The organism is Candidatus Nitrososphaera evergladensis SR1 (genome assembly GCF_000730285.1).
GTDB classification, from domain to species: Archaea; Thermoproteota; Nitrososphaeria; order Nitrososphaerales; family Nitrososphaeraceae; genus Nitrososphaera; species Nitrososphaera evergladensis.
In genome coordinates, this window is the sequence record NZ_CP007174.1 from 2249500 (window position 1) to 2362029 (window position 112530).

125 protein-coding genes, 2 tRNA genes and 1 pseudogene (2 of these 128 cut by a window edge) are annotated in these 112530 nt (G+C 53.3%); 56 read left to right on the forward strand and 72 right to left on the reverse strand.

The window, feature by feature from the left end; genetic code table 11:
* The 5 genes in view from gatD to NTE_RS12305 are tightly spaced (at most 59 nt apart) and all read left to right on the forward strand, a layout consistent with a single transcriptional unit that may run on beyond the window.
* Positions 1-6: the 3' portion of a Glu-tRNA(Gln) amidotransferase subunit GatD gene (gatD, locus tag NTE_RS12285; RefSeq protein WP_226986997.1), read on the forward strand. It extends 1332 nt beyond the left edge of the window; 6 of the gene's 1338 nt are visible here — the last part of the coding sequence; its start codon lies beyond the left edge, outside the window; it ends in the stop codon at positions 4-6.
* Positions 7-65: 59 nt separating this feature from the next.
* Positions 66-1976 (forward strand): Glu-tRNA(Gln) amidotransferase subunit GatE, encoded by a 1911-nt coding sequence (gene gatE / locus NTE_RS12290; RefSeq protein WP_148701280.1) that lies wholly within the window; start codon positions 66-68, stop codon positions 1974-1976.
* Positions 1973-2305, forward strand: a complete 333-nt coding sequence (locus NTE_RS12295; protein ID WP_148701281.1) for a hypothetical protein — start codon at positions 1973-1975, stop codon at positions 2303-2305. Before gatE ends, NTE_RS12295 begins: the two co-directional genes overlap by 4 nt.
* A gap of 59 nt (positions 2306-2364) precedes the next feature.
* Positions 2365-3012: a CPBP family intramembrane glutamic endopeptidase gene (locus tag NTE_RS12300; RefSeq protein ID WP_148701282.1), complete on the forward strand. Its 648-nt coding sequence runs from the start codon at positions 2365-2367 to the stop codon at positions 3010-3012.
* Between the two features lie 27 nt (positions 3013-3039).
* Positions 3040-3552: a hypothetical protein gene (locus tag NTE_RS12305; RefSeq protein WP_148701283.1), complete on the forward strand. Its 513-nt coding sequence runs from the start codon at positions 3040-3042 to the stop codon at positions 3550-3552.
* On the opposite strand, the gene NTE_RS12310 is transcribed toward NTE_RS12305, so the two are convergent.
* Complete coding sequence (locus NTE_RS12310; protein ID WP_148701284.1) at positions 3539-4105, reverse strand: hypothetical protein; 567 nt, start codon at positions 4103-4105, stop codon at positions 3539-3541. The genes NTE_RS12305 and NTE_RS12310 overlap by 14 nt on opposite strands.
* 47 nt (positions 4106-4152) lie before the next feature.
* On the opposite strand from NTE_RS12310, the gene NTE_RS12315 reads away from it, so the two are divergent.
* Positions 4153-5163 carry a DNA double-strand break repair nuclease NurA gene (locus tag NTE_RS12315; RefSeq protein ID WP_148701285.1) on the forward strand — a complete coding sequence of 337 codons (1011 nt, stop codon included), beginning with the start codon at positions 4153-4155 and terminating at the stop codon, positions 5161-5163.
* Positions 5160-6596: an ATP-binding protein gene (locus tag NTE_RS12320; RefSeq protein WP_148701286.1), complete on the forward strand. Its 1437-nt coding sequence runs from the start codon at positions 5160-5162 to the stop codon at positions 6594-6596. The genes NTE_RS12315 and NTE_RS12320 overlap by 4 nt, the downstream gene beginning before the upstream one ends.
* A 3-nt stretch (positions 6597-6599) precedes the next feature.
* On the opposite strand, the gene NTE_RS12325 is transcribed toward NTE_RS12320, so the two are convergent.
* From NTE_RS12325 to gins23, 8 genes are all read right to left on the reverse strand, one after another.
* Entirely contained in the window at positions 6600-6947 is a 348-nt protein-coding gene (locus NTE_RS12325) for a P-II family nitrogen regulator (protein ID WP_148701287.1), read from the reverse strand.
* Between the two features lie 136 nt (positions 6948-7083).
* Positions 7084-8052, reverse strand: a complete 969-nt coding sequence (locus tag NTE_RS12330; protein ID WP_148701288.1) for a lamin tail domain-containing protein — start codon at positions 8050-8052, stop codon at positions 7084-7086.
* 61 nt (positions 8053-8113) lie between these two features.
* On the reverse strand, positions 8114-8338 hold the full coding sequence (locus NTE_RS12335; protein WP_148701289.1) for a hypothetical protein: 225 nt from the start codon (positions 8336-8338) through the stop codon (positions 8114-8116).
* 5 nt (positions 8339-8343) lie between these two features.
* Positions 8344-9363: an MraY family glycosyltransferase gene (locus tag NTE_RS12340; RefSeq protein ID WP_226986998.1), complete on the reverse strand. Its 1020-nt coding sequence runs from the start codon at positions 9361-9363 to the stop codon at positions 8344-8346.
* Positions 9360-11498: a DEAD/DEAH box helicase gene (locus tag NTE_RS12345; protein WP_148701290.1), complete on the reverse strand. Its 2139-nt coding sequence runs from the start codon at positions 11496-11498 to the stop codon at positions 9360-9362. Before NTE_RS12345 ends, NTE_RS12340 begins: the two co-directional genes overlap by 4 nt.
* A gap of 32 nt (positions 11499-11530) precedes the next feature.
* Positions 11531-12001 (reverse strand): hypothetical protein, encoded by a 471-nt coding sequence (locus NTE_RS12350; protein WP_148701291.1) that lies wholly within the window; start codon positions 11999-12001, stop codon positions 11531-11533.
* A 2-nt stretch (positions 12002-12003) separates the two neighbouring features.
* On the reverse strand, positions 12004-14079 hold the full coding sequence (locus NTE_RS12355) for a minichromosome maintenance protein MCM (RefSeq protein WP_148701292.1): 2076 nt from the start codon (positions 14077-14079) through the stop codon (positions 12004-12006).
* Positions 14072-14611 carry a DNA replication protein Gins23 gene (gins23, locus tag NTE_RS12360; RefSeq protein ID WP_148701293.1) on the reverse strand — a complete coding sequence of 180 codons (540 nt, stop codon included), beginning with the start codon at positions 14609-14611 and terminating at the stop codon, positions 14072-14074. Before gins23 ends, NTE_RS12355 begins: the two co-directional genes overlap by 8 nt.
* A 159-nt stretch (positions 14612-14770) precedes the next feature.
* Here gins23 and NTE_RS12365 point away from each other — a divergent pair, with 159 nt between their 5' ends.
* The gene (locus tag NTE_RS12365; RefSeq protein WP_226986999.1) at positions 14771-15781 is read left to right on the forward strand and encodes a replication factor C small subunit; all 1011 of its coding nucleotides are present in this window, start codon (positions 14771-14773) and stop codon (positions 15779-15781) included.
* 3 nt (positions 15782-15784) lie between these two features.
* Here the strand turns inward: NTE_RS12365 and NTE_RS12370 are convergent, their stop codons facing one another.
* Positions 15785-16057: a hypothetical protein gene (locus tag NTE_RS12370; RefSeq protein ID WP_148701294.1), complete on the reverse strand. Its 273-nt coding sequence runs from the start codon at positions 16055-16057 to the stop codon at positions 15785-15787.
* 173 nt (positions 16058-16230) lie between these two features.
* Here NTE_RS12370 and NTE_RS12375 point away from each other — a divergent pair, with 173 nt between their 5' ends.
* On the forward strand, positions 16231-17109 hold the full coding sequence (locus NTE_RS12375; protein WP_148701295.1) for a pirin family protein: 879 nt from the start codon (positions 16231-16233) through the stop codon (positions 17107-17109).
* Here the strand turns inward: NTE_RS12375 and NTE_RS12380 are convergent.
* The gene (locus NTE_RS12380) at positions 17106-18188 is read right to left on the reverse strand and encodes a patatin-like phospholipase family protein (RefSeq protein ID WP_148701296.1); all 1083 of its coding nucleotides are present in this window, start codon (positions 18186-18188) and stop codon (positions 17106-17108) included. The two genes, NTE_RS12375 and NTE_RS12380, sit on opposite strands and share 4 nt — an antisense overlap.
* A gap of 126 nt (positions 18189-18314) precedes the next feature.
* Between NTE_RS12380 and NTE_RS12385 the strand changes: the two genes are divergently transcribed.
* Positions 18315-18878: a hypothetical protein gene (locus NTE_RS12385; protein ID WP_158385541.1), complete on the forward strand. Its 564-nt coding sequence runs from the start codon at positions 18315-18317 to the stop codon at positions 18876-18878.
* 330 nt (positions 18879-19208) lie between these two features.
* Here NTE_RS12385 and NTE_RS12390 read toward each other — a convergent pair whose 3' ends face one another.
* Complete coding sequence (locus NTE_RS12390) at positions 19209-21566, reverse strand: FTR1 family iron permease (RefSeq protein WP_148701298.1); 2358 nt, start codon at positions 21564-21566, stop codon at positions 19209-19211.
* Positions 21567-21772: 206 nt separating this feature from the next.
* On the opposite strand from NTE_RS12390, the gene NTE_RS12395 reads away from it, so the two are divergent.
* Complete coding sequence (locus NTE_RS12395) at positions 21773-22753, forward strand: YncE family protein (protein ID WP_148701299.1); 981 nt, start codon at positions 21773-21775, stop codon at positions 22751-22753.
* Between the two features lie 264 nt (positions 22754-23017).
* Here the strand turns inward: NTE_RS12395 and NTE_RS12400 are convergent, their stop codons facing one another.
* The 7 genes from NTE_RS12400 to NTE_RS12430 all read right to left on the reverse strand — a co-directional run bounded on the left by NTE_RS12400 (position 23018) and on the right by NTE_RS12430 (position 32463).
* On the reverse strand, positions 23018-23623 hold the full coding sequence (locus tag NTE_RS12400; protein WP_148701300.1) for a 30S ribosomal protein S7: 606 nt from the start codon (positions 23621-23623) through the stop codon (positions 23018-23020).
* Positions 23620-24057, reverse strand: coding sequence for a 30S ribosomal protein S12 (locus tag NTE_RS12405; RefSeq protein WP_148701301.1), 438 nt, complete (start codon positions 24055-24057; stop codon positions 23620-23622). The genes NTE_RS12400 and NTE_RS12405 overlap by 4 nt, the downstream gene beginning before the upstream one ends.
* On the reverse strand, positions 24050-24535 hold the full coding sequence (locus NTE_RS12410; protein ID WP_148701302.1) for a NusA-like transcription termination signal-binding factor: 486 nt from the start codon (positions 24533-24535) through the stop codon (positions 24050-24052). The genes NTE_RS12405 and NTE_RS12410 overlap by 8 nt, the downstream gene beginning before the upstream one ends.
* Positions 24536-24697: 162 nt before the next feature.
* A complete protein-coding gene (locus tag NTE_RS12415) occupies positions 24698-25012 on the reverse strand; it encodes a ribosomal L7Ae/L30e/S12e/Gadd45 family protein (RefSeq protein ID WP_148701303.1) in 315 nt (104 codons plus the stop codon).
* A 7-nt stretch (positions 25013-25019) separates the two neighbouring features.
* Entirely contained in the window at positions 25020-28829 is a 3810-nt protein-coding gene (locus tag NTE_RS12420) for a DNA-directed RNA polymerase subunit A' (RefSeq protein ID WP_148701304.1), read from the reverse strand.
* Between the two features lie 19 nt (positions 28830-28848).
* Positions 28849-32202 (reverse strand): DNA-directed RNA polymerase subunit B, encoded by a 3354-nt coding sequence (locus tag NTE_RS12425; protein ID WP_148701305.1) that lies wholly within the window; start codon positions 32200-32202, stop codon positions 28849-28851.
* A gap of 9 nt (positions 32203-32211) precedes the next feature.
* Positions 32212-32463 carry a DNA-directed RNA polymerase subunit H gene (locus NTE_RS12430; protein WP_148701306.1) on the reverse strand — a complete coding sequence of 84 codons (252 nt, stop codon included), beginning with the start codon at positions 32461-32463 and terminating at the stop codon, positions 32212-32214.
* Between the two features lie 260 nt (positions 32464-32723).
* Between NTE_RS12430 and NTE_RS12435 the strand changes: the two genes are divergently transcribed.
* Positions 32724-33542 (forward strand): PEFG-CTERM sorting domain-containing protein, encoded by an 819-nt coding sequence (locus NTE_RS12435; protein ID WP_148701307.1) that lies wholly within the window; start codon positions 32724-32726, stop codon positions 33540-33542.
* A gap of 96 nt (positions 33543-33638) precedes the next feature.
* On the opposite strand, the gene NTE_RS12440 is transcribed toward NTE_RS12435, so the two are convergent.
* Positions 33639-33744 (reverse strand) — tRNA-His (locus tag NTE_RS12440).
* Positions 33745-33790: 46 nt separating this feature from the next.
* A complete protein-coding gene (locus NTE_RS12445) occupies positions 33791-34621 on the reverse strand; it encodes a Nif3-like dinuclear metal center hexameric protein (protein WP_148701308.1) in 831 nt (276 codons plus the stop codon).
* 64 nt (positions 34622-34685) lie between these two features.
* Between NTE_RS12445 and twy1 the strand changes: the two genes are divergently transcribed.
* Positions 34686-35723, forward strand: coding sequence for a 4-demethylwyosine synthase TYW1 (gene twy1 / locus NTE_RS12450; protein WP_148701309.1), 1038 nt, complete (start codon positions 34686-34688; stop codon positions 35721-35723).
* On the opposite strand, the gene NTE_RS12455 is transcribed toward twy1, so the two are convergent.
* Both NTE_RS12455 and NTE_RS12460 read right to left on the reverse strand, forming a co-directional pair.
* A complete protein-coding gene (locus tag NTE_RS12455; protein ID WP_226987000.1) occupies positions 35704-36276 on the reverse strand; it encodes an XTP/dITP diphosphatase in 573 nt (190 codons plus the stop codon). The two genes, twy1 and NTE_RS12455, sit on opposite strands and share 20 nt — an antisense overlap.
* A 46-nt stretch (positions 36277-36322) precedes the next feature.
* Positions 36323-36928: a KEOPS complex kinase/ATPase Bud32 gene (locus NTE_RS12460; protein ID WP_264357910.1), complete on the reverse strand. Its 606-nt coding sequence runs from the start codon at positions 36926-36928 to the stop codon at positions 36323-36325.
* 45 nt (positions 36929-36973) lie between these two features.
* Here NTE_RS12460 and NTE_RS12465 point away from each other — a divergent pair, with 45 nt between their 5' ends.
* The gene (locus NTE_RS12465; protein ID WP_148701311.1) at positions 36974-37288 is read left to right on the forward strand and encodes a PH domain-containing protein; all 315 of its coding nucleotides are present in this window, start codon (positions 36974-36976) and stop codon (positions 37286-37288) included.
* On the opposite strand, the gene kae1 is transcribed toward NTE_RS12465, so the two are convergent.
* Complete coding sequence (gene kae1, locus NTE_RS12470; protein WP_148701312.1) at positions 37285-38283, reverse strand: KEOPS complex N(6)-L-threonylcarbamoyladenine synthase Kae1; 999 nt, start codon at positions 38281-38283, stop codon at positions 37285-37287. The two genes, NTE_RS12465 and kae1, sit on opposite strands and share 4 nt — an antisense overlap.
* An 11-nt stretch (positions 38284-38294) precedes the next feature.
* Entirely contained in the window at positions 38295-39497 is a 1203-nt protein-coding gene (locus NTE_RS12475) for a redox-regulated ATPase YchF (RefSeq protein ID WP_148702164.1), read from the reverse strand.
* A 54-nt stretch (positions 39498-39551) separates the two neighbouring features.
* Here NTE_RS12475 and NTE_RS12480 point away from each other — a divergent pair, with 54 nt between their 5' ends.
* The 4 genes from NTE_RS12480 to folE are packed head-to-tail and all read left to right on the forward strand — an operon-like array spanning position 39552 to position 42108.
* Entirely contained in the window at positions 39552-40055 is a 504-nt protein-coding gene (locus NTE_RS12480; RefSeq protein ID WP_226987002.1) for a cupin domain-containing protein, read from the forward strand.
* Between the two features lie 30 nt (positions 40056-40085).
* Positions 40086-40790: a 7-cyano-7-deazaguanine synthase gene (locus NTE_RS12485; RefSeq protein ID WP_148701313.1), complete on the forward strand. Its 705-nt coding sequence runs from the start codon at positions 40086-40088 to the stop codon at positions 40788-40790.
* Entirely contained in the window at positions 40765-41532 is a 768-nt protein-coding gene (locus NTE_RS12490; protein WP_226987003.1) for a 7-carboxy-7-deazaguanine synthase QueE, read from the forward strand. Before NTE_RS12485 ends, NTE_RS12490 begins: the two co-directional genes overlap by 26 nt.
* A gap of 9 nt (positions 41533-41541) precedes the next feature.
* Positions 41542-42108 (forward strand): GTP cyclohydrolase I, encoded by a 567-nt coding sequence (gene folE / locus NTE_RS12495; protein ID WP_226987004.1) that lies wholly within the window; start codon positions 41542-41544, stop codon positions 42106-42108.
* A gap of 5 nt (positions 42109-42113) precedes the next feature.
* On the opposite strand, the gene NTE_RS12500 is transcribed toward folE, so the two are convergent.
* Entirely contained in the window at positions 42114-42620 is a 507-nt protein-coding gene (locus tag NTE_RS12500) for a PepSY domain-containing protein (protein WP_148701315.1), read from the reverse strand.
* A 122-nt stretch (positions 42621-42742) separates the two neighbouring features.
* Between NTE_RS12500 and NTE_RS12505 the strand changes: the two genes are divergently transcribed.
* The 4 genes from NTE_RS12505 to NTE_RS12520 are packed head-to-tail and all read left to right on the forward strand — an operon-like array spanning position 42743 to position 45797.
* Entirely contained in the window at positions 42743-43879 is a 1137-nt protein-coding gene (locus NTE_RS12505; protein WP_148701316.1) for a hypothetical protein, read from the forward strand.
* Between the two features lie 6 nt (positions 43880-43885).
* Entirely contained in the window at positions 43886-45172 is a 1287-nt protein-coding gene (locus tag NTE_RS12510; RefSeq protein WP_148701317.1) for an AAA family ATPase, read from the forward strand.
* Entirely contained in the window at positions 45169-45555 is a 387-nt protein-coding gene (locus NTE_RS12515) for a hypothetical protein (protein WP_148701318.1), read from the forward strand. Before NTE_RS12510 ends, NTE_RS12515 begins: the two co-directional genes overlap by 4 nt.
* 29 nt (positions 45556-45584) lie before the next feature.
* A complete protein-coding gene (locus NTE_RS12520) occupies positions 45585-45797 on the forward strand; it encodes a hypothetical protein (protein WP_148701319.1) in 213 nt (70 codons plus the stop codon).
* 28 nt (positions 45798-45825) lie between these two features.
* Here the strand turns inward: NTE_RS12520 and NTE_RS12525 are convergent, their stop codons facing one another.
* Complete coding sequence (locus NTE_RS12525) at positions 45826-46134, reverse strand: hypothetical protein (RefSeq protein WP_148701320.1); 309 nt, start codon at positions 46132-46134, stop codon at positions 45826-45828.
* A 235-nt stretch (positions 46135-46369) separates the two neighbouring features.
* On the reverse strand, positions 46370-47422 hold the full coding sequence (locus NTE_RS12530; RefSeq protein WP_148701321.1) for a zinc-binding dehydrogenase: 1053 nt from the start codon (positions 47420-47422) through the stop codon (positions 46370-46372).
* A 207-nt stretch (positions 47423-47629) separates the two neighbouring features.
* Here NTE_RS12530 and NTE_RS12535 point away from each other — a divergent pair, with 207 nt between their 5' ends.
* From NTE_RS12535 to NTE_RS12545, 3 genes are read left to right on the forward strand one after another with little or no spacing between them, the layout of a single operon-like run.
* On the forward strand, positions 47630-49174 hold the full coding sequence (locus NTE_RS12535; protein WP_148701322.1) for an acyl-CoA carboxylase subunit beta: 1545 nt from the start codon (positions 47630-47632) through the stop codon (positions 49172-49174).
* 14 nt (positions 49175-49188) lie between these two features.
* Positions 49189-50697, forward strand: a complete 1509-nt coding sequence (locus tag NTE_RS12540; RefSeq protein ID WP_148701323.1) for an acetyl-CoA carboxylase biotin carboxylase subunit — start codon at positions 49189-49191, stop codon at positions 50695-50697.
* Position 50698: 1 nt separating this feature from the next.
* Positions 50699-51211: an acyl-CoA carboxylase biotin carboxyl carrier protein subunit gene (locus tag NTE_RS12545; protein ID WP_148701324.1), complete on the forward strand. Its 513-nt coding sequence runs from the start codon at positions 50699-50701 to the stop codon at positions 51209-51211.
* Between the two features lie 17 nt (positions 51212-51228).
* Here NTE_RS12545 and NTE_RS12550 read toward each other — a convergent pair whose 3' ends face one another.
* The 7 genes from NTE_RS12550 to NTE_RS16725 all read right to left on the reverse strand — a co-directional run bounded on the left by NTE_RS12550 (position 51229) and on the right by NTE_RS16725 (position 56903).
* Positions 51229-51984, reverse strand: a complete 756-nt coding sequence (locus NTE_RS12550; protein WP_148701325.1) for a CFI-box-CTERM domain-containing protein — start codon at positions 51982-51984, stop codon at positions 51229-51231.
* Between the two features lie 80 nt (positions 51985-52064).
* Positions 52065-52859, reverse strand: a complete 795-nt coding sequence (locus NTE_RS12555; RefSeq protein ID WP_148701326.1) for an MBL fold metallo-hydrolase — start codon at positions 52857-52859, stop codon at positions 52065-52067.
* Between the two features lie 81 nt (positions 52860-52940).
* A complete protein-coding gene (locus NTE_RS12560) occupies positions 52941-53444 on the reverse strand; it encodes a peroxiredoxin (RefSeq protein ID WP_148701327.1) in 504 nt (167 codons plus the stop codon).
* Positions 53445-53492: 48 nt separating this feature from the next.
* Complete coding sequence (locus NTE_RS12565; RefSeq protein ID WP_148701328.1) at positions 53493-54668, reverse strand: cysteine desulfurase family protein; 1176 nt, start codon at positions 54666-54668, stop codon at positions 53493-53495.
* Complete coding sequence (gene larE / locus NTE_RS12570; RefSeq protein WP_148701329.1) at positions 54668-55471, reverse strand: ATP-dependent sacrificial sulfur transferase LarE; 804 nt, start codon at positions 55469-55471, stop codon at positions 54668-54670. Before larE ends, NTE_RS12565 begins: the two co-directional genes overlap by 1 nt.
* Positions 55468-56706, reverse strand: coding sequence for a nickel pincer cofactor biosynthesis protein LarC (larC, locus tag NTE_RS12575; protein WP_148701330.1), 1239 nt, complete (start codon positions 56704-56706; stop codon positions 55468-55470). Before larC ends, larE begins: the two co-directional genes overlap by 4 nt.
* A gap of 59 nt (positions 56707-56765) precedes the next feature.
* Entirely contained in the window at positions 56766-56903 is a 138-nt protein-coding gene (locus NTE_RS16725; protein ID WP_158385545.1) for a hypothetical protein, read from the reverse strand.
* An 80-nt stretch (positions 56904-56983) separates the two neighbouring features.
* Between NTE_RS16725 and NTE_RS12580 the strand changes: the two genes are divergently transcribed.
* From NTE_RS12580 to NTE_RS12595, 4 genes are all read left to right on the forward strand, one after another.
* Complete coding sequence (locus NTE_RS12580; RefSeq protein ID WP_148701331.1) at positions 56984-57343, forward strand: hypothetical protein; 360 nt, start codon at positions 56984-56986, stop codon at positions 57341-57343.
* Positions 57344-57409: 66 nt separating this feature from the next.
* The gene (locus NTE_RS12585) at positions 57410-57766 is read left to right on the forward strand and encodes a DUF6659 family protein (protein ID WP_148701332.1); all 357 of its coding nucleotides are present in this window, start codon (positions 57410-57412) and stop codon (positions 57764-57766) included.
* Positions 57766-58020, forward strand: a complete 255-nt coding sequence (locus NTE_RS12590; RefSeq protein ID WP_148701333.1) for a hypothetical protein — start codon at positions 57766-57768, stop codon at positions 58018-58020. The genes NTE_RS12585 and NTE_RS12590 overlap by 1 nt, the downstream gene beginning before the upstream one ends.
* 2 nt (positions 58021-58022) lie before the next feature.
* Positions 58023-58727, forward strand: coding sequence for a CbtA family protein (locus tag NTE_RS12595; RefSeq protein WP_148701334.1), 705 nt, complete (start codon positions 58023-58025; stop codon positions 58725-58727).
* Between the two features lie 162 nt (positions 58728-58889).
* On the opposite strand, the gene NTE_RS12600 is transcribed toward NTE_RS12595, so the two are convergent.
* Both NTE_RS12600 and NTE_RS12605 read right to left on the reverse strand, forming a co-directional pair.
* Entirely contained in the window at positions 58890-60131 is a 1242-nt protein-coding gene (locus NTE_RS12600; protein WP_148701335.1) for an MFS transporter, read from the reverse strand.
* A 35-nt stretch (positions 60132-60166) separates the two neighbouring features.
* Complete coding sequence (locus NTE_RS12605; protein WP_148701336.1) at positions 60167-60625, reverse strand: chromate resistance protein ChrB domain-containing protein; 459 nt, start codon at positions 60623-60625, stop codon at positions 60167-60169.
* Positions 60626-60741: 116 nt separating this feature from the next.
* Here NTE_RS12605 and NTE_RS12610 point away from each other — a divergent pair, with 116 nt between their 5' ends.
* Positions 60742-61473 (forward strand): hypothetical protein, encoded by a 732-nt coding sequence (locus NTE_RS12610; RefSeq protein ID WP_148701337.1) that lies wholly within the window; start codon positions 60742-60744, stop codon positions 61471-61473.
* 149 nt (positions 61474-61622) lie between these two features.
* Here the strand turns inward: NTE_RS12610 and NTE_RS12615 are convergent.
* Positions 61623-61726 (reverse strand) — tRNA-Ser (locus NTE_RS12615).
* Between the two features lie 92 nt (positions 61727-61818).
* On the opposite strand from NTE_RS12615, the gene NTE_RS16730 reads away from it, so the two are divergent.
* The gene (locus NTE_RS16730) at positions 61819-61983 is read left to right on the forward strand and encodes a hypothetical protein (RefSeq protein WP_158385549.1); all 165 of its coding nucleotides are present in this window, start codon (positions 61819-61821) and stop codon (positions 61981-61983) included.
* Here NTE_RS16730 and NTE_RS12620 read toward each other — a convergent pair whose 3' ends face one another.
* From NTE_RS12620 to NTE_RS12670, 11 genes are all read right to left on the reverse strand, one after another.
* A complete protein-coding gene (locus tag NTE_RS12620) occupies positions 61984-63039 on the reverse strand; it encodes an RNA-guided pseudouridylation complex pseudouridine synthase subunit Cbf5 (RefSeq protein ID WP_148701338.1) in 1056 nt (351 codons plus the stop codon).
* Between the two features lie 7 nt (positions 63040-63046).
* Positions 63047-63637 (reverse strand): cytidylate kinase-like family protein, encoded by a 591-nt coding sequence (locus NTE_RS12625; RefSeq protein ID WP_148701339.1) that lies wholly within the window; start codon positions 63635-63637, stop codon positions 63047-63049.
* Between the two features lie 3 nt (positions 63638-63640).
* Positions 63641-64234, reverse strand: coding sequence for an EMC3/TMCO1 family protein (locus NTE_RS12630; protein WP_148701340.1), 594 nt, complete (start codon positions 64232-64234; stop codon positions 63641-63643).
* On the reverse strand, positions 64231-64851 hold the full coding sequence (locus tag NTE_RS12635) for an adenylate kinase (RefSeq protein ID WP_148701341.1): 621 nt from the start codon (positions 64849-64851) through the stop codon (positions 64231-64233). Before NTE_RS12635 ends, NTE_RS12630 begins: the two co-directional genes overlap by 4 nt.
* Entirely contained in the window at positions 64838-66271 is a 1434-nt protein-coding gene (gene secY, locus NTE_RS12640; protein ID WP_148701342.1) for a preprotein translocase subunit SecY, read from the reverse strand. The genes NTE_RS12635 and secY overlap by 14 nt, the downstream gene beginning before the upstream one ends.
* A complete protein-coding gene (locus NTE_RS12645; RefSeq protein ID WP_148701343.1) occupies positions 66249-66689 on the reverse strand; it encodes an uL15 family ribosomal protein in 441 nt (146 codons plus the stop codon). Before NTE_RS12645 ends, secY begins: the two co-directional genes overlap by 23 nt.
* Positions 66690-66762: 73 nt before the next feature.
* A complete protein-coding gene (locus NTE_RS12650; RefSeq protein ID WP_148701344.1) occupies positions 66763-67221 on the reverse strand; it encodes a 50S ribosomal protein L30 in 459 nt (152 codons plus the stop codon).
* 7 nt (positions 67222-67228) lie between these two features.
* Entirely contained in the window at positions 67229-67840 is a 612-nt protein-coding gene (locus NTE_RS12655; RefSeq protein ID WP_148702167.1) for a 30S ribosomal protein S5, read from the reverse strand.
* Between the two features lie 5 nt (positions 67841-67845).
* Entirely contained in the window at positions 67846-68574 is a 729-nt protein-coding gene (locus tag NTE_RS12660; protein WP_148701345.1) for a 50S ribosomal protein L18, read from the reverse strand.
* Between the two features lie 60 nt (positions 68575-68634).
* A complete protein-coding gene (gene larB, locus NTE_RS12665) occupies positions 68635-69423 on the reverse strand; it encodes a nickel pincer cofactor biosynthesis protein LarB (protein WP_148701346.1) in 789 nt (262 codons plus the stop codon).
* Positions 69424-69472: 49 nt separating this feature from the next.
* The gene (locus NTE_RS12670) at positions 69473-70387 is read right to left on the reverse strand and encodes a malate dehydrogenase (protein WP_148701347.1); all 915 of its coding nucleotides are present in this window, start codon (positions 70385-70387) and stop codon (positions 69473-69475) included.
* A 128-nt stretch (positions 70388-70515) separates the two neighbouring features.
* On the opposite strand from NTE_RS12670, the gene NTE_RS12675 reads away from it, so the two are divergent.
* From NTE_RS12675 to NTE_RS17385, 16 genes are all read left to right on the forward strand, one after another.
* Positions 70516-71088: a hypothetical protein gene (locus NTE_RS12675; protein WP_148701348.1), complete on the forward strand. Its 573-nt coding sequence runs from the start codon at positions 70516-70518 to the stop codon at positions 71086-71088.
* Between the two features lie 56 nt (positions 71089-71144).
* Positions 71145-72482, forward strand: a complete 1338-nt coding sequence (locus NTE_RS12680; protein WP_148701349.1) for a YcaO-like family protein — start codon at positions 71145-71147, stop codon at positions 72480-72482.
* The gene (locus tag NTE_RS12685) at positions 72464-73147 is read left to right on the forward strand and encodes a TfuA-like protein (protein WP_148701350.1); all 684 of its coding nucleotides are present in this window, start codon (positions 72464-72466) and stop codon (positions 73145-73147) included. Before NTE_RS12680 ends, NTE_RS12685 begins: the two co-directional genes overlap by 19 nt.
* 45 nt (positions 73148-73192) lie before the next feature.
* Positions 73193-73768 carry a cob(I)yrinic acid a,c-diamide adenosyltransferase gene (locus tag NTE_RS12690; RefSeq protein ID WP_148701351.1) on the forward strand — a complete coding sequence of 192 codons (576 nt, stop codon included), beginning with the start codon at positions 73193-73195 and terminating at the stop codon, positions 73766-73768.
* 36 nt (positions 73769-73804) lie between these two features.
* A complete protein-coding gene (locus NTE_RS12695) occupies positions 73805-73990 on the forward strand; it encodes a hypothetical protein (protein ID WP_148701352.1) in 186 nt (61 codons plus the stop codon).
* Between the two features lie 7 nt (positions 73991-73997).
* Positions 73998-74126 carry a C2H2-type zinc finger protein gene (locus NTE_RS16735; RefSeq protein WP_158385551.1) on the forward strand — a complete coding sequence of 43 codons (129 nt, stop codon included), beginning with the start codon at positions 73998-74000 and terminating at the stop codon, positions 74124-74126.
* The gene (locus NTE_RS12700) at positions 74120-74689 is read left to right on the forward strand and encodes an HD domain-containing protein (protein WP_148701353.1); all 570 of its coding nucleotides are present in this window, start codon (positions 74120-74122) and stop codon (positions 74687-74689) included. Before NTE_RS16735 ends, NTE_RS12700 begins: the two co-directional genes overlap by 7 nt.
* 6 nt (positions 74690-74695) lie before the next feature.
* Positions 74696-75019: a hypothetical protein gene (locus NTE_RS12705; RefSeq protein ID WP_148701354.1), complete on the forward strand. Its 324-nt coding sequence runs from the start codon at positions 74696-74698 to the stop codon at positions 75017-75019.
* Positions 75020-75054: 35 nt separating this feature from the next.
* Positions 75055-76302, forward strand: a complete 1248-nt coding sequence (locus NTE_RS12710; protein ID WP_148701355.1) for an ornithine cyclodeaminase, nickel-pincer nucleotide-dependent — start codon at positions 75055-75057, stop codon at positions 76300-76302.
* A gap of 68 nt (positions 76303-76370) precedes the next feature.
* Positions 76371-77348, forward strand: coding sequence for an SPFH domain-containing protein (locus tag NTE_RS12715; protein ID WP_148701356.1), 978 nt, complete (start codon positions 76371-76373; stop codon positions 77346-77348).
* A gap of 36 nt (positions 77349-77384) precedes the next feature.
* Entirely contained in the window at positions 77385-77789 is a 405-nt protein-coding gene (msrB, locus tag NTE_RS12720; protein WP_148701357.1) for a peptide-methionine (R)-S-oxide reductase MsrB, read from the forward strand.
* A gap of 8 nt (positions 77790-77797) precedes the next feature.
* Positions 77798-78100, forward strand: a complete 303-nt coding sequence (locus tag NTE_RS12725) for a DUF7508 domain-containing protein (protein ID WP_148701358.1) — start codon at positions 77798-77800, stop codon at positions 78098-78100.
* Positions 78101-78111: 11 nt separating this feature from the next.
* Complete coding sequence (locus NTE_RS17380; protein ID WP_264357912.1) at positions 78112-78234, forward strand: hypothetical protein; 123 nt, start codon at positions 78112-78114, stop codon at positions 78232-78234.
* Positions 78235-78288: 54 nt separating this feature from the next.
* Positions 78289-78426, forward strand: coding sequence for a YHS domain-containing protein (locus tag NTE_RS12730; protein WP_148701359.1), 138 nt, complete (start codon positions 78289-78291; stop codon positions 78424-78426).
* Between the two features lie 43 nt (positions 78427-78469).
* Positions 78470-78895, forward strand: a complete 426-nt coding sequence (locus NTE_RS12735) for a PadR family transcriptional regulator (RefSeq protein ID WP_226987006.1) — start codon at positions 78470-78472, stop codon at positions 78893-78895.
* Positions 78896-79045: 150 nt separating this feature from the next.
* A complete protein-coding gene (locus NTE_RS17385) occupies positions 79046-79177 on the forward strand; it encodes a hypothetical protein (protein ID WP_264357913.1) in 132 nt (43 codons plus the stop codon).
* A 20-nt stretch (positions 79178-79197) separates the two neighbouring features.
* On the opposite strand, the gene gatB is transcribed toward NTE_RS17385, so the two are convergent.
* From gatB to NTE_RS12760, 5 genes are all read right to left on the reverse strand, one after another.
* On the reverse strand, positions 79198-80637 hold the full coding sequence (gatB, locus tag NTE_RS12740) for an Asp-tRNA(Asn)/Glu-tRNA(Gln) amidotransferase subunit GatB (protein ID WP_148701360.1): 1440 nt from the start codon (positions 80635-80637) through the stop codon (positions 79198-79200).
* A 2-nt stretch (positions 80638-80639) separates the two neighbouring features.
* A complete protein-coding gene (gatA, locus tag NTE_RS12745; RefSeq protein ID WP_148701361.1) occupies positions 80640-82076 on the reverse strand; it encodes an Asp-tRNA(Asn)/Glu-tRNA(Gln) amidotransferase subunit GatA in 1437 nt (478 codons plus the stop codon).
* A 1-nt stretch (position 82077) separates the two neighbouring features.
* Positions 82078-82362, reverse strand: a complete 285-nt coding sequence (gene gatC, locus NTE_RS12750; RefSeq protein WP_148701362.1) for an Asp-tRNA(Asn)/Glu-tRNA(Gln) amidotransferase subunit GatC — start codon at positions 82360-82362, stop codon at positions 82078-82080.
* A gap of 4 nt (positions 82363-82366) precedes the next feature.
* A complete protein-coding gene (aspS, locus tag NTE_RS12755; protein ID WP_226987007.1) occupies positions 82367-83707 on the reverse strand; it encodes an aspartate--tRNA(Asn) ligase in 1341 nt (446 codons plus the stop codon).
* A gap of 144 nt (positions 83708-83851) precedes the next feature.
* Positions 83852-84481 (reverse strand): hypothetical protein, encoded by a 630-nt coding sequence (locus NTE_RS12760; RefSeq protein ID WP_148701363.1) that lies wholly within the window; start codon positions 84479-84481, stop codon positions 83852-83854.
* A gap of 348 nt (positions 84482-84829) precedes the next feature.
* On the opposite strand from NTE_RS12760, the gene NTE_RS12765 reads away from it, so the two are divergent.
* Positions 84830-85741 (forward strand): hypothetical protein, encoded by a 912-nt coding sequence (locus tag NTE_RS12765; protein ID WP_148701364.1) that lies wholly within the window; start codon positions 84830-84832, stop codon positions 85739-85741.
* On the opposite strand, the gene NTE_RS12770 is transcribed toward NTE_RS12765, so the two are convergent.
* Entirely contained in the window at positions 85734-86726 is a 993-nt protein-coding gene (locus NTE_RS12770; RefSeq protein WP_148701365.1) for an alanyl-tRNA editing protein, read from the reverse strand. The genes NTE_RS12765 and NTE_RS12770 overlap by 8 nt on opposite strands.
* A 180-nt stretch (positions 86727-86906) precedes the next feature.
* On the opposite strand from NTE_RS12770, the gene NTE_RS12775 reads away from it, so the two are divergent.
* Positions 86907-87269, forward strand: coding sequence for a CRISPR-associated endonuclease Cas1 (locus NTE_RS12775; protein ID WP_148701366.1), 363 nt, complete (start codon positions 86907-86909; stop codon positions 87267-87269).
* A 310-nt stretch (positions 87270-87579) separates the two neighbouring features.
* Here the strand turns inward: NTE_RS12775 and NTE_RS12780 are convergent, their stop codons facing one another.
* Positions 87580-88608: a DUF5050 domain-containing protein gene (locus NTE_RS12780; RefSeq protein ID WP_420835311.1), complete on the reverse strand. Its 1029-nt coding sequence runs from the start codon at positions 88606-88608 to the stop codon at positions 87580-87582.
* A gap of 5 nt (positions 88609-88613) precedes the next feature.
* A complete protein-coding gene (locus tag NTE_RS12785; protein ID WP_226987008.1) occupies positions 88614-89867 on the reverse strand; it encodes a hypothetical protein in 1254 nt (417 codons plus the stop codon).
* Positions 89868-90013: 146 nt separating this feature from the next.
* On the opposite strand from NTE_RS12785, the gene NTE_RS12790 reads away from it, so the two are divergent.
* Complete coding sequence (locus NTE_RS12790) at positions 90014-90346, forward strand: hypothetical protein (protein WP_148701369.1); 333 nt, start codon at positions 90014-90016, stop codon at positions 90344-90346.
* Between the two features lie 303 nt (positions 90347-90649).
* Entirely contained in the window at positions 90650-90934 is a 285-nt protein-coding gene (locus NTE_RS12795) for a hypothetical protein (protein ID WP_148701370.1), read from the forward strand.
* 217 nt (positions 90935-91151) lie between these two features.
* On the opposite strand, the gene NTE_RS12800 is transcribed toward NTE_RS12795, so the two are convergent.
* From NTE_RS12800 to NTE_RS12815, 4 genes and pseudogenes are all read right to left on the reverse strand, one after another.
* Positions 91152-92453 (reverse strand): alpha/beta hydrolase family protein, encoded by a 1302-nt coding sequence (locus NTE_RS12800; protein ID WP_148701371.1) that lies wholly within the window; start codon positions 92451-92453, stop codon positions 91152-91154.
* A 469-nt stretch (positions 92454-92922) separates the two neighbouring features.
* Positions 92923-93279, reverse strand: a complete 357-nt coding sequence (locus tag NTE_RS12805) for a pyridoxamine 5'-phosphate oxidase family protein (RefSeq protein WP_264357914.1) — start codon at positions 93277-93279, stop codon at positions 92923-92925.
* Between the two features lie 343 nt (positions 93280-93622).
* Positions 93623-94381 (reverse strand): SDR family oxidoreductase, encoded by a 759-nt coding sequence (locus NTE_RS12810; protein WP_148701373.1) that lies wholly within the window; start codon positions 94379-94381, stop codon positions 93623-93625.
* Between the two features lie 26 nt (positions 94382-94407).
* A pseudogene (locus NTE_RS12815) lies at positions 94408-95424 on the reverse strand (zinc-dependent alcohol dehydrogenase family protein).
* A gap of 889 nt (positions 95425-96313) precedes the next feature.
* On the opposite strand from NTE_RS12815, the gene NTE_RS12820 reads away from it, so the two are divergent.
* Positions 96314-96943 (forward strand): QcrA and Rieske domain-containing protein, encoded by a 630-nt coding sequence (locus tag NTE_RS12820; RefSeq protein ID WP_148701374.1) that lies wholly within the window; start codon positions 96314-96316, stop codon positions 96941-96943.
* 92 nt (positions 96944-97035) lie between these two features.
* On the opposite strand, the gene NTE_RS12825 is transcribed toward NTE_RS12820, so the two are convergent.
* The gene (locus NTE_RS12825; RefSeq protein ID WP_148701375.1) at positions 97036-97857 is read right to left on the reverse strand and encodes a helix-turn-helix transcriptional regulator; all 822 of its coding nucleotides are present in this window, start codon (positions 97855-97857) and stop codon (positions 97036-97038) included.
* 95 nt (positions 97858-97952) lie between these two features.
* Here NTE_RS12825 and NTE_RS12830 point away from each other — a divergent pair, with 95 nt between their 5' ends.
* From NTE_RS12830 to NTE_RS12840, 3 genes are all read left to right on the forward strand, one after another.
* Positions 97953-98840, forward strand: a complete 888-nt coding sequence (locus NTE_RS12830; protein WP_148701376.1) for a carboxypeptidase-like regulatory domain-containing protein — start codon at positions 97953-97955, stop codon at positions 98838-98840.
* Positions 98830-99249, forward strand: coding sequence for a DUF7475 family protein (locus NTE_RS12835; protein ID WP_148701377.1), 420 nt, complete (start codon positions 98830-98832; stop codon positions 99247-99249). Before NTE_RS12830 ends, NTE_RS12835 begins: the two co-directional genes overlap by 11 nt.
* A gap of 120 nt (positions 99250-99369) precedes the next feature.
* Positions 99370-100395 (forward strand): DUF1297 domain-containing protein, encoded by a 1026-nt coding sequence (locus NTE_RS12840; RefSeq protein WP_148702170.1) that lies wholly within the window; start codon positions 99370-99372, stop codon positions 100393-100395.
* Here NTE_RS12840 and NTE_RS16740 read toward each other — a convergent pair.
* The 9 genes from NTE_RS16740 to NTE_RS12885 form a co-directional block, all read right to left on the reverse strand.
* On the reverse strand, positions 100378-102282 hold the full coding sequence (locus tag NTE_RS16740; RefSeq protein WP_158385555.1) for a CFI-box-CTERM domain-containing protein: 1905 nt from the start codon (positions 102280-102282) through the stop codon (positions 100378-100380). The two genes, NTE_RS12840 and NTE_RS16740, sit on opposite strands and share 18 nt — an antisense overlap.
* 75 nt (positions 102283-102357) lie before the next feature.
* Positions 102358-103290 (reverse strand): hypothetical protein, encoded by a 933-nt coding sequence (locus NTE_RS12850; protein ID WP_148701378.1) that lies wholly within the window; start codon positions 103288-103290, stop codon positions 102358-102360.
* A 62-nt stretch (positions 103291-103352) separates the two neighbouring features.
* On the reverse strand, positions 103353-103922 hold the full coding sequence (locus NTE_RS12855) for a hypothetical protein (protein WP_148701379.1): 570 nt from the start codon (positions 103920-103922) through the stop codon (positions 103353-103355).
* Positions 103923-104087: 165 nt separating this feature from the next.
* Complete coding sequence (locus NTE_RS12860) at positions 104088-104615, reverse strand: hypothetical protein (protein WP_148701380.1); 528 nt, start codon at positions 104613-104615, stop codon at positions 104088-104090.
* An 8-nt stretch (positions 104616-104623) separates the two neighbouring features.
* The gene (locus tag NTE_RS12865; RefSeq protein ID WP_148701381.1) at positions 104624-105142 is read right to left on the reverse strand and encodes a winged helix-turn-helix transcriptional regulator; all 519 of its coding nucleotides are present in this window, start codon (positions 105140-105142) and stop codon (positions 104624-104626) included.
* Positions 105143-105145: 3 nt separating this feature from the next.
* Positions 105146-105553, reverse strand: coding sequence for a hypothetical protein (locus NTE_RS12870; RefSeq protein WP_148701382.1), 408 nt, complete (start codon positions 105551-105553; stop codon positions 105146-105148).
* 54 nt (positions 105554-105607) lie between these two features.
* Positions 105608-107524 (reverse strand): copper resistance CopC/CopD family protein, encoded by a 1917-nt coding sequence (locus tag NTE_RS12875; protein WP_148701383.1) that lies wholly within the window; start codon positions 107522-107524, stop codon positions 105608-105610.
* A gap of 35 nt (positions 107525-107559) precedes the next feature.
* Positions 107560-108318, reverse strand: coding sequence for a hypothetical protein (locus NTE_RS12880; RefSeq protein WP_148701384.1), 759 nt, complete (start codon positions 108316-108318; stop codon positions 107560-107562).
* 83 nt (positions 108319-108401) lie between these two features.
* Entirely contained in the window at positions 108402-111338 is a 2937-nt protein-coding gene (locus NTE_RS12885) for a copper resistance CopC/CopD family protein (RefSeq protein WP_148701385.1), read from the reverse strand.
* A gap of 103 nt (positions 111339-111441) precedes the next feature.
* Here NTE_RS12885 and NTE_RS12890 point away from each other — a divergent pair, with 103 nt between their 5' ends.
* Positions 111442-112149: a hypothetical protein gene (locus NTE_RS12890; RefSeq protein ID WP_148701386.1), complete on the forward strand. Its 708-nt coding sequence runs from the start codon at positions 111442-111444 to the stop codon at positions 112147-112149.
* Here the strand turns inward: NTE_RS12890 and NTE_RS12895 are convergent.
* On the reverse strand, positions 112146-112530 hold the 3' portion of the coding sequence (locus NTE_RS12895) for a hypothetical protein (protein WP_148701387.1). 149 nt of this gene lie beyond the right edge of the window; only the last 385 of its 534 coding nucleotides appear in the window; its start codon lies beyond the right edge, outside the window — the gene reads right to left on this strand; the stop codon is at positions 112146-112148. The genes NTE_RS12890 and NTE_RS12895 overlap by 4 nt on opposite strands.

Consider the following 112530-nt stretch of genomic DNA (forward strand, 5'->3'; position numbering starts at 1 on the left):
ATTTAATCCAGTAGCAGTAATAGCAGGCAAGGCTTTATACGTGCACAGGGGCAATTTTTCATGCAGTGACAACAGACTTATCGTCGCTTGACCTCAAGGTAGGCTTTGAGATTCATCAGCAGCTTGCGACAAAGAGCAAGCTGTTCTGCAACTGCTCATGCGCAGAGGCAGAGACCTACGGCCGCACGTTCGTACGCAGGCTGCGCCCGACGCAGAGCGAGCTTGGCGCCTACGACCCTGCGGCAATGTTCGAGTTTTCCAAGATGCGCCTGGCAGAGTACCATGCATCGGCAGGAACGAGCTGCCTTGTAGAGGCAGACGAGGAGCCTCCGCACGAGGTAAACCCGGAGGCGCTAGAGACAGCGCTCGTGTTTGCTCTTGCGCTGCATTCCCGCGTCATGGACGAGGTCCACGTCATGCGCAAAATAGTTATTGACGGCTCTAACACCAGCGGTTTTCAGCGCACCATGCTTGTCGCTTCCGGCGGCTACCTTGACGTTTCCGGGAAAAAGGTCGGCGTGCAGAGCATCTGCCTTGAAGAAGACGCGTCCAAGGCACTTGGCGATGATAAGCAAATCAAGAAATACGGCCTTGACAGGCTTGGAGTCCCATTAGTTGAAATCGCGCTAGAGCCGGTCACTGGCAAGCCCGATGAAATAATGCAGGTGGCACTCACGCTTGGCAGGCTCCTTCGCGCAAGCAAGCGGGTCGCGCGCGGGCTCGGCAGTATCAGGCAGGACGTCAACGTCTCTATTCTTGGAGGCGCTGTGGTCGAGGTAAAGGGCGTCCAGCAGCTGGACCAGCTGATCAAAGTTATCGAGCATGAGGCGACAAGGCAGCATGGCTTTGTCCTCATTGCTGAAAAGCTCAAGGAAAACAAGATTGCAAAAGACGGGATAGGCGACAGGGTCGAAGACGTTACAGACCTTTTGTCAAAGTCGCAGTCAAAAGTAGTGAAAAAGATCTTTGAAGGAATAAGGCCGGTTTTCCGTGCAATACGTGTCAGAGGCTTTGCAGGGATGATAGGGTACGAGCCGTACCCAGGCATCAGGCTTGGAAAGGAGCTTGGCGAGCTTGTGCGCTTTTACGACCTTGGAGGCGTGTTCCACTCTGACGAGCTTCCAAACTATGGCATCACAAAGGAAGAAGTCGAATCTGTAAGAGCAAGGCTGGACCTTGGCGGCAATGATGCGTTTGTAATCGTAGGCGGGCCGGAAGAAAAGGTATCCTTTGCCACTGACGCCATAGTCCGCAGGCTAGCTGCCGCGCTTGACGGCGTCCCGGCGGAGACGAGGGCGGCAACTCTGGACGGCAGGACGGTGTTCAGCAGGCCCCGGCCGGGCGCTGCAAGGATGTATCCAGAGACAGACATACCAACGATCCCGGTCACCGGCAAGATGCTTGACGCTCTTTCAGGCAAGGTTCCAAGGCCGTGGGACGAGGTAGTGGATGCCATAGCCAAGAAATACAGCATGAACAAAAAGCTGGCAAGCCAGATCTTTGACTCGGACTACCTTTCAGTGTTTGAGCAGGTTGTCGCAAGCACAAAGGTGCAGCCGACGTTTGTCGCGTCCAAGCTGACGGAGGACATCACCAGCCTGCAGAGGCAGGGCCTTGACCCGGCGGCGCTGACAGACCAGATAATCGCAGAGGTGTTTGCAAAACTTGACGCAGGCCAGATAGCAAAAGAGTCGGTGATACTCATCTTTGAAAAGCTGATGAAAAAGGAGGCAGGCACGGTCGATGACGCGGTAAAGGCACTTGGCGTCTCCTCCATAAGCGACGACGAGCTTGCCTTCGCACTTGACAAGGTGATAGGCGACAACATGGCGCAGGTAAGGGAAAAGGGCATGGGCGCCCTTTCAATGCTCATGGGAAGGAGCATGGCAATCCTTCGGGGCAAAGCCGACGGGCAAAAGATAAACGCGATGCTGAAAGAAAAGCTGGAAAAGATGGTCGGCAGTGGCAAAAAATGAGCCACAGGCCAAAGCCGGTAAGGGACCACTATACCGAATCGCTTGCGGTAAATTCCGAGAACCTCGGCAAGCAGCTGTCTGCCGAGTCGGTCCCAAGGGAACAAGTCCAGAAGATACTTGACTCTATTTCTCGTTTGTATCTTGCAGAGACTGAGAAAATCGTGCACGAATGCGAAAAGGACATGATGGCCCTTGAAAGGGTGCCAAGCCCTCTCAGGCTTTTCATAGATTCAATAGCGCAGGTAATGACCATGAAATCAAATGCTATTTCGCCTGCGGCTTTTACGCTGCTGAAAAGATATGCATCGGCGTGGGAAGACTGGATGTAGCAATGTGTAACCATAGCCAGAAACATCTTTAGATTGGTACAAAGCCCTAGGCACTTGCAGTGGCGGAAGCAAAAAGAGGGCGGTTTGCAGACGAAAAAGCCGATTTCAACCCGCGCACGTGGCTGACAAAATACCGCAGGAACTCTATCGGCTACCTAGTCAAGATGCTCCTGTTCTACCACGGGATAGGAGTCGGCCTGCTTGTCGCCGGCACTCTCATACTTGAGCAAATCATCCCCGGCTACCAGGAACCGGACATCCCCCGCTCGCTCATCGGCGTGCTTTCGGCAGGCCCGCTTGAAGAAACAGTGTTTTTTGGCGTGCCGTTCTACGTGTTCAACAGCTCGCACGCGGTGATTGTCACGGGCGCAATGTGGGCGGTCCTGCACATATTCAACACTCCAAACATCGAGCTTGCAAGCCTTGCGTTTGGCAACTGGCTGTTTGTAATTCCGTCGCTTTTCTTTAGCCTCAGGACGTGGGCAAGTGGCAAGGGATGGTTCTCCGTGGTGGTCCACTCTGCGTGGAACGGCATATTTTTTGCGGCAGGGTGCTGGGGCGGAGACATCAACTGCACCATGCTGGAACCCGACCCATTCACTAATTTTCTCATGGCAGGGCTTTCTGCCGCGCTCTTGGCCGGCACGTACGTGCTGTACAGGTGGCGCAAGAAAAGAGAGCAAGCCGCAACCGGCCGAATTCAATAAATATGTGGCGGCAAGTGTTAAAACGAAATGAGCCAGCCTGAAACCGTCAGTGTTTCCGTCACCGTGGGCGACGTCAAGGTGCAGTTCTCCGGCACCGCCGACTCGGTGATGGCCTCTGTGTTTAACTTTCTCTCAAAGCAGGTGCCTTCCATGGACCTTGCCAAGAGGATCTCGCTCAACTATGAAGTGACAGAGCTGATAAGCAGGTACGCGCACCTCGTGAAAATAACGCCGGAGGGGCCTCGCGTCATACCCGATTCCTCTGACGCAAGGCTGTCGGACAAGGACATGGTGGCGCTACAGCTGGTTTCTGCAAGGATAGCAAAAGACACTGGCAAGGCGCAGGACGACGCGATGCAGGTGTCAGAGATTCAGTCGGCGACAGCGCTGAACCCCAAGTCCATCAGCTCCAGAATATCAGAGATGGTAAAGGCAGGCCACGTGGCACGCGACGAAAAAGAGCCGGGCAAGTACAGGATAACGACAGCAGGAATACACTGGCTAAACTCAATAGTTGAAAAGAAGGTCAGCCGGGCGTAGCAGTAACTTCGCTTGGCGGCCTTTTCTGGATGTAGCGGTAGTTGCGCATGGTGCCGTTTCTTGTCATGATGTTTTCCCGCACCATGTCGGTAAGCGAGTGCGACACTGCTGTTCGGTCATAGTTGTAGCCGCGCCTTGACAGCTCTTCATGCACGTCGCCAAGCGATTTTTCGCTTGCAAAATATCCTTCAACCCACAGCGTTTCAAGGAGGCCCCGGCAGGTCATGCCACCCTTTGCGATGGTTTTGGTGTCATTAGAGACAACAGAAGGACGGACGTCAACAAGAGACCTTGACTTTAGCGCATCAATCTCGCGGCGCAGCTCGTCAATCTGGCCCCGGATTGCAGGGTCCACTATCTTGGCCGAGTCAAGGCTTGACAAGACGGTTTCGACGACCTGCTTGACCTTGCTCTCAAGGCACGTGATTTCTATCTCCCACTCGCCGTGTTTCAGCTTTATTTTGACCTCGTCCAGCGACTGGCGGGTCGCCTCGCTCACAGTCAATCCGTTTGCAAAGCTATTGATAAACCTGTTGCTGACCATATTGTTCATGTTGCGCAATATTAATATAATTGTGCCCGCATTTATTGTTGACCAACATGGCCACGCAATTAAATCCGCCTGCAAGCATCAGCCTCGGCGACTTTGGAATCATGGAATCGGTGAGCAAGTGCCTCACGCCCAAACTGGACGAGTTGAGAGGAAAAAAGATCCTCTTTAGTTCTGACGACAAGACCCTCGTGCCCGCTGAAGGGTGGGGCGCAAGACCTTCCAGCTATTGCGCAACAACAATAACCACTTTCAGGCCCATCCGCGAAAGCACGATGGTTGCCGCCATCGATTCAAGCAGCATCAAGCTGGCCGAGACGGAGGAGGGCGCGCTGTACGCGATAAAGTGCGGCATTGCGATGGCCTATGGCGGAGCGGCGCTTATGCACTTCAAGATTGGCCCGATGTTGTTCTACCTGAGCGAGAGCACGGTGTTTGACTCGGAGCTTGACGACAGGCTGGCAAGGCTGGTTCTTGCAGACAGCGACATCGCCCGGCGCCTCGTGCGGGTCAGGGCCGAGCGCGCAATACAGCACGAGCTATCGTCTCATCTGCACAACGCCATAATCCTGGTGGACGGGTCGCTTCGCACCTCGGTGTTTGAGGACAGAAACCGCAGCATGGCAAAAATCGCGGAAAACTGCGTGCTCCACAAGAACCTCATTGCAGGCATCAGCAAGAACACGAAACTAAAGATACTTGAAAGGGCGGCGGCGCCTCTTGCCAAGGTGCCGGGGCCGGCGTATATTGAGGTAGACGTCATCATAAAGAGCCTGGTCAGGGGCTCCGTTGGAAACAACCTGATGGCAAAACTCGACAAGAGCACGCCTGTTCTGAGGGTCGACATAGTGGGCGACAAGAACCAGGCACTTGGCAGGCTGCTTGGCAACGACCCTATTGCGTGCGGCTACCCTGAAACGCTTAGGCTTGCGCACCACATCTCTACCTTTACAAACACGGAGGTGACGTGCCTGCGCAGCCACGTGCTCAACAGCTATGACGTGACAGAGCTTGCCGCCGACGACATCAGGCACACGCTCTTGGGGTCGATAATGGTATGAAGATCCTGTCAAAGAACGGCAACGAGCTGTTGCTGCTTGCGATGAAGGACGACAGCGCGGCAAAGGGCGACTATTTGCTCATCGAGGACAGGGGAAGGAGCATGGTGGTGCAGGTTTATGACGAAGAATATTTGTCGTCGCAGGCACTGGTCGAGGACATTGTCAAAGAAGAGGTAGTAAACGCGACAAGCGCCGAGAATCTGCACGACCCGCTCAACATAGGCTCGCTCTCGCGTTTAGTCAGGGACGCAAGGATATTCAAGGCCAAAATAAGGGCGGCAGTTGCCGACGGCAGGCTGGCAAGCGACGTGACGTGGCTTCCTTCGCGGGTAGAGTCGCGCATACGCAGGCTAAAGGCAAAAGAGCTTGACGCGCTCCTTGGCAGGTCAGGCGTCTATCCCATCCCGCTTGGGCGGGCCGGCGACAACGAGGATTTCGAGATATTTGCAGAGGACCTTGACGGCAAGCTGACCATAATAACGGGCAAAAAAGAGTCTGGCAAGTCGCACCTGTCAAAACTGCTCGTAAAAACGCTCGTGCAGCATGGCGCCTTTGTGGTGGTGTTTGACCTCAACAACGAGTACAGCGGCCTGCGGTGGAACCGCGACGGCACGCCCTCTCAGGTGCACGACAGGGTGATGGTTCTGGAACCAGGCAAGGGATTGCAGTTTTCGCTTGACTACTGCGGAAAAGCCGCGGTGGCCGGCATGTTGAAAAACGCGCTTGACATCCCGGCCGCTTCGATGCGCGAGTTTTTCCGGATTTGGGACTGGCTTGAGAACAAGCGCACGCTTGGCATCGAGGCAATTGGAAATGCCATAAATACGTGGAACATCAACGAGCTTGTGCGCGATGCGCTTGTTTCAAGGTATCATTCAATACAGCAGTCGCGCCTGTTCACCGACAACGGCAATGCGGGCTTTCGTTTTGAGGAAGCCATGAAGTCAGGCGGCGCGGCAATGGTGATAAACATGGGCGAGTCGTCGGGAACCACGCGCCGGATGACGGTTGAACTCGTGCTGAGCAAAATAGTAGACCTGCTAGAGAGAAAGGCCATCCCGCCGATATTTCTCTTTGCAGAGGAGGCTCATTTGTATATCCGCGAGACGTACTGGGAAGACCTCATCACGCGCATGAGGCACTTTGGCGTGTACACGACGTTTGTAACGAACCAGCCCGACGCTATAAACGACGGAATCTACAGGCAGGTGGACAACATTTTCCTGTTCAACTTTACGAACGACTCGGACCTTGACAAGATAGCCAAGGTATCCCTGGCAGACAGCGACACGATACGATCCATCGTGCGGACGCTGCCTCAGCGGCAGTGCCTTGCAATCGGCAAGGCGGTGTGCGACCTGCCGGTTGTAGTCAAGGTGGCTGCCGCAGAAGTGCTTGCCCTCGGCGAGACGAAAAGGTTCTTCAAGAAATAGCAGCTAGACCATGCCGGACTGGCTGCGCTTTTTAGAGCCAATGTCGACTGCTTCGCCCACGGACGAGACGAATATCTTGCCGTCGCCTGCCGAGCCCGTGCTTGCGGCATCGAGTATCGCCTTGATTACCCTGTCGACATCGCCGTCGTCTACCACCGTAATGACGTTAGCTCTAACTGAGAATTCTGCAAGGTGTGCAGAGGTTCCCCTGCCACCTGCCACCCTTGGCTTTTCGCCCTTGCCTCTTCCCTTTGCGTCGAGAATAGTAGCGCCGCCCACTCCCGCCTTCTTGAGCGCCTCGTTCACGGCGTTGACCTTTTCGCTGGCGATGATTGCCTCTATACGCTTCATGGCACGTTCTAAAGGAGGTTACAATATAAGGTTTTCAAACAATTATTCTATACGAGTTCAAAATTACCTGCAAGAGCATATGCAGTGCAAATATCATAAAATCTGCAAAAATAATACATATGTACGGTAATAGCAACTAGCAGCCGTTCCGGCGGGCCCAGTCCTTGCTTGAGAACTCGCTCGTACTGCATTGCTTCTTGTCTAGCTGCACAAGCTTGCTGTCTAGCAGCTCTTGGTTGAGGTTGTGCGAAGAGCAGTAGACCTCTCCGACGAGGTTCTTGCCATTTACCTTCTTTGAATCGTCCTGATCTACAAGCACGCTACTTCCAAAGCACAGGTTTCGCGTGTACGAGACGGCTTTGTCGTAGTTCTTGTCACTCCTTGCAGGCGCCTTTGTAAGCGAGAGGTCGACTTTGTACCTTTCCTTGCCCACCTGGATGTACAGGGTATCAGGGTCGGCTATTGTCACGCCTATTCCTTCGACGCACCTGCCCGAACACTTGGCGCTTGAAGAAGCGCTTGCCTGTTGCTGTCCTCCACCATTGTTGCTGCTACTGCCGCCGTCCGATGCCTGAGAACTGGACGCAGGCTTGATTGCAGGAGAATTAAATGCGCCCTTTGTTTGTTCCTTGAACTTCCACTCACTTCCGCCGTCTGGCACGCGCTGCCACGTTTGCGAGTCGTCGTTTCGGTCCACGAGCGAGGGCGTCTTGTCTGCCACCCGGCCAGATCCGTCAATCAGGGAGATAGATTCGGCGCTGTTGTAGAGCTTTTCGCCGCTTATCGCAAGGACGTAGAAGTTGCCGGCGCCTATCGTAGTCCCTGCCGGGATGGATATCGTGACTGGCTTGAACGAGGTCTTGACCTTGAAATTGCCTATTGAAACGGCACTTGAGGTAGGGTTGTACAGCTCGACCCATTCGCCCTTGCTGTCGTTGCCCTTGGGGTTCAACTCTACCTCGTTTATGACGACACTTGTAGTAGTAGTAGGAGACTGAGCGTATACGCTAGCAACGACAAGGCCCATGCTGCCAACCCCGCTGACAGCCACAAGGCCAGCCAACAACAGCCCCACAAAGAGGCCGGATTTACTGGTGGTAGCCATTAAGGATACGTGCTACCTTTCCCCACCCCCTACGCTATATTAACACTTGTGAATACAGTCTCTAGTTCCGGTAAAGTTTTCTATTTGCATAGGCGCGCTTTAGCCTGCTCAGGCCAAATGCGAGAAGCGCCACTGCGGCAATAGCAATTACTGCTTGGACGGCAGAGACGGCTATCCTCGGGCTTCCTTTCATTGCGATATCAAGCGGGGCTATGGCAAGGACGAGAAACGCCGAGACGGCCAGCACCATGACCCACATTGCCACGATAAAGAGCTCAAGCCCCATATGCCTTATTTCACGACCACCATGAGAAAGTAGTACTGGATTGCAATCGTGGCAAACGCAAGGAGAGCAGAAAACATTGAGAGCCAGAATATCTTTTGCGCCACCTCTTTCTCGGAAAGCGGCCCGTCTGCAAGTATGAGGCGCACCAGCGTCGCCGGGGCCGCCTTGTCTAGTGAGGGGGCAAGCTTGTAGTCGTCAAGGAGCGCAACCGGCCGGGCCTTTACCTGCCGGTGCTCCACTATGCGCTTGACGCTAGAGAGGAATAGGAACGAGTTGACCACCGCCGGTAGGAGGGCGACCACGCCTATTATCTCGGCCCTGCCGGCTATGGCAAGGGCGCCGTACATGGCGCCAAGGAGGAGCGTCCCAGAGTCGCCAGGGAATATCTTGCTTGGATACTTGTGGAACTTGAAAAACGCTATCGATGCAAAGAAAAGTGGAAGCCCGGCAAGGAAGACGTCTAAACTCCCAAAAATCGCAATTGCCGCAAGGAGAGGCACCGTGGCTATTGCAACGAACCCGCTTGCCACGCCGTTTAGGACGTCGATGGAATTGACGGTGTTGCCCGCTATGGGAATTATGACGAGTATCAGCGGGATGTATAGCAGCGGTATGAACGCGCTGCCAAAAACAAGGTTCAGGCTGTTGGCGTGCGCGCCAAGCACGATTATCGGCACGGCGGCTGCGATGAGCGCCACGGGCTTGAACCAGCCGGGCATGACCTTCTTGTCGTCGACATAGCCTACTACAAACGCTATCACGGTTGCGGCAAGGATGGCAAGGACCGCATAGTTTGTAGTGACTGCAAAGAGCACGAGCTCTGCCGCAGCGATGCCTATCATCAGCACCGGCCCGGCGGGGCGGGGCACAGATGGCTTGCCGGGCTTGTGGTAGTCCTGCACCACGCTCCCTTTTGCCACAAGCGACCTTATCGCAAGAGGCGTCAGGAAATACACCGCAAGAAATGATATTGCAGATACTATTGCGGCGTACGCAAGCGCCTCATAGCCAACTGCAGCAATCACTGCGTTTGTCTCCTTGCTAGCTGCGCTTTTATCTTTTCGGCTACCGCCGGTCCAATTTTTGGTATGGACGCCAGTTTTGCCTGCGGAGCCTTGGCCACCTTTGGCACGTCGGTCAGGCCTGCGTTGTAAAGCGCCCTTGCGCGCACGCGGCCCACCCCTTCAAGGGCGACAAGCGAGATGAGCTCGTCCTTTATGCCGTAGCGAATGCGCGTCCGGAGCGCGTACAGATCAGAGAGCATATCCTCGCGCCCCAGAAGCTTGGCCACCTCGTACAGCGAGTAGGCAAGCCATTCGCCGGTCTCGACCATCCTGTGCATGTCCCCCGGCTCAACCCCCATCCTGTCTCCAAGCACCCTGTCGCCGGCTTCTTCCATCCACTCGGCAAGCGCCCAAAAGCTCCTTGAGCAGTCGTACTCGCTAATGTCGTACAGCAGTTCGCCGCGCCTTTCCTGCAAGAGCAGGCTAACTTCGTCAGGGTCTTTTTTGCGAAGCGAGAGTTTCGGGTAAAAGTCAGGGCTCTGCGTGACAAGGTGCAAAAAGCCAAGCGTGCGCTTGCGCCTCCCCTTTTCTGCCCTGTTCAGAGCGTCGCGAAAGTCCACTGCAGTCTGCGGGTCTATGTACAAAAGCGACGTGCGCTTGCCAAACTCGGTTGCTATGTAGCGCTCGTTTCTTGCCTTGACAAGCTCTTCGGATTCTAAATATTCGAGCGCCGACTCGACCTTGAACTGGACCGTGGCGCTTCTGTATTGCCGGGCAAAGAGCGTGCTTGCAAACACCTCCAGAATCTCTGGCTTTTTCATGCCCGGCACCGACGCTATTGTCGAGAGGAGGTGGAACCTTATCGCCCTGTCGCCGGCCAGCTGCGACCGCAGGGGCTCGGGCGTGCCAAGTACATAGTGGTCATAGATTTCGTCTCCGTTTGTTGCTGTTGTTGATTCAGCGACAATGATGGCCTCGCCGGCGGTGTCGTACTTGGGCCTGCCGGCCCTGCCGCACAGTTGTTTGTACTCCATGACGCTTATCGGCACGTTTCCCCCGTACTCGGCGTCATAGCGCAGGATGCTTGCCACCACCACTCTTCGCGCAGGCAGGTTCACGCCTGCCGCAAGCGTCGGGGTCGCAGTCAACAATTTCACGATGCCTGCCTTGAACGACTCTTCAACTATCTTGCGGCTGGAAGGCGCAAGGCCGGCGTGGTGGAACGCGACCCCTTTTCCCACGAGCTGCGCCAGAGTCCGCGTGAGCTCGGCGTCGTCGCCCTTGTCAAGGATCTCAGCCGACGCCTTTGCGGCAAGCTCTCTGGCTCCCTTGTCAAGGCGCTTGTACACGCCCTCTGCAGCCTTTGCCGCAAGCGACGATGCCCTCTTCCTCGTTTCTGCAAATATCAGCGCCTGGCCGCCGTTGTCAAGCGCGTCGATTGCAAGGTCGACCGACGCGGACGTTCCGGCAGTCTGCACCCGGAAGGTCCGGCCGTCACCCATTCGCACGCTTCCATACTCATAGACGCCCTCTACAAGCTTTGTTGGACGCCAGCAGCTTTCAACAAGAGTGCACGACAGCCAGTCGGATATTTCATCGGCGTTTGACACGGTGGCGGAAAGCGCGACTATTTGCGCATCTGAATACAGCTTGCGTATCCTTGTAAGCATCATCTCAAGCGTGGGCCCGCGCTCCCTGTCTCCGATGAGGTGGACCTCGTCGGCCACAAACAGCCCCACCTCGCCAAGCCACCCCACTCCGTGCCTAAAGAGCGTGTCCATCTTTTCATTTGTAAGCACTATAACATCGGCAAACGCAAGCTCTTTGCCGGACGAGTCATAGTCGCCGGTTGCCACCATCACCTTTGCCTTTCTGCCAAGGCCGAGATCAATGCCTTCAAGCGCCTTTAGGTCTGACGCCTTTTCGCTTGCAAGCGCCCGAAGAGGCGTCAGGTACACCGCCTTTTTGCTCCTCTGCAGGGTTCTTGCTATCGCCATCATTGCGACAAGCGTCTTGCCGCTTGCCGTCGGCGTCGTGACAAGCACGTTTTTCCCATCAAGGATACCTGCGGCCATCGCCTTTTCCTGCGGCGGGTACAATGACTCGTAACCGAGGCTGCCAAGGATGGCCTTTATCGTGTCAGGTATGGTCTGCATCGCGGCTTGTGGGTGTTATAGCGTGCCGTGTTTTATTTTAAGTGTCGCAGTTCTCCTGAAAGCCACTTTATGTAATTTCGCTCCGTCCTGCGCACACCTATTGCCCGCTCGCACAGAGCCTTTGCCTGCACCCTGTTGCGCAGCCATCGCTCCCGGTGCCAGTGGCGCAGGAGATAGTATGGCTGCTCGTCAAGCATCTCAGCAGGCAGGCGGGCCACAGCCCAAATGTCGCAGGCTTTTTCTCCGTGCGGAACGCCGTCGCTTCCCTGCAAAAGATGCGTCAGCTCGTGCGCAATGGTCATGCGGCCGACGTTTGGCTGCAGCGAAATTTGCTTTGGAGTTGTCCATCCCCGCGCCGTGCCTAAAAGCCGCATTCCTTTTCGGATGTAGCCGCATTTTATGTCGTGTTCTGCAAGCTCGGGAAACAATCCATAGACTTTTAGTACCCGCTCTTGAAACTCGCCGGAAAACTTGGCCTCTGCTACCCGCGTGAACCTGAGCAAGCCTAGGCTTTGGCCCAGAACCCCGGCCTTCTTTCGTATATCCTGCCTTCGCGGTTGAACTTGCTTATCTGCGACCTTGCCTCCTCGTCGGTGAACCTGCCTGTTTTCACAAGCTCGGCCACGAGGTTCTTGTCCTCAACCTCGTTGTTGTCCGGGCCGGACAGGCCGTTGAACACCTCCATGAACAGTTTCTGCTTTGACACCTCGCTCTGCGGCTTGCCGTACAGGACGCCGACGTCCATCTTGCCGGTGTTGACGTCAACTCCGGCGGTCTTTAGCATCTGGTCGACAAGGTAAATCGCGCGCTTGGCGTCGTCTGCGTCCACCCTGTCCTTGAGAAGCAGCCTTGCGCGAGCGGTGGCAAGCCTTACCAGACCTTCAAGCTGCCTCGGAGTGACCGTGATCATGCCCTCCGACTCGGCTTTTCTCATGTCCATGTAGTAGCTTCTGATGATGTCTATGGCCTCAGAGGTGAGCCCCGGCTCTATGCGCTTTGCGTACGTCAAATACTTTGAAAACAGGTCGATGTCAATTGCGGGCTTGGCCGCGTGCGTAACGTCCTTGTGGATTTCAAGTATGTGGCTTGCAATCAGGTTGTCCTTGTCTTTTTCCGGTATGTCCCGGACTATGAATATCAGGTCAAACCTTGTCAACAGCGGCACAGGCAGGTTCACGTTTTCCGTGATGTTCTTGTACGGGTCGTACTTGCCGTACATCGGGTTTGCGGCTGAAAGTATCGACGTCCTTGCGTTCAGCGTTGCAACGATACCACCCTTTGCGACCGAGCAGGTCTGCTGCTCCATAACCTCGTGCAGCGCCGAGCGGTCTTCGGGCTTTATCTTGTCAAACTCGTCGATGCATACGAGGCCCTGGTCGCCCAAAACGACTGCGCCTGCCTCAAGCATCATTATCCCGGACTTGTCTCGGATAACAGCAGCTGTGAGTCCGGCAGCGGTAGAACCTCTGCCCGACGTATACAGTCCTCTGGGAGCGATTTTTGCGGCAAACTTTAACATCTCTGATTTTGCAGTTCCAGGATCCCCGACAAGGAGCACGTTGATGTCTCCCCTGCGGGTCGAGCCGTCTTCCAGTTTTTTGGTGACAGAGCCGACTATCAAAAGCAGAATGGATTCTTTGATGACTTCCTGCCCGTAGATGTGCGGCGCAAAAGACGCGACCAGTTTTTCATAGGCGTCAGGCTTGCTGCCTATAGTCTGTATCTGGCGTTCATCTTCGGTGCTTATCGCTATCCTTTCCACCGTACGGGTGTCCTTACTCCCCGCCCTGCCTCCCAGGTACTCGATGTTGTTTCCTTCCATGCGCAGGCGGAAGAGGCTGGTCTTGGCCTGCGGAGCCATCTGCTCCTGCTCGATGCGTATGATGCCTGTCAGCATTATCCTGTCGCCGGGCCTGCACTGGTCCACGAGGTCGCCCATCACGGTGACTTCGACATAGTGCGGCAGCTGCCCTGCGGGCAAATCTTCTGGAAGCTCTTGCAGGCGCACCATCTGGAAGTCGATGAATATGCTGTTTTCCGGGTCCATGTCGAGTTCTTTTTCGCCGCACGCAATGCATTTTGAAGGCTTTTTCAGCACGAGGCCCTTTAGCGTCGCTTCAGTGACGGCGTTGCAGTTTGTGCACTTGTAGGCCACCTTTTTTGCAAGCGGCTTGACCTCAGACGAGCGCACGACCATCCCAGACACGCTCACGAGTTTGTCGATAAGGTCGGCGTTTATGTCCCGGAGCCCTTTCTGGACCGTATAGTTGCCTATCCTGACCTTTATCCTGTCGTGGATTTCCTGCTCGTAGTCGTGGTGTATCTCGCGCAGGATTGCAAGCGCGGCTTCATTGAACGCCCCAAGCATCTCGTCAGGCTTGTGCGTCAGCTGCTTTGCCAGGTCGGGGTTGTACGAGTCAAAGTCGATGTAGTCGACTACAAGCGACTGGGCGCCGGACGCCATCATGTTGTTTATGCGATCGAAATAGCGGTAGTTACCTTCCCTGTCCTTGAACGCCTGCAGGAACTCTTTGAGGTTGTCTGCAAGAGCGGCAGACGTTGCCTGCTGTTGCTCAGCCAAACTTTTTCAAAACACCTCTCTTGAATTTCGTCGACGCCTCGTGTATGGTGCGGTACAGCTCTTTTTCCTCCGCCGCCAGCCTTCCTTCCAGCTCTGCCGACAGGGGCGAAGCGGCTGCAAGTTTCACGATCTTTTCAAGCCGCGACGCGACAAACGTGTTTAGCGATACCGCCAGATTTTCGCGCTCTCGCTCCCTCAGCGTGTCAAGGTGGTCGTTTACCCGCACGTAAAAGTCAATGTCGATGCCCGACAGGTCGTGCGGCCTTGCAATGCGCTCTCTGTTCAGGGTCCTTGAAATATAGCCGGCGATGTCGTTTGACTGGATCTCTATTGCGCCCTGCTCTGAAAGGATCTTTGCTACCCAGCGCGGAAGCGAAGACATGTCGCCCTCTTTGGCGTCGATTGCCACTGCGCCCACTGCCAGCTTGACGTCCCGCTTGTAGGATATCCGAACTTCCTCGTTCATGTAGCCGACGTGGTAGGCGTCCTGTATAGCTTCAATCCTGCTGTCGGCGGCTGGCGAATCGGCCATGTTGGCAAATTGTAAAAGCTGGTGTTCAGTTATATCTTTTGTTAGAACGATTTTAGCTGAGCTCTCAGCTAGCTTGCGCGAGCTCTTGTAAGACAAGCTTTTTTCTCGCAGGCAAGAGCAGCAATCTATTAATCCTTTGCAGGGGCTGAAAAGGGCTGTTTGTCAGTAACAACAAAAAAGAGCGACCTTGCCAACCTGATGTGGACAGAGAAATACAGGCCGCAAAAGCTGGATGAAGTTGTCGATCAAAAGGACATTATCAAGGGCATTTCAAACCTCATCAAAGGACGCGATCTTCCGCACATGCTGTTTTCCGGTCCTGCCGGCGTGGGCAAGACCACAGCCGCGCTCTGTATAGTAAAGGAACTGTTTGGAGAAAGCTGGAGGGACAACGTGCTCCAGCTCAACGCGTCTGACGAGCGTGGCATAAAGATGGTGCGCGAAAAAGTCAAAGAGTTTACGAGGTGGGGCTCCCCAACAGGCGAGCAAGAAACAAAAGAGCTCTTCAAGATAATAATCCTGGACGAGGCCGACGAGATGACGTCAGAGGCGCAGACTGCTCTGCGCAGGATGATGGAAGACGGCGCAAGGACGACGCGCTTTATCATTATTTGCAACTATTTGTCGCAGATAATCGAGCCCATACAGAGCAGGTGCGTCGTTTTCAGGTTCACGCGCCTGCCAAGGGAAGCCGTGCTTGAGCACATGGAAGAGATTGCCAAAAAAGAAGGGGCGAAGTATGACGAAAAGGCACTTGTACACATCTACGACGCCACCGGAGGTGACATGCGCCACTCGATAAACATCATGCAGGCAGCCGCAGGCATGGGCGCGATAAACTCTGCCAACGTGACTTCTGCCATAGGGCTTTCAGGCAGGTCCAAGGTGGGCGACGTGGTAAAGCTTGCCCTTGCCGGCAAGTTCAACGAGGCCCGCGCAAAACTGCTGGAACTGACGCAGGTGTACGGCATGTCTGAAGGTGACTTTATGAAGTATGCAAGCCAGGAGGCGTACGAAATGAAGCTGGAAAACCCCGGCGAGTTTGCAGAGATTATGGCAGAATACGACTATAGGCTTGCATCGGGCGCGCACCCCGAGATACAGATGGCCGCGCTCTTGGCGCAGCTGGGAAAACTTGGCGGCAGCAGTAGCAGTAGCAAGAAAGATTAGTTATTAGTACTCTTCCTCAAACTCTTCGCCCGACTCTTCTTCCTCTACTTCCTCAAAGTCCTCTTCAAGTTCCTCGCGCTCTTCTGCGCTCTTGTATGGAAGGTCGGCCTCGCCGAGTGCACCGCAGACAGGGCATTTGAACTCTATTGTCTGGCCCTCCAGGTCGAGAGGGAACTCCTTCTGGAATACCTCGTCGCACTTTGAGCACACTAGCGTAGTCTGTATGTTGTCCTGGCTGAACTTGTGTGCCTGCACCCGGAAAGAAGTATTGGCCAATATTCGACTTGGTATTGGATAGCTGCTTTTTTATAAGCGTTCTCGTCCTCGTCTCTGTTCGCCTGTACAGGAAGGCAGGTCAGCATGGACTTACCAGATAAGGTTGCAATGACGTACTTGGTAAGTTATTACTACTGTAGTTAAATATCCTGGCTCCCATTATAATGGCAGATATGACAATTAGAACCGTCAAGAAAATAGTAAACAGCGTCGCAACAATGGAAGGCGAAGGCTTTCTCGTCCACAGGTCGTTTCCCACCAACGCATTGATGCAGTTTGACCCGTTCCTGCTCCTTGACGAGATGGGTCCAAAGGAGTACGGGCCGGGAGAGGCCAAGGGCGCGCCGGACCACCCCCACCGGGGCTTTGAGACTGTCACCTACATGCTTGAAGGAAAGTTTCAGCACAAGGACTCTAACGGCAACTCGGGCCGGCTTGGACCCGGCGACGTGCAGTGGATGACTGCAGGAGCAGGCGTGGTGCACTCGGAAATGCCGGAAGAAGAGTTCGCAGACGCAGGAGGGCGCCTGCACGGGTTCCAGCTGTGGGTCAACCTGCCAAAACGCGACAAGATGGCCAAGCCCCGCTACCAGGACATTTCTGCGTCAAAAATACCTGTCGCAAGTACAGAAGGTACAAGCGTGCGCGTCATAGCAGGTGAGGCGCTTGGCAAAAAGGCAGTTATTGATACGCACACGCCCATAGTGTACCTGCATTACACGTTAAAGCCGGGCGCCAGGGTCGAGCAGGAGGTGCCCCGCGACTATAACGTGTTTGCGTACGTGGTCGAAGGCGAGGGCGAATTTGGAGAGAAAGAAAAGAAGAAGAAGGCAAAGCGCGGCCAGATGGCGATATTTGAGCGCGACGGCGACAGCGTGTCGATAGCTGCTCCAAAGGACGCGGCGTCGGACCTGAGCGTGCTTTTGATAGGCGGAGTCCCGCTCGGCGAGCCAGTTGCCCGGTACGGGCCGTTTGTCATGAACACGCAGGACGAAATCTATCAGACCATAGAAGACTATCGTGAAGGGAGGTTTGGCAGGATCGGCGTTTAGGCGGGGCGGGCCTTCTTCAAGGCCTGCTCGGCGTCCTGCTCGCCTTTCCGTATCAGTTTCCGTATAGTCGCTATTGAAAAGTCGGCATCTTCAAATATGAAAGGGATGTCCTCCTTGCGCTCAATTTTTACCACGTTTTCGATTATTGCGCCTCGCTCGCGGGCAACGCGGTGGTACTTTTTCTCTATCTCCAGGAACTTTTCCTTCTTGGCGTCGTCAAGCGGCATGTCGCTGATGAACTCGTACATGTCACGCAAGAGCTCCAGGTAGCGCTTGACCGCCTTTGACATCTTGATGTTGTGATCGGTCCTGTCGGTATACATGATGTCCCTTGCCCTGTGCAGCGAGTCCATCATGCTCTCAGGCAGCCTCTCCGCGTATTTCGGGAACAGGTTGACGATGTAGACGCGCTTGTCGTTTCTTGGCGAGACGTCTATCACCTCGCGCAGCGGCGTGTTGCTCATCATGCTTCCATCCCACAGGTAGCGGCCGTCTACCTTTGTCCACGATATGCCGTAAAACGGATAGCCGGCGCAGGCAATCAGGTGATCCGCAGACAGGCGCTCGCTATGGCTGTCAAACACCACAGATTCGCTCTTTTTTATGTCCGTGGCGGTGACTACCAGGCGCGGTATCGAGTTGTTTTTGTTGTCGGATGCAAGTTTTTCAAAGTCGATGTAGTTCTTTAGCGTGGATTTCAAGGGTTCCAGGTCGTACAGGTGCGTCGAGTTTGGCATAAAAGGCCACGCTGGCGCAAACATTTTCGCGTTTCCGTACGTGGCGCTGTACATCCACGCGGCCACGCTGCGCGCCTTGTCTGAAAGCGTAACAGGAGTCACGTACTCGGCGATGTGCAGCCAGAAATCCTCAAGGTCTTTTGCAGGTTGGCCGCTTTTTGAGCCGGCTATAATGCCGGCGTTGATGGCGCCAATCGACGTGCCGGCGACAATGTCGAATTTTATGCCGTGGCGTTCAAGCACCTTGTACACGCCGCATTCGTATGCGCCAAGCGAGCCCCCGCCCTGCATGACAAGAACGGTTTCAAACTGGATCTTGTGTATTCCTTCTTCACTTTTCATGTGTGTATGCGGTGTATTAATTCGCGTTTTGCACTTTTAAGGGCTTGCGGCCTCTGTTCCAAGAAAAACCGACTATTGATGCCAAGGTGGACACAAGTATTATTACTTTAATCCGATACCGCGGGATTGATTGTGAAAAGGCCAGTTCTTCTGATGATTATTGGTGCTGTTCTGATAACAGGAGGTGTGGCAATAGGTGGAGTAACAGGATGGCTCATAGAGAAGTCAATGCTTGCTGGCCTGCCGGATGTCGCAACCCAAAATACGTTAGGACCCGGTGAAAACATTACACGAACTATCATGGCCAAAACTGGCGAGTCGTTCACTGTCATCGCAAGAACTCCATCACCAAGTCATACAATTGCAACAATTGTTTATGGCCCTGATGGCAAAATCGTGCTTCAGTCTCAGGGACAGGAAGCAAATCCAGTTTTAGCAATCAAAGACGGGCCTCATGTAGTTACAGTAAGAAATGAAGGGTCAGAGCCGGTCACTACAACACTTCTGGTTTTCAGAGTCGGAGTGTTTAGTGATAATAGCGTCGAGTTTAGCCCATTTCTCAAGCAGGTGTTTTCATTCTTGGGGTACATTGTTTTGGCAGGTGTTCTGGTTCTCGCAGGGATCATAGTTCTGATTATTGGAGCGGTCAAGTACTTTAGAGAGCGGAAAAGGCCAGCCGTCGGTGTTTGAACGCCCGGGAATAGACTAACTTTATCATCTCCTGAGAAAATCAGAAAAAGAACTGGCATGGTTAAGGGAAGGTCATGTGACGGCGGGATTCCATGAGATCCTGATTGGGATAAAGCAATTGCTTGATGATCCAAAGTATGTCATGATTGATTTGATGATGCAAGCAAGGCGGAGGCTTTTCGCATAGCCCTGCGCGATCTGTGGCGTCAGGCCGAGGAGCAAAAAATCATGCAGAACCCACGAGCAAGGATTGTCGAGGCAGTAGAGGCCAAAGAGTACTAGCAGCAAGTTTGAGAGCGTCTTATTTTCTTGTTGCTACAGAGAGCTCGCCTAGTGGTCTTCGATGTCAATGTCGGCTCTTTTGCTGCCCGTCGCCGGCCTGTCAAGGTCTGCGCGCGACTTTCTTGCTGACTCGATTGCCTTTTTGCGCCTTGGCTGCAGCCATAGCACGTATATCGACCCTGCGAGGTAGACTGCAAGCAGCGCCACCTGCGCCACCACGGTCTCCAAGGTCGGGTGTATGCCAGTCATTGCTGCAAGGTTGATGTCAAGGCGCGGTATAGTCCCTATCAGGTGCGTGGTCTCTATCAGGCCTATTTCCTGGAACTCGCGAATCGCATTGCCCATGAACGCGATTGACATGTACGCGCCCACGCCCATAGTGAGCCCAAAGAGCACGCGCAGCGGGAGCTTTTTGCCCAGCTTGCGCACAAGAAACGTCACGCCGATTATGATGCCAAGGCCTATTGCCAGGCCGGCGGCCACGTAAAACTCCATGTATTTTGCGTACGAAAGCATCGCCTGGTAAAACAGCACAGTCTCAAAGCCCTCTCGGTACACGGTAAAGAAGGAGAGCATGACAAAGACCATGACGCTTCCAGTTGTCGTCGCTTTCCACACCTTGGCCTTGACAAACTCGATCCATTTCTTTGTCTCGACCTTGTTGAGTATCCAGAAGCTGACCCAGAACAGCACGGCCACAGCAGAGATGCCGGCCACCGCCTCTATGATGGAGGCGTTTGCGCCAGAGATCTCGATAAGGAACTGGGCGGCAAACCACGTGGCCGCAGTGCCGGCAAACGCAAGGACGATGCCGTAATAGACGTGCTTTTTAAAGCGCTCGTTCCTTGACGCTTCAAGATAAGTGAGGATGGCGCCAACAATGAGCGCAGACTCGAGCCCTTCGCGGAATATTATGGAAAACGACGTTGAAAACGCTATTGCCGGGGCAAGCGAGCCGGTTCCTGTCACCAGTCGCTCGGACTCGTCAAGGCCCTTTCTTATCTCTACCACCTTTGCCGCAACCTGCTCGTACGGAGCGCCTGCCTGCATTTGGTTGCGCAGTTCGGCAAACTTGATCTCCATTTCAAGCGTGAAATCAGGGTTTATCGGCCGTAGCGGGATCTCGATGTTTTCATAGCTGTCAAGGTAGGCCGAGCGCGACGCCTGGATAGCGCCCTGCGCATCGCCGTCGCGGTATATCTTTAGCGTTTCGTCAAGCTTGACCCTTATCTTGTCGATGTTCTGGCGCACCTCCTCCTTGGCAGTGTCGGCCGCGTCGCCCCGCTCCTTTATCGGGCCCTTGTATGCGCCAAAGCCCTGGCTCAGCTCGTCAATGCTGACAAAAGAAGAGCCCGAGCCTGCTGCCTGAGCAGAATAGCCGGGGTCGTTCTTGAGCAGGCCCTCGGCGGTTTGCAGGTTGGCGAGGATGGCGTTTACGTGATCTTGAATGGCCGAAGGCGCCTCGCGGGCCTGGATCTTTTCGCGCAGCTGCACCCTCATCTGCTGCTCTATCGTAGTCATCAGCTTGGCGTCATGCTTTTCAATCGGTGCCTCCAGAAACTCGAAATTGTCAAGGTACGCGGTTATCCCGTCCTGCTCGGCCTGCTTGTAGTTGCCGGCCTGCACCCCGCTTACCACCTTTGCCAAGAGATCGCGAATAGTTGTAAAGTACTGGGCATAGCCGCCCGAGCCCTCGCTTTCAGACAGGTTTTCTGCAAGGTCCCGCTCTATTGCGGCCTGGAGCTTGGCCACCGAGTCGACGTCGGCCTTTTGCGCCATTGCGGATTTCATGTCTGAAAAGAACGACTCGATCTCTTGCTGCCTTGACTCTTCCATCGAGCCGGACACCAACTGGTATTTTGCATATGCAGCGTCAACCAGGCCGCCTGCGCTCTGGTAGTCTTGCTGCCTGTAGGACTGCACCGCGTCGCGCAAGAGAAACGCCGACACCTGCGACACTGCATCCTCGTCAGAAGCCCTGCCTGTTTTTGCGGCAAGTGAATCAAGCAGAACACCTATCTGCGATGCCTGCCCCTTTGCCTGCTCTGCCGAAAGTGTGCCGTCCTTTATCTGAAAAGCATAGTCGGTCAGCGCGGACTCGAGCTTTCCTGTAGAGCCGGCGTCAAGCGCGCTCAGCTGCGCTTTGACGGATGGAAATACGGTGGTATGAGAGATAAATGCGTGAGAAAAGGCGCCGTCCCTGTCGCCGGATTGCAGGAGGTTTTCTGCGAGGTTGACCTGCGTCCTGATGCGCTCCAGATTGACCAAGACGACCATCGCTGTAGCGTCAGAATTGCTGCCAGCAGTCTGCGCAAGGGCAGGCCGTACGGCTGCAGCTACAATAAGCAGAGCGAGCAATGCAGAGACAACGACGAAATTCTTGGTTTCCATTGTATTACCAACCATCAACTACTGCTGCAGCCATCGCGCGTCAACGACATCACAATTATTAGGCTTACCTAATTCATCACTATATTTAAACCATCTTTGCGGGTACTGTTAACTTGTCGTTTGCCAAATGGATATTTGAAACACAAGTCTAGCCGATGCCAAATTACCAGTACCCTAATTAAATACATTATATTAACATCTAATGCATCTTTTTTATAGATATGAAACCATTATATCTTTTAATAATTCTGGCAGTGTCAGCATCTTTCATCAGCGGTATTGGTTTTGCCATGTTAATGTCATCATCTTACATATCAAATGAACCACCAAACCATGTTGTTATGGCTGATCAAATTGATAATAACACGTTCATCCCTCAAGATAACGGTACTGTTTTTGCAGCTGTCAACCCGAATACAAACCGGATCTATGTAGCAAATGAAGTCAGCCATACTGTATCTGTCGTAGATGGAAACAACAACAAAAAGATTGCAAGCATACCGGTTGGCGCATATCCAAAAATAGCTGTCAACCCAGTCACAAACCGAATCTATGTTACAGAACAACATATGGTTAACAACATACAACAAAATGGTACAATATCTGTCATAGATGGAAACAATAACTACACAAAGATTGCAAGCATAGAGGTTGACGTGAATCCTTCTGGAATAGCTGTCAACCCGAATACAAACAAGATCTATGTGACACACCACCATATTGAAATAAATGGCAAACGGCAAAATGGTACAGTAACTGTAATAGACGGAAATGATAACACAAAGATTGCAACCATACAGGTTGGCGAAAATCCTTTTGGAATAGCCGTTAACCCGAATACAAACCGAATCTATGTTACTAACTATATAGATGGCACCGTCTCTGTGATTGATGGTAATAGTAACAAAGTCATAGGCAAGCCAATCAAATTAGATTTTGGTGCTGAAGGAATAGCAGTTAATCCTCTTGCAAATAAGATCTATGTCGCTAATGGAATAACTGCCACCATATATGTCATAGATGGTGGTGATACTGGAAGCAAAGTGGATGAGATTCGGAAACTATTTGCCTGGAACGTAGCTGTCAATCCAGTCACAAACAAGATCTATGTGCCAAGCTATTTCTTTAACAATCTTTCAGTAGTAGACGGCAAGTATGATAACGTAATGACAGTTATTCCAATAGGAATGTATCCTGACTAAGATGATCGAAGAGCGTAGAGTAAATGCAGAAGAAAGGGACACTCGTATTTTTGCAGCAAAAGCCTGTAATCGACTAAAGAACATACTTTGGACTTTTGACGGTCAGTATATTGTGGTATACACTTGAACTTACAAGTCATCCAACGAAAGTGTCACCGCCAAGAAAAACGCGACCGATCTGACGATACAAGTTAGTTATACCAGTGCTTCTTTGTGAGTAAAAAAGCGAGAGAAAGAGAAAAGGAGAAAGATTTGCAGAGGCTTTTAACGGGAAGCCATCGCAATTCTTTCTTGCTCGTTCTTTTTCTTGACGGCGTGGCTGGCCATGTCGTTGTTTGAGGCCAGAATTATCTCTTTTGCCAGCGCCTCTTCAATCGTCTGCGGGTTTCCGTACGTGGATTCCCTGACGCCCTCTGCGATGAAGCGGAGCGCAAGGTCGACCCTGCGAAGCGGCGCAACATCTACCGACACGTGGTAGACCACACCACCGTACACGATGCGGGTCGTGTCCTCGTTTGGAGACGAGTTCTCGATAGCGCGAACGAGAAGTTCCACGGGGTTCTTGCCCGTTTCAAGGTAGATGATGTCAAAGGCGGTGCGGACCATGTTGAGGGCGCGAGCCTTTTTGCCTCCCATCCTGCCCGTGTTCTTGGCGTATTTCTTGCCAAAGTGCATCATCTTGTTTGCAAGCCTCTCGACAATGTTGACGTCGGCCTTTTTCAGGCGCTGGTGCTCGTGCCTTCCAAAGGTGTTCGGAAGGACTGCAGGCTTTAGCGAAATTGCCGTCTTTAGGCCGGGGTCGTTTATCTCGATCTCCTTGGTCTCCCACTTGTTGAAAAGCGTGATAGTTACCTGCTCTTTTCCACTCATCTTCTTGGCTTCTCCTTTCTTCCGTATACAAGCTCTTTAAGGGAAACGCCGTTTACCTTGAACACCTGCCACCTGACACCGGGGATGTCGCCCATTGCGCCACCCATGGAACCACCGATGCCCTCAACCATGACCTCGTCGTGCTCGTCGACAAAGTTGAGAGCGCCGTCCCTTGGGAGGAAGGCGGTGACGGACTTGCCGTTCTTTATCAGCTGCACCCTGACGCACTTGCGCACGGCAGAGTTTGGCTGCTTTGACTCGATGCCTACTTTTTCCAGCACAATGCCCCTTGCCTGCGGCGCGCCCTCTAGAGGGTTTGCCTTCTTGTCAAGCATAAGCATACGTCTCTTGTAATACTTGTCTGCCCACCTGCCGCGGCTCTTTTTCGTTCTGAGCACGCCGCCGGCAAACAATCCTAGTGGAGATTTACCCATTATTCATATTCACCCTGTTGTTTGTCGTTATCTGCTGTTCAGGACTTACGATCAGGACACTGGATATATTGAAGTATCGCTTTGCCAAAAGCCTGGCCTTCTCGGCGTTTCTGCCTTCCCGGCCGACCACTGCGCCCTTTTTCTTGGCGTCGACGGTGACTACGGCCTGCTTGCTTCCATCCATCCTTTCGGATATGCGCACGTCTGACACCATGTCGGCGTTGAGCATGTTGCGGATGAACTCGGCAGGGTCTTCAGAGAACTCGACGAGCTCGACCTTGCGGCCCACGACCTGCTGCAGCTGCTTTATGGTGGCGCCACCCTTGCCGATGGCAAGGCCCATCTGGCCCTTGTTCACGACAAATATGACGCGGTCCATCTTGTCGTCAACTATGCAGTCGCGCGCCGACGCGCTTGTCACGCTTCCAAAAAGCGATATCAAGCGCAGCTCGTCAGAGGTCAGCTTTATCTCCGTCATATTCAGATTGTCCCTCTAGCGTAGAGCCTTTTTCCTTCTTCAGCAGCAGACGACAAATACAATTTGAGCACTGTCCCGAAGTTCAATTTAAGTCTTGGCGCCTCGTGGTAGAACAAAAGTAGTGATGATGAAAAGATACGAGGAGGAGAGAAAAAAGAGAGATCACTTGCCCTTCTTTTCTTCGTCAGCCATCACGGCCTTGACTTCGGCGTCGGTTGCGCCCTTGATGGCAATTGCCGTTATGCGGAAGGGCTTGTTGCAGAGCTTGCCCAGCTGCACCGAGTTGCCGTCAAACTCGTAGATGGCAACTCCGGCAGACTTGGCCTGCTCGTCAAGTTTTGCCCTGTCGCCTGCGTCAAGCGACTTTGAAACAATCACCAGTTTTGAGCTCTTGGCCGACTGGAGGACTTCTTTTACCCCACTCTTGTACTTGTTGGCCGCTACTGCGTCTTTGATCACTTTATCTATTGTCTTCATTATTATTTTATTCCTCTTTACCTTCCTTGACCTTCATGTAGAGGTCAACCATTCCGGTGCCGACGGGTACTGTGGCACCTACTATAACGTTTTCTGTCACGCCCCGCAGGGTCTCCACCTGCCCTTCAAGCGAAGCCCTTGCGATTGTCGGGACCGTGATTTCAAACGCCGCCCTTGCAAGCACCGACGTCTTTGTACCGGCGATACCATGGCGACCGATCTGCTGCAGGTAGCCCTTTGAGGTCATCAGGTCTGCGACCAGCATGATGTGGCGGACGTCGACTTCAAGACCCTGCTCCTCAAGCGTGTTTGTGATCTCCTTGACAAGCGCGGTCCTTGCCGCCTCGATGCCAAGCGTCTGCCATATCTCGTAGACGTTGTTGGTGGCAATCCTTGAAGTGTCCACGCCGTCGACGAGCACGACCTTGGCAAGGTTGGAGCCGGCAGTCTGTATGACCCATTCCTCATCCTGCTTTACAATCGTGACGCGCTCGATGTCCGGCACGCCCTTTACCCTTGTGTTTAAGAGCTTGTTCTTGAGCGTCAGGAGCGTCTGCGCATCAGGCTCATCCGGGACTGTAACCTTGATGGAGCGCTTGCCTTCGTTCATCTTGACTTCGTACTTTTTCTTGGTGCCTTCAAGAACTGCGTTAGCCTCTTCGAGGGTGCAGCCCCGTTCGGCAAGCTTGGCTTCGGAGAAGTAGAACGTGAGCACGCCGGAGTAGTCTGTCTCGGATTTCTCGATGAGGTCGCCTACCTGCGTAAAGAGGATCTCGCGTGCGACTTCAAGCGCCTTTTCGCGCGAGCCGCGGTGAGCCTCGTCAAGGTAGATGTCCATCGTAGGCGTCACTGGCTTTTTGCGTGCGTCGACAAGCTCGATGAGCCTTGGCAGGCCGAGCGTGACGTTGCGCTCCTTGACTCCTGCAAAGTGGAACGTCCTGAGGGTCATCTGGGTTCCCGGCTCGCCTATCGACTGCGCGGTAACGACGCCGATGGCTTCTCCCGGCTCTGCAAGCGCCCTGTCGACCAGGTCGACCACCTTTCTCATGACCTTCTCGACGCCTTCCCTGCTGAGCTTGTTCTCAAGCAGAGCCTTTTCCAAGCTGGCGCGCATCCTCGGGTTGAGGCTGGCGCCGTGCTCTTCGATTATCTTCTTTATCGCTTCTTCTGTAGCCTTGCGGCCCTCGTCGACAATGGCCTCCGCTTCGATGAGCCTTGAAATGTTGACCGCTTCTCCGTGGTCGCTCTTTGCAGGGTCGATTCCGTCCTCGCCGTACAGGTACTGGACTATGTTGCCGTGCGGGTCCCTCACGGTCTGGTCGTACTCTATCTTCAGGTGCTCCAGTGCGTTGATGAGCCTTCTCTGCATGTAGCCGGACTGCTGGGTCCTGACCGCAGTGTCGACAAGGCCCTCGCGCCCGCCCATCGCGTGGAAAAAGAACTCCAGCGGGCTCAGGCCGTCGCGGTAGTTGGACTTGACAAAGCCCCTCGCATCAGGGCTTGTCTCGTTTGGAATATAGTGCGGCAGGGCACGGTTGCGGTAGCCCTTCTGGATGCGCTTGCCACGGATTGACTGCTGGCCAAGCGCTGCAGTCATCTGGCCGATGTTGAGAGTCGAGCCTCTTGCGCCGGTGGAAGCCATGATTATTCCAGAGTTGTTGTCAGGAAATGCCCTGTCTGCTGTCCTGCCTGCGCGGTCGCGGGCGCGTGACAGCTCGTTGACCACGTATAGTTCCAGCGCCTCTTCTGCGGATAGACCCCTTGTGAGCGGGAGCGAGCCATCGCGGTACTGCTGTATCAGCTCGTGGACCTTGTCGTAGGTCTTTTGGATGATGTCAGAGATCTCCTGCCTCGTCTCCGGCGACAGCCAGAGGTCCGAGTAGCCGTACGTGAACCCGCGGTGCGTGATGTACGTCTTTAGCATTATCAGGATGGAGTCGAGGAACTTGCGTGCGACGTCGGTGCCATAGTCTTTTGCTATCCTGTGCAGGACAGAGTCCGGCTCTTCTGCGCCAATCGACGCCTTGTCGATTACGCCGGAGATGAGCTGTCCGTTCTTTATCACCACGTCCCTGCCCTCCCCCTTGGCGGCCTTGTTCCACTTGCTTGTGATGACAAAGTTAAAGTCCTTTGGCAGGAACAGCGAGAATAGCTGGCGCCCACTGTACAGCTTTTGCCCGTCCTTTGTTGCCACTGCCGGCTCTGGGAGCGGGCCCCTGTAGCCTCCGACAAGCGCCAGGTTTGCAAACTCGTCGCGGGTGAGCACCGTTTCGTCGCGTGTGAGCATAAAGGCGCCCGTGATAAAGTCGCGGATTCCCCCGATGATGGGACCGCCGTACCTTGGCGATATGAGCTGGTCCTGCACGCGCATCAAAAGCGTTGCTTCGGCTCGCGCTTCTTCGCTCTGCGGGACGTGGAGGTTCATCTCGTCTCCGTCAAAGTCGGCGTTGTAAGGCGGGCACACTGCGGGGTGCAACCTGAACGTGCGGTACGGGAGCACCACCACAGAGTGCGCCATTATTGACATCCTGTGGAGCGACGGCTGGCGGTTGAAAATGACAATGTCGCCGTCTGACAGGTGGCGCTCGACGATGTAGCCGGGTGCTAGCGAGTCGGCTATTGTCTTTCTGTCGGTGACGTAGTCGAGCCTTATCTTGACGCCGTCCGGCCTGATGATATAGTTGGCGCCGGGGTAGGTGTTGGGGCCGTTTGTCACAAGCGCCTTTAATTTTTCAAGGTTCCACTGCGACACTGTTTCAGGGATTGTCAGTTTCTTGGCGACGTCGGTCGGCACGCCCACGTTTGATATCGTAAGGTTTGGGTCCGGCGAAATGACGGTCCTGCTGGAAAAGTCGACGCGCTTGCCGGAAAGCGAGCCACGGAAGCGGCCTTCCTTTCCCTTCAACCTTTGCGTCAGCGTCTTTAGCGGCCTGCCCGACCTGTGGTGGGCCTGCGGGATGCCGGACACTTCGTTGTCAAAGTATGTCGTGACGTGGTACTGCAGGAGGTCTACAAGGTCCTGCACGATGAGCGGCGGAGTCCCGGCCTCCTTGCTCTCCTTGAGGCGCTGGTTGACGCGTATGATGTCGACCAGCTTGTGCGTCAGGTCGTCCTCTGACCTGATGCCCGTTTCAAGGATAATGGAAGGCCTGACAGTGACGGGTGGCACTGGCAGCACCTGCAGCACGAACCACTCTGGCCTTGCAGTCGTCGGGTCATAGCCGAGAAGCATCAAGTCTTCGTCTGGCACGTGGCTCAGGCGCTCGCGGATAGTGATTGGAAGCAGCCTGTTCTCGCCTGCCTCCGTCCTTTCCACGAATATCGTCGGCTTTGTGAATATCAGGTCGTATTGTTCTTTGCCGCAGTGCGGGCACGACTTGACCTTCTTGGCCTTTTCGATTATCTCGTCGCGAATGTTTTCAAGCGTTATAACAGCATAGGGCGCCTTGCTCTCGCGGATTGCCTTGTAGTGTGCCAGTTCCTCGGGATCGAGCTTTATCCTGTTGCACGACCTGCACGTCGTCAGCAACAGCTTGTGCACGTCGTCTACAAAGGCGATGTGTAGCACTGGCTCGGCAAGCTCGATGTGCCCAAAGTGCCCGGGGCACTTGGCAGAGGTGTTGCCGCACGTGGCGCACTTTTGCCCCGGCTCCAGAGTCCCCAGCCTGTTGTCCATCAGGCCTCCCTGCACCGGCATTCCGTCTTCGTCGTACGTCTCTGGCGCCGTGACCTCTGCGACTGAGAACTTGCGCACCTCGGTAGGCGACCAGACGCTGAACTTGATTCCACCGAGAATCTTGGCTGATTCTTCCATCATTGTCATATCTCCTCCTCTTTTACACCTTCTCCTTGGCTATCAGCCTGGGAGCGACGTTGAGGCTCATCATCTCCTGCAACAAGAGCTTGAACGCGTACGCGATCACTACTGACGAGATCTTGGCCTTTTCTCCGCACACGCGGCAGACGTATCTGCGCTGCTTGACGTCATAATACGCCAGCAGTCCACATCTTTCGCAGACGTTGACCTCTGCCTTGTCTGACTCTTCAAGCAAGCGGTCCTTGAGCATCATGGACGCGCCGTACGCGATGAGGCAGTCGCGCTCCATCTCTCCGAACCTGAGACCTCCGCCACGCGCACGACCTTCTGTCGGCTGCTTTGTCAGCATCTGAACCTGCCCGCGGGCGCGGCTGTGTATCTTGTCTGCGACCATGTGGTGCAGTTTTTGATAGTAGACGACTCCGACATAGACGTCTGCAGGGAAGCGCCTGCCCGTCCTGCCGTCGTACATCACTTCCTTGCCCGTGTACTTGAAGCCGTACTGCTCCATTGCGCCCTTGATGTCGTCCAGTTTCTCTCCAAGGAACGCCGAGCCGTCTGCGATCTTGCCCCGGAGCGACGCCGCCTTTCCGCCAAGCGACTCCATGAACATGCCGACGGTCATCCTTGATGGGAACGCGTGCGGGTTGATCATGACGTCAGGCACAAGGCCGTCCTCGGTGTACGGGACATCTTCCTGATTTACCAGCATACCTACCACACCCTTTTGGCCGTGCCTTGAGGCAAACTTGTCGCCGATTTCAGGAATGCGCATGTCGCGGACTCTGATCTTGTACATCTTGCCGCCCTCTACCGACTGGGTGATGATGACAGTGTCGACCACCCCGTTTTCAGACGGCCTGACGCCCACTGAAGTGTCGCGCCTGTACGGGCCCTTGACCTCAAACTCTTTGTATTCCTCCATGAACCTTGGAGGCGAAGTCCTTCCGATCAGAATGTCGCCTCCGTTGACCACGGCCTCGTGCATGATTGCACCGTCTGCTTCAAGCAGGCGGTACGCCTTTTCGCCACGGTAGCCCCGGATGTTGGCGTCGGCCTGCGGGAGCTCAAACGTGTCCTTCATGCCGCCCGGATACTGCTTTGCTTCTGCTTCGTATATCCTGTAAAAGAACGTCCTGCCAAGCCCGCGGTCGACAGAGGACTTGTTGAACACCACTGCGTCCTCGATGTTATAGCCTTCAAACGGAAGCACAGCGACGACGCAGTTCTGGCCCGTCGGGCGGTCTTCAAGTCCAAGCAGGTTTATCGCTTTTGTAGAGACAACAGGTATCTGCGGGTACAGCATAAAGTGCTGGCGCACGTAGGTGCTTGCGTTCATCAGAGGAGTAGAGAACCCAAGCGACTGCTTGGCCATCGCGCTTTCATACGTGTTTCTTGGCGACTGGTTGTGCTCTGGGTACGGGATGATTGATGCGCCGACCCCAAGGATTGCGGAGGGGAATATCTCCAGGTGCGTGTGCTTGCCTGCCTCTACCTTCTTGGGCTCCATCGCCACGTACGAGTTTTCTTCCTCGTTTGCGTCTACGAGCTCGATGACTCCCATGTAGAGCAGGTCCATCCACGACAGGAACTTTTTGGACACCTTTTCGATTATCTCCATCGTGACAAGGGGCTTGCCGTCCTTTAGCACGACTAGCGGGCGCATGACCCTGCCGGCGTTGCAGCTGATGTACAATCTCTTTGTCGCGTTCTCGTTTTGCGAGCTGTACAGGTAGATGCCGACGTGCGGGTGAACCTTGCCGGATCTCCTCATGTTCCTGAGCGTCTCTGCAAGGACGTCGCCCTTTTCCACGTAGCCGATGAGCCGGCCGTCGACGAAAACCCTCGTGCCTGCAGCGCGGAGTTTCTCGTTTGCCTCGTCCACGTTCTGGACTCCAAGTTCATAGAGCTTTTCCGTGACTTCGGCAGAAAGCACGTTTACGGAAATGATTGCAGAAAGCGCGAGGTTCTTGACCAGTCCACAGTTAGAGCCTTCAGGGGTCTCTGCGGGGCATATCCTGCCAAAGTGCGTTGCGTGCAGGTCGCGTGCCTCAAAGTTGGGCTGGCTCCTTGACAGCGGGGATTGTATCCTGCGCAGGTGGCTGATTGTCGACATGTAGTTTGTCCTGTCCAGCAGCTGCGTCACGCCGACGCGGCCACGGCCCCAGTTGCCCGTTGCGATGGCGTTGTTCAATTTGTCAGAGACGATGCCCGGCCTCACTGCTGCTGCAACGGCGTTGATGCCGCGCTTTTGCCCGGAGCGCTCTAGCTGGTATTTCATGTCGCGGATAAGGTTGCGGAATGCGGTGCGGAACAGGTCTGCGAGCATCTGGCCTGCGAACTTTATCACTTTGTTGCCATAGTGGTCCTTGTCGTCGGCCTCTATCCAGCCAAGTTTCAGTTCAATAAGTTTGCTTGCGGCCTCGCCTAGGAACAGCGCCTTTTCGTGCCTGTTCTCGGGGTTCTTGCCAATGTGCGGGAGAAGTCCCCAGTCAAGCAATGTCTCGGCGCGCTTTATCTGGAACTCTTCAAGCATACCAGGCGCAATCCTCTTTGAGATGTAGACGATTGCGTCGCGGCTTGACGCCACGTCGCCGGCCTTTTCAAACGAGGGCTCCAGTTCGTCCTGTATCTGCTCGTTGAGCGAGACAGAGTCGGCAATGTCCTTGTCTGCCTCCAGGCCGAGGGCGCGGATTAGCGTGATGAGCGGTATGTCGACAGGCGAGCCCGGTATCTTGGTCACAATCGAGCCGTCGGGGCGCATGATGAGCTCCAATTTCGCACGATAGCCGACTATGGACGAGTAGACTTTGGCCTTGTACAAGAGCGTGCCTGTTGTTTCCTCGGTGTCGACGATTATTTTGTTGTACGACAGGTCTTCAAGTCCCACGATGACGCGCTCTGATCCGTTGATGACAAAGTATCCGCCGGGGTCGCGTGGGTCCTCGCCGTATTCGACCAGCTTGACCTCTGGCAGGTTGTGCAGGATGCACGTGTTGGACTTAACCATCACAGGCATGTCGCCGATGTGGATAAAGCGCGATTCAAGTATCTTGCCATCTTCGACGACGGAGCACTCTAGCATTATCGGAGAAGCGTACGTCAGGTTGCGCAGGCGCGCCTCCATCGGAGCGACGTGCGTGATAGAGCCGTCAAGCTCCATTATCCTTGGCTGCTGCAACTTGACTTTGCCAAGTTTTATCTTGTACGGGTATTCGGCGGTTTCAATTTCAATCTCGCCTACTTCGTCGATAATGCTCTGCAGTCCGCGCTCCATAAACTCGTTATAAGAGTTCAGGTGCTGGCGCGCGACTCCTTCCCTTCTCAAAATGTCATTAATAATTGGCCACATCTCGATAGAATTCTCTATCATATAGAGTACTCACCCTTCCACCACGTAGCGGTAATATACACTTTCACCCGCAGTCGGGCTCTTTCTCGTGATCTTGATAATGTCGCCCGGCCTCACGTCCAGATCCTCGATGGCCTTGTCGCTCATCAGGATGTACGGGAGCTGGCCAGGCTTGGCGTTGTACTTTTTCAGCACTTCTTCGGCCTCGGCCTTGGGGATGATCTCGTGCTTTGGCTGGTACACGTGATTTGTAATCTTGACTACTTTCTTTTCAGACGACAAGGGATGCTATACTACCTCCTCCACAGACAACGACGACAACAATAGCTTGTGCTCAAGAGAAAACATCAAAGTCAAATTGATGAATAAAAAAATAGTATATTTAAGCATTGTGAATATTTGATCCAAAAGCCGATTTTATTTGGAAAATTGAGAGATGCTTTTTCGCAGGGTTGCCTGAAATGAGTACAAGTGTTAGAGTTCCTACACAAAAAGGATAAATAGTAACGGAAATATAGCGTGTTAGGTGTGCATGAGGGATAATGGAGTATAAAGCGTACGCACTAATGGCAATATTGCTGGCATCTGTATCGGCTGTCGGCATGTTTGGCTCTGCATATGCACAAACTAGCAGTGGCCTTACAGTAACGACAGACAAGACAGATTACAGCGCAGCCGACACCGTAAAAATCTCCGGAAACGTCGGAGTAACCCCAACAGGCCAACCACTTGTGCTTCAAGTGTTCAATCCAAACGGCGCAGCATACAGATTTGACCAAGTCCCGGTAGCTGCGGATGGATCGTATACTTATAATCTCAAGGTCGGAGGCAAGCTGGGCGTAACCGGCGCATACAAAGTCACAGTCAGCTACAACGGCGTCTCAAAGACCGCAAACTTCAACTTCGCAGCAGGAGAACAATGGCAGACAATCAAGATGCAGCTCAAGAGCGGAACAGTCGACATCAAGTACCAAATCACTGGCGGTACACTCAAGAGCCTCACAGGTGATTCAGACACATCAACAATCACTGCAATGATCACTGCCGCTTCAGACGGCCAGCTGAAGATCCAGCTGCCAAGGACCGTTGCAGACGCGAAAATGGCAGGCAACACCACTGACGCAGAATATGTGATCTTTGTCGACGAGATTGAGGACTTTGCAGATGACGACCACGGCAAAGACGTGAGAACACTGACCATTCCGTTCGCGGCACAGTCAGAGCAGATTGACATCACTGGTACCTTCGTAGCGATCCCAGAGTTCGGTGCAATCGCTGCAATCGTTCTCGCAGTCGCAATCGTCGGCATAATCGTCGCCACGACAAAATACAGCAAGTTCAGCTTCTTGCCAAAGATGTAAGGCAGGCTGGACGAGCCTCTCTTTTTCCTTTTTTCATTTTTTGCCGAGAACCACTGTCAAGTATTCGTGTTATCACAATTTAACTGAAAAATCAAGTGGGGCCTTCGGAGGGATTTGAACCCTCCTCAAGCGGTGTCTGCCGAAATTTCATATTCAGAACAGTCCACAGCCGCCTATACTCACCAGGCTATACTACGAAGGCCGCCAGTGCAATCTGCGGAAACCACATTATATAATCGTTCGATCACTTACGTGCTTGGCAAGAGCCCTATCCTGACCGTTTCAACACCCATTTCTTGTTCAAGTTTGCCGGCAAGCGCGTTCAGACCAAGCGAGTCGCCTGCAAGGTGGCCCAAGACAACCAGATTTCCTTGCAGTTTTTCCTCGCGCATTTTCACCAAATCGCCATAGTCGACGTGCAAATAGATGACAGTGTCGACGCCGTGCTGGAAATACGCCTTGGCAATCGAGTAGCCTCCATTGGTCCCTGCGGCTATTACAAGCGCCCAGTGACCCACTCTGTTTTTTTCGCTTCCATGCCTCACTTGCACCCGTGTTTCGGCGTGGCGGAATTCAGGTATCCTGCTTACAGACTCGACGATGTCAGAGACGTATTCTGTCTTGCCAGACTTTATCTTGGCTAAAATGGCCTGCCTCATGTACTCGTCGCAGGGCTGGTGTATGTTGACAAGGGGCATCTTCATTGCCCTTGCCGCGCCCACCACGTCGTCGTAAATGTTGGCGTGCGTCTTTGTCTCCACCCGCTCTTTGAGTTTCTCTGTCGCTTCTTTGGCGACACTTTTTGGCACGCCGTGTTCGACCATGTAGTCGGTATGCTTGTCAAAGACCTTGTAAAAGTTGATAGCGGCTATCCCTATTGGGTGATGCGCAATGACGGCGTCGCAGCCAAGGCTCTTTGCAAGCAAGAGCTCTGCGGTCCCGATGTCGATTGCCATCATTACTTTTTTGATGTTTTTGCCCCTGACGTGCACCATGCTGTCGGCAGGCATCTTTTTCCATCCGGCAAGCTCTAGCCCGGCCTTCATTATCTCCTCCGTGTCAACACCGCTTGTCACCATATATGGCCAGCCGGTGGCGTGGTGCAAAATTTAAATCTGATCCGGCCTTTTCAACATACTATAGATGAGCTGCTCTGACGAATATTTCTCGCACTCGACGACAGGCGAAGATAATAACCTGATACAGATAACGCCCAGAGTCAAGGAGAAGCTCAAAAAAGCCAAGTACGGCGTCTACAACCACTCGGCGGTGGAGCTGTGCCACTGGACGAAAAAGTCGTTTGCAAACGAGGGTTCTTGCTACAAGCACAAGTTCTACGGCATATCGACGCACCAGTGCATGGAGATGACCCCCACCGCGATGAACTGCGAGAACAGGTGCGTGTACTGCTGGCGGCCGGCGGAATTCTACGATACGCTTGAAATGCCGGAGCAGATGGTAGACGAGCCAGAAGTCATCGTCCAGAACCTGATGGCCGAGCGCAAGAAGCTGATAAACGGATTTTACGGCAACTCCAAGAACGACGAGACCAAGCTTGACGAGTCGCTTTTGCCAGCGCATTACGCGATCTCGCTTTCCGGCGAGCCTACCATGTACCCAAAACTGCCGCAGCTGATAAAATACCTAAAGACGTTAAAGGCCACGAAATCGATATTCCTTGTGACAAACGGCCAAGAGCCGGACATGCTGCGCAGGCTCGAAAGCGAAGACGCGCTTCCGACCCAGATCTACCTGTCTACAAACGCGTCGAACAGGAAAATGTTTCTGCAGGTAAACCGCCCGCGACACAAGGGCGCGTGGGAGCGCTGGCAGGACAGTCTGCACTTTCTGTCGACTGTCGACACACGGACGGTCCTGCGCATGACGATAATCCGGGGCTACAACGACGGCTCAGACGACATCAAGGATTTTGCAAAGGTGATGTCAGAAGGAGACCCTCACTTTATCGAGATCAAGTCGTACATGCACGTCGGCATGTCCACCCAGCGCCTGGAGAGGGACAACATGCTAGGCATGGAGGAGGTGCGCGGCTATGCGAACAAGCTGTGCGAAAAGATGCCGGCGTTTTCAGTGATGGACGAAAGCGAGATTTCCAGGATTGTAGTGTTGCAGAACAAAAAACGGTACGTCGACCGCTGGATCAAGTCCTATTTTGAATAAGAAGTTGCCATTCCGCAAACTTTTCAAGCGCTTTTTTCCTGTGTGAATAGTCGTTTTTCTTGTCTGCCAGCTCGGCAAAAGTTACATCTGCTCCTTCCGGCGCAAATATCGGGTCATAGCCCCATCCTCCCTCGGTGATTTTTTCAGAGATCCGGCCCTGAACTTTGCCTTCAAACAATTGCAGGTTGTTGCCATCAAAAAAAGCGACGAGCGAGCGAAACGACGCCAAGCGATCTTGTTTTCCTTCAAGGAGCTTCAATACCCCGGCATTGCCTATGGTCTTGAAAACGTACGATGAGTACTGGCCCGGAAAGCCGCCAAGCGCGTCAACAAAGAGCCCATCGTCTTCCACTATCACCGGCTTTTGGACCCTGGCGTACGCGCTCTTTGCCTTTTCCCGGGCGATTTCCTCAAGCGAGTCTGACTGGATTTCCACAAGCTCTATCTTGGCAAAGCTTGCCTGTATTCCCCTCATAGCGAGTATCGACTCGACTTCGCGGAACTTGTTTTGGTTGGTGCTTGCAAATGTCACTATTGCTGTTGCTGGCTGCAATTGCTCAAAAAGAGGTGTTGTCGCGGGCGAATAAAAATGTGCATAGTCATGCCACGCGGGCGTACCTGCCCCGCTGCTCTATCTCCCTGACGTTTTCAAGGATCTTTGTAGTTTTTTTCTTGCCCGCCACGCTTTCGTAACCTTTCACAAAGCTTGAAAACGCGCCCCTGACTGAAATGTGGGCGCTTGTAAACACCTCCTTTATGAGCCGGACGTCGACTGCCATGTCTTCCGTCCTTTCGGAATAGTAAGAAAGGCCAAAATCAAGGAGGACGAGCCTGTTATTGTTGTCAACAATAAAGTTTGAAGTGGTCAGGTCGCCATGCACGATTCCTGCGGCGTGCAGCAGTGCGGCATACCGGCCCATCTCTTGGCACAGCTTTGCAGTGAGCGCATCCCTTGCAGGCGTGCCATCCACGCGCTCCATGATTATCTCCGCCCTTTCAGGGTCGACAAAATAGACAAACGGGGTGCGGACGCCGGCTGACTTGGCGGCCGACATGAACCCTGCCTCGTGCACCGTCCGCTGCCTCCTTATGGAGGAATCTAGGGCGCTGTGGCGGTACGGCTTTGGCTCCCGCACCTTTGCTATCGCCTGCTTGCCGTGCCAGTCTGCAAGGTAATAGATGTCTGCCTCAGCGCCCTTTTTCAAAAGCTGCTGCAATAGTAATATACCGTCTAAAGTGGAGATAAAAACGTGAGTTTTGAGCCCCAGGAAGGCGAAAAGGTCCTGCTCAGGGAGGACTGCGCTGAGGATAGGCTGAAAAGCGGCGTCCTTATCCTTACAAACAAGCGCATTCTCTTTCAAAAGACAGAGGGGCGCATGGCCACGTTTTCAAAGAAGGAAGGAGAGATCATCCTGGATATACCGCTCCAGGCGATTTCCGCTTTCAGGGCGGAAGGGTTTCTCGTGAAAAAGTTTGTCATCGTCGCAGTGGACCAGACCTACAAGTTTGGCGTGTTTTCAAACAGCAAGTGGGAAAAGGAAATGCGCCAGGCCAAGGGCCTCTAATTACGCCACGCGACATTGACGGTGTCAAGCCGCCACGACTGCGTGACTGACGCGTCCTTTACTGCGACTTTGTTCTTTGTGGCTGCATAGTCTAGGAGCGCTGTCCACGCTATCTGCGCGCCGTTGTCGCCGGCAAACTTTATCGGGCACGCAAAAAACCTGCTGTCCTGCCTTGCGCACGCCGACTCGAGCATGGAGGCAAGGCGCCTGTTTGCAGAGACGCCGCCTACTATCATCATCTCCCGTTTGCCAGTAAAGGAAAGCGCCCGCTCGACTGCCTCGGCAAGCATTGCAAACGACGTTTCCTGGAGCGAATAACAGACATCTGACAGGTCCGCCTTGTCTTTTTGCGCCAAGCGTACAGCGGCAGTCAGCAGGCCGGAGAAGGACACGTCGTTTCCCTTTACCACGTACGGCAGCTGCGTATAGTTTTTCTGCTGCGACTCGCCTGCAAGCTGCTCTACCTTGCCGCCACAGGGCGACGCGAAGCCCATCGCCCTTCCAAACTGGTCCAGCAGCTGGCCGATGGTGATGTCAAGCGTTTCTCCAAAGACGCGCCAGCGGCCGTGCGAAAACGCAAGTATCATGGTGTGGCCGCCGGACACCAAAAGTACAAGCGGATCGTGCGCCCCAGTCAGCATCGCGCCAAGCTCGATGTGCCCCAGAGCGTGGTTTACAGGCACAAGCGGCTTTTTGTAAAATCCCGCAAGGGTCCTTGCCACCACCGCTCCAACGCGCAGGCACGGACCGAGGCCGGGCCCGGCAGAGTAGCCGATGATATCGACGTCTTTCATGGTCGCGCTGGCATCCTCAAGTGCCTGCCTCAGTACTTGCGACGACACTTCAATGTGGTGCCTTGACGCCTCCCTTGGGTGAATGCCCTTTCCCTCCGGCGCCTTGTACGCATCACGGGCGTCTGACAAAACCTTGCCATTTCTGTCCACGACTGCGCATCCAAACGTGTGCGCAGTGCTTTCAATCCCAAGGCAGAGCATTTCTGTTATTGTTATCCCCTGCTTGACGCAGACACTATCTTTATCACGTCGCCGCTCTTTAGTTGGTGGTCGGCGCCGATGCGCTGCTTTGTCCTTGCGTCCACGGCGTACAGGAAGCCTTTTGCAAGGTCTGCGTGCACCGTCCCGGCAAGGTCCTTTGCAGTCGAGCCTGTTGGCAGCAGTCGAACATCGGGAAGCACGTTTCCCTTTTTGTCTGCCAGCTTGAACTCGTCTTCAACTGGATACACTGCAACGAGGTGCAAGAGATCAAAGCATGCGATGTTTATCGCCTCTTGCACGCCTGTCGAGCCGTACTTTTCTATGAGCGCCCTGACAATGTCAAGCGCCTTTTTCTGCTGATCGTTGAGCGCGACATCAGGCTTGACATCAAACGAGTCGTCCCCCGGCAGGTAGTGGAGTATGCCTTTTTTAGAAGCTTTTTTGAGCATCGCCTCTGCCTCTGACGCGCATGGAACGACGGTGAGGCCGGCTTTTTTCATCCTGTCAATGTTGGCCTCTGCGGTGGGCAGGTCGGCCTTGTTTGCCGCCACCAGAAAGGGCTTAGCCTTTGCCCGAAGCACCTTGCAAAAGTGCAGTATGTCAGCCTCGCTCCACAAAGTCGGCTTTTTCGACGCAAGGCCGGACTCGTGCACGGCTGCAAAAATCTGGTGCTCAGGTATCGCAAGCCCAGACAGCCTCTTGGCAAGCATCTGCTCCAGTTTCTGGCCCTGGTTTTCCGCCTCCCTTGCAGTCTTGCTCCAGTCCCGGGAGACAATGCCGGCCATCCAAAGGTCAAACTCTTCTTCCACGAAATTGATGTCAAACATAGGGTCGCCCGTGCCTGCAGGGACTGTTTTGCCGGCGCTGTCAGTCGAGCCTGACGCGTCCACGACGTGTATCAGCACGTCTGCCTGCCTTGCATCGTCAAGGAACTTGTTGCCAAGGCCCTTACCTGCGTGCGCGCCCGGCACGAGGCCGGCGACGTCTATTAGTTTGACAGGTATGAAGCGGTTGCCGTCAATGCACATCGAGTGGACAGGGTTGTCCTGCACGCCAAACTCGCGGCAGACGCACTTTACCCTTGCGTAGGCGACGCCCACGTTTGGTTCTATGGTGGTAAACGGGTAGTTTGCCGCAGGCACGGCAAGCTCTGTAGCAGCATTAAAGAATGTGGACTTGCCCACGTTGGCCTTGCCGATGAGCCCTATTATCATATAAGAAGACAATAACAAAAGGCTTTGAACCAGCATTAATGTTTTTCAAGACCCTTGCCTGCAACGAAGGACATGGACGCAAGGGCGTGGGTAAAGGCGCTTGGCCTGAAAGAGCACCCAGAGGGAGGCTATTTCAAAGAGACGTACCGCGCAGGGATGGAAATTGACCTGCCGGGCTTTGATGGGCGCAGGAGCGCAGGTACGGCAATATACTATCTCTTGAAAAGCGGCCAGTTTTCCGCGTTTCACAGGATCAAGTCTGACGAAGTATGGCACTTTTACGCAGGAAGCCCGCTTGCGGTCCACGTCATAGACAGAGAAGACGGCAAATACCAGAAAATGACAATAGGCAAAGGCAAAAGACCGGCATTGCAGGCCGTCGTAAAGGCAGGGTGCTGGTTTGCCGCCTCTGTAGACAAACCTCATTCATACTCGCTTGTCGGGTGCACGGTTGCGCCGGGTTTTGATTTTCGTGACTGGGAGGCAGGCTGGCGCGACGAGCTGCTTGCATCGTACCCAGAGCACAAACAGATAATAGTAAAGTTCACAAGACAATAATAATTAATCCCAATAACCAACTCTGCCCTCGTGCCAAGGCAGGCTGCGGCCGTTTGCATCGTAAGCGGAGGGCTGGACTCGGTATGCTATGCCGCCACGCTTGCCAGAGATTATGATATTTACATGATAACGTTTGCGTATGGCCAGCGGGCTAGGAGGGAGATAGACGCGGCCAGGTATTTTGCCAGGGTCCTAAAGGCAAAAGAGCACAGGATAGTTGACATCAGCTTCATGAAAGGGCTGTACGGCAAGAGCAACGCGCTCACAGACGGCAGGCAAGAGCTGTCAAAGGATTTTTCGCAAAGCCTTGTCGTTCCCATACGGAACGCGATATTCATAGCGATTGCAGGCGCATGGGCAATGAGCATCAACGCAAGGGCGGTGGCGTACGGCGCCCATTCCGGCGACGTGCCGCACTATGCCGACTGCAGGCCCGAGTTTGCCAAGGCGATGGCAGAGGCGCTAAACATCGCTGACATTGACAGCATCAGGTCGGGCCAGAGGCAGCAAATAGAGATAGCGTCGCCGGCGGTGCAGGGCCTGAGCAAGTCAGAGCTTTTAAAGGCAGGACGGGCCACGCTTGGAGACAGCCTGTTCAGGACGTGGAGCTGCTACTCTAACGGCGTTAGGAGAGCAGGCAAATACGTCCACTGCGGCGCGTGCGAATCGTGTATAAGTAGGAAAAAGGCATTCACTGACGCCCAGATACATGACAGGACGCGCTATGCAGCGTGAGCAGCAGGGGCGGAGGACCGCCGGGACGGTAAGGCTGAGCGAGATCTTTACCAGCATCGAGGGCGAAGGAGTGTTCTTTGGCACCAAGACGATGTTTGTCAGGCTTGCAGGCTGCCCGCTGAAATGCCACTGGTGCGATACGCCGTACGCAATACCCATGGATTCTGGCGAGAGCCATACGGTAGAAGAGGTAAAAGAGATGATCTCCAATGACCTGCAGGAAAACACCTACAAGGTAAATTTCACGGGAGGCGAGCCTCTGGCGCAGCATGAAGCGGTGATGGAGTTGGCCAAGTTTGTCAGGGAAAAAAAAGGCGTCAAGACATACCTTGAATCGGCCTGCTACGACTCGGCCCGCTTTGCCAAAGTCCTGCCGTACATCGACATTTGCAAGATCGAGTTCAAGATGAAAGACGCAAGGGCAGTCGTTGACGACAAGCACTATAACAATCTGCTGAAAAACGAGCTTGAATGCCTGAGAATAGCAGTCGATGCAGGCAAGATGCCCTACGTCAAAGTGGTAGTGACCAATTCGACAGACGTTGACGAGTTTGCAAGCCTGGTCAGGCAGGTATTCAGAGTCGCCAGTCCTAAAAACATAGCAGGATTTATAATACAGCCGAGCCATAAGACAGACGAGCCCGTGTTGGAGAGGCTTTTTGCGTTTTATGACGCAGTCTACCCATTCTACGATCAGGTCAGGGTCGTACCGCAACTTCACAAGATAATAGGAGCGCGCTAGCACAGCATAATGAAGGATAACGGCAAAATCAACAAGAAAAAGATAGCAAAACTTCTCAGGCAGCTCCTCATAGAGCTTGGCGAAAACCCGGACCGCGAGGGACTGATGGGAACCCCGGACCGCATGGCCAACATGTACGAGGAGATTCTCGGGGGGTACACCATGGACGCCGAGCTTGACGTGACGTTTAGCGACGAGACGGACGTCATCGTGGCAAGGGACATCCAGTTCTACAGCATGTGCGAGCACCACATGCTCCCGTTCTTTGGCAAGGTGCACGTAGCCTACGTGCCGGCAGGCAAGGTGTTTGGCGTTTCAAAACTTGTAAGGCTGGTAGAGAAATACTCTCGCAGGCTGCAGATACAGGAGCGCCTCACAAAAGAAGTCGCCGACGAGCTGGTGCGCATGGGCGTGAAAGGCGCGATGGTGATAGCAGAGGGAGACCACCTGTGCATGAGGATGCGCGGGGTGCGCAACAACAGTTCCATGCTCACGATAGCGTACCGCGGAGTGATGGAGCAGAAGGACCTGCGCGAGCACGTGCTTGCCATGATAAAGGCTCCAAAGGCATTCTAATGTTGCTAGGGGTCTGTTGCTGACAGGTCAAAGAATGCCAAATCCCGGTCGTTCCCAATTACTTGGCCGCTTTTGGCATCTATCAGGTAATAATAACCCCGGTAGCCGTCATTACCGGATGTTGTAACTTCCACGTGCCAGAAATGCTGGTTCCAATAGGCTTGTAAAAACCGATGTTCTTTGGTGTAAAGCCACATGTCTGCAGACGGACTTTTTTCATCATCTGCCATGAAGGCTAGCCCATTAGCTGTTACGTGGATGAGTTTTGCAGTCGATTCTTTGTCGGGAAAGAGGCTTGCGTCCCTGTTAGGCTCTCTATCGACCTGATTGAGGGCGATCCTGGTTGCGTCATCCTTTGATATCGCATAGGGTTTTGAGCTGGCAGCAAACTTCTGCTGGTAGAGAAGTGCTGCGGCAGCAAATATCCCAAAGGCAAAAAGAGCGACGGTAAGCACCCTGAGGGACATCTTGTTTTTCTTTAGACCTTGCGAGCCGTTTGTCGCAGAGGACAACTGCGTTATCTATTGCTGCTAGACGACCTTAAGTAGTTTCATCCAAATGACGAATCTGCCAAGAAATGGGTGGTGTGAATAGTTAAATAAGAAAAGCATCAGAATACCGCTCGTTATCTCATATGAGCGGCAAAGACGAGTCAATCTTTTCAAAGGAGGCCCTTATGGGCACGCAGGCCGGCAAGGACATCATGAAGCAAGGCCTTCTGCGCAGCAAGGGCTACAAGCAGTTCAACCAGTACAAGGAAAAGACCGAGCAGGAGTTTGGCGCCTTTGCCAAGAGGTTCGTCATGTCGCTCCACGCCGCGATAAACGCCGACAGCAGCCCTGCGTCAACCATGCAGAAATTTGCTGAAGAGGTCAGCGCTTCCGAGCTGGTTCCGGAAGCTGGCAGCATTTCAGACATCAAGGCAAGGCTGTCAAGCCCGAATGTCTTGCAGGACAGGGTTGCAAGGATACTAAATTCAAATTTTGTCAAGATGACGTTTCCTGTCTTTAACGCGCTGTACGACGGCGCGTCGGAATACTTTGGCGATTCTCCGTCGCAGGAAAAGCGCGACGCAGTCATCGACGGCCACATCATCGCAATCGACCTGTCAGAGCCTATGGACAGGATTGTTGACAGGGACGAAGACTTGGAATACCTTGAAGACTACAAGTTCATGAACCCGTACATCCTTGGGATCGCAAGGCACAAGATATCGCAGGGAGGCGACGCGGTGCTCAAGGCGTTTGAGGAGGGGTTCAAGGACGCAAGGCTTGGACAATACATCGATGTCAAACTAAAGATAAAACCGGCGTCGATAAGTGACGAGAACATGAACGACTGCTACAAGAAATACCGCGCAGTCATGGGAACCGCCGGCAGGAACATGGCCCTCAACCGCCGTCCGCTGGGCGACATTTTCCACCTCGGCATGGCCAAGGCAGGAGAAGGCGTCGGGTGCGGAAACGAGATCGAAGACGCCATCAAAAACGGTGCAGTCAAGGTCCCGTCGTGGCCGCTCTATTACGCGCTCAACACCGGCGACGTCAGGCGAGGGTTTGAGCTTACCATGCAAAAGAGCGAGCTGTACCTGCAAGAAGCAGAGATGGCAGTCGAGATGCTGCCTGAAAATTTCCAGCTAAAGCCGTTCCTAGAGTTTTTGTTCTTGACAGTTCGCCACTATAACCAGTACTGGTACAACGAGCTTCAAAAACGCGCGCCGTTTGCAGATTTCCAGAAAAAGATACAAGCCGTAGCAGCGGTGGAAAAGTAAGCAAAGATGCCACAGCAGCCTTCCTCTTCTCCTCCTTCTCTCATGTGGTCCGAAGTGCACAGGCCCCAGAGGGTGGAGCAGATGGTGGGAAACGAGGACGCAAGGATAACAGTGGTCAAGTGGCTGTCAGGCTGGGTCAGTGGCACTAAACCCCTGCTCCTCGTGGGTCCGCCGGGCGTCGGCAAGACGACAATCGTTCACGCGCTTGCGCGCCAGTTCGACTATGATCTTGTAGAGATGAACGCAAGCGATGCAAGAAACCGCGACAGCATCGAGACAAGGATAAAGCCGGTGTTTGCCAACACAGGCCTCTTTGGCCGCAAGATCCTCCTGTTCCTCGACGAGGTGGACGGCATCTCTGGCAGGGAGGACTCGGGCGGGCTTGATGCGCTTGTCGACCTGATAAAAGAGCCCACCGTCCCGGTGATAATGGCCGCAAACGAAAAGTCGGCCAAGATAAAAGAGCTTGCCAAGGGCTGCAAGGTAGTCGAGTTTGCGCCGGTTCCGCCAAGGCTCCTCCTGATGTTCCTTGACCACGTGCTTGCAAAGGAAAAGGTCAAGCTCGGCCCCGGCGACAAGGTGTCAATCGTGCTGAACAGCGGAGGCGACATCAGGTCGCTTCTCAACAGCGCCCAGTCGCGCGCCGCTGGATACGCCACCGTGTCAAACAGCGACGTGACAGAGATAGACATTGCAGACGCGATAAACAGCTATTTTGCAGCCAAGGACAGGGCTGCTGCAATGCAGGTCTTTGCAAGGGCTGACGCCTCGTTTCCGGACCCCCGGTACGAGGGCATGTCGCCGGAGGCAAGGCGCAAGGACATGGTTGCCGCGCTGTTTTCATCCATCGTTTCGTCGCACGCTGTTGACAAAGAGTCGCTTGCAGAGCTTCTCGACGTCCTTTCAAAAGCAGACGTGGTGGTGGGCAGGGTCAGCAGGAACAGGCAGTGGAGCCTCTTGCGCTATGTGCGGGACATGCTTTCAGCCGGCCTGTACGCCAAGTCTAGGGGCAAGGACATCAAGTACAGCCAGTATGCTATGCCTTGGCCGGTGATGGGCCCCATATTTGCAAGGTCGCAGACCACTCGAAAAATCGCGTCCGCAGTCGGCCCTGCCATGAACGTGTCAAGGAGCACTGCAAGCTCGACAGTGCTGCCGTACCTCGTGCGCGCCATCATCGATGAAAAGGTCGACACTTCTGAATTTGCAATCACGAACTTTGGCGACGAGTCGATAGGCGAGTCGCTTGGAAAGGAAGTCGAGCGGGCAAAGGGGGCCAGGAAGAAAAAGTGAGCGACGGCAAAGAGTTCTGGATAAAGTTGCTGGTAAAGTACAAGGGCAAGTGCGCCGTCTGCGGCAAAGAAATCCCGCAGGGAGAATACGCGCTCTGGTCAAGGGCATCCAAGGCCATCAAGCATGTCAAGTGCGAGGTGCAGCTGCAGCAACAGAAAGAAGGACAGCGGCATGATGAAGCGCCGGAAGAAGAGACGTCGCTGGAACTAAAGTGCTTTGTATGCGGCAAAAACGCCGGCTGCGCCACGTGCAGCCTGGAGGCCGACTGCAACCGCGCAATAGTGTCGCAGGCGTGCATATGCGAGTCTTGCCTGTCAGGGCCGGACGCTTATGACAGATATCAGCAGGCGTTCTTGGCAAAAATAGCAAAGCTTAAAATGTAAATGTGCCAGACGCATCATTGGTGGAAAAAATGTCAAGCGAATACGAGCAAAACGTTGGCCAGCTTTTGGCAGAAAAAAAGGCGGAGCTTGAGGAGCTTGCCAAGAACCCAAAAGAGAACGCCGTCAAGATCTCGCAGCTCACACTTGAAATTGATTCGCTTGAAGCCATGTACGAGAACTATAACCTTGGCCTGAACGTCTTTCGCAGGGCGCAGGGCGGAAGGGCAGGCCTGAGAGAGTAAGTGCTACTCCTCTCTCTAAAGATGTGGTTTAACCGCCCTTGACCTTTTTCACTACGGCATCAAAGTTGCTGAGCGGCACTATTTTCACAGTATTGAAGGCGGAGATGCCAGCCTCTATGCACATTGCTTCGATCTCATGCGGGCTGTCTGCCTCTACAATGATTACCCATTCATGCTCCAGCACAGACATATAGAACCCGTGGATCTTCCTAACATGGAATTTTTCAGTGATCGACTTGATCTTGTCGTCGATCATTATCATCGTGTCCTTGCTCTGCTTGTTGTTAAGCGGGCATGATTCCGGGCTGTGGGTTGCAAATACTCCAAATAATGCCATGTATCAAAAAAAATGCAGCAGAATATTAAAACGTAATTATCCATTCAACTTGATCATTCCTGCGCCTTGAGAACGCGCCTATGAGGTTTCTTTCGCAGTGCTTCTCACTTCCCGGTTGCGGTAGAATGCCAGAAGGCATTTTGGATAGCTGAATCAGAGAATGCTGCTCATGTTCCTCGGATTGTCAATGAATCATAAATAAAACTAGAGTACTTTCTTTAGAAAACCTTCTTTTTCAGAGTCTCTGCGGAGTCGTCACTATCTTGCCGAACAGCTGCGAGTCTGCCATCTTGACGTGGCCTTCGACCATGTTGCCAAATGGAAGGATGGTGTCAATCACTGGCTTTATTCTGCCCTTGCTTACCCATCGTATCACTTCCTCCAACCCTGCTTTGGTTCCCTGCGTTGCGCCCAGCAGGTTGGTTCCCCGGAAAAAGAGGTATCTCAGGTCAATTGCCGAGTCGTAGCCTGTGGTGGCGCCTGTTGACACGAGCGTGCCTCCCATCTTCAACAGCCCTACTTCTTGTGGAAACACGGTCTTGCCGATGTGCTCATAGATTATGTCCACTCCTTGCCTGTTTGTTATGTCGCGGACCTTCTTGTACCAGTCAGCTTCTCGGTGATTAACCGCATGGTCTGCGCCAAGCTCCAGGCACTTGTCCATCTTGTCTTTGTTGCCGGCAGTAGCAATGACGTCGCAGTTGAACAACTTGGCAATCTGTATGCCAGCTATTCCCATGCCACTTCCTCCACCCATTATAAGGACCGTCTGGCCGGGCCTGATTTTGGCACGCGTAACAAGCATGTGCCAGGCAGTCATGCCCACCATGCAAATTGCTGCCGCATCGGTAAACGATACGTTGTCAGGGAGCTTGACTACGTTTACTTCTGGCAAATGCGTGTATTGCGCAAAGCCGCCCCATAGCGGGCCGGTCTGGAATCCCCATACCTTCCTGCTGATGCAGTCATATTCCCTTCCGGATGTGCATTCATAGCATACCCTGCAAGTCAGGTTTGGATGCGAGGCCACCCTGTCTCCAACCTTGATGTTTGTCGTGACATTCTCACCGACTTCGACAACCGTTCCGGCGATGTCGCTCCCCGATATGTGAGGCATTGGGATCTTGATCGGCTCGCCCCAGATGCCCCACAGGTCGTTGTAGTTGTACGACGCAGCTTCAACTTTAATCAAGACTTCATTGGCTTTTGGTTTCGGCGTATCAATGTCTTCGATTTTTACTACTTGCCTAGGATCTTTGCTGTGTTCCCTGTATACGGCCGCTTTCATATGCAGACTCTCGTCTTTGACATCGTTATAGATGGCAATATATTCATTCAAAGGGCAATGTGTAGTTTTTAGCGCCGGCTGTGTTTTGAAAAGTTAGAGCAGGAGCACTATGCAATTGGCATTATTCTAACGTCCAAGTCTTATATTACCGCCCATAACGGAAATAATGAATTTATATAGCCACTCGCCGGCATTAACTACACTCCCATGCATGAAGAAAAAGTAAAGCGGCTGGCTGCATTGAAAAAGTCCGCCGAGAGTGGCGGTGGCGACGAGCGCATCGAGGCCCAACACTCAAAGGGCAAACTTACTGCACGCGAGAGGATAGCACTATTACTGGACGAAGGAAGCTTTGTCGAGATTGACAAGTACGTCACCCACAGGGGCGACGACCCGACCGTCCAGAAATTCTACGGCGACGGCGCGGTGACCGGGTTTGGCACGGTCAATGGCAGGCAGGTCTTTGTTTTCGCTTATGATTTCACGGTCCTTGGCGGATCGCTTGGAGAAATGACAAGCAAAAAAATCACTAAAGTCATGGACCACGCCATGAAGGTCGGGTGCCCAATCATAGGCATCATCGACTCTGGCGGCGCAAGGATTCAGGAAGGCGTCAACAGCCTTGACGGCTATGGCGACATCTTTTTCCGCAACACGATGGCTTCAGGAGTCATTCCGCAAATAACGGCAAGCATCGGCCCGTGCGCAGGCGGCGCCGTGTATTCGCCGGCGATGACTGACTTTGTCGTGATGGTAGAAAACATTGGCCAGATGTTCGTGACGGGGCCGGAAGTGGTAAAGGAGGTCCTGAGCCAGGACGTATCGTTTGAAGAGCTGGGAGGCGCACGTGCGCACGGCTCGAAATCCGGCGTGGCGCACTTTGTAGCCAAGAACGAGTACGACTGCTTTGACAGGATAAAGAAACTGCTTTCATTCATACCGCAAAACAACACGGAAGAGCCGCCGATGGCGGCAGAGTCGACTGACGACCCCAACAGGGTAGATGCCAACCTGATAAACATCCTGCCAGAGAACCCGTACCAGCAGTATGACATGAAAGAGATAATCAAGTCAGTCGTCGACAACGGAGACTTTTTTGAGGTGCACGAGCTGTTTGCCGATAACATCCTAGTAGGCTTTGCAAGGATGGGCGGAAGGACGGTAGGCATCGTTGCAAACCAGCCGATGTACCTTGCGGGTGCACTTGACATCAACTCGTCCAACAAGGCAGCCAGGTTCATCAGGTTCTGCGACTCGTTCAACATCCCGATTGTCACGCTGGTAGACACGCCAGGATACCTGCCTGGAACTGACCAGGAGCACAACGGCATCATCAGGCACGGAAGCAAACTATTGTATGCGTATTGCGAAGCGACGGTGCCCAAGGTAACTTGCATTGTAGGCAAGGCGTACGGAGGAGCCTATATCGCAATGGGAAGCAAGAACCTGCGCGCCGATGTCAACTATGCATGGCCAAACGCCGAGATCGCAGTGCTTGGCCCGGAAGCAGCTGTTACGATTATCCACAGAAAAGAGCTGAAAACCGCGCCAGACGCGCCCATGATGAAGAAAAAGCTTGCCAAGGACTACCGCGACAAGTTTGCAAACCCCTACCTTGCGGCTGAAAGGGGCATCATCGACGTGGTAATCGACCCGATGGAGACAAGGCCCATGATAATCCGCGCGCTGGAAGCACTTGCGAACAAAAAGGAAGCAAGGCCGTGGAAAAAGCACGGCAACATCAACCTGTAGGTGAAATGCAAAAAATGTCCAAGAAAATCACGAGCATCCTGATTGCAAACAGGGGCGAGATAGCACTGCGCGTAATCAGGGCCTGCAAGGAACTTGGCATAAGGTCAATCGCGATATACTCTGACGAAGACACGCGTGCGGTGCACGTAAAGAGGGCAGACGAGGCATACCACATCGGCCCGGCCCCGCCGGCGCAAAGCTACCTGAACATGGCCAAGATCGTCGAGACTGCGAAAATGGCTGGCGCCGACGCAATCCACCCCGGCTATGGCTTTCTGTCAGAGAACGAGAATTTCCCCGAGATGTGCGAGAAGAACGGCATCATATTCATCGGTCCGACTGCAAAAGCGATGGATGTCACCGGCGACAAGATGAAGTGCAAGGCAGTCATGAAAAAGGCCAAGGTCCCAACCGTCCCGGGAAGCGACGGCATCATCGAGGACGTGGAAAAGGCCGCAAACATTGCGCACGAAGCAGGCTATCCGGTGATGCTAAAGTCGGCTTTTGGAGGCGGTGGCAGGGGCATCAGGCTCTGCAAGGACGAAAAGCAGTTGCGCCAAGAGTTCGAGATGGCGTCTGCCGAGTCCAAGGCTGCCTTTGGCAAGTCCGCGCTGTTTGTAGAGAAATACCTTCAAAGGATCAGGCACATCGAGTTCCAGTTGCTGCGCGACTCGCACGGCAACGGCCGACACCTGTTTGAGCGCGAATGCTCGATACAGCGCAGGCACCAGAAACTTATCGAAATGTCGCCGTCGCCGGTGGTCGACCAGAAGACCAGGGAAAGGATTGGCGAGATAGCGGTAAGGGCGGCAGCCGCAGTCGATTACCTCAACGCAGGCACTGCAGAATTCCTGCGTGACCCGGAAGGCAACTTTTACTTTATCGAGATAAACTCCCGCCTGCAGGTGGAGCACCCTGTCACAGAGCTCGTGACCGGCCTTGACCTCGTGAAACTCCAGATCCACGTGGCGCAGGGAGGCGAGATCCCCTTCAAGCAGGAAGACTTGAAGATGAACGGCTGCGCAATAGAATGTCGTATAAACGCAGAAGACCCGTTCTACGACTTTGCGCCATCGACTGGCGCAGTGCCAAACTGCAACATCCCCTACGGCCCCGGCGTCAGAGTCGACACGTACCTGTACCCAGGCTGCACGGTTTCTGGCTACTATGACTCGCTTGTGGCAAAACTGCTTGCATGGGGAAGCAACTTTAACGAGGCCCGCATAAGGATGAGAAACGCGCTGGACGAGTTTACCATAGAGGGCATCAACACCACAATCCCGCTGTACAAGACGATAATGACCGAACCCAACTTTAACAAGGGTGAGATTTCGACAGACTACCTTGACCGCTTCAAGGTCTTTGACAAGATGAATGAAGAGGTCAAGGCGGAAGCATCAAAGAACGCCCAGGCTGCAGTGGCGGCCGCGCTGTTGCAGTCAGAGCTTGTGAAAAAGACTTCGCAGAACAATAACAACGGTCAAAAAGCTTCCAGGTGGAAGATGATGAGGGCGACAAGCTGATATGGAGTTCAAAGTCGGCGACCTTGCACAGATGCTGAGCGGCGAAGTGCTCAGGACCACAGGGAACAACTCGGTGCTTGTAAAGATAGGCGACAAAGAGCACACGATAAGGCTGCTGAAATCCGGCACAAACGAGTTTGAGTTCATACTCGACAACACGTTCCATCACGCCAAGATCCTCCAGTCTGGAAGCGCCGAAGTGAAATTGATGCTGGACGGCCAGCCTATAACGGTAAAGAAGCATTCCAAGCTGACAGAAGTGCTTGAAAAGGCATCGGCGCTTGGCGGCGCAGGAGGCGGAGACCGCAACCTTGCAAGCCAGATTCCGGGAAGGGTTGTCAATATTGCCGCCAAGCCAGGGACAGAGGTCAAAAAGGGCGACGTGATAGTGGTGCTTGAATCGATGAAGATGCAGGTGGCTGTCAAGGCCCACAAGGACGGCAACCTGAAGGAAATAAAGGTAAAGCAGGGAGCCAGCGTCGCAAGAAACGACATTCTGGCAGTAATAGAATAATAATAGTCTCAGGTTTTTTAGCGCCTGTGCTGTTGTTTTTCTTCGATTTTCTTTGCCAGCGTCATCACTGCAAACAGCCCGACGCCTATTGACGACAGCACAAAGAGCGCGGTAGAGGCCATCAGGACGATAGCATTTCCTGCTGCCACGCCTGCCGCAACTGCTGCAAGCGACGCTATTGCAGAAATGCCCAGCGCCATCAGCAGTTTTTTGCCAGGAGCCCTGTTGCGCAATGCAACTGCCGCCGGCGACAGGTAAACTGCGCCAATAAGCGCGCTTGCGGCAAAGCCTGCAACGACAGCGCCTCCTTCGCCTGCAGACATGCCATAGCCCTTTTCTGCCACCTGCAGTATGCCAAGGAGCGGGTATATGGCAGTCTTGATAGTTGCCTGCGCCCACGGGTTTGCGCGCTCGTAATCTGCAACAGATGGGCTGAAAGAGTAGTACCAGCCGTTAAAGACGTTCATGAAACTAGAGCCTGCTGCTGTTGAGAGGATGTGGTTGTCTCTAAAGCCGCGGAGAAACTGCACCTGCGGCGTAAGCTCCGAGCCAAACGCCGCAGTCGCAATAAGACAGCCGGACGGCTGCCGCGCCGGCTGCACGGTTCCTGTCTGATTGTTGGCGCGCTTTACCTGGGCAGACACGTTGTCGCCAAAGCCAAGCGAGTCTCCTTCCTCTGCCATTGCAGGCAGAGTGGGAAGAAGAAGCAATAACGCCAGTGATACTGCCACAAAAGTTGCCAGTGCGACCCCATAGAAGGCAGTTTTGCGCATCTTGCTGCAAAAATAGCTGTCATTTGTATATAAATAATTACAATTATCAGCAGCAGGAATAGGCTTGCAGTAGTTTTCTTCTAGTGTATACAAAGGTCTGTGGGGCGGCCGGGCTCCATCCACTTTAATCGATGCTCCAGTCCAGCGGCAGTGAAGGCTTGTTCAATGTCATCGCGGGATTCAGAGTAATGCGCCCATCCTTCAAAGTGCAACGGTATAATGGTAGTAGCACGTGAAAAGGCGTGCGCGGCTTTTACCCCTTCAGCGGCAGTGAGTGTAAGATGCCAAGGGCCGACTTCTGTGACCCTTGCCGCCCCCATGAACAGGACTGCCACCCGTATCGAGAAGCGCCGGCTGACCTCCACCAGACCTTCATGCCAGACAGTATCGCCAGAAATGTAAACCGCGTATTCCGGCGCGTCGGCAAACGCAAGCACGAACCCGGTCACGGGGCCGCGATCTGCATGGACGGGCCCATGACGCGCCGGTGTTCCAGTAATTTGCAGAACACGGCTGTTGCCGCCGTCCCTAGCAGGAATGCCAATTGTTTGCCACGGGGACAGGCCGATTGCCCTGTCTCCCAGGCGTTTTGCTGCTGCAGGTGTCGTCAAAACCCGGGCCGAATGGTCAAGAGAAGCCCTCCCCATGGTGTCAAGGTTATCTAGATGCTGGTCGTGACTGAGCAACACTGCATCCAGAGAGCCGATGGCGTCATGACCAATGGCAGGGCCGCGTGTCTTGCGCAGCACATACAGGCTTGTCCGGTATTCGCCAGGAGGATCAAATGTCGGGTCGGTGAGGAAGCGCAATCCCCCAAGTTCGATGAGGGCGGTAGGCCCGCCGATGTACGTGAACCGTAGCTTGAGATCATTCATGATGATGCATATATGCGCCTCACACAGATTTCTCTTTAATCATATAAAATAAGAAAAAAATGAGAAAGAGAGAAGAGGGTCTCAGTTGTTGCTGCTGCCGTTATTCTTCTTCAAGAACTCTTTTATCTCGGCATAGTTTGGCTCGACGAGCGGGTTGTCAGACACCCACCTGTAGCGCACCTTGCCCTGCTCGTCCAGTATGAACACCGACCTCTTTGCCGCATTATAGTCGGGCATGCTTGCCAGCTTTTTCATGACGATTCCGTACTTTTTGATGACCTTTCTTCCATAGTCTGAAAGCACGGGAAAGCTCAGGTGATGGTTGTTGGCAAAGGCCTTGTTGACAAACGGGCCGTCCACAGAGATTCCAAGCACGTTTGCGCCATAGTCCCGGAGCTCATCAAGCGAGTCGCGGATTGCGCACATTTCTGCCGTGCAGACCGACGACTCGGCCGCAGGAAAGAATGCAAGTATTGTCTTTTTGCCTCTGAAATCGCTCAGCTTGCGGTTCTTCAGGTCCTGGTCCGGGAGTTCAAATTCGGGAGCTTTTTGGCCTATCTTTAGAGATGACTTGGCTGCTGCCATATGCAAGAGAGCGGCCGAGCTTGCAATAAAAAGATTTTCAACTATACGTCAGGCGTACTTGGACTTGAAGGGCGAAAGCGACCGCAGCTCTTTTACCACGCCTGCAAGTGCCGACACCGTCCTGTCCATTTCCTCCTTTGTGTTCTGCATCGACAGGCTGATGCGGAGCGAGCCTGTTATCTCCTCGTAGGAAAAGCCCATTGCCTTTAGCACGTGCGACGGCTTTTGCTTCTTGACCGAGCAGGCCGAGCCTGTGGACGCGGCAATCCCTTCTTCGTCCAGCTTTATTATCAGGTCCTCGCCGTTTACCCCAAAAAACGTGAAATGAGCGTTGGCGGCAAGCCTGCTTGTCCTGGAACCGTTTAGCCTGCTGTGCGGGATCTCTGACAGGACGTTTTCAATGAGGCAGTCCCTGAGAGCAGACACCTGTCTCTGGTACTCGGCAAGCCGGCCCTTGGCAAGCTCGCACGCCTTGCCAAAGCCGACTATTCCCGGGACGTTTTCGGTGCCGGAGCGCATGGCAGATTCCTGCCCGCCTCCGTGGATTATCGGCATTATCTCCAGCCCGTCGCGGATGTACAGCGCCCCGACCCCTTTTGGCCCGTTTATCTTGTGCGACGACATTGACAACAGGTCGACGCCAAGGTCCTTGACATCCACGGGTATCTTGCCGGCGGCCTGCACCGCGTCGGTGTGAAAGAGCGCGCCGGCGTCGTGCGCAATCTTGGCAAGCTCCTTTATTGGCTGGATGGTGCCCACCTCGTTGTTTGCGTGCATGATGCTGACAAGCGCTGTCGAAGGCGTGATCGCCTCCTTGAGGACTTCTGGCCTCACTAGCCCTTCGGGCGTGACTGGCAGAAACGTCACATTGTAGCCCAGCCTTTCAAGGTCGCGGCACGGCTCTAGCACGGCGTCGTGCTCGATGTAGCTTGTTATTATGTGGTTCTTTGACGGGTCCTTGCTTTTCGCATAGTCGGCCGTCCCCTTGACAGCAAGGTTGTCAGCCTCCGTGCCGCCTGACGTGAACGTTATCTCTTGCGGCTTGGCGCTCACAAGGTCGGCCACGCGTTTTCTGGCAAGCTGTATCGCCCGCGTCGTCTCCCTGCCAAAGTAGTGTATCGAAGACGGGTTGCCAAACTGCTGTTTCAGGTAAGGGATCATCTCCTGTATCACCTCGTCTGCTACTGGGGTTGACGCGGCGCTGTCAAGGTAGATTCGCTCCATCAATCGACCACCGCCAGCTTGCCGCTCTTGTAGCCGGAAGCGTCTATTGTCACAAAGCGGAAACCCAGTTCCTTTAGTTTTTTATCCAAGAGGTCCAGTTTTTCAGGGTCAAACATCCTGCCCAGCTCATCCCTTCCTACCTCTATTCTTGCAATCTCTCCGTGGTCCCGGACACGCACCTGTCGAACCCCAAATATCGACTTGACTATTATCTCCGAGCTTTCTATCTTGCGCAGCTTTTCGTATGTCACTTCCATGCCGACAGGTATTCTTGACGCCAGGCACGCGTTTGAGGGCTTGTCGTACACGGACAGCCCAAATTCTTTTGCCATCCGGCGGATCTCGGCCTTGCCGATGCCAAGCTCCACCATCGGGCTTTTCACGCCGTTTTCACGGAGCGCCCTGATGCCCGGACGATAGTCTGACAGGTCGTCAATGTTCGTGCCGTCCACTACCAGCTGCGCGCCGGCCTTTTTCGCCTCGCCGGCAAGGTGCTGCCCAAGCTCTGTCCTGCAGTGGTAGCAGCGCATTCCGTCGTTTTTTACAAACTCGGGGTTTTCAAGCTCGTCGTACTCTATTACCAGGTGCCTGATGCCGATTTCCTGCGCGACCTTGCGGGCGGTGGCAAGCTCCTCGTCTGCAAGAGTCTTGTAGTCAGCGGTTATCGCAATGGCGTTGTCGCCAAGCGCCTTTTTTGCGGCAAGGGCAACCACCGCGCTGTCGACGCCCCCAGACAGCGCCACTATGACCCTGCTGCCTGCAGGGAACCACGAAACCAGCCTGTCAAGAGAAGTAGCAGTCATACTTTGTGCACCACCTGCGCGTTTACGATTTCCATCACGCGCCTTGCAGGCACGCCAAGCCTTGCAGCGATTATCTTGATGTCCTCAAACTCGGGCTTGGCTCCCATAGTGTTGCCCTGTGCATCCTTGGCAACCTTGACGTGCACGTTGAACGTGTTTTCGCCTATCGTTACCGGCACCGTCACCACCGCCCTTTGGAGCACGTAGCGCTCCACCTGCTGTACGCGTGCACCAAGCGTGCCCGACTCGGAAAACAGGATTGAAAGCACCGCATTTAGCAGGAAATTGTCTGCGACGACTCTGACAAGGTACGTAGGCCTGTTCTTTTTCGTGGTGCCCGGTATTATCGTCACGTCCTTGGCGCCGGCGTCTGTTAGCCTGTCGATGAGGTTGCCCATTACCTCTCCTGTTGCGTCGTCGACGTTTGTTTCCACCACGCAGACGGTGTCCTTCTCAAGGGCTACTGGCGAACTGCCGATAAGGACGCGGACGACGTTGGCAAAGCCTTCAAACTTTTTGCCGCCTGCGCCATAGCCGATTTTCTCCGGCACGATTGTAGGATAATAGTCGACGCTTCCTTCCGCCAGGTTTGCAAGGAGCGCGGCTCCAGTCGGCGTCGTCAGCTCCTCCTTTGCCTGGCCGCCGGCAAGCGCAAAGTGCCTGCCCTGGAATATGTGCAGGATTGCGTCAGCAGGGTTTGGCACCGTGCCGTGCGAAAACGTCAGCTTGCCCCCGCCCACTGCCACCTGTGTAGACACTATTTTTGAGCCAAAGAGTGAAAGGTCCTGGAGGGCGGTGGCGCAGCCCACAATGTCTGCAAGCGTGTCCACGCTGGACGCCTCGTGCAGGTGCACGTTGCTGAAATCCTCGCCGTGGACCCTGGCCTCGGCAGAGACTATCGTCTTTAGGGTGTCAAGCGCAAACGCCTTGGCCCTCTGCTCAAGGTCGAGCGTGTCGCAGGTTTTTGTTAGCGCGCGCAGCATCTCGGCGCCCTTGCGCTCGTGCACGCCGTCCTTGTACGACAGCTGCAGTTGCGTCGCCGAAAATCCGTGCGTAACTATTTTTTCAAAAGAGGCATTGCTTATCTTGCTGCCCTTCAGGCTGTCCTGGCACGCAAATATGGCGTCCCGCACCTTTTTTGCGCTGGCGCCGGCGTCCACCAGCGCAGACACTAGCATGTCGCCTGCAATGCCGGCCACCTGGCAGTCAATGACAGCTATCTTGTCATTTGTCATGTGTGAGAGATACAAAAAATATTCAGTGCGGCGCTTTATAATATCGTTTATTATTGCTACTATGATTCAACAACTATGCACCGGCCGTCAGGTCCTTTTCTGTGCTTTAGCCGGTGGGTGTGACAACCGACAAGCCTGTGCTCCGTACAGCCGCAGATAGGACAGCGCTTTATCGTCCCGCCCTCCTTTTCTCCCATATGACCCAAATCTGGCTCAACAGGCTTATGTGCGTTGCAATATCGTTTTTATTTATCACTGCACACAAGAGGCTCCACATATGGACACGCCAAGGGAGCTTGAATGGTACCTGCGAGACCACTTTTTCCGGCAGGCCGGAAAGGGCAGGACCCAGTTCCAGAGAAGCGCCATCGCCGGCGAGATGGCAAGTTTATACTTGCGCTACCGCGGATACGACCCGCAGCAGCTTGCAGAGAGCATGTCCCCGGTGATTGACGACCTTGTCTCTATGCAGGTACTGAAACAGACAGGTGACAACCTGGAGGTCGCAGGCTCCCTTGTCCGAATGCAGTGCGCCAAGTGTTTTTACGTCAGCTATCTTCTTGCAGATAAAGAGCCCAAGACGTGCCAGCGTTGCTCAGGGACAGAGCTGCACGAGTTTCCAAAACGCAAGCAGTAAATAAAAAAGAATGAATGAATGAATGAATCAAGCTTATTAAGCAAGTTTTTCCCTTACCCGGTCGTATTGCCAGACCTTGACGAGCTGTGCAAAAAGGTGTTTGCAGTAGACCCTGCCATCAGGTTTGCCGGCGTGATTGACAAGATGGGCAGGCTTGTAGCCGGAGGCATGCGCACGGGGCTAAGCCCGCTAGAGTCCGTACGGGACATGGACAAGCTGTACATCGAGTTTGCGCTCCGAAACGCCATGCGCAAAGAGTTCAACGCAGACTTTGGCAAGACAATTTTCACGTTTTCTGAAAGGGAGCGGATAAAGCTGGCGACATTTCCGCTGCAGGACGACGACAACCTATTGCTTGTCTCTATTGAAAAGGACAAGCCCCACGACAAAATAATAAGCGGGATACTGGCAGTCGTACGCTGATGCCTGCCACCAACAGCAGCAAAAGAAAAAAACGCTCGCGGCAAGGAGAGGACGACGAGCTTGTCCCGCCGCGCAAGATAACCGGCAAAGAGCTGACAGAGCTTGAGGAGTTGAGCGCAAGGCTCACCACACTTGTTGAAATGCTTGACGAAAAGGGCATCATCAACAAAAAAGAGTACGACCGTACAGTGGCGATGCGCCTGCACGAAATATCCAAGGCGGGGGCAATTGAAGAGCTGGACGAGGAACTCTAGTCATGCAGGCGCAAAGAGCATTTTTCCTTGCCATCATCGCAGGGATTATCGGAGGCGCTATCGCAGTGGCAATCAACTTTGTCGTTGTGCAGGCCCGGCAGAGCGAGATCGCAAATTTCTATACGGACGAGTTTGTTGCGCCGAGCATAATCGACGAGGGCGAGTTTGACCAAAAGCTGCAAGAGCTACAGATACAGAACGTTGCGCTGCCGATTGCAATTGGTGTCGGAGGAGGCGTACTTGTCGCCGCGGTGTACCTGAGGGTTGGCGCCGGCGCCTTCAAAGTTGCAGTCGCAGTTGCTGGCGCGGCGTGGCTTGCGCTCTATGTCATGCCGGCGGTAAAATACCCGGCAAACTCTGACACCGCCTTTAACCCAGAAGGCGACGGCGGGTACTCGATGCTCTATGCAGGCTACATGGCCGCATCAGGGCTTGCGGCTCTTGGCTCTGCAATAGCGTTTTCAAAGACGAAAAGAAAGAATTGGTACGTTGGAGCCGCAGGCCTGTACATCGGAATAATAGCCGCGCTCTATGTCTCGTTCCCGGCCTTTTCCGGCCTGGAATTTGTGCCCCAGCAGTTGCTCGCAGGGTGGCGCTCGTCGATGGCAGCAGGCATGACCGCGTTGTGGTTTGCACTTGGCATAATTGCAGGTGCATTGCTGGAACGTGAAGAGAAGAAGGAAAAAGGCGTCGAGAAAGGGATTTGAAGCCTTTTGCGGCAGGGTAAGTGTTTTATTATTTGCAGAACTTGAGCTTTGGCTTGAATTCCCTGTCTATTTCTTCTCTAGACTTTTCACCAAATTCTATCGGACTGTTGTTTCGTCAGGCTATGTGTTATTCCCATTTCCATAAACATGCATGTGGCAAAATTAGTCAGAGTTTTTTCCTTCAACTGGTCTGACGTTTCTGAAATTAAGGTACAGAGCTATATCGTATGCTATCTTTAGAGCGCCGCCCAGCACAAAAGGAGCTGATAGCACGGGCAGAACCTGCAGGATGTAGCCGGTCAGGGACGGCGACACTGCTTGAGAGATGTTTCGAGACATATTGGTGATTCCAGCCGCAGGCGTCCTTTCTTCCTCGCTTACGACCGCGACAATGTACGATTGCCTTGTGGGAACATCCATCTGCGACAGGGCCATCCTTGTCAGGTAAAACGCGATTGCCAGAGGCAGCGAAGGGGCAAACCCAACAAGAATAAGAAATACATTGGACGGTATGTGGGTAAAGACCATCGTGTTTACAAGCCCTATCCTGTCCGCGATCTTTGCCGCAGCTAGAAAGGAAAATGCCGTCAGTACTCCGGCCACTGAAAAGATCAATGACAGGACAGCCAGATCAACGTTGAACTTGGTAAAGAACCAGAAAGATACGATGCTCTGGATGACAAAGCCTCCTGCAAAGGAATCAACGGCAAACAAGCCGGATAGCTTGCCGACAAGATGCTTTGATTGAGGAGACAGCGCCTGCGTAACAGGCTTCTTCTTGTTTGTAATATCTCGTGTTGTTGCCTCTATCTTATTTGAAAGCATAAAGTAAATTGCCGTTGCAACAATTCCAAGGACGCTGTATAGCAGGAAAAGAGGCTTTATTGATTCAACGGGATTCCACCCGTACTGTTGCTGGAGGATGGCAGGCAAGCCCGAAAGAAGGATTCCTCCAGACATTGCAAAAGTGCCAGCCATGTTATAGAGGGCAAACACAGTGTTCCTCTTTCGGCTATCGTTGACAGTCTGCGGAAGCAGCGCCTGTTCTAGTGAAAGAAACGCGCCTGTTTCAGAGCCGGTGACATTTATTGTACCGATGAGGGCTGCAGCAATCAAGGCAAGGTAGCTCTCGCTTGCCAGAAATATTGCGCCGGCAATTGACATCAATGCGCCAAAGAGAATGAGCGTCTTGCGCCTGCCGATCCTGTCAGCATAAAAACTTGCAAAAAGCGTGAAAATTACGCTGTTGACAAGCGTGGCGGTGAGCACAATTCCGATCAGGATGTCGTCAAAACCAAGCAGCTTTAGGTATATTGCCAGAACTATGCTAAGAAAGCCGTAAGCAAAGGTTCTTACAATTCTGGCAGAGAAAACCAGCTTGCCGTCAGCCGACAGCCATCCCATAGGCAAAGTGGATCTCTACATTATGTTGTATAATGTTAGTGTCTGCTTGATGATGATGTTGACTTTGTGTTTGTTGACTTGCAAAAGGCGTACAGAGCGTCGTAAAGGTAAAACTGCTTTGCCATGTTGTCATAGTCATCTTTTGAGATCAGGCTAAAGCCGGTTGCCATGGCAACCAAACCTTCTGATTGTGGAGTCAGCGACCGGTTTGGGGTATCCGCGCCTCTCACTATTCGGGCCAGTTCCAGCAGGGCAGGCTCCTTTCTGGCCAGATCATACTTTTTTACGATTGCATCGAAGGAGCATTCTTCGCCATGATGGCCAAGCTCCGCGTTTGGGACGTCAAAAGGTATAGCGTCCATTTCTTTGGCAGTCTGCATGACTTTGTCGGCTGCCACAAAAAGAAATTCCGCATCCCTGTCCACAAAATTTTTTATCAGCCATGGACAGGCTATCCTGTCTATTTTTGCGTGCTCTCTTGTCACCCACTTCATTTTCTTGTCATCCGCTCCAAATCAAACAACAGTAATGAGATTGAGCAGTTAGCTATTTTGATTTTCCGTACTATGGTTGAGGAAGGCTTAAACCTGCTACGTGAACAATTGAACTAATGATAGCAAAAACCGCTGCAGCTTCAATAATGATGGGCATTGTTTTTGCAACGGCCCTCTCATTCGCAGGAATCTTGATCCCTACGCAAATTCAGGCACAAAATATGACAGAGCCCACCAATAACATGACAGCAATGAATAATTCAAACTCAAATTCTTCAGTTTTAGCTGGTGGCGCGGTAAACTCGACAGGGCTTGACACATTTTCAGCTGCCGGCCCTATTGCAGGCTTGATCCTTCCGGCTTCGCCTGCAGAATCAAATTCAACTGGAAGCAACATGACACTGCCGTCATCATCATCACAAAACACAACTGCACTTGCGTCAGTTGTGCCTGCAAAGACATTCATCCTTAGTGGCGCATGGCACCTAAATGCCGAAAATGGAAAGGTAACATTCTTTGACGCAAGGTTCACAAAGGTGCATCTTGACGCCAGCAATCGCCACGTACATGAGATCAGCAACTTCCGCCCAGCAAGCAACGACACGTCAATTCGGCTGAACGCCAACGGAACTACTACAATAATGGGAACCACCGATGTAGCCCTTAACCACGCGATCACGTGGACCAACGTCAAGACAGCCATAGTGATAGATAAACTCAGTACAATAACCATTATGCTAGATCCAAAGGATACCTCAAATCACTTTGTAGGGCAATCCATCTATGGGACTGTAAGCATGTTGAAAGACAAGAACGGAAATCATGTTGCAATGTTTGCACGTCCCTAGTTCGAGGTAGGGGTACAAGGCATTATCCATGCCGAGCCTCCTATTTCTTTTTATTCTCTTAATCTTCCCTTCCAAGGCAATAATAATAGATTTTGCAGTTTCAGCATAGAACTCAAAGAAAACTATTCGGTAAGAATCCAAAGTAAGAATGGCGCCGGGAGAGGGATTTGAACCCTCGGGACCCTTACGGGTCACAAGCTGGCTGGAAAGCAGATTTCCAGGCTTGCGCCCTCCCGGGCTAGGCGACCCCGGCAACCAAGCACCGTTTTGGCCCCTTCACTATATAATTCAATCAAAGCAAAAGTAGCAAGATAAAAATTGAGGAACGCCGATTGTTACTTGTTTTTGAGCAGCAGCAACCAAGGACTTTCTGACAACTGCAAGGGCGGAAACCACGTCGACTGCAGCGACTGTATGTGCAAGTGCCACATACCCGGCACGATTGAAAACCTGTCAAGGAACATTGCCAGGCTTGACCGCAAGCGCCCGGGAATTGGCGAGACGATCTAGCTAGACATCGTCGCTTTCCAGCTTGCCCAGGTCCACTTCCGGGTGTATGGCTACGTCAGGTGCTGCAGCGTGCTCGCCCCTTGAGCGCCACGCCTTTGGATAAGTGTCCGGCCTCATTATCAGGCGCTTCATCACAAACGCTACGCCCCTTGCGCTTTCCTCAATCTGCTCCTTTGTCATTGCCGCCTCGGCAAGGCCGACTATCTCGCCCTTGAGGGTATAGACGCCGACAAGCTCGCCGGCGCGCAGGTCCTTTGGCACCGCTATCACGCCGGGCACGGCAAGCGGCGCGCCGTGGCACAGCGCGTCCACCGCGGTGTCCCGCACTGTTATGCCGCGGATTCCTTCAAGGCAGCGCTCAATGGGCAGAACCAGCCGGCGGAGTTTCTCTTCGTCGCCGGTCTCCTTGTAGCGCTGGTACGCGTCTGCGAGGTCGTGCAGGCGCACAAGGCCGTCTTTTTCGTACAGGTTGCTCACCTGCGTGCGGCGCAACTCTACCATCGTCGCTCCCGGCGACAGCACCTCGCCAATGTCGTAGATTATCTTGCGTATGTACGTGCCTGCCTGGCAGAGAATGCGCATCAGTATAAGCCTGTCATAATCTTCGATATAGTCAAACTCGTACACGGTGCGGACGCGGGTTACCCTCTTGACAGAAGAGCGCTGCGGGGGCCTCTGGTATATTTCGCCCGTGAATTCTTTCATTGTCCGCCTTACCTTGTCTGCCGGCGCGTGCGCGTGCAGGCGTGCAAGCGCATAGTATTCCTTGGGCCCAAGCAAAAGCACGCCAAGGGCTTTTGTCCCTTCGCCAAGCCCTATTGGCAACAACCCGGTCGCCCCCGGGTCAAGCGTTCCCGAGTGGCCGGCCTTTTCTATCTCCAGTATCCTCTTTACCCACGCCACAACCTCGTGGCTTGTCGGGCCCGCAGGCTTGTCTATCAGTATCAGGCCGTAATACAACAGCTCGCTTATCGGCCTCTTGTCTGGGTAGTGGCCGTAGCGCTCGTCTGTCACGTCCTCGTCGACGTTGACGAGATTTTCTAACTGCGGCAACATCCCATCATCATCTGCCTACCTGGCGCCTTACGATGAGCTTGGCCACTTCTATCAGCGCGTCCAGGCTCAGCAGGTCCGTGTTGAGCGCATAGTCAAACACCGAAAGGTCCTCTCCAAACGTAAAGCCGTAGAGGTTCTTGTATATCTTGATGTTTTCGTTGTCCCGGAGGTTCACTATCTTTTCCGCTTCGGCCACGGCAATCCCGTCGCGGTTTGCCATGCGCTTTGCGCGGCTGCGCGACGAGCCCTTGAGCCAGAACTTGATTATAGCGCTATCGTTGACAAGCCACGGGAGCGTATAGCTTGTTATCACGGCGCTTTCTGACTTTAGTATCTCCTCCAGTTTCTTGTCGACGCGCTTGTCAAAGGAAGGGTCGCGCTTGCGCTCCTGCATGAACATCTTGGCCTCCGGCGTGTCCCACCAGTCGCTTTTTGCAGTGTCCGTGGAATACCCCTTCTCCCGGGCAAGCATCTTTAGTATGTCGCCTCCGTTGTACATTGTCAGACCAAACTCTTTGGCAAGCGCGCCTGCAATCGTGGTCTTGCCCACGGCCGGCCAGCCAGAGATCACGATGCTTGGTTTTTTTGCTGCGGCCATGTCTCACATGCTCGGCATACTCGTCTTGGTGACCTTGCCCACTATGCCGGAAAAGGCAAACGACGTGAGCAGGAACCATCCCCACAGGTAGACCTCGCCGGGCACTTCACATGCCCCCTTTGGGTTGCCCTTGTCGTCCAGCTGCTGGTGGTTCTGGACGTCCTGGTCGCTGCACATTATCCACGGGATGTGTATCGGCGATATGGCCACCACCTGGCCAAATATCGACGGAAAGACGAATATCCATATCAGAAACGACGGGAGCATGTAGATGAGCATTGGGCGCATCTGCTGCTGTTGCACTTCAAGGGCCATCTTGTTGACGTAGGCCTGCTTTTTCTTCAACTCTTCAATTTCGTCCTTGTTGCCTTTTTTCACGGCGGCGGTGTAGGCCTTGCGCCAGTCGTTTGTCTCCTTCATTATCCTGTTGACGCGATCGATGTCGGTGGTTTTCCGGCGCAGCATGGCAAACGCAAAGCTCATGCCCACAGATATCGCCATCGCCACAAGGGTCGCCGTGAGAAAGTCAGGAAATATCGGGTGCCTAGTGTACTGGGGCGAGAACAGCTGCAGTATCAGGCTGCCAAAGTCTATCATTTCTTTAGAGGCTCTCCTCCCTCTGCAAGGATGCCGGCCACGCCTGCGGCCGCGTCGTCAACTTGGCCGTCGCCGTTTATAACTATTGCAAACGGCGCGCCGGTCAGAATAGAGCATGATGCTAGCATCATCTTGGAAAAGTCAAGGTCATTTTTAATGGCTTCGGGCGAGGCCTCGTCGCGCTGGCGGGTCGGGTCGTTCTTCCGGCGTTCGGCTATCTCGTACGGGTCTGCCGCCACCATTATCAGGTTTGTAGGGTTCATTATGGTAACAAGTCTCATGGGCAGGCCGGGGTAATAGCCTTCGCGCGTGCTTATGAACAGGTGCGTGTCGACTATGACCACGTCATCCTGCATCTCGGCGATGCGGCGTGCCGCCTGCTCTTGCAATTTTTTTTGTTGCTCGACAGGGAGCCGGCGCATCTCGTCGCGGTTTTTCACGCCTATTTTTTGCGCCTCTTCAAACATCAGCGTCCCGTAGGTGACGATGGTTGCCTTGCGCTTTTCTGGCGACGACGATAGCAGCTCCGCCGCGCGGGTGATGACCGTTGTCTTGCCCACGCCGGGGATGCCGACTATAATAGCGCGCTTTCTGTGATTATTATTATTTCCTGCCAAGGAGAGCCGCCAGTTTGGGCATGTATGTGTCGACCTGCTCTTTGACCAGCGTCTGGTAGTAGCTGACCATGATGTTCACCATCAGGAGTATTCCTGTGCCGGAGCCAAAGACGTTCAGGATATCCGACAGCGACGCAAGGAGGCCGATGATGACTCCGCTGATTATCGTAAGCGACGGTATGTACCTATTCAGCAGCGATTCGACCGAGTTCTCTGAGCGCCGGAATCCGGGCACCTGCACGTCGGCGTCAAGCAGGTTCTTTGCGGCAGTCTTGGCCGAAAGACCTCCCAGCTCCACCCAGAGCCTTGAAAAGATGGTCACTATAGTCACAAAGAATATGACGTACACCACCGCCCGCACGGGATCTGCGGCCACGTGGTCAAGGCTCCTTGGCGATGTGATGTAGTACAGTATGCCGCCCGTCGGCGTCTGAGGGGAACTGGGGTCAAACTGTGCTATCCAGTTGAACGCAGGGTTCGTGTTGTTAGGGTTATAGTTGGTCCACATCATCTGGCCCATAAACACCGCGTTTGCGATGAGCGCCGACGACAGGATGACGGGGATGACGGACGTGTACAGCAGCTTGATAGGGTAGACCGCCGTAAAGCCCCTGTATTTTGTAGAGACTATGGGTATGTCGACGTGTATCCCCTCTATATACACGAGCACTAGTATGACTGCAACCGTGAGCCCAAGGCCGAATATGCTTGGGAGCTGGCCTGAGCGGAAGATGGCATCCTGCCCGTGGCCTTCGATTGTGGACTGGATGGTAAACGGCAGTATGCCCGTAGGGCCGTCCTGCGCGGGAAACGGGCTGAACACACTCCACAGGATCGTCTGGGCGATGCCGGCCATGATAAACAGCGAGAGCCCAGAGCCGATGCCCCAGCCCTTCTGCACGAGCTCGTCAAGCAGCATGACCAGTATAGAGGCGCTGATGAGCTGCGCCACTACGATTGCGATTATCTGCGGGCCTCCGACGAGGGGGCCGTAGACGCTGATGCCGTACAGCGAGCCTTCTGCCACGATTACTATTATCGTCACTATCTTGGTCGCCGACGTAAAGAGCGACCTGTCGTCAGGGTTCTTGAAGTCAAGGCGGATGAGGTCCGACCCCTTGAGCAGCTGCATCAACAGCCCTGCCGTGACTATAGGCCCTATGCCGAGCTCCATCAGCGTTCCCTGCTGTGCCGCAAAGATGACCCTTGCAAACGCAAGGAAGTCGAACTTGGGGTCGCTTGTTACTCCGTAAAGCGGGATCTGGCCCATTACAAGATAGAGGAGTAGTGCAATGCCGGTCCAGGCGAACTTTTCAGTTAAAGAGATCTTTTTCTTGGGCTTTGGGACCTGAGGGACATATGCCGACGCCGACCTTATAACGCGGCGAAGGACATTCTCATTCTGAGTCGTGCTGCTCATCGGCTATAACCTCGCCACCTGCTGCCGTGATCTTGGCTCTGGCTCCCTCTGACACCTTTGCAACCTTGATAGTGTAAGCGCCGCTGATCTTGCCTCCGCCCAGCAGCTTGTCATAGCCAAGCGCGGTCAGGTCGAGGACGACCTTGCCCTTTTCGTCGGCCTTGCCGTGCTTGGCAAAGACCGCGTCGAGGTCGCGGACGTTGAGCCACGTGTTCACGACGTTGCGGTTAAAAGAGTTGAACGGGTCGTGACCAAAGTGGTTTGGTTCTTCGATTACTGTCCTTATAAAGAAGTGTTTGTGCTTGCCAGCGCCGCCAATTCCTCCGCGGCTTCCTGCCTGCCTGTGCTGGCCGATCTGGCCCCAGCCACAGTACCTGCTCCCACGCTGCCTTCTGCTTTTTCTGAATCTAGTAGCCATAATTAATCATCACATCATCCCTTTGTTGTGCTGGAGTTGTTTCAAATTTCATATTCACCTTAATTAAGTCTTACTAGAGCATCCTCTTGACGATCTCGACAAGCCCTTCATCGTCGCCAAGCACGCCTGCCTGGGAGTATTGCTGCTTTGTCTTTCGCTTAAAGCCGCCCTTTGGCGGTGAGAGCGCAAACCACGGCTTGATGCCTTCCACCTTGGACATTGCGATTTTGTTGTCTGCAATAGCCGATGCAAGCTCGTCAATGCTCTTGTATTCCTTTGGAAGGTCCGCCTTGGTTATCGGCTTGTAGCCGGCCTTTCTTCCCCTCTTCTCAAGGAGCTCCTTTACAGTGGCCGCGTCGGCCTTGGTCCAGGCGACCACTTCCTTTACCTTGCGAAGCATACCAAGCGACTCGTCCGATTCTGGAACCAGAGTCGCGCGAAAGCGCCTGTCCAGATTGAGGTTGTCAAGCGTAGTCTTTGCCCACGCTGGTATGTTTACGGTCCCTTTGATTCTAACAACTAGATATGCCATATGATTATCAACCCACGCTGTACGTGCTTCTCAGCGCGTTAAAGACTGCCTTTGTAGTCGATGACATTGTGTTTGTAGAGCCAAACGTCTTGGTCCACGAGTCCTTAAGGCCCGCCAGTTTTAGCAGGTTCTTGATGTTCTCGCCGGCCACCAGCCCCAGTCCCCTTGGACCCGGGATGATTTCAAGCGTGACGCTTCCGCCCTTGCCCCTCACCTTGAACGGCACAGAGTGGAGCTGCGTGCACTTGCACTCCCAGCTTCCGCACCCGAGTTTTACCGGGATGACGTTGAGGTATGCTGCATTAGTGGCTTTGTCGATGGCAAGACGCATCTGGGAGGCCTTGCCCTTGCCGATGCCAAACCAGCCTGCCTCGTTTCCTACCGCCACGAGGGCGTTAAAGCGGGTCATCTCGCCGGCGTCGGTCTGCTTTTGCACGATGCCGACGTGCACAACCTGGCTCTTGATGTCGGGCAACAGGTGCTTGACTATCTCGGATTCCTGTATGCGCTGCCCGTTCTCGTATATCTGATCCATCGAGGTTATCTTGCCTGCCAGCACATCACGCCCTAGCGCGGTGCGTGGCTTCCATTCTGCCTGCTGCTGTTGGGATGAAAACATGCTGCTCATTCTTTCTTCTTACCTGCCTTTTCTGATTTCTTGGGTTTTTCTTCCTTTGCTTCTTGCTTCTTTGGCGAAGCTTTCTTGTTGTCCTTCGAAGACTTGCCTTCCTTTGCCGGCGCTGCCTGTTCTTTCTTTTCCTTCTTGGGCTTTGGCGCCTCCTCTGCTGCTTTGCCAGAGATCTTGAACCTGACCTCCTCAAAGTGCGCAGGGTAGTCTTCAGGTTTTAGGCCGTTCTTCAAAAGTGCTGAAAATCGTGACTTGTATTCTTCCTCGTTTGCCTTGAGGCTTGACGCATAGTCTGCGATGTGCTGGCCGGAGATCCTCTCGGCGTCTGGCAGCGACTCTTCTGAAATCGGGATGTTGACGCCCGAGTCTGCGATGCCCTTGGCGCATGTCGCCACTCTTGTGGTAAAGTGGTCCTTGCCGATGTAAAGGACTGCCTTGTTCGTGCCCTTTTCCAGAGCCTTCTTGCCCAGAAGCAGGCCGGTCAGGTAGCACGCCGGCAGGCTGTTTGTAGAGCCCTTCCAGCCGTGCTTGGTGACTAGCTCGTGGCTGTGCGCTGATGCAATGACCAGGTCGCCTGTCGGGGTCGGCTTTAGGATCTGGGCAGCCACGTTCTGGTCGGTAACTTTGACAGTGGCAAACGAGTGCCTGCCGACAATGACGGCGGCCCTCTTGCGATAATTGGTCTTGTCAAGACGGATTCTCTTGAGAGTACGGACATAAGTCAATGAGTACCATTCACTTCCTGTTTGATTAGAGATGCAAAAATTCTATAGCACTTATAAACGTTAACGGGTCTGCCTCGTCGCAGACTTGGCAACAGACGCTGCAAACGCGCCGGCGCCAACTCCGTTGTCGATGTTGACCACTGCAAGGCCCAGTGTACAGGACTGAAGCATCGACGCAAGCGCTGCGATGCCGTCTGCGCCAAAGCCATAGCCCACTGACGTCGGGACGCCTACCACAGGGACGTCAACCATCGACGCGACCACCGATGCAAGCGCGCCTTCCATGCCTGCCACCACCACGATTGCGCCAACCTTTTTTGCAAGCATCTCCTTGAGGGCAGGAAACACCCTGTGCATACCGGCTATTCCAACGTCATAGCTTGTGATAACGTCGCAGCCCATCGCCTCTGCCACCAGCCTTGCCTCTTCTGCGACTCCGATGTCAGAAGTGCCGGCGGCCATTATCCCCACCCTGCCAAGCGCCTGCTTTTGTTTTTGTGATTTGTTTGCAGCAGCAACAAGGATCGTGGTGCTGTTTCTGCCCACCTCCACAAAAAGCCCCTTTTTCTTTAATGCAGAGGCAAGTTTTGCCAGGTCCTTCTTTTTCACCCTGCTCACCACCACCTGGCCGTTGCGCTTGACTGCGGCCACTGCAATCTGCAGTGTGTCGGCGTACTCTTTTCTTTCTGCAAAGACTATCTCCGGAAGGCCCCTTCTCATCTCCCGGCCCACGTCAAGCCGGGCAATGTTGTCGACGTGCTCTATAGCGTGAATAGAGATCTCTTTCTGCGCCTCCTCCGCGGTTATCGCGCCTTTGGCAAATTTCTCCAGAATGGTGCGCAGATCCAACGCTTCAGGGTTTGGACAAAAAGGGATAAAAGGTTTCCAGAAAAAAGAGCTAGAGCGGGAGTGCCTTTATCGCTTCCCTGACGCTTGCCACGCCCTTGTCAAAGACGCCCTGCTCAAAGCTGTCAAGCTTTAGCTCGACTATTTTTTCAACGCCGCCAGCGCCAATGACTGCCGGAACGCCGATGCACAGGTCAGATACCCCGTACTGGCCGTCCAGGTAAGCGGACACTGGAATAACCATCTTCTTGTCCTTTGCCATCGACTCAATCATGGTGGCAACCGCGTTGCCCGGCGCGTACACTGTTGCGCCCTTTAGCGCGATTACCTCTGCAGCGACTTTTTTTGTCTTTTCAAAAATGTCTGTCGCCTGTTCTTTTGTGATAAAGTCGTGCAGCGGGATTCCGCCCAGCGATGAAAACCGTGTGAGCGGGAGCATGTTCTCGCCGTGCTCGGATATCACCATCGCCTGTATAGAGTCGCGGGAGACGCCTGTTGCTTCCTGTATGTAGCTCTTGAACCTCGACAGGTCGAGCATGCCGCCCATGCCCATCACCTTGCTCTTTTGTGCGCCGATGGTCTTGAGCGCAAGGTAGGTCATCGGGTCAAGCGGGTTTGTGACTACAATGACGGTTGCGTCCTTGGCATACGTCGCTATTTTTGATGCGACATCCTTTACAATGCCGGCGTTTATCTTTAGCAGGTCCATGCGCGTCATGCCCGGCTTTCTGCCGACGCCGGCCACAAGCACCACATAGTCAGAGCCGCGCATGTCTTCATAGTTGTTGGAGCCCCGGGCGACAGAGTCAGAGCCGCGCTCTGACAGCTGGTGGTTGATGTCCATTGCCTCGCCCTGCGGAAGGCCCTGCACTATATCCAGAAGGAGAACGTCGTCAAGCTCTCTCAGGCCGCAGTTCAGCGCGGCCGAAGCGCCCACTTTGCCCGATCCAATTACAGTTATTGTCATTTGGAGGTGCTAGCGAGCTGGATTACTTATAAATCTACAAATCCTAATTCTATTTATCGAGGTATTCCCGTAGCCTGACGCATATTTCCTAATACCTTAAATGGAACTTTGCCCTTTTCAATGACTGAATGTCTGGGAAAAAAGGCAAGCGCGACGACAGCTATTTTGCTGCCGACCGGCGCAAGAAGAAAAAGTACGTGATGATAATAGTTCCGATTATCGCCGCAGTGGTGGCAATAGGCGCGGTTTCAGCCCTTTTGTACAAGCCCCCGGAGGTACAGGCAATAAGCGGAGTCGAATGCCATCCCTCAGAGATCACAAACTACCACGTCCATGCTCACCTCGACGTGCTTGTAGACGGGAAAAACCAAACGGTTCCATCTAACATAGGGATAATGCAGTCTCCGCACTGCCTTTTCTGGCTTCACACCCATGATGACACAGGCACCATACACGTAGAGGCGCCGCAGCAAAGGCAATTCACGCTGGGCCAGTTCATGGACATCTGGAAACAGACGCACAGCGGCTCAAATTCGTTCTTTGACTCGGTGGCAGGCAAGCCGCTAAAGGCGTACGTCAATGGCACAGAGTTCCAGGGAGACTATAAGAACATAGAATTGAAATCGCGCCAGCAAATAGTCCTTGCGTACGGCAACCCTCCGGATAAAATCCCGACCCACGACTTTGGCAGCCTGCGCTAGAAACAACAGCAAAAGCTTGATATGAACTTGTCAGGCGCTTCTTTCTAGCAACAAGCGTGCCTCCCCGGATAGAGCTGCAGAGCAGGAAAAAGTGGACCGTAAACGGCACCTCAAGGATAAGGCCGGCTCAAGAGACCTTGCAAAAGGTCATGCCCCTCACCAAAAAGATAGGGGTCACGAGGCTTGCAGACATTACGGACATGGACGTGCTCCGCATACCAAACTATTCGGCAGTCCTGCCCGGCACCGAAGACTACATCTGGGTGTACAGCGGCAAGGGCCCCACGAGGGAGCACGCGATGGCAAGCGCGCTCATGGAAAGCATCGAGCGCTATTCCTCATTGCCCGCAGGAGGCCCGCGGAACTTTGTCAGGGCAAGCTATGCAGAACTGTCAAAGTCGCAAAAAGTCTTGCACCCTGACGAGATCGTCGAGCCGACGCGCTTTGAGTACCGCGACGACATGCTGATGGACTTTCTTCCGGGCTTTGACATCGCCAACAATAACGAGGAGGTGATGGTGCCAGCCCCAATAGCGCTTTTCCGCTACAACCCGCCGGCCCCGGCGGTAAACCCGTTTTCATATTTTCACACAAACGGCCTTGCGTCTGGCAACGTGATGGAAGAGGCTGTCTGCCATTCGCTGTGCGAGGTCATAGAGCGCGACGCAATGAGCGTGGCAGAACTCCGCGCAAGCGCCATTCCCTTCCATGTCCTGCGAAGCATCATCCATTCGCTCAACGCCGCTGGCATCCAGACAAAACCAATGCAGGCAGACAGGTTCGTCGACGATCCGGGCATTTTCCCCGACGTCGACATTTCCGAAGTCGACTTCGAGCCTGTCAGAAAACTGGTGAAAAAATTTGACAGGGCCGCCATCCCGCTCATAATCAAGGACATCACGTCGGATATTGGCGTCCCCACGTTCAACGCAAGCAGCATCGAGTGGGTCACGCACGACTATGGCTACCTTGCAGAAGGCCACGGCACGCACCCTGACGCAAGGATTGCCCTTTTGAGGGCGATAACGGAGGTGTCGCAGACTCGCGCCGCCAACATACAGGGAGCGCGCGACGACCTGCGCAAGATAAGGTACGGCGAGAACAACACGGACGACAAGAGGGCCTGGCAGTTCATGCCGTCTACTAAAAAGATCAAGTTTTCAGAGGTCAAGACGTACTTCCACGAGGACATACTTGACGACATCAAGTTCATACTTGACAGGCTGAGAAACGCCGGCCTTGGCAGGGCGATAATCGTCGACCTGACAAACCCGGACCTTGCAGTCCCGGTCGTCAGGGCTATCGTGCCGGGGCTTGAGACTTTCAAGATAACAAAGTCGGTGGTGGGAATGAGAGCGAGGGCGCTTTTTAGGCAATGGCAAAAAAACCAATAATATTTTTAGGCCCAAGCCTGAGCCACGAAAAGGCAAGCAAGATCTTGCCGGAGGCAGAGTTTCGGCCGCCGGCCAAAAAGGGCGACTTGCTGAGGCTGGCTGCAAGCCCCGATGTCTCTATGGTCGGGCTTGTCGACGGCGTGTTCCTGCAGGACTATCCCCCCACGCCGATTGAAGTGTACCAGTTGGCCAGGCGGGAAGGCGTCCTCTTGGCGGGGGCTGCAAGCCTAGGCGCGCTGCGCGCAGTTGAGCTGGAAAAGTTTGGCATGGTCGGCATCGGCAGGGTATTTGAACTGTACAAGGGCGGCAAGATAGACGCCGACGACGAGGTTGCAGTCACGTTTGCAGACGGAGATTTCCACCTCCAGTCAGAGGCGATGGTGGACATTCGCTACAACCTGTTCCTTGCGCACAAAAAAGGCATAATCGGCAAGGACACGAAAAAGGCGCTTGCCAAGGTTGCAAAGGCCACCTATTTTCCACACCGCAACTATCCCGACATTATCGAGGCGACGCGGAGGAAATACCGCGACAGTCTGAATAATTATGACGACATTGATGCCTTTCAAACATATATTGAAAAAAACAGAAAGAGCCTGAAAGAGATGGACGCAATCAAGCTGGTCGAGTTTTTCAAGGCCCGTCTTGGGGCGGAAAAGAAATAGTCTTAAATCACCTGTCTGGCTTTTGAAAAGCGTCACATCATCACCATGAAGATATACACCAAGACAGGCGACAAGGGCGAGACCGGCCTTATCGGAGGCAGGCGCGTCAGCAAGGCAGACTTGCGTATAGTGGCCTACGGAGCAGTGGACGAACTGAACTCCAGCATCGGCCTTGCGGTGTCGTCACTTTGCGGAAAAGAAAAGGTGTTTTCCGACTTGGCAGATGTCTTGACGCAGGTGCAAAACGACCTCTTTATAGTCGGCTCGGACCTTGCCGATTCCGACTATCCAAAAAGCCAGTACAACACGCCGCGCACAGACGAAAATATGGCCTCCGCGCTAGAGCCTGTCATCGACAAATTTGAATCAGAACTGGAACCGATAACGTTTTTCATACTGCCGGGCGGAAGCGCCGAAGCGTCGATGCTGCACGTGTGCAGGGGCGTTGCAAGGCGCGCCGAGACGGCCGCGGTGGCGCTCTACAGGTCAGAGAGCATAAACCCCGCCATAATCATGTACCTGAACAGGCTGGCAGACCTGCTGTTTGTGGCGGCAAGGCTTGCAAACAAGAGGCAGGGCGTGCCTGACGTGGCATGGAAGAAAAAGAAGTCGTCACAATAATAAAACCTTAAATGCTGCATCTAGACATTGTAGTTGTTGGACCACGTCAGAAACGTCACGCTCATTATCGTGATAACGGCGCTCATGGCGTTTGGCCTGATAGGAGTTACCCTGCTTGTTGACCTCCTTCCAATACCCGCAATGCACGCTGCTTCTTCTTCTACTACTGCTGCTGCCAATATCGTCGATCAAGTAGCTTTAAAGTCTGGATTTACCAATTGAGACACATATGGAAGAAGATCAAGTCAGCTGCCCCTACTGTGGTTCCGCCTTTAAGGACAAGGAACAACTTTCAAAGCACATCGACAGGATCCACCACGGTTCTGGCCTGCTTGAAGGCGACACCACGAAATGGTGAAAGATAAAGACCTAACTCCATTTTTTGACGCGGTCATTGGGTTAAAGTACGTCAGGCGCGCGGGGTGGGCTGCCAAGGTTGGAATCAAAGACCCGGAATCAGTTGCGGACCATTCATTTGCCATGTGCGCAGTCGGCATGGCGCTTTCGGACATTCTGGGTTTTGACACCCGGAAGGTGCTAAAGATGATAGTGCTACACGACCTGGCAGAATCTGCGGTGGGCGATTATATGCCCGGAGAGGTCAGCATAATTCAAAAGCGGCAGGAAGAGGATGGCGCGATGCAAAAGATCCTTGCGTGCCTGCCTGCAAAGGTAAGGTCTGATTATGCAAAAATCTGGCGCGAGTATCTGCAGGACAAGACAAAAGAGGCAAGGTTTGTGCACAGGATTGACAAACTAGAGATGGCCCTGCAAGCGGCAAGGTATGCAAAAGACGGGCACCCGGAGGAACTGCTGGCGCAGTTTTTCGATTCGGCGCACAAGGCAGTCGACATTGATGACGACATCTTGGCAGAAATCCTAAAGTCTTTAAGCCCGGCTCAGCGCATGAAAAACCGATAATAACACATGCAGTATTTTACGGCTCTCAAGATAGGCGAAAAGAGGGTCAAGGTCGCGCAGGATCTTTTGGCAAAATACACAGGGACTGCGATGCCGGCGCTTGCGCTCAAGGACAACAAGGACAACAAGTGGGAGCCGGTGGGCGAGGAGAATCTCTATGCGATAGTGAAAGAGCCGGGCGGCTACATGATCGCGCTGTGCGACAACAAGGGAGTCGCAAAGGCAATCGCGCAGTGGTTTGCTGAGGACACCAAGAACCAGATCGTTGAAAAGATAAAGTCCGAGCAGAACATGCAGGAATATTTCGGCAAGCTGTCGCTTCCGATATAACTTTATTATAGCTGAAAAGGACTACGTGAATAGCTTTGGCAGCAGGCAAGCACGAGCAAGAGATCGAGGTCAAGGGACACCTCATCGACTCGATGATACTTACAAGGATATTTGACCACGTCATGGACCTAAAGGGCGACTTTCAGGTCCTCGAATTCACGGTAGGCAAGAAAAAGAAGGACCCAAGCTACGCCCGCCTGCTCGTGCGGGGCAAGGATGAGGAGCACCTTGAGCGCATACTGGAGGCCGTGTACCGGGAGGGCGCGCAGCCCGTCTCTGTGCAGGAGGCAAGGCTCGTGCCTGCAAGCGCCGACTGCGTCATGCCCGACGACTTTTACAGCACGACCAACAACCCCACGCAGGTTTTCCACTCTGGCCGGTGGATAGACGTCCAGAACATGATGATGGACAAGTGCATAGTTGTAGATGTCAAGAGCATGACTGCAGAGTGCAAGATGATCCGCGACCTGAAAAAAGGCGACATGATTGTAGTAGGCGAGCGCGGCGTGAAAATAACGCCGCAGGAGCGCCCGAGGGAAGGCGTCGACATTTTTCAGTTCATGTCAAGCTCCAGTTCCAGCGAGCGCCCCACGCAGCACATCGCCCGAAAGGTTGCAGACGACATTTACAATACCAAAAAAGAGGGAGGCAAGATAATCGTGGTTTCAGGCCCAGTGCTTGTGCACTCGGGAGCGTCAGAAGCGCTTGCGCGCCTTATCAGGATGGGCTACATCGACGGTCTGCTTGCAGGAAACGCAATCGCCGTCCACGACGTTGAAAACGCGCTTTTGGGCACGTCGCTTGGGATGCACGTCAAGGACGGCACGCTTGCTGTCAGGGGCCACCGCAACCACATGCAGGCCATAAACGAGGTGTTCAAGGCCGGCGGCCTGAAGGCGATGGTGGAGAAAAAGATCCTGAAAAGCGGCGTGATGTACGAATGCATCAAGCATGACGTGCCGTTCGTTCTTGCAGGCTCTATCCGCGACGACGGCCCGATACCCGACGTCGTGACAGACGTGGTGGAGGCGCAGCGCAGGTACAAAAAAGTACTAAAGGGCGCCAAGATGGTGCTGATGTTCTCGACAATGCTCCACTCCATTGCAGTCGGCAACATGCTCCCCTCGTCGGTAAAGGTGGTGGCAGTTGATATTAGCCAGCCCGTCGTGACAAAGCTGGTGGACAGGGGCACGGCGCAGGCAGTGGGCATCGTGACGGACGTTGGCGCGTTCTTGCCCATAGTGGCAGACCACCTTGAAGAAAAGGTGGCAAGGCGCAAGTAGCGGTAGTAATAAACTATATAAACTACATTTAGAATCCCTAAATCTTCGTTCTACTATATTGTACTTGTATGTCTACCAGAACATTCCTTAATTTCGACAGGCTGGTCAGCCAAAAGGGTTCAGGGTCCCAGGCGATTGCAGGAGTGGTCATTCTTATAGTGGGGCTGGCAGTAGCCAACGTAATCGGGAGCGCAGCTCTGGCCTACGTGGTTGCGATCATCGGCGTTGCAGTGATAATCTCGGCGTTTCTCATGATAATCAAGCAGTACGAAAGGGCGGTGATTCTGAGGCTTGGACGGTTCCAGAGGCAGGTGGGGCCCGGCGTGCAGATTAGGATCCCGTTTGCTGACAACATTCTGGTGATTGACGTACGCGAAAAAGTGCGCGAGTTCACGGCAGAAAGGATGCTGACAAAGGACAACGTGCCAGTCACCATAGACGCGATCCTCAGGTACAGGATAATAGAGGACAGGGCCCGCGACGCCATACTGAACGTGGAGAACTTTAACGACATGATCCAGCAGGTCTCCCAGACCACCTTGCGCAACAACATCGGCGCGTCGTATTTTCAAGACATACTGTCCAAGAGGGAAGAGGTCAACAAGCACATCAAGGAGGTCATTGCGGAGGAGTCGAGGAGCTGGGGAATCGAGGTAAGGGGCGTGGAGATCCGGCAGGTTGCGATACCAAAAGAACTCGAAGACGCAATGTCGATGCAGGCGCAGGCCGAGCGGGAGAAGAACGCGAGGGTGACGTACGGCGAGTCGGAGGTCCTTGTGGCAAAGCAGTTTGAGGAAGCGGCCAAGGTATACACTGACAACCCTGTCGCGTACGCGCTCAGGCAGTCCAACATGCTGTACGAGTCGATAAAGGTGCAGGGCAACACGATAGTCATGGTCCCTTCAGAGTCGCTCAACTCGATAGGCTTTGGAAACCTTGCGCTGACGCAGGCGTACTTGGACAACATAAAGAGCGTGGCGGCGGCAAAAGCGGCTACTGCAGTGGCGGATGACAAGAGCGGAAGCGAAGGAGAAAAGAAGAGCTAATACGCAGGTCTTGCAGATAATGACGCATATAGCGACATGAGCAACAAGAAAAAGCCGGCTGATGATGATAGAGATAATTTCAGCCATCTATCGCAGGAGCAAAGAGAAGTATGCTGGAACAAGGGCACAGAGGCCCCGTTCACTGGCAAGTACTGGAACAGCCACGAAAAGGGCGTGTACCGCTGCGCGGCATGCGGTGCAGAACTTTTCAGCTCTGACACAAAATTTGATTCGGGCACCGGCTGGCCCAGCTTTTACAAGCCTGTCAAGGACGCAAACGTAAAGGAAGAGACGGACACAAGCTACGGCATGGTAAGGACAGAAGTCATGTGCAGCAAGTGCGGCGCTCACCTTGGCCACGTGTTTGACGATGGGCCGAACCCCACGGGCCTGCGCTACTGCATCAATTCGCTTTCGCTTGACCTGGAGAAAAGGGGATAAGAGGAGAAATGAGCGAGGAGCAACAACAGGAATGGTCAGAGTGGCTTGACTTTGACAGCGCGCACGTCAACTCTGTCCCAGAGGCTGCAGGCGTGTACCTGATGCACGCAAGCATGAAGGTGATGCGCATCGGCGGAAGCGACAACGTCAGAAAATCCCTGCAAGAGCTGCTTGCAGACCCATGCGCAAGCAAGGCCAAAAGGTTCCACTACATGCTGACGCAGTCTCATGCGTCAGTGGCAGAGCAGTTGGTTAAGGACTACAAAGAAAAGCATCAGGGCAAGCTGCCTGCGTGCATGGAAGAGAAATAAGGAAAAAAAATATGATGCTTGTACGCTGCTATACGTGTAACCGCGTCTTTGACATCGACAAGCCTGCCGAGCGCAAGGAAGCGATAAAGCACAGCCAGGCGTGCCACGAAATGACCCGCGGTTTTCGGGCTTGACGATTGTAAGGTACGATTGTTAAATATCCGCATCAGTTTTACACAGATACAGAGATGCCAAAAGATCCTATTTGCGGAATGGAAGTGAGCGAAGAATCGAAATTCAAGTCCAGAAAGGGCGGCCAGACGATCTACTTTTGCTGCCCGCATTGCAAGTCCAAGTTTGACGTGGACCCTGCAAAATTTACGTAAGGCATATATTTCGGTATCGAGTATTCGATATCGATAATTCGATATGGGAATGTGGATGTTTGGTGAGATGCGCAGGAGGCGCGGATTGAGGATGTGGGTGATAACGCTGCTAGAGCGTTCGCCCAAGAACGGAGCAGAGATAATGGACGAGATGGAAATGATGACCAAGGGCTGGTGGAGGCCTTCGCCGGGATCGGTCTACCCCCTGCTTGAGAGCCTGGTACAGGAAGGATTCATCAAAAAGAGGGAGGATGGCAAGTACGAGCTGACGCAGAGGACAAAGGAAGACATGGGATGGCCCTATGGGTCCCACGCAGGCCAGCCAAGGACCGTGGAGGACATGCTCAAAGAGATAAGCGGCTATGTCTCTTATTTTGAAGATCTTGTCAAATCAGACAAGTCAAAGATAGAGCCGCAAAAGGAAAAGATAAAGGAAATAGCAGAAAGGCTGGCGGCACTGAGCAAATGACGCTGTTGCAGGTTCAATAGAATCAGGCAGCGGCAGTATTTTATTTGCCGGGCCTGCCAATATTTTTTTCAGTTTGCCAAGGTGACAAAAAGTTGTGTAAACTAATCTACATCCGGTTGCTTAAATCGAAATTCCATTAACTAACCCTCTATGACAAAGGAATTCTGCCACTTGTGCAAGGATGGAGGAAAAGAGTGCGTCGAGATAGACGAGAGCAGGGAAGTAGCCATGATGAAAATTCATCCCAGGTGCTCAGTCTGCGGCCGGCTGCTTGTGCAGTGAGATAAATGAATGATAAATAATCAGGATTCCCGGAGCTTTTTGTTTATCAGCTCAAGCGCGGTTTTCGGGTCCGCACGGCCCCTTGTATGCTGCATCACTTTGCCAAGCAAAAAGTTGGCCGCAGCAGGATTCTTTTTTGCGTCTGCAACTGCCGCCGTTTCTGCTGCAAAGACAGCATCGATTGCCTGAGCAAGCGCGCCGGCGTCGTCTATCTTAGACGCCTGCGTCTTTTTGGCCACCTGCGAGGGCATCTCGCCAGTCTTTACCACCTGGCCCAGGATTTGCTTTGCGGTCGCGCGGTTTATGGTATTCTGCTCCACCAGTTTGGCAAGGTCGGCAATGTGCTCTGGCCCCACCTTCAAGCCGGCAAGCATGGCGTGCTGCTCCTCCTTGGCCTTTTCATCTACAAAGCCCATGAGGTCCGTCACTATCCAGTTTGCAACCTCTTTTGGTGAGTTGTAGATCTTTATTGCCGACTCGAAAAAGTCGGCAAGCTCTTTGTTGTCTATCAGCACCTGCGCAACGTGAGGGGTCAGGCCAAGTGACGAAACAAACCTAGCTTTTCGCGCGTCTGGAAGCTCGGGCATCGACTGTTCAAGCGACGAGATAAAACCTGCGCCCAGCTCTATTGAAGGTATGTCCGGCTCGGGGAAATAGCGGTAGTCCTGCTCTTCCTCTTTTGACCTTGACTCTTTTGTCACCTTGCGCGCGTCGTCCCAGTGCCGAGTTTCCGCTTTCACTTCGATGTCGCGGGAGACCATCGTCTTTTGCCTCGCCATCTCGTAGCGGAGCGCCTTTTCCACCTCGGAAAACGACCCGACGTTCTTTATCTCGACGCGGTGGCCGCCGGCGACTGAAACGTTTGTGTCGCAGCGCACCGACCCTTCAAGCCTAGTGTCGCAGACTCCAAGGTGCTCTACTATCGACGTTACCTTGTTCAGAAACTCCCTTACATCCTTTGGGTCCACAAAGTCCGGCTCTGTCACAATCTCTACAAGGGGCACGCCGGCGCGGTTATAGTCGACAAGGGTGTAGGTGCTCTTTTCCATGCTGCCACCTTCGTAGACCAGCCTGCCGGGGTCCTCTTCCAGCTGCACCCGGCGCATACGCACCGACTTGCCGTTTCCGTATTCCAGCTTGCCGTCGACTCCGATGCTCGTTATGCCGTAGGCGTTGTACTGCGTGAGCTGGAAATTCTTTGGAAGGTCAGGGTAAAAGTAGTTCTTGCGGTAGAACATTATCTCCTCTGGGACCTTGCAGCCAAGGGCAAGAGATATCATGCCGGCAAACTCGACCGCCTTTTTGTTCAAAAGAGGCAGAGTGCCGGGCAGGCCCGTGCAGGTCGGGCAGATGTTGGCGTTAGGCTCTTTGCCGCGATAGTCGCAGCTGCATGGGCAGAACAGCTTGCTCCTTGCGCCAGTAAGCTGGCAGTGGATTTCAAGGCCTATCTTGTATTCCATCTTTACAGGTCAGGGCTCCTCTGCACCTTGGCGACGCTTTCAAACGTATAAGCGGCGTCAAACATTGTCTGCTCGGAAAACTCGTCGGCCATGAACTGCAAGCCTATGGGCAGGTTGTTGTTTGAAAAGCCGGCCGGAACCGAGATCGCCGGGATGCCTGCGAGGTTTGCCACCACAGTGTCAACGTCAACGAGGTACATCTTTAACGGGTCGTCTACCTTTTCGCCTATAGGAAACGGCAGGATCGGCATCGTCGGACCTATCAACACATCAAACTGCGTAAACAGGGATTTCAGCTCGCGCCTCAAAAGCGAGCGCACCTGCTGCGCCTTTAGGTAGTACTTGCCGTAATAGCCTGACGAAAGCACGTACGAGCCGGTGATTATCCTGCGCTTGACCTCCTCGCCAAAGTTGCTCCTGCTCTTTGCAAAATACGAGTTCCACTCGTAGCCGTCAGGGCTCATGTCAAAGCCGTAGCGGACGTTGTCATAGCGGGCAAGGTTGCTTGATGCTTCCGCCATCGCTATCGTGTAGTATGATGCAAGCGCGTACTGCACAGACGGCATGGAAGCCTCGGCGCACCGGCAGCCTTCTTTCTCAAGAGTGTCATAGGCGCTGTACACTATCTTTGACACTTTGGGATCCGCATCTTCGACAAACTCTTTGACGAGCCCTACGCGGAGAGGCATCTTGCTTACAAGGTACGACGGCTTGCCGGGCGCAGTGGTATGGTCGTTGTCGTCCTGGCCTGCCATGGCGGCAAGCGTGGCCGCAACGTCTGCGACCGTCCTTCCGACCGGGCCGACCTGCTCCAGGCTGTTTGCGTATGATATCAGCCCGTACCTGCTTACCAGACCGTACGTCGGCTTTAGCCCCACTACAGAGCAAAAGCTTGCAGGGCACCTTACAGAGCCACCGGTGTCAGAGCCAAGCGATATGGCGCATTCAAGCGCCGCGACGCTTGCCGCGCTCCCGCCCGACGAGCCCCCCGGCACCCGGGAGATGTCCCACGGGTTTCGGGTCGGGCCGTTTCTACTGAATTCTGTGGTTGAGCCCATCGCAAACTCGTCGAGGTTTGCCTTGCCGATGACGATTGCGCCGGCGTCCTGCAATCGTTTGACAACGGTCGCGTCGTACGGAGGGACATAGCCGTCAAGCATCTTTGAGGCGCACGTCGTCCTGATGCCTTTTGTAGAAATATTGTCCTTGATGCTTACTGCAACGCCGGCAAGAGGGCCGGCGGCTTCTCCGTCTCGGATCTTTTTGTCAAGGGCGCGTGCCTGCTCTACTGCGCCCTTGCTGTTCACCGTTACAAGGGCGTTTACCTTTGGCTCGACGACTTCGATGCGCTCCAGTATTTGATGAATGTACTCCTCGGCGGAAAACTCGCGGTTTTTCACGCCGTTTGCAACCTGCGAAGCGTCGAGCCTGTACAGCAACCTAGACCATCCTCGGGCCCTTTACAAAGCCGTCCTTGCGGTACTTTGTTCCAAGAGTGTCGGCGCCAAACGCGCGCTCTTCGTCCTGGCGCAGTTCAGAGAACTTTTTCTTTGACTTGATGACCTCGGCTTTTTCAAGCGGGATGGTGTCCAGTCTGTCAAGGTACGCGATTATCTGCTCTATCTGCGAGGTGTACTTGGCAAGCTCCTCGTCTGACAGCTCTATCCTGGAGAGCCAGCCAAGATGCCTCACCTCTTCTCTTGTCACTTTTGCTGTTGTTGTCATTTCTCTATGGCGCCAGCCTGTCAATGTCGCGGGGGTAGAACGTCGCGTCGCGTATGTTCTCTATTTTTGCCAGTGCCATGAGCAGTCTTTCAAGGCCCATGCCAAAGCCGGCGTGGGGCGGGACTCCAAAGTCAAATACGCGAAGGTGATAGTCAAAGGCGTCCGGCTTTAGCCCCTGCTTTTGCATCCTCTCTATCAGTTGATTCTTGCGGTTAATCCTTGTGCTCCCGGACGACATTTCCAGAGGCCCGTACATCAGGTCGAACGACTCGCACACCTTTGGGTCGTCGGCCCTTGGCTTGACGTAGAACGGCTTGGTCGATGTCGGCCAGTCGACGATAAAATAGAACCCGTTGAGGCGCTCGTCCTGCAGGCTCTTCATCACCTGCGGCGAGATGTCGTCGCCCCACTGGATGCGCTCGCCGGCCTCCTGCAGCTTGTCGATGAGGTCAGAGTACGAGTATTTTGGGAACGGCAGCTCAAGGGCGGGCATTGCAATTTCCAGAAACTCCAGGTCTGCCTTGTTGCGGTCCTTGACCGAGTCGATGATGTGGATTATCATTCGCTCAAGGAGCGCCATGACGTCGCCATAGTCGGCAAAGGCGCGCTCGACGTCTACGGACGTGGCTTCTGACAGGTGGCGGTTTGTGCGCGACGGCTCGGCGCGGAATATCGGGCCTATCTCAAAGACGCTCTCAAAGGCCATCGTCAGCTGCTCCTTGTAAAGCTGCGGGCTCTGGGCAAGAAACGCCTCGCGGTCGTAGTAGAATATCGGGAACAGCGCGGCTCCTCCTTCCGTCGCTGTCGCTATCATTTTGGGCGTGCTGACTTCGGCAAAATCCTGCCGCGACAGGAACTCGCGGATTGCGTTCACCACGGTCTGCCGGATGCGAAATATCGAGCCCAGCTGCTGCCTCCTCAGGTCGACTGCGCGAAGGTCAAGGCGGGTGTCGATGCCAACAGGCGACGACTTGCCGGTGGTCATGAAAGGCGCGGCCTTTTTTGCCACCGAGAACGCCTTTATCTCTGCCGGCACGACCTCGGCTCCGTTTGGCGCCTTTTCCTGCGGCCTCACCTTGCCGCGCACGCCTAGCGAGGTGTGCTCCTTGACTTCCTTGGCAAGGGCGAACAGCTGCTCGCCCACCTCGCTCTTTTTGGCAGTCACCTGGACTTCGCCATGCATGTCCTTGATTATAATGAATGAGATATTGCCATGGTCGCGCACGCTTGACACCCAGCCCATTATCACGACCTCCCGGTCTGCCATCGCAGGGCCCACTTCCTTTGAGTAGTGGGTGCGCCTCCACTGGCCCAAGTCTTCTTCCTTCAGCAGTTCTTCTTCCAAATTAAATAGGCGTGTTTGTACTGTAGAGGTTATTAATTTAACCGAAAAGTCAAGGTGCAAGGCAGACAGACGAGAAGACAGGCTGCCAGCATTGCTTCAAAATAGTAATAAAAAGAAAAAGAAAAGATTTTGCCCTCTAGTTTGTCACATGCCGCCGCCCTCGGTCATGTTCATGCCGCCACCACCACCGCCTTCAGCACCACCTTGTTCCGCTGCTGCAAGGTTGGGCATTATTTCATCGACGCCTACAAACACCGTGCTAGTATCAGTCAGTTGCACGTCCTCGCTGCCTGCGTTCTTGATGGCAACGTCGGTGATTATTGGATTGTTCGGGTCGTCATGGGATGCTATGTCTACATGATACATGCACTGCTCCCCCGGAGTTGACAACTGCGAAACGAACTCGAGATTTGCAGGCTTTAGGTCAGGTGCCTGCCCGATCAACACCTGCACTGAAGCATTGTGCTGGGCATCGCAGGGAACTTGTAGCGCAATATGACCCTTCATTATATGGTACGGCGTGGCGTCATATACATGCATAAAGCCGCCTGCGGGAATGGTCAGAGGCCCCGTTAACAAGACAGAATCCCTTGCTATCGTGCTCTCCCCCACTACCACCTGCGCGTTGGCCGTCCCTATTGTTGTTGTCACCCAGGCAGCCGAAAATGCCGCCGTTAATAATATGCCGGTCATTGCAGTCGCCAAAAATCTATGTTTGGTCATCATTGATGCCTTGATTTTGGTGCCGCTGTCGCCTTGAGACATCCTCGTCATATATTTTTCAATGGCTCGATCTTCTTTAAGGATGTCTCACATGTTTTCCTAAGAAATATGCGGTAATTGCTTGAACTGGCTGCAAGTATGGCAAATTTACGATATGCAAGCATAGCATTAATTTTTTCCTTCAGCGCTGCCAAGAGCCTTTGACCGGCATTAGCTGTCAGATGCTTTTTCCACAATGTCTGCAAAAAACTCGCTTCAGCGTCATTCCACATACACGCATATCCACATCTTGGAGCAGAGTTTCTAGAGGCTGCTAACGTTTCAAAGAATTTGCGTAACTAAGAACATGCTAGAAATCCGTGCTACAAAGCATATATCCTATAATGGGTTTTTCATTCCATGAATAGCGTTTCTGCAATCCTCTTGCTTGGACTTTTGTCATTTGGCGCCATAATCTCTTCTTCTGCAAAACCAGCCTTTGCCCACACGTTTAGCGGAGACGAAAGCGCGACATTTCTTGCCAAGGTCGAGGGATTAAAGGTCGAAATAAATCAGATTGGCAAGAACATCTCAAATTCTTCTCTTGTCAAGTGGCACGTCGACAAGATCGGCGAATTCTGGAACGCAAACGATACCAAGGAAGTCGCCGAAAGAAATCAGCGCGTTGCCAATGATGTTACCACAGGTCTGGATAAACTCTTTTCAGAAGTTAACAAGACAAACCCCGATCCTGCAGTGGTCAACCAGACGGCAAGCGGCCTGCAAGATACCCTTGGAGAGGTCGTATCCGTAAGGATTGACAGCTCTGCGCTACAGAATGCAACTGTAAATGCTCTTGCCTTGAGAAGCGTGCTGGATGAAACTCTGGAAGATTATGGAATAGCAACGGGCGTGTCGGAAGAAGAAGAGGAGGAGGGCGGCAACAGCACTTCAGCGGCCAACCAAGCAGCGGAAGCAACGACAGGTCCGGCCAAAATAGTCAACATGGCGGCATACCAGACGGCGCAGGGACTTGCAGCATCTGCAACTGGCATGTTTGACAAGCTAAAGACAATGTCGTCAAGTAACGCTACATCTGCAATAGGTGAGATCGACAAGGGATTAAAAGACCTGCAAAAGGCTATCGCAGACAAGGCACCACTTGACGACGCAAAGAAAATAGTCGACGGCACTATCAACCCTAACTTGCAGGCCGCGTACAGGCTGCAGGTAGTCCCAGAGTTTCCGGTGCCCTTGCTGATGTCCGTGGGCGCTATCGCAGCCGTCGTGGTAATTACAAGGTACTACAGGCATTTTCGCAGAGCTAGCTGAGCTGCAAGACACCGCCAGATATCTTGCGTATGATCTCCTCGGCTTTTTCCTTTTTTACCACGCCTGTCACAAAGTGAGGCTTGCCGCCTCCCCGGCCGTCGGCGCCTGCCGCTTCGCGAAAGACCTTGTTGCAATCAAGATCAATGTTTTCCATCGCTTCGTTCCTTGCAAAGATAAAGTAGGCGTTATTATTGTCGTCACTTTCAGCACCAGCAGCATTATTGTTTTTGTTGGCAATGACTACCACCGCATTGGGTTCGGCTATCTTTTCCCCTGCGAATTCCTGCAGCGACTCGTCAGCAAGGCCGGAAAACACTCCGCTGTAGACCCTGATTTTGCTGTTGTTGTTTTCAGCAGGCACCATCGACCGCAGTTTTTCCATGCTCAATGCCTTTAGCTTTTTAAAGGCAGACTCGCCTTCCAGCCTGACTTTTCTTGCAGTATTTTCCACGGTGTTCAGGTTTGCGCCCAGCTCGCCGCAGACCTTTATCATTTTTGCCGAAAGCGAAACTGCGGTGTCTTTTGCGTGCCTGCCCACTGCAAAGTCTACTTCGTATTCGCTTCCGCTCCTCGACAGCCTAGTTACGAGAAAGAACCCGCACTCTTGCAGGTTGCCGACGTGCTCCATGGCGCACGCGGTGACATCGTGGCCTGCTATCTCTACCACCCGCACCTCTCCGGATATGCGCTGCTCGTTTGCCCGGAGTGAAGGGTTGGCGTTTCTTGCCTCTCCAAGCGAGGGATAGGTGCGGGTCGTCACCTCCCGGCCTTCTTCAATGAGCGCATTTACCATGACCTCTGCCCTCACGATGGTGTCAATGTCCAGCTGCGAAATCGCGATAAAGGCGGTATTGCCGCCATCTTTTTTGTTGTGCTCGACCTTTCTCACCTGCAGCGTCCGGCCAAGGATCTTTTGCAGCGCGCCGATAAACGCGTGCTCGGCCGTATGCGCTGCTGCCACCATCGTCGCCTTTTCTCCTTCCATGTGGCTTGCAATAGGCAGGCAGGGCAATAAAAACATGGAATCTGTCGGGGTTCACGGAGAAAACAAGCGCAGACTCTTCTCACGCGTCGCTACTTCTTTTATACATCTGCACATACACACATGCGCGCGTTTCCAGCGGGCTACAAATACAAGCGTAGTTGTAGATGTTAATTTTTTATCATGGCAGGCTTGCCGGGCAACTGTGACCTTGATCCCGCGGTTTGCTTTTTGCATGAACTTGATGAGAGCAAGGAGTCGTTGGTGTATGACATGCAAGAGTTGTCCCGGTGGCTCGTTGATCTGTCAGTAATACAGTTGCTTGAAGAAAAGAAGTTAAAGAAATTCGATTTCATCGTGACAGAGAACTATCATATCCGGCTCAAGGAGCAGACGGCAAAAGCATTGATTGAAAGGATAAAGTTGAATATGAATGCAAAATCAATATTCAAGGGAAGAGATATGCTTCTTATCAATCAGTTCTATTTGGGAATGTACGGGCGCTTGCAAACTTTGCAGGCAGCAAAACAAAGTCATTGTCATTAGATGTTCCGCAGTTGGAGATTAAGAGAAACGATAGTACAGGATTACAACAGCAAATCCTCTTGATGACGCCGGAAGAAAGGAGGAAGCGCGGAATCAACAAGTCCACGTTGTAGCACAAGAAAAAATAATTGACAGAAGGAAAGACGGTCAAGGTATGTGGCAAATTGCTCTCAAAGCTAGTTTGAGACAGAAGACGCCAAGAATTCTAATTTATTCCTACTATTCCCCCCTAAGAATATCGCTGCGGCGATTACCATGGTGGCTATTGGCCAAGGTGGCTCTGCTTCCAATACAGCTCACACAATAAATCCTATTGTTCAACAGGTCCAAAGTCCGCTTGAACATCATCATTGCCATTCCTTGTTAGCCTCTTCTGATGAGTGCCATCAGCATCCATGATGTAGATTTGAAACCGGTTGCCATCGTCCTTATTATTTGAATATACTATCTTCTTTCCGTCGGGAGACCAACTTGGGTCTACATCATTATCAGTCTTTGAGAAATTATTATTCACTGCTGTCAACCTCTTCTGGTGTGTACCATCAATATCTGTGACACAGACTCTAGCTTGGGCACCGTCTCTTGTACTTATGAATACGATCTTCTTTCCATCCGGCGACCAGTTGGGAGAGTAATTGTGCAAGCTGTTGGTCGTCAGCCGTGTTGGGTGCGAACCGTAAATATCGGTTACATATAGCTCGTATAGAACATCACCGTCCTTCTTGGCTGTACCTACGATCTTTGTTGCATCAGGCGACAGCTTGGGCCAATAAACGATTGCGCTACTATTTGTCAACCGCGTCTGGTTTATGCCATCGGCGTTCATCACATAAATACCAGTTACAAGAGGAAGATCTCCTAGCAGAAATCCCTCACTAAGGTGAGTAGCCTTGGTAAAAAAGATCTTTTTGCCGTCTGACGACCAATTTGGCGATAAATTATCCGCGTAATCATTTGTCAACCGCGTCTGATTCGTACCGTCAGCATTCATTACATAGATCTCGCCAGTGCCATCTCTCCAACTCACAAATGCAATCTTTTTTCCATCAGGTGACCATCGAGGAGAATAGTCGAGCGTATTGTTTGTCAGCCTTCTTTCATTTGTACCATCAGCATCGATTACAGAGATCCCTTGGGTGCCGTCAGCTCTCGTGCTCATAAACACAATTTTGCCATTTTTCCCGGGAAATGCAGCCGATGCTTTCTGAGGAGCAGAAGAAGACATTGTAATAATCATTAATGTGCCCAAGGTTGAGACAACAATTGAAGCCACGAGTAGCATAGACAGAGAGACAGCAGCTATTGCACTTTTCTTGTTGTTGGTAGCGTTATACCCCATATCTTTCACCTTTGCTCTCCTTCTTTGCTAACGCTTCTAAATCTGTGTATTAGCACGATGATTCCAACCGCGAACCCTGCTATCGATGGAAAAATACTCGAGGGAGCATGAAATTCTGGGACGACAGCCTGAGAAAAGGAAACAGAAAAATACATTCTTGAGGTGTTTGTGGGAACCTCTTTTGCCATCCTAAGAATTCCATCCTTGTTTAAGATCAAGTGGATGACCAATGTAGAATTGGTAGAGGTTCTGTCAATGAATGCCGCGCCTTCTTTGTATGTTATTGGAAATCCATTTACAGTTGCATTGATAGCCATAGCACCCGACAATTCATTGACAGAGTTTGGTATCATGATGTCTTGATGTACAACCATGTCCTTTGGAGTCAACTCGGTAGTGTTCCAGAAGTACGGAATAGACCAAGTCAATGTGTGCTTTTTGTCATCGAATCTAAAATCTTCAGGTTTGTCAGATTGGGTCAGGACGGTCAGATTGTACGTTTTCCCGTTGGCTGTAATAATCGGCTCAGGTAGAGCCTGCTCTAAATAACGCCATACATTAAACGTCGGAGCATCGGATTCGTTGAAAACGGACGGCCGAACTCCACCAGTATTGGCGGCAAGAATTCTTATCTGAAAGAGATAAAGTCCTGTTGAAAAGCCTTCAGGCACTTGGATTGTTACGGTGTCATTGTGATTAGCAACAACAACTGCATTATTCATCAGCGAAGAAGAATTTCTTTGCCCCTCATCAACAGTAGCAACGGTACCAGCGCTACGAGTTCCATCCCCTGTTTTCGCCTGTTCTACACTGTGTAACATATTCATAACCAACGTGCCATTCTTTGAGTAGAATGTCTCATGAAAAAGCACTTTGTTCTGCGTTATTTTTTTGACTGCGATGTTATAGGTAGTATGTAAAATGGTGTGACCATCAGAAATGTCGCAAAGCCTGATGCTTGCAGATAAATTTCCATTATAATTATTAGCAGGCAGAAATGCAGTATTCCGCGGCAAGTATGGTGCGTGCGGAGTCAGTATAACATCAACATCTGTTAGTGCATCTCCTATTTTATGCGGGGCACGGTCTCGGTTGAAGTCGGCTCCCTTGTCAGGATTCATGGCGATTGTGCCATCGCCACAAGGTTGTGCCTGTGCATACGCTCGTGCCTTAAATGAAAATTGCTGAGTCAGAAACGGTATTGATATTGCAAGCGCCAAACAAATGCTCAGCATCATTCTACCAATAACCGCGTTCATTTCGGCACTTCAACTGTAGAAAGTCATACGCGTTTAATCAAACTATGGGAAAACGATTCTGTTAGGACTTTCAGGTATTTCCATAGTTCTTTCTTCTTGCTTACATCTTTATCTGTTTTGCATTACCACAATACTTTAGGGTGATAATGGCAAGGGGTATCATTGTTGCCGCGGTTGTTGGAATTGTTGTATTCCTGCTGACATCATCATCATCCGCTATTGCCTTGGCTGCAGCAACAAACCAAACTTCGACCGCTACCGGCTCCTCGCAGCATTTCTCTTCTCTTTTAACAGTTAGAGCTGAAGGTCTTGATGGTCGTGAGCTTGTACTGCTACCTTTGATATTCTCTCATCAAGGAAACGTGACCATAAAAGAAGCACCAGCCAAGTTAAACATCCCAAGCAACATACAAAATTACACAATTACAGCACCAGATACACTATTTTCTAATTTTGATAATGCAACGTTTGGCCACTAGAAGGACACTCTTTCCACAAATAGAACCAGAACCATAAGCATTTCCAACAATAATAATGATGATGGCGACGATAACGGCAGTGATAGTGGCGGCTCAGAGAATCTTACAGCTGTCTATAGATTCATCACTCCCGCATGCGATGGTTGTAGAGCATTTTTGCATGAGGGCTTTGCTGAGCCATTAGTGATAAGGATTGTTGATTCTGAAGGCAACTTGCTTAATGGCGCTAGGGTGACAGCCGCACCCAAAACCGGGCCCTTGATGCCTTCCTCTGGCTTTTCACCCGCAGTTACTTTTTCTAATTTGAAGAATGCAACGACTTATGTTGTTTCTGTACCAACGACTTTTGTTGGCAGTAATTTCATAAGCATTAGTAATAGTCATACCAGTAGCAGCAATGATGATGACGGCAACAGCAGTAGTGGCGATAGTAGTAGCGGAATCTACCATTTCGATCATTGGCAGGGAATAGACGGCTACTACCATTATAGCAGAAACACCTACAACATAGAGGTAACGGTTTATTCTTCTCCTACTTTCTTCGCAAACTATGAGATAACACTCATAGCAGTTTACAACAAGGAATAACTATCATCATAATCGTAATCTTGATCATGTAATAATCAACAATATATGAAAAAAAAGCGGCGCGCTAATTCATGCTCGAAAAGTCCACATTGAGGAAAGGAAGTCCGATAACTCTGAAAGACAAGACGGTTGCACGCCTGCTCGCGTACATCCGCTTTACCTATGAAGGTCATTTCTCACTTCGTCAATCAACGCAAATTCAGCAGAATGAAGGGTCTTATCTATTCCAATTCCTGTCAGGATCGGTCAACCAAGAGTACATGTCTTCCAACAGGTAGTCAGGAAGGCGACCCGGCCGGTCAATCCAGCTGTCCTTGCCAATGTTGATCAGACCGTGACCATGGCCCGGATACACAATTATGGTATGGTCAGGATGGTTTAGAGCCAGCAGCTTCTGCTCCAGCATAAACGCTTGTTCGGGTGGCTGGCCTATGTCACGTCCGCCATGAATTAGCAGGATGCCAGTAGAGTTTAGGTTTCCAATTACGCTCAGGTTGTCCATGTCTGCAAACGACCTCATCATCGGTGGACACCCGACGCCTAGATACGGGCAGGATTTGTCCTTGGTATCTACAAATATTGATTGAAATCTCTGTTCAAGAAATGCTCGAAGAGTGGTGTCGATTTTTACTGCTTTTTCTTCATTGCCGACGTTGACTTCTCCTGTCCTTAATCCTTCGATGAATTGAAAGTTGCCTGTAGCACTACCACTATTGTTGTCAACCAAGATCTTGCCTGGAAGCGGACCGAGAGTCCAATAGGGTGTGTTCCTCGTTGCTGCAACCTCTGATAGCGATAGAAGGCCGTCATGGTTGACATCCAAGACTTCCCTTGTAAATTGGAGGGTGGTGTTTACCATCTGCGTATGGATCAAATCACCTATTTTATCAGCGGCGCTGGACATCAGAACCACATTCTTTACAAATGGATTGGCGGCAGCCACCCTTGTCGCTATCCATGTTCCCTGGCTTGCACCGAATATTGAAATATTGTTCTTGTCAAATTCTGGCTGTTTGGCCAGGGTATGCAGCGCCTTGTTTGCATCGCTGATAAGGTCATCCATTGTCTCGTTATACCATAGGCCAAGGTTTTCTACAGTGCTGTTTGCGCCAATTGCCCTCTTGTCATAGCGCAAAACCACAAAGCCTCTTTCAGACATGTATTCTGCAATTTGCTTGAATGGTCGGATATCAGGAGGGAAGAAATGATCCTTGTCTGCCGGCCCCAATCCATGGATCAAGAGAAGTGCGGGAAGTGAATGGTTAGCCAAGGCCGGCAATGTCAGCTCTGCATCTGTATGTATTCCCCCTCCCAAATCTATAGTCAAATCTCTGTGGCGGATTGTCTTGCTATGCTCATCGTCGCTAACGTTTGTCGAAGAAGGAGAGGAGGAAGAGCCAGAAGGAACGCTGGTGCTGCCGTCAGTACTATTAGTAGTAGGTACAGAGTCGCCCTGAGCGAACACGGTTACTGGAATAATGAATAGAGAAAGGACAATTGCTAAAGCAGACTTGATCATCCGAGTCTTCTTCTTGTGTGATAATAAAAGAGTATCCGCGCTGTCTGCTAGTAGTAACGTTCCACCATATCGATAGTAACTAGTTTTTGGATTCCAGTCAGTGTACTATTGCTTCTCAATCAACGTAAATTCAGCAGAATGTGGAGGCTTATCTATACCCCACATCCGTGATGGAGGGATATAGATGGAGAAGACATTTCCGTTGCTACGATCATATGTACTATACCAAAAACGAGTCAAATGACTAAAATAATGTAGCAAGCTTGGTCGGTGCTATTTGGAGATAGCTAGCTGGAGAGTTGCAGCTTTGTCATCTTGACGTTGCTAACCATAGTGGCTAACAATTGTGCCGCAATAATAGGCAAAATGGAAGAAAAGGAGCTCCCTTACGAGTTGCTCGACAAAGAATCTAGCAGCTTTTCGCAGCGTTGTTGATTAGTCCGTTGGGCAGATATCCCGCTCAAATAAGTTAAGCCATGGCGACACTCGTGCCCTTGCTTTGATCCCAAGTCGCAAAGTAAAGAGGAGATATTTCTATTATAACAGACTCTCCACTCCTTATGGAATGCATTAGAAACTTTGCAATCTTGTTCTCGAGGCTCCCTGTATACTTGACCACTAATTTCTCTGCGAATGGTACGTTTCTATTAACATCTTCAGAGATAGTGGCTATGCCTTTGCCTCTTACTCCTTTGTACGGGACGCTTTCATCATCAATGCAAAAATAGACGGCGCCCCTATTTCTGATATTTTGGGCTTTCCTAGAGTTCTGACTTGTTTCAAAGTACAACTTGTACCCATCAAAGTAGTACCATACCGGGTGCACATTGGGGTCGCCTTTATCATCTATAGTTCCTAGTCGAACAAATCGCCTACCTGTTGAAAGTTCTTCGCCTCGTCTTCAGTCATAGCTGAACCGAGCCCGGGCTCGCTTGCATCAAGAATTTTCATGTCAGTCCATTTTCAGATTAGGGCAATAATTTCGTTTAGCCATACAATTCTCTTTAAGTAGACCTCTTTGATTCTGAATCTGTGCCAGAAGGCAAGCCGTGACTGCTTCCTTTCTTCCCGATGAGAGTGGTGGGGATATGTACAGAATCGACAAAATCGCCGCTACGTCCGTGTACACTACGCTTGTCAAATGAACCAATAAGACGCATCCAACTACTTTACCATTCGATCCTCTTTCTATCGAAGAAGAAGCCGCCCGTTGGACCTCTGTCTGGCAATGTAGCTAGCCAGGCAGCTGTGTCAGCTCCGTCTTCTACAGACCTTGGAGCAGAAGGACCGCCCATGTCTGTCCGAACCCAGCCTGGGTCGACCGCGTTTACCAGTATGTTAGTATCTTCTCTCCTCAGTTCGTTTGCAAACATAATGGTCAGTACGTTTAAGCTTGATTTTGATAGGCTGTAAGCAGGAGCATAAAGACTCTGTTGTATTGTAGTCAGAGCTCCAGCGCCGCTAGATACATTTACTATCCTACCGTACTTGTTTTTCTTCATCATGGGCACAAAAGACTGACAAAGGCGCCATGCACCAATCAAGTTAGTCTCGAGTGTGGCTTTGACAATTTGTAGGTCAATTTTGCTTGGGAGGTTATCGGTCTCATCAAGTAGGACGCCTGCATTGTTCACCAAAATGTCGAGCTTGCCAGATCTAGAATGAATTGTGCTAGCTAGCTTATCGACTGAATCTTGGTCTGTAACGTCAAGCTCAAAGGCAGAGACGGTTGTTGTCGTTGTGGTGGTTGTACCGCCCGCTGGCGGCGGTGCTATTGATCTTGCTGCCGCCTCTCCTTGGCGAATGTCTCTTGAACCAATAATTACGCTAATCCCCTGTAGGGCAAGCTGCTTGGAAATTGCAAAGCCAATTCCCCTGTTTCCACCAGTTACTAAGGCAACTTTTTTTGATTGGTTTGTAGTAGACATAAGGTATCGCCCGGTATCCTTTTCTGTTAAGGCCGCAACAGTGTCTTGATTGCGTGACGCTCGTCCATTGCGCGGTAGCCCTCGGCGACTTGGTCGAGGGGCAAGACCAGATCGAAGACCTTGCCGGGATTGATCGTTCTACTCCATACAAGGTCGATCAGTTTGGGCAAGAAGCGGCGCACCGGAGCGGGCCCACCGTGCAGATGGACATGGGAGAAGAACAGCTGCACACCATCGAGTGCGACGCCGTGCGGCACGCCAACATAACCCACGTAGCCACCGGGGTGAGTAGAATTTATCGCCTACATCATCGACTGTTGAGTGCCAACGCACTCCAGCACCGAGTCAGCGCCGATTCCGTTCGTCAGCTCTTTGATACGGGCCACGCCCTCACCGCCGCGCTCAATCACGATTTCGGTCGCGCCAAAGTCTCGGGCGAGCTTCTGCCGCGACGGGTGACGGCTCATCGCAATAATTCGCTTCGCTCCCATCTGCTTTGCAGAGAGCACACCAAGCAGCCCGACTGCTCCATCACCGACCACCGCAACCGTTGAGCCAGTTTTAACGTTCGCCGTCGATGCGGCGAACCACCCTGTCCCCATGACATCAGAGAGCGTCAGGAGGCTAGGGACCAAGTCCTCTGCGGGGACATCCGGAGTTGCGACAAGGGTGCCGTCAGCAAGCGGGACGCGCAGCAACGGCGCCTGCGCGCCGCCAACGGGCTCGCGTTCAAGACAGGAGGACTGATAACCGATCTGGCAGTTGGGACAGGTGTCGTCGGATGCAAAGAATGAGCCGATGACGAACTGGCCAGGCTTGATGGATTTGACCGCGCTTCCGACCTCTTCTACAATGCCGCAGTATTCGTGGCCCATGGGGGTCGGTTGGGCAATGGGTTCGATGCCGCGGTATGGCCACAAGTCAGATCCGCAGATGCATGCAGCCGAGTTCCTGATGATGGCGTCGGTCGGCTTGACGATCTTCGGGGCCTTGTGCTCCTCGAAGCGTATGTCGCGTGGCCCGTACAGAATACTGCCTCGCATGGTTTTCACTCCTTATTTTCTGCGCCTCGGGAATACCGCGATACTTCCGTCAAACTGCTGCCGCGGGTGAACGATATTGTTGCCATTGGATGCTTGCCTTCTGTGATAAATGCATCTGTATGGCACACTCGGGTTGCATGAATTTTTGTCAAGACCTGATTAGTTGAAGGCTTTGGCGTAGAAACCTCTTTGACTTGCCACCTGGCGCCTGCGCTTGGAACAACTGCCGCTTTCATATCAACAGCTGCACGCAATGTGCCTAAACAGTTTCGGAGAACTTGTCTGTAGGCATCGTTAGTTAGGCTGGCCAAATTTGAACTGCCATACCAGTAGTAAAAACAAGCGCAAATTCTGCTTTGTGCATCGCTACTTCTTTTTATGCATCTGCGCATATGCGTGGAGCGAAAAGCGCGACTTTCAATTGAAGCAAGACTAGCAAAGATTAGGTACGTATGTACATATGTTGTTACATAACTTGATGCATTGTTGCCTATCGGGCAAGAATCTATTCTATCAGCATCTCACAATTCTTAATAGCTCACGACTCTTTTCATTAATCAGAGAGAGAGAGAGAGAGAGAGATGACTTTTGGATGCATCAATTTCATCATCCAAAATGGCTCATGCCGGTAGATTCATCAGCTTATTTACGGATTCCACATCATCATTATCATATCCATTTTTTACTACAAGCGACGGAGAGGACTATCTCCCTGTTTGAAGTTCAAGAATGAGATTACTTCGAAGAGATTGATAATCCGGCGATAGCATCAACGTACTGTCGCTTGCTGCAGCAAAGATGCGCCATAATATTGATGAGGAAGATTCAGCTGTTTTCAAGTTAAGCAATCTTTTTTGCATCGTTGTGGGAATTCTGTATGTGTGCCTAAATGAAGGAGGTCAAGTCCGGTCGTAATACCGGTGGTGGCTGGAATCCAAAGACATCCAGAAGAGATTTTCTAAAATTGATGGTAGCAGTGGGCACGGTTTTCACGTTTGCGCCGTTTGTAGACTGGGGCAAGTTCCTCCCCAACCCTCAGACAAACGTACCCGCAAAGGCCAAGGCAGAACTTCCAGACGGCTCGCAGGCCAATGTGAATACTTTTCCCGTAAATTCTTCGCAAGTGGTAATATACCCAAAGACCAATGATGAAGTGCTCAATCAAGAAGCGTTCCGCACGTGGCAGTTCATAAGACTCCCGGAAGAACTTGGAGGCACCAAGAACGACGTCTCGGCATTTCGGATGTACAGCTCTGTCTGCCTCCACCTCTGGTGCCTCTGGAAGTACTTTCCAGACCCGGGCCGCAAGAGAGGAGAATGCCCCTGCCACGGCAGCATGTACGACCCGATGAATGGCAAGGCATTTGCAGGGCCGGCGTCGCTGCAGGCTCCTCCAACAAACGTACTTCCCGAACTGGATTTAGAAGCAGACGAGAAAGGAGACATCTGGATAAAACCAGCCAACTGGAGCGTAAATGGAAACGGGATAGTAGGATATGGAAGGTTTTTGAATCAGTGATGGCAGAAGCATGTACGTACAATATATGTAATAATATCACATCCGGGCTCAAAGCAAGTCGCTGTTGATGCCATGTCGGGCTGGGACTCGATCTAAACTATCTTTGCCTTCCTGACGTCGGCCGGCCCGGCATGCAGCCATGCGTGGTCGAACAGGTCTGTACACCATTCGACGAACTCGGGGCTGTCCCCGGCCAGCATCGCGCCCATGTCCACCTCTCCCTTGGCGTTTGGGAACATTATCGCCGCCCGCCCGTCTGCGATGTACAGGGCGGTGCTTACCTTGTCCACCATCCGCTGCTCGATGGCGTTTGCAGAGGTAAGCTTGGCCATCGCCGGTATGATTTCATCCATCACGTTCTGCGGAAACACGGTGTTGCACCCTATGATGGTCCGGAGCTCCACTCCCCTTCTTGCCCTGTCGATGAGTATCTGGCCCTCCTCTGGCCACGCCTGCGAGACCATTACCTTGAGCTGCCTTGTGGCCGACATCTCTAGTTTTTTCAGGTCCTGCATCACGACGGTCACGGTCTCGACCATCCTGCACTTTTCAAGGGCGCCCATCCGGTGCACAAACTTGTCTGGAAGGAATGCAAGCGTGTGTTCCTGAAAAAACCGTGAATGTTTTTTCATGAACCGGAAATACGGCAGCTGCATCGTTATTGCCCGGCCAAACTCGCTCAGGTAAAACTCGCCGTCCCTCCTTTCAAGGATTCCCGACTCTAGCAGCCTGTTGGCGTTCCGGTGCACATCCTGCACTGTAACCCCAAGCTCCCTCGCAAGAGTGCTTAGCTTTGCAGGCCTGTTTGCTACCGACGCGATTATGGCGCAGCGCGTCTCGCTTGCTAACTCCATGAACAGGCTGGCGGCCTCGACAGGCTCGTCAGAACCGTCCACAGGGATACTAGAGTGCATCGGCGCTAATTAAGACTTTCAGCAGCTTTGTTAAAAGTTAAGCAGGCCACGCAAGGGTTGCGACCTCTTGTTGAGGAGGGAATATCATCACACTATTGCCATATTACAGGTACAACATGACAACAGGAGAGTTTGAAATAAGAGGGCAGTTTGCAGAACTGCAGAGAAAGTACAAAGAATACCTGCCAAAGGTCGATCCCGAATTGATAGACGAGCTCCTCCTGCGCCAGATGGAAAACCCGTCCAACCCTGACCCGATATTCATGGTGGAGGTGTTTACTAGGCCCGGCCTTGACACGGAAAAGGTCAGGAGGTACATCATTGAAAAGACTGGAATGAGTCCGGCCATATACGACAACGGCACGCACTATGTGACAAACCAGAAACTCAACTTGAAGATACTAAAAGAGATCTCGGACTCTGACGACGTCTTGGAGGTCACGGGCGAGTACACGGGCGGGATTGGCGCGTACGGCGCGTCGCACGAGCACAGGGAAATTGAAAATACGAGGGGAGCCGCAAGCGGGCGCGGAAGCCCACCTGAGAAAGAAGTGCCCCGGTACGCAGAGCACGAAAAAAAGACTAGCAACCTGAGAATTGCAGTGTATACAGCTGCAGGAATCATTGGCGCAGTTATAATTGCAGGCTGGGTCATAAGCGGGGGGATGCTTCCAAACGCCAATGTCGGAGGAGGAAGCAACAGCGCAAACACCGCCGCCACGATTCCAGGGGTGCCGGGCGCAGTGCACGGCTTTGTCGCAGGCCCGGGAGGTCTGCCGGCAATCGGCGCAAGCGTGATAGCTGCAGAGCAAAACACGGGGCACCACGCAAACGCGTTTGTGTCTGTAAACGGCCAGTACTTTTTGGACTTGCCCCCAGGCAACTATGTCATCATAGCGGCGTACCCAGACGGGACAAACAGGGCAGTCAACGGGTTCGTGGTCGGAAGCGGTTCGGAGCACCGTCTCGACTTTGCCTACTAACAACAACACGCGGGCGGCAACTACGACGGCTACCTCAAGGTGGCTGTACTATGCGGCGGCAGGCGCGACTGCAATCGCGGGGATACTGCACCTGTACATGGGGCCGGGCACGCTCGGCTTTAACGCAAACACGGGCGTGTTCTTTATCGTCTCAGGAATAGCCCAGCTCTTCTGGGTCGTGCCGATGATAAAGAGATGGGGCAGGCCGTGGTACGCGGTAGGAATCGCAGGGACGGCTGTCCTGGTGGCGATATACTTTGTCACGAGGATGCCGGGAAACCCGATCACCGGAAGGGGCGGACCATTAAACGCGATGGGTGCAGTCACAGAGATAGCGCAATTTGCGTTTATCGGCCTCGCTGTGGCCATTCTTGTGATGGAGAGCAGGCGCAGGCGCGCCGCCGCCTGATCCTCTCTCCCTCTTCGTCTGCCGCTTTTTTTCTTCTTGGCAAGAAGGATTTTAACCTCCCGTCCGGTACAACCAAGACGCGTATCCGTCTTGGCAAACACCAACAACAAAGCTAAAAAAATCACCACCATTGCAACCCTTGGCTCGCACTGCGCGCTACAGGTGTTAAAGGGCGCAAAGGACGAGGGCTTTCGCACGCTCCTTGTATGCGAGAAAAAGCGCGTCGGCCTTTATGAGAGGTTTGGCTTTATCGACGACATGATAATAGTCGACAAGTTTTCAGAGGTGGCCGGCGACAGGTGCAAGGCCGCGCTAAAGAAAAAGGACGCCATCATAATCCCGCACGGCACGCTCATTTCGCAGATGTCAAGCGACGAGATAGAGAAAATAGAGACCCCGGTATTTGGCAACAAGTGGATACTGCGCTGGGAGGCCGACAGGGAGATGAAGCAGAAACTGATGGAAGAGGCAGGGCTGCGCACCCCAAGGCCAGTACAATCCAAAGACAAGATAAGCGGCCTCTGCATAGTAAAGTTGCACGGCGCAGCCGGCGGCAGGGGCTACTACCTTGCGTGGAACCGCGAGAGCTTTGAGGAAGGCGCAAAGAGGCTTGTACAGCAGGGCATGATAAGGGGAGAGCAGGACCTTTACATCCAGGAATTCATAAGGGGCGTGCCGGTGTACCTGCAGTATTTCTATTCTCCTGTGACAAAGTCCCTAGAGTTGCTGGGTGTTGACAGGCGCTACGAGTCGGACATTGACGGCATTGGAAGGATACCGGCCAAACAACAGTTGGGAGCAGGAGGCGAGCCCTCGTACACGGTCGTCGGCAACATACCACTTGTCCTGCGAGAGTCGCTCCTTGACGAGGTGTACAAGATGGGCGAGAGCTTTTGCAGGGCAGCCGAGCGGCTGGTCAAGCCGGGAATGCCCGGGCCGTTCTGCCTTGAAGGCGTGTACGACAGCGAGGGCAGGTTCACCACGTTTGAGTTTTCCGCAAGAATAGTTGCCGGGACGAACCTGTACGTGGACGGCTCGCCGTACTCTGGCTTGCTCTATGACGAGCCTATGAGCATGGGCAGAAGAATCGCCCGCGAAGTCAAGATGGCAAAGAGAAAGAACTGCCTTTCAAGCATCGTCACGTGATATTTTCTTTTGCACGAGCCGTACCACTGCAAGGGCCGCCGCTGCCGCAAGCGCGACTACAAACGCCGGCGTCGTTATTGATAGCGCCAAAGCAGAGCCCGCCGCAAGGGCTGCAAGCGTTGCAGTGAGGGCGCCTGCCGCGGCTAGTGCGGCAATTGCAACAATCCGCAGGTTGACCTTTTTCCTTGCAGCTATTGCCGCGCCAGCTGCCAACGGCGAAACATAGACGGCGCCGATAAGAGTACTTGCGACTGCGCCAGCGAGAATGGTTCCACCCTCGCCCCCGCCCGCACTTGAAAACGCCTGCTCTGACGCCATCAGTATCCCAAATAAAGGATACACCGCTGCTTTTACTGTTGCCTGAAGCCACGGCTGCTCTCTTTCATAGTCTGCCACCTGCGGGCTGAAAGAGTAGTAGACTGTATTGAAGACGTCCATAAAGGCCGAGCCGGACATTGATTTTAGCACATAATCGTCCCTGAACCCTCTCAGGAACTGCACCTGCGGCGTAAGCTCAGAGCCAAACGCGGCCGTTGCGATAAGACAGCCGGACGGCTTTTGTTGTTGCTGTTGCGACTGGGACGGTGCAGGGTTGTTGGTGTTGTCGCCCTGCAGCACCACCACATCTATTTTGGCAGACTCGTTTTCACCGTTTATCTTTTGTGCCGTCACGCTATAGCTGCCTGCCGCAGGGAACGCATACTGGGTTGTAAATGTGCCCATGCCGGATGTCAGGTGCTGGCGGTAGACCTCCTGCCCGTCCTTGGTTATGACAAAGTCAAAAGCTGCATTTTCAAGGAGGGTGCTCATGCCACCCGTCGCCTGATTGTTCTGGAGATTCATGACAAACGTGGTTGGTACGCCTGACTCTATCACCTCCGGACCCCACGACATCTCCCAGAGGTATTTTTGCGTGGTAGAGAGCAGGTCGAGCGGGAACTTGGGTTTTTCCGATGTTTTTAGCACAAAGTCTATCGTGCCATTACCACTGCTACCGCCCGAGGCAGGGATGCTTGTCAGCCTGTCGTTGTTGAGCACAAAGTGGACCAGGCGCAGATCCTCAGAAGAATAGTCGTCGATGAGCACTGCGTCTATTGGGAGTTCCTTTCCATTGGCGTAGCCGTGGTAGCCGTTTACCTGCAGCTCCTTCAGGGCCTTTGGGAACTCTAGCTCCATGTGCACGACCGGCACCTGCGATACATAGGTGGAGCTCCAGTTAAACGGCATCGAAAAAGAGATGGAATTTGTAGCCCTGTCGTAGTCAAGGCTGGAAGCGTCAGCATAGTAGGTCTTGACAGACATCTTTTGGTTCCCTTCAGCGGTCTGGACGGTAAAGTCCTGGGTGCTAGAGACGCTGACGTACAAATCAAACGTTTGGTCCGACCCTACCTGCAAGCCAGTACTTGAGCCTTGCAGCGTGACTGCTATCTTGTACAGCCCGCCGTCTGACATCATCATGCTCTTTATTTCCACGGGCGCGTCCTTGCTGACATTTACCCTGTCAGGATTTGCCTGGCCGTTTACTTGCGCCACCTTGGCGCTTGCATCGGGAGTCAGCTTTGCAAACACTATTCCATCGGACGAGTGGAATTCCTGGTCGAGAAGTATCTTGTCGTCTTTTGCCACAGTAACATGGTAGTCAATGCCGGCAATAGTAGCGTTGTTGCCAGCGTCAAGCGTCCTTATCATGAGAGTCGGCTGTGCCTTGCCGGCGGTATCGATGTCGTTTGGAGAGAGCGACGCCTCCACCGCCACCTGCCTGCCCCCTATCGCCACAGGAAGCGATTTGTCGGTGCCAACGCCGTGTCCGTATGCGCTCAACGTAGAGCCACTAAAAAATACCAGCGTCGCCAGCAAAAGGGGCGCCAGGTAACGCTTCACGGACATCAAGACGCAAAAAGGCAAAATAAAGATTTGTAATATAAAAGAGTAAAAGGGCAGTTGCTGCCCTCCTCTCTGTTACTACTGAGTCATGTTCCCTTCCATGCTGCCCGTCATGTTGCCGGTCATGTTTCCAGATATCTCTGTCTCTTGATCATGATCGCTGCTTGACCCTTCTTCTTCCATCGGCAGGCTAAACGCATCCATAAGGTTCTGGTGTACCTTGCCGTGCACGATCACAGTCACTGCTTCAAGAGATGATTGGCCGTCAACGGCGTTCTTTAACTCGTCCAGCCCGGACCTTAGTTTGGCCATAGAGGCTTCAGAACCAGCTGGCGCAACTGCGCTTAGCTTGTAGTACATGCTTGACGCCTTTAGTGCAAGCCACCTGGCAGACTGGTACGCCGGCATGTTGACAACCTTGTCGTGCGCTCCTTCTTCCATCGCGCTGCTACTGCTACCAGTCATGTTCATGCTGCCGCTAGAATGATCGTGATCCCCTTCTTCCATTACGCCGTAGGCACCCTGGTACGATTCCAGAATTTCGTTTACCAGATCTGCAAATACCAGCGCGTTCACGGTCGAGTTGGTCAACTGGCTTTTATCAATCCTGGCAGCGACAGTCTCGCCAAGCAGGCCGTTGATGTCCTTTATCTGCTGGACGATTTCGGACCTCGGGCTGTTGCCTTCAACAGAGGTCTTTAGCTTTCCCAGAGCTGCAGGGAGGTCCGTTCCAAGCCTCTGGTTCCGCTCGGCTATTTCCTTGATGGTAGCCGCGCTCAGATGCTCGGCTGCATGCTCGGCGTGCTGCCTGGCAGAGTCGTGGTTGCCCACGTAGTTGCCGCCTACAAGCATGAGATGAATCTTTAGCGTGTCGACATTCGCAAGAAACGCGGCGCTTTCGTCGCCGGAGAAGTTGTGTGCAAACGCCCTCTGCTGTCCTGCAGATGCATAGGCCAGTCCGCCCACCATCATGGCCGCAAGCAAGAGTGCGGTGGTGCTTTTCCTTTCCATAAATGTAGAAATATACTATCCTTTAATTAGGGTTCTAGTACACCGGCCGAAGTAACTGTACTTTATATCTTGTTTTTAGAGTGCAAATAGACTGCGATGCCAGCGATCACGACCGCGGCAGGCGTCACGTAGTATAGTAGCAGTTCATCAAGCGGGATGCCGGGCGGAAACGCCGTGACGTCAAAGCTTGCCGCAAGCGGCTGCGACGCGTATTTCGCATCGCCGGGGATGCGGGTCTGCAAGGTCACTACATAGTCGCCTGGCGTGTCAAACCTGTAGCGGGTGGTAACGTCGCTTATCTCAGACAGGCGGTAAGGCTCCTGGTATATTGGGTTGCCCGTACGCTTGTCTGCAATTACCACCGATGTGTAGACGTTGTAGAGGTTGTTGCCGTCATTGGCAAGCACGCTAAAGTTGAGGGTAGAGTTGGTTCCAATTATGGGGCTTGAAGGGTACGGCTGGAACACTATCTGGTAGTTATCCACTTGCTTTGTGGCGCCAAAAAAGTGGGCGTACGCCGGGGCAAAAAAGAACACACCTGCAGAAAAGAGCGTGACGATTATTGCAAGGAAGCGCAGAGGCAGCAGCAACAGCATCAGTCTCTGTTTGTTTTGGCGCTTTGCATATTTCAACTATGTTAGTACATCTGCCGGATGAACCACAATTGCTAATATCTGTGCAGGGCACAATTATTCTGCAGCGCCAGATCGCTGCGCACAGAAAAAATATGCATATACGCCTGTTCATTACACGGAGTGGGGAACTTGTTCTTCTCCTCCTCTTCCCCTTCCGTGTAGTCAAGCTTTTGACTTTCTTCTGCTTCGAATTATCACTATTGCGCCCGCGGCCGCTGCCCCTGCCGCTCCGATTCCGGGCGCCACGGTGTAGAGGTAAAAGTCGTTTGGCCCGGCCACGTTGAGTATGAACGTAAACGTCAGTGTCTGGCCGCTGTAGGCATTGTCCATGAGGTCGGCGTAAAGCACGTACTTGCCCGGCTCTGCAAAGGTGCGGTCGTACGCATAGTGGCCGTACGGAATCACTATTGGGCCGGCCGTTGCGACTTCAGCGCCATCCTTTACCAGCCTTATCTTTACCGGCACGTCCACCAGGTCGTCGCCGTTGACGCCGGAGATCCTCATCACCACCTTTGCAGGCACGCCGGATACAAGCTTGGCCGGCTCGGTGGCAACATCAAATTGATAGTTGCCTATGCGTTGCTTGTACATGGCGTTCTTTAGCGGGTCGGCAAAAGCCGGCTTGGCAACTATCAACATAAAGACGGCTGCAAGGGCTATTGCACAGGCAAGCGACTTTAGCAACAACAACAGCTATGCTAGAGCTCGTCCAACATTTCAACGTAATTGTCGACGACCTTGTCGGCAAAGGTCTGGCGGTACTTGGAAAGCACGTCGGCGATGAGCTCCTTGTTTGCAAGGCTGTACAGCTGGTACTCGCCATACCTGACGGACAGGATGCCGGCGTCCTTTAGCCGCTTTAGGTGCGCCGAAATGGTGGAAGGCGCCTTGCCCGTGTGCTCGACTATTTCTGCAAAAGTGCACATGTCCTGCGACAGCACAAACGACACTATCTCGCGTATTGGCTCGTGCCTGATGTAGCCCAGCACCTGCGACTCGCTTTCCGGCACGTTGACCGGATAGTAGCGGGTGATTCGCGCCTGCTGCCTATCCACCCTTATCACGCTTGCCCTTTCAAGCGCCGACAGATGATATGTCAGCACGCCGTTTGCAAAGCCGGTAGACCGCAAGAGTTCCCGGTAGCGGATGCCCGGCTCACGCTCGATAAGCTTCAAGAGGAGGTCCTGGGCGCTGACGGTTTCAGATAGTTCTTCCATATCCTATTTGTTCACCTTGAGCACTCCAAGCCCAAACAGGCTGAGCATTCCAAGCACGATTATGTGCGGGAATTCTATATCAAGATTTGGCATGTTCAGGAAGAACAAGAGCCCCGCTGCCTGGAACAGGTAAAACACTTCAGATACCCCAAGCGCGATGAACCCAAGCGTCATGTACAGTGTCCTTGCACCGCCAGCGCGCATGTACGCAGTCAGCGAGACGACGCTCAGAAACGTGGCTATCACGAGGCTTGCGATGTGCAGTATTATGTGGAAGAATATCGACGGGTGCAGGACGTGCGGGAGCACTAGAGGCGCAATGATGCCTACCACTATGGCTGCGGTGAGCCCAAATACCAGCGGCTTTGAAGCCGTCGCCTCCTGAACAGGCTGGTTGCTACCCGTCTGCATCCACCAATAAATTGGTGGTTCTGGCCTAATAAAGGGATTGGTACAAAACCAGAACTAGCTCAGGGCGGCAAGCGTCTTTTTCATCTGTATCCTGCTCTGCCTTGCATAGAATGCGCTCCCGCCGGCCACGGCTGCGGCAAGACCCATCGCAAGGGCCGCAAACGAGTCAAAGCTTGGCATAGGCATTTCTTTAGGGTTGTTATTGTTTTCCATTCCCGGCATCGTTGCCATTCCGGGCATCATTGTTGTCGTCGACCCGTTGCCAAGGTTTGCGACAAAGCTGTGGTTCAGGTCGTACGCGTTTATCCTCTGCGCTATAAAGTCTATCTTCCACTCGCCTGCCTGGCTCAAATAGCCTCCGGTGGCCGAATAAACACTGCCGTCGCCGGCTTTTTGCAGCGTGACTACCAGCGGCCCCACCCCGGCGTTCACGTTTGTAAACCGCAGCACCACGCTTGCAATGTTTTGCGGAGGCTTGCCGTCTCCTTCCAAGAGCGTGGCTGTAAACGTGTTGACGCCCGGCTGGAAGGGCGATATCTCCAGCGCGACATCCGTGCCGGCTATGTTCACTTGGTGCATAAAATGCTGGCCTGGCTGCTCCATGGCCGCCTGCATTGGAGGCGACGTTATCGTGAGAAACGACGCGGCAAGGAGCACGCCTATCCCGACAAGCGCCTCGGCCTTGATGGTCCGGCCAAAGCGCGCCGTGGCGGCATATTCTTGCTGGCGGCGGCCTGATCTTTTTGCAATCACGACCAGTTCCCGGTGCAGCCTCAGCTGGTGGTATGCGCCAAGGAGGACCATGGGGAGGGCGGCTGCAAGCTTTATCGCAAGGCTCGTCCCGTACGGCGTGGAAAAGAGCGAGTCCAGCATGTGCAGGTGGACCCATGCCATGTAGATCCCAGTCACGCCGATGACCCCAAGCGACGCGGTGGCCACAAGCGAAAAGGTTGGAAGCGCAGTCGCAAGCTGGCGCGGAGACTGCCGCGTCGCCGGCGCAAACACGGCTGCCAGGTAGAACAGGCCCCCGACCCACGCAGACACTGCCATAAAATGCGTCCAGTCAAGCGCGATCGCAAGCGCGGGCAGAAACGGCGCGGCAGAGTTGTGGCTCAGTATGCTGTTTGAGAACAGCGAGACCGCGCCTGCCGCAAGCGCGGCATACAATAGCAGCAGTTTGCTGCCATTTTTCTTCACCATGTAGGCAAAAATCGCGCCGGCCACTATTGCAGATGTTGCAAGCCGGATTAGCCACACGGCGCCGGCAGGCGAGGTTGCAACAAGCGACTGTACGGCCTGCCCAAGTGGAGCGCCAGCTGCCACGGCAAGGTTGCCGGCCTGCAAGAGCATGATTACGGTGGCAGACGCGGCCATGGCGCCTGCGCTTGCAAGCAGGATGATTGAAAACCTGCGAGACGGACGGCCTTCAAGCTTTTTCTGCAGGATCGCGTGTGCCATCGCCCCGCCGACTATTGCCGCCTGCGCCACCAGCAGAGGCCACTTGGCAAGCGCGTCTTCAGACGACGTGACGTACCGCGTCTCGCTTGGCGTCTGCTGCTGCGGCATTACCTCGTGGCCCACGCCAAAGACGTATGCGCCTTCCGTGATGTGCCCGTCGTCAAGTGACATCGTAAACCATGACACGGTGTAGATCCCGTCCTTGACCTTGTTCGTGTCGATTGTCACAGCGGCCTGCCTGCCGTTTTCGCCAATGACTGAAAAGTCGTTGTTGTCGACGCGCTGGTCCTGCGCGTCTGCGACTCGGATGTAGCTTACCTTTGGGTCCGGGCGCTCTGAAAAGGATATTGCAAGCTGTCGCGGAAGCTCGGACTTTTCATGGAACTGCGCGTTTGGCCCAATGGAATATTTCGCCGGCACCGCATGGCCAAACGCAGGCTCTACTGTAGGCAGCAGTAGCGCAAGAGCTGCCAGCGCAAAAATAACGAGGAAGGACAGGCGATGGCTCGACATGGCTCTTTTAGCACACGAAAAAAAGAGATGCGGCTTTACTTGCCCCGCCGCGCCACTGCCACTGCGCCTATCGCTATGCCCACTATGCCAAGGCCGACTCCTGCCCACGCCATCATCATGTTGCCACCGTCATTGTTGCTTGATGTTGCTGTAGTCGGCGCCTTGACGGATGCCACGTCGCTCTGGAGCTGCGTTATGGCCTTGCTCACGTCGTTGTTCTGCATGTACGGCTCGGGGAACCCTGCGTCAGTGCGCTGCTCAAAGCAACCATAGCCCCCAGTTACTCCCTTTCTCACTACGCCTTCTGACACCGTGACAGTCGAGTTGTTTGACTGCGCGCCAGCCTCACCTGCAGGCGTGCACGAGAACGTGAGGTTGACCGGCGTGTTGTTTATCGTCCCAAAAATGTGGTACGTGTACGTCGTCGCAATGGTAGGGTAGAATGGCGCGCTGTACTGGCCCGGCGAATTGAACACGGGCTCTAGTGGCATCTCTTTCTTTTTGTCTCCCGCCCCTATCTCGACTTTTAGCGTCTGCTCAAGGCCGGTGACAGGAGTCGCCCCCGCCGCGCGAGAGTTCATCGGGTCGCTCGGGTCTGCGTTGAGGACGCGAAGGTCAACTCCAGTCTTGTCGTCAACAAACGCCGGCTCGTTGAGCGAGCCTATTACTATCAAGTAGTCCTTGCCGCCTATCGTATAGAGCTGGCGCTGGTGCGCAAAGGCCGGTGCCGTAAAAGCGCCTGCCAAGAGAAGCGCGACCGCTACTGTCCCAGCTATAATTACTGCGAGTTTCATGGATGTATTGCGTGTTATAGAAAATTTAAGAAAAGTGGTACATCCGGCGAATGCACTATTATTTTAAAAAAGAAAAAAAGAAGTTAGTGCAGGTTTCTCATAGCCGTACGGACGTTGCGCTTCAAGTCCATCTCGCTCTTGGCGTACATCAGTGCGCTTATCACGATGCCGGCGGCTATTGCAGGTCCTGCCAGGTCGGCAAGCGAAAAGCCGATGTTGGTTACGGGGCTTTTTGCTTCTTCAGGCGTGCCGTTGTTGCCAGGCTGCGGCGCCGGCGAAGATGGCTTGGCAGTTATCGTGATGCTTCCAAGCGCAGATCCTTGCTGCTCTGCAAACCAGATCTTGCCCTTGTCGTCAGCGACTAGGTATTGGACGAATGAACCAGAGGTCGGTATCTTGGCCTCGGTGCTTGCGCCGGTCCTTGGATCGAATACTGCAACCCGGTCTATCGTGTGCTGGGCGACCCATATGTTGCCATAGCTGTCAGCCGCCATTCCAAAGGGCAGGCCGGCGCTGTTCAGGGCAGGATACTCGTGGAACGTCTCAAAGAGCGGGTTGAACGCTGTGACAGTGTGACCTTCATGCTCGGTGATATAGAGGTCGTGGCCGTTTGGATCAGGGAATATGGAAGTAGGCACCACGAGCTTGTTTGAGCCTTTTGGTGCGTATTCTGTGATGTTGCCGGTGGCAGGGTCTATCATGGCGATCTTGCCAACCGCGGATTCAGGCATCCAGAGTTTGCCGTCACGGTCAACGGTAATGTTTACAGGCCCTGACTGAGGTGTCGGTATGTTAAATGCAGTGAATTTGCCGGATGCAGGCTCGAACTTGAATACCTTGTTCGACTCTGTTACGGGCATCCACACATTTCCATCGTTGTCGATTGCAAGTCCGGCTATTATGCCCTTTTCTGGCAGGGGGAAATTGCGGTTCGTCTTTGTATCAGGATCGTACTGTCCAAGAAGATACTTGGTAGGGTCTATGTACCATATCTTGCCATCGCTTCCAAGCCTTACTATCGATGCAATATTGACCCCGCCGGTCAAGTTGTGCACAGTATATTTGCCGGTCGCTATATCGAACTGCCATATCCTTCCAGAGCCAATTGTTTGGTCGCCGGCCCATATCGACTGGCGTTTTGCATCAAATATGGGGAACAAGGGTTTGCTACTTTCTGGCGTCTTGTACTCCTTGACCTCAAAGCCAAGGCTGGATATCGCTGGCCTGACGGGGATGTCAAGGCTTGCCACGATGTTTGACGAAGAGGAGCGCACGCCTTCCACCTGTATCGACCACATGCCAGGCAGGCTGAACGCCGCGTCTCCGACGAACGTGCCGTCCTGCTGGCGCGTAGCGTTGATGTTTATCGGGCCTATTCCCTTTTCAACCTGCGTCAGCTTTATAGTTGCAGCATTTACGTCCGTCGCCGGCTTGCCGTCGCTTCCAGAGAACGCAAGCGTAAACCTGTTCTGGCCCACCGCAAACGGGTCTATACCGAGGTTTACACTGCCGGAAGGAGCGTACAGCGTCTGGGTGAATTTTGTAGATGCCGCTGCTGCCGTTTGTTGCTGCGAAGTAGCTGCAAACGCCGCCTGCTGGTCCACTGGCTGCTTGCCGTACTGGGGGAACTCGCCAGCGGGAAGCGAGCTGTTGGCCATTATCGACACCATGAGGAGCAGCGCTATTCCGACTCCGGCCTCTGCCTTCAGGCTCTTGGCAAAGCGACCGTAGCCGTTTGACTGGACGGAAGAGCCCCCGACCATTGCGACCATCGCCTTTTTCTGTATGACAAACTGCGAGTACCCGCCCATTGCGACCATCACGCCGGCAAGCGCCAGCTTGATCGCAAGGACCTTGCCGTACGTGGATGCAAGCGTCAATGAAAGGTCGCTCTCGATGAGGAACAGCAGGAGGGGCCCGGTTATGATAGAGATGCCAAGTATCGTGACTACTATGGTTGAAAAGCGCGGTATCAGGATGGAAACTGCCGCAGCCCTTGCGCGCTCGTCGGCCATCGCAAGGATTTTTGGCACCGCCACAAAGCCCATCAGTATCAGGCCGCCTATCCAGATGCTGGCCGCCGTGTTGTGGAAAAAGTCAAGCAGGATGGCAGCTATCTGTCCGGTGGCCGCGCCGTGCGCTATCAGGCTTGATGTCACGAGCACCGCAAGGCCCATTACGAGTATTGCAAGCATCTCGGCCTTGGTTGGAAGCCCGCCGGTCCTGGCCAGCTTGCGGTACACAAACACCGTAATTATCATGAGAATTGACGACTCGATCATGCGCGTAGTCCATACGTTGCCAAACTTGGTCGCTATCGCCTGGGCTATCCCCGCGTTGATGTCGATTGCCTGCACGGCTATCATGGCAAAGTTTGAGCCAATCACGATTGCCGCGCCGATTATGATGAGTTTTACCATCTTGCGGTCGATTGCGGCGCGTTGAGAGGATATTGCGCTTGCAAGCCACGGCACGCGAGAAAGCGGCCTCCACAGCCACAGCGAGCCAAACGCTGCGCCGACTACGATAACCTGGCCTACCATGCCGGGGAACCTTGACGCTGACTCTAGCGGAGACAGGACCTGCGAAGGTGCTGCCGTAGGGCCCACGGAAGGCGTGACTGCGGTTCCAATCCCAAACGTAAATGCGCCTTCTACCACGTGGCCGTCAACTGCAGAAAGCACCCTCGTGGTGACGGTATAGACGCCGTCAGGCAGGTTTGGCTGCAGAGATACTCCGAGGCTCGCAGTATCGCCGTTCACAAGGTGCGGGTCGTTCTTGTCAACTCGTGATCCGTCGGGTCCAAGCACGGATATCGTGCTGTACGAAAGCTCTATCGGCTCTGTGAACGAGACTGTCACTTCAGGTGGTGAGGAAGACAGGCTCTGAAACGGCTTTGGGGAAGAGCTTACAGTTATCGGGTGGGCAAAGGACTGCTGCGGCGGCATGATTGCAAAGGCAAGCGTCACCGCCAGTAAGGAAGCGGCAAGAACGTACAGCAGCGATGGCCGAACAGACAAGGCAATTGTAATAAGTGCCGGACCATATTTGACTCTTGCTTACTTTATGGTACAAACCCCGAACAATCATCAAAGATTATAAGCACTGCTGGATAATTTTTCTATGATGCTGATGAAAAAAGCCGCCCTTGTTCTAACACTTGCAATCCCGATCTTGCTTGCCGCAACGCTTTCTTCTTTTTCTTTTGCCCGCCCTGCGTACGCCCACACTGCAACCAAAGCAGGCGATATCAACATGGAGGTAGGCTGGGGAACAGAGCCGCCGCTTCTTGGCCAGATGAACACCATCACGGTTGAGGTGACCAAGATCTCTGACGGCAAGCCTGTGGCAAACGCGTTTGCAAACGCAAAGGTGACAGTGACAAAGGGCGGCGACAGCAAGGACCTTGAAGTCCTTCCAGGAGAGGCGGCCGGCCTCTATGTTGCGCAGATAATCCCGACGCAGCTCGGCCAGATGACGGTCAAGATAACCGGCACCATTTCCGGCCAGCAGGTAAACAATCAGGTCAACATTGAAGATGTCGAGGACACCAAGACGCTCAACTTCCCGGCATCAAGCGGCGACCCGAACCAGAGCATCCCGCAGGACTTTGTCAACCAGATCCGCACAACCCTGTCCGACGTGAGCGGACAAGTTGATGCTGCCAAGACATCTGCGCAAAATGCAACCGACGCTGCCCAAAAGGCTGCACAGGACATTGGAACAATAAAATCTGAAGCCGACAGGGCTTACCTGGTCGGCATGGCAGGAATTGGAGTAGGGGTCGCAGGCATTGCCATTGCAGCCCGCGCCCTTTCTCGCAAGGCCTAGGCCTCCTTTTTCATTTTCTTTATCCTTGCGACGACTACTGCTCCTCCCATAGTTACTGCAGCAACTGCGGCCAGCGCGCCTGCTGGAAACTCTGGAACCACATTGATGGAAAGGTCAGTGTGCTCTGGTGTTATAGGCACAGGAGGCAGGCCGAGGCCAAGAAGCTCAACCCTCACGGTATACTGACCGTTTGATGGAAACTTGTACGGCACAGAAAGCTTTCCTTCCACGTTGTGCAGCACCGGCTGGTTGACCTGCTTTGAAGCGCGGAATATCTCGTTTCCGTTCTGGAGTACTACGACATCATAGTCCTGATGCTGGTGAAGAGTTGTGGTGCCGGGATTGTAAAAGCTCACATTCAGTTTGGCGTTTGCACCATCT

Bases quoted from the DNA above. Each gene is read 5' to 3' on its own strand.
- NTE_RS12295 (WP_148701281.1), top strand. From the start codon at position 1,973: ATGAGCCACAGGCCAAAGCCGGTAAGGGACCACTATACCGAATCGCTT.
- NTE_RS12305 (WP_148701283.1), top strand. From the start codon at position 3,040: ATGAGCCAGCCTGAAACCGTCAGTGTTTCCGTCACCGTGGGCGACGTC.
- NTE_RS12310 (WP_148701284.1), bottom strand. From the start codon at position 4,105: ATGAACAATATGGTCAGCAACAGGTTTATCAATAGCTTTGCAAACGGA.
- NTE_RS12315 (WP_148701285.1), top strand. From the start codon at position 4,153: ATGGCCACGCAATTAAATCCGCCTGCAAGCATCAGCCTCGGCGACTTT.
- NTE_RS12320 (WP_148701286.1), top strand. From the start codon at position 5,160: ATGAAGATCCTGTCAAAGAACGGCAACGAGCTGTTGCTGCTTGCGATG.
- NTE_RS12325 (WP_148701287.1), bottom strand. From the start codon at position 6,947: ATGAAGCGTATAGAGGCAATCATCGCCAGCGAAAAGGTCAACGCCGTG.
- NTE_RS12330 (WP_148701288.1), bottom strand. From the start codon at position 8,052: ATGGCTACCACCAGTAAATCCGGCCTCTTTGTGGGGCTGTTGTTGGCT.
- NTE_RS12335 (WP_148701289.1), bottom strand. From the start codon at position 8,338: ATGGGGCTTGAGCTCTTTATCGTGGCAATGTGGGTCATGGTGCTGGCC.
- NTE_RS12345 (WP_148701290.1), bottom strand. From the start codon at position 11,498: ATGCAGACCATACCTGACACGATAAAGGCCATCCTTGGCAGCCTCGGT.
- gins23 (WP_148701293.1), bottom strand. From the start codon at position 14,611: ATGGCCGATTCGCCAGCCGCCGACAGCAGGATTGAAGCTATACAGGAC.
- NTE_RS12375 (WP_148701295.1), top strand. From the start codon at position 16,231: ATGACAATTAGAACCGTCAAGAAAATAGTAAACAGCGTCGCAACAATG.
- NTE_RS12380 (WP_148701296.1), bottom strand. From the start codon at position 18,188: ATGAAAAGTGAAGAAGGAATACACAAGATCCAGTTTGAAACCGTTCTT.
- NTE_RS12390 (WP_148701298.1), bottom strand. From the start codon at position 21,566: ATGGTTGGTAATACAATGGAAACCAAGAATTTCGTCGTTGTCTCTGCA.
- NTE_RS12395 (WP_148701299.1), top strand. From the start codon at position 21,773: ATGAAACCATTATATCTTTTAATAATTCTGGCAGTGTCAGCATCTTTC.
- NTE_RS12400 (WP_148701300.1), bottom strand. From the start codon at position 23,623: ATGAGTGGAAAAGAGCAGGTAACTATCACGCTTTTCAACAAGTGGGAG.
- NTE_RS12405 (WP_148701301.1), bottom strand. From the start codon at position 24,057: ATGGGTAAATCTCCACTAGGATTGTTTGCCGGCGGCGTGCTCAGAACG.
- NTE_RS12410 (WP_148701302.1), bottom strand. From the start codon at position 24,535: ATGACGGAGATAAAGCTGACCTCTGACGAGCTGCGCTTGATATCGCTT.
- NTE_RS12415 (WP_148701303.1), bottom strand. From the start codon at position 25,012: ATGAAGACAATAGATAAAGTGATCAAAGACGCAGTAGCGGCCAACAAG.
- NTE_RS12420 (WP_148701304.1), bottom strand. From the start codon at position 28,829: ATGATGGAAGAATCAGCCAAGATTCTCGGTGGAATCAAGTTCAGCGTC.
- NTE_RS12425 (WP_148701305.1), bottom strand. From the start codon at position 32,202: ATGATAGAGAATTCTATCGAGATGTGGCCAATTATTAATGACATTTTG.
- NTE_RS12435 (WP_148701307.1), top strand. From the start codon at position 32,724: ATGGAGTATAAAGCGTACGCACTAATGGCAATATTGCTGGCATCTGTA.
- NTE_RS12445 (WP_148701308.1), bottom strand. From the start codon at position 34,621: ATGGTGACAAGCGGTGTTGACACGGAGGAGATAATGAAGGCCGGGCTA.
- twy1 (WP_148701309.1), top strand. From the start codon at position 34,686: ATGAGCTGCTCTGACGAATATTTCTCGCACTCGACGACAGGCGAAGAT.
- kae1 (WP_148701312.1), bottom strand. From the start codon at position 38,283: ATGCTCTGCCTTGGGATTGAAAGCACTGCGCACACGTTTGGATGCGCA.
- NTE_RS12475 (WP_148702164.1), bottom strand. From the start codon at position 39,497: ATGATAATAGGGCTCATCGGCAAGGCCAACGTGGGCAAGTCCACATTC.
- NTE_RS12490 (WP_226987003.1), top strand. From the start codon at position 40,765: ATGACAGGACGCGCTATGCAGCGTGAGCAGCAGGGGCGGAGGACCGCC.
- folE (WP_226987004.1), top strand. From the start codon at position 41,542: ATGAAGGATAACGGCAAAATCAACAAGAAAAAGATAGCAAAACTTCTC.
- NTE_RS12505 (WP_148701316.1), top strand. From the start codon at position 42,743: ATGAGCGGCAAAGACGAGTCAATCTTTTCAAAGGAGGCCCTTATGGGC.
- NTE_RS12510 (WP_148701317.1), top strand. From the start codon at position 43,886: ATGCCACAGCAGCCTTCCTCTTCTCCTCCTTCTCTCATGTGGTCCGAA.
- NTE_RS12520 (WP_148701319.1), top strand. From the start codon at position 45,585: ATGTCAAGCGAATACGAGCAAAACGTTGGCCAGCTTTTGGCAGAAAAA.
- NTE_RS12525 (WP_148701320.1), bottom strand. From the start codon at position 46,134: ATGGCATTATTTGGAGTATTTGCAACCCACAGCCCGGAATCATGCCCG.
- NTE_RS12530 (WP_148701321.1), bottom strand. From the start codon at position 47,422: ATGAAAGCGGCCGTATACAGGGAACACAGCAAAGATCCTAGGCAAGTA.
- NTE_RS12535 (WP_148701322.1), top strand. From the start codon at position 47,630: ATGCATGAAGAAAAAGTAAAGCGGCTGGCTGCATTGAAAAAGTCCGCC.
- NTE_RS12540 (WP_148701323.1), top strand. From the start codon at position 49,189: ATGTCCAAGAAAATCACGAGCATCCTGATTGCAAACAGGGGCGAGATA.
- NTE_RS12545 (WP_148701324.1), top strand. From the start codon at position 50,699: ATGGAGTTCAAAGTCGGCGACCTTGCACAGATGCTGAGCGGCGAAGTG.
- NTE_RS12550 (WP_148701325.1), bottom strand. From the start codon at position 51,984: ATGCGCAAAACTGCCTTCTATGGGGTCGCACTGGCAACTTTTGTGGCA.
- NTE_RS12555 (WP_148701326.1), bottom strand. From the start codon at position 52,859: ATGAATGATCTCAAGCTACGGTTCACGTACATCGGCGGGCCTACCGCC.
- NTE_RS12560 (WP_148701327.1), bottom strand. From the start codon at position 53,444: ATGGCAGCAGCCAAGTCATCTCTAAAGATAGGCCAAAAAGCTCCCGAA.
- NTE_RS12565 (WP_148701328.1), bottom strand. From the start codon at position 54,668: ATGGAGCGAATCTACCTTGACAGCGCCGCGTCAACCCCAGTAGCAGAC.
- larE (WP_148701329.1), bottom strand. From the start codon at position 55,471: ATGACTGCTACTTCTCTTGACAGGCTGGTTTCGTGGTTCCCTGCAGGC.
- larC (WP_148701330.1), bottom strand. From the start codon at position 56,706: ATGACAAATGACAAGATAGCTGTCATTGACTGCCAGGTGGCCGGCATT.
- NTE_RS16725 (WP_158385545.1), bottom strand. From the start codon at position 56,903: ATGGGAGAAAAGGAGGGCGGGACGATAAAGCGCTGTCCTATCTGCGGC.
- NTE_RS12580 (WP_148701331.1), top strand. From the start codon at position 56,984: ATGGACACGCCAAGGGAGCTTGAATGGTACCTGCGAGACCACTTTTTC.
- NTE_RS12590 (WP_148701333.1), top strand. From the start codon at position 57,766: ATGCCTGCCACCAACAGCAGCAAAAGAAAAAAACGCTCGCGGCAAGGA.
- NTE_RS12595 (WP_148701334.1), top strand. From the start codon at position 58,023: ATGCAGGCGCAAAGAGCATTTTTCCTTGCCATCATCGCAGGGATTATC.
- NTE_RS12600 (WP_148701335.1), bottom strand. From the start codon at position 60,131: ATGGGATGGCTGTCGGCTGACGGCAAGCTGGTTTTCTCTGCCAGAATT.
- NTE_RS12605 (WP_148701336.1), bottom strand. From the start codon at position 60,625: ATGAAGTGGGTGACAAGAGAGCACGCAAAAATAGACAGGATAGCCTGT.
- NTE_RS12610 (WP_148701337.1), top strand. From the start codon at position 60,742: ATGATAGCAAAAACCGCTGCAGCTTCAATAATGATGGGCATTGTTTTT.
- NTE_RS12620 (WP_148701338.1), bottom strand. From the start codon at position 63,039: ATGTTGCCGCAGTTAGAAAATCTCGTCAACGTCGACGAGGACGTGACA.
- NTE_RS12625 (WP_148701339.1), bottom strand. From the start codon at position 63,637: ATGGCCGCAGCAAAAAAACCAAGCATCGTGATCTCTGGCTGGCCGGCC.
- NTE_RS12630 (WP_148701340.1), bottom strand. From the start codon at position 64,234: ATGATAGACTTTGGCAGCCTGATACTGCAGCTGTTCTCGCCCCAGTAC.
- secY (WP_148701342.1), bottom strand. From the start codon at position 66,271: ATGAGCAGCACGACTCAGAATGAGAATGTCCTTCGCCGCGTTATAAGG.
- NTE_RS12645 (WP_148701343.1), bottom strand. From the start codon at position 66,689: ATGGCTACTAGATTCAGAAAAAGCAGAAGGCAGCGTGGGAGCAGGTAC.
- NTE_RS12650 (WP_148701344.1), bottom strand. From the start codon at position 67,221: ATGGCATATCTAGTTGTTAGAATCAAAGGGACCGTAAACATACCAGCG.
- NTE_RS12655 (WP_148702167.1), bottom strand. From the start codon at position 67,840: ATGTTTTCATCCCAACAGCAGCAGGCAGAATGGAAGCCACGCACCGCG.
- NTE_RS12670 (WP_148701347.1), bottom strand. From the start codon at position 70,387: ATGACAATAACTGTAATTGGATCGGGCAAAGTGGGCGCTTCGGCCGCG.
- NTE_RS12675 (WP_148701348.1), top strand. From the start codon at position 70,516: ATGTCTGGGAAAAAAGGCAAGCGCGACGACAGCTATTTTGCTGCCGAC.
- NTE_RS12685 (WP_148701350.1), top strand. From the start codon at position 72,464: ATGGCAAAAAAACCAATAATATTTTTAGGCCCAAGCCTGAGCCACGAA.
- NTE_RS12690 (WP_148701351.1), top strand. From the start codon at position 73,193: ATGAAGATATACACCAAGACAGGCGACAAGGGCGAGACCGGCCTTATC.
- NTE_RS16735 (WP_158385551.1), top strand. From the start codon at position 73,998: ATGGAAGAAGATCAAGTCAGCTGCCCCTACTGTGGTTCCGCCTTTAAG.
- NTE_RS12700 (WP_148701353.1), top strand. From the start codon at position 74,120: ATGGTGAAAGATAAAGACCTAACTCCATTTTTTGACGCGGTCATTGGG.
- NTE_RS12705 (WP_148701354.1), top strand. From the start codon at position 74,696: ATGCAGTATTTTACGGCTCTCAAGATAGGCGAAAAGAGGGTCAAGGTC.
- NTE_RS12715 (WP_148701356.1), top strand. From the start codon at position 76,371: ATGTCTACCAGAACATTCCTTAATTTCGACAGGCTGGTCAGCCAAAAG.
- msrB (WP_148701357.1), top strand. From the start codon at position 77,385: ATGAGCAACAAGAAAAAGCCGGCTGATGATGATAGAGATAATTTCAGC.
- NTE_RS12725 (WP_148701358.1), top strand. From the start codon at position 77,798: ATGAGCGAGGAGCAACAACAGGAATGGTCAGAGTGGCTTGACTTTGAC.
- NTE_RS17380 (WP_264357912.1), top strand. From the start codon at position 78,112: ATGATGCTTGTACGCTGCTATACGTGTAACCGCGTCTTTGACATCGAC.
- NTE_RS12730 (WP_148701359.1), top strand. From the start codon at position 78,289: ATGCCAAAAGATCCTATTTGCGGAATGGAAGTGAGCGAAGAATCGAAA.
- NTE_RS12735 (WP_226987006.1), top strand. From the start codon at position 78,470: ATGGGAATGTGGATGTTTGGTGAGATGCGCAGGAGGCGCGGATTGAGG.
- NTE_RS17385 (WP_264357913.1), top strand. From the start codon at position 79,046: ATGACAAAGGAATTCTGCCACTTGTGCAAGGATGGAGGAAAAGAGTGC.
- gatB (WP_148701360.1), bottom strand. From the start codon at position 80,637: ATGGAATACAAGATAGGCCTTGAAATCCACTGCCAGCTTACTGGCGCA.
- gatC (WP_148701362.1), bottom strand. From the start codon at position 82,362: ATGACAACAACAGCAAAAGTGACAAGAGAAGAGGTGAGGCATCTTGGC.
- NTE_RS12760 (WP_148701363.1), bottom strand. From the start codon at position 84,481: ATGACGAGGATGTCTCAAGGCGACAGCGGCACCAAAATCAAGGCATCA.
- NTE_RS12765 (WP_148701364.1), top strand. From the start codon at position 84,830: ATGAATAGCGTTTCTGCAATCCTCTTGCTTGGACTTTTGTCATTTGGC.
- NTE_RS12770 (WP_148701365.1), bottom strand. From the start codon at position 86,726: ATGGAAGGAGAAAAGGCGACGATGGTGGCAGCAGCGCATACGGCCGAG.
- NTE_RS12775 (WP_148701366.1), top strand. From the start codon at position 86,907: ATGGCAGGCTTGCCGGGCAACTGTGACCTTGATCCCGCGGTTTGCTTT.
- NTE_RS12780 (WP_420835311.1), bottom strand. From the start codon at position 88,608: ATGGGGTATAACGCTACCAACAACAAGAAAAGTGCAATAGCTGCTGTC.
- NTE_RS12785 (WP_226987008.1), bottom strand. From the start codon at position 89,867: ATGAACGCGGTTATTGGTAGAATGATGCTGAGCATTTGTTTGGCGCTT.
- NTE_RS12790 (WP_148701369.1), top strand. From the start codon at position 90,014: ATGGCAAGGGGTATCATTGTTGCCGCGGTTGTTGGAATTGTTGTATTC.
- NTE_RS12800 (WP_148701371.1), bottom strand. From the start codon at position 92,453: ATGATCAAGTCTGCTTTAGCAATTGTCCTTTCTCTATTCATTATTCCA.
- NTE_RS12810 (WP_148701373.1), bottom strand. From the start codon at position 94,381: ATGTCTACTACAAACCAATCAAAAAAAGTTGCCTTAGTAACTGGTGGA.
- NTE_RS12820 (WP_148701374.1), top strand. From the start codon at position 96,314: ATGAAGGAGGTCAAGTCCGGTCGTAATACCGGTGGTGGCTGGAATCCA.
- NTE_RS12825 (WP_148701375.1), bottom strand. From the start codon at position 97,857: ATGCACTCTAGTATCCCTGTGGACGGTTCTGACGAGCCTGTCGAGGCC.
- NTE_RS16740 (WP_158385555.1), bottom strand. From the start codon at position 102,282: ATGTCCGTGAAGCGTTACCTGGCGCCCCTTTTGCTGGCGACGCTGGTA.
- NTE_RS12850 (WP_148701378.1), bottom strand. From the start codon at position 103,290: ATGGAAAGGAAAAGCACCACCGCACTCTTGCTTGCGGCCATGATGGTG.
- NTE_RS12865 (WP_148701381.1), bottom strand. From the start codon at position 105,142: ATGGAAGAACTATCTGAAACCGTCAGCGCCCAGGACCTCCTCTTGAAG.
- NTE_RS12870 (WP_148701382.1), bottom strand. From the start codon at position 105,553: ATGCAGACGGGTAGCAACCAGCCTGTTCAGGAGGCGACGGCTTCAAAG.
- NTE_RS12875 (WP_148701383.1), bottom strand. From the start codon at position 107,524: ATGTCGAGCCATCGCCTGTCCTTCCTCGTTATTTTTGCGCTGGCAGCT.
- NTE_RS12880 (WP_148701384.1), bottom strand. From the start codon at position 108,318: ATGAAACTCGCAGTAATTATAGCTGGGACAGTAGCGGTCGCGCTTCTC.
- NTE_RS12890 (WP_148701386.1), top strand. From the start codon at position 111,442: ATGATGCTGATGAAAAAAGCCGCCCTTGTTCTAACACTTGCAATCCCG.